104 protein-coding genes, 1 tRNA gene and 3 pseudogenes (2 of these 108 cut by a window edge) are annotated in these 115343 nt (G+C 44.4%); 82 read left to right on the plus strand and 26 right to left on the minus strand.

What is annotated here, in order from left to right:
* The 9 genes from ACQW03_RS11195 to ACQW03_RS11235 all read left to right on the plus strand — a co-directional run.
* On the plus strand, window positions 1-311 hold the 3' portion of the coding sequence (locus ACQW03_RS11195) for a YidC/Oxa1 family membrane protein insertase (protein WP_013312816.1). The gene continues 556 nt to the left of window position 1, outside the view; 311 of the gene's 867 nt are visible here — the last part of the coding sequence; its start codon lies beyond the left edge, outside the window; the stop codon is at window positions 309-311.
* A complete protein-coding gene (gene jag / locus ACQW03_RS11200; RefSeq protein WP_025718873.1) occupies window positions 308-1069 on the plus strand; it encodes an RNA-binding cell elongation regulator Jag/EloR in 762 nt (253 codons plus the stop codon). Before ACQW03_RS11195 ends, jag begins: the two co-directional genes overlap by 4 nt.
* A gap of 128 nt (window positions 1070-1197) precedes the next feature.
* Complete coding sequence (gene mnmE / locus ACQW03_RS11205; RefSeq protein ID WP_220030522.1) at window positions 1198-2574, plus strand: tRNA uridine-5-carboxymethylaminomethyl(34) synthesis GTPase MnmE; 1377 nt, start codon at window positions 1198-1200, stop codon at window positions 2572-2574.
* A gap of 95 nt (window positions 2575-2669) precedes the next feature.
* A complete protein-coding gene (gene mnmG / locus ACQW03_RS11210; RefSeq protein WP_104497447.1) occupies window positions 2670-4559 on the plus strand; it encodes a tRNA uridine-5-carboxymethylaminomethyl(34) synthesis enzyme MnmG in 1890 nt (629 codons plus the stop codon).
* Window positions 4559-5281: a 16S rRNA (guanine(527)-N(7))-methyltransferase RsmG gene (gene rsmG / locus ACQW03_RS11215; protein WP_250273621.1), complete on the plus strand. Its 723-nt coding sequence runs from the start codon at window positions 4559-4561 to the stop codon at window positions 5279-5281. Before mnmG ends, rsmG begins: the two co-directional genes overlap by 1 nt.
* Window positions 5282-5712: 431 nt before the next feature.
* Window positions 5713-6531 (plus strand): nucleoid occlusion protein, encoded by an 819-nt coding sequence (gene noc / locus ACQW03_RS11220; RefSeq protein WP_013312811.1) that lies wholly within the window; start codon window positions 5713-5715, stop codon window positions 6529-6531.
* Window positions 6532-6717: 186 nt separating this feature from the next.
* The gene (locus ACQW03_RS11225) at window positions 6718-7479 is read left to right on the plus strand and encodes a ParA family protein (protein WP_013312810.1); all 762 of its coding nucleotides are present in this window, start codon (window positions 6718-6720) and stop codon (window positions 7477-7479) included.
* Window positions 7472-8314 (plus strand): ParB/RepB/Spo0J family partition protein, encoded by an 843-nt coding sequence (locus tag ACQW03_RS11230; RefSeq protein WP_013312809.1) that lies wholly within the window; start codon window positions 7472-7474, stop codon window positions 8312-8314. The genes ACQW03_RS11225 and ACQW03_RS11230 overlap by 8 nt, the downstream gene beginning before the upstream one ends.
* Window positions 8315-8512: 198 nt before the next feature.
* Window positions 8513-9034, plus strand: a complete 522-nt coding sequence (locus ACQW03_RS11235) for a DUF4446 family protein (protein WP_013312808.1) — start codon at window positions 8513-8515, stop codon at window positions 9032-9034.
* Here ACQW03_RS11235 and yyaC read toward each other — a convergent pair.
* On the minus strand, window positions 8988-9593 hold the full coding sequence (gene yyaC / locus ACQW03_RS11240) for a spore protease YyaC (RefSeq protein ID WP_104497449.1): 606 nt from the start codon (window positions 9591-9593) through the stop codon (window positions 8988-8990). The genes ACQW03_RS11235 and yyaC overlap by 47 nt on opposite strands.
* 251 nt (window positions 9594-9844) lie before the next feature.
* On the opposite strand from yyaC, the gene ACQW03_RS11245 reads away from it, so the two are divergent.
* From ACQW03_RS11245 to ACQW03_RS11255, 3 genes are all read left to right on the plus strand, one after another.
* A complete protein-coding gene (locus ACQW03_RS11245) occupies window positions 9845-10795 on the plus strand; it encodes a mechanosensitive ion channel family protein (protein ID WP_220030520.1) in 951 nt (316 codons plus the stop codon).
* On the plus strand, window positions 10785-11009 hold the full coding sequence (locus ACQW03_RS11250) for a DUF951 domain-containing protein (protein ID WP_025723137.1): 225 nt from the start codon (window positions 10785-10787) through the stop codon (window positions 11007-11009). The genes ACQW03_RS11245 and ACQW03_RS11250 overlap by 11 nt, the downstream gene beginning before the upstream one ends.
* Window positions 11010-11086: 77 nt before the next feature.
* Window positions 11087-11177: transfer RNA gene (locus ACQW03_RS11255), tRNA-Ser, on the plus strand.
* 220 nt (window positions 11178-11397) lie between these two features.
* Here ACQW03_RS11255 and ACQW03_RS11260 read toward each other — a convergent pair.
* Window positions 11398-11715: a hypothetical protein gene (locus tag ACQW03_RS11260; protein ID WP_029518959.1), complete on the minus strand. Its 318-nt coding sequence runs from the start codon at window positions 11713-11715 to the stop codon at window positions 11398-11400.
* 366 nt (window positions 11716-12081) lie between these two features.
* Window positions 12082-12276, minus strand: a complete 195-nt coding sequence (locus tag ACQW03_RS11265; protein ID WP_013312803.1) for a YjzC family protein — start codon at window positions 12274-12276, stop codon at window positions 12082-12084.
* A 318-nt stretch (window positions 12277-12594) separates the two neighbouring features.
* On the opposite strand from ACQW03_RS11265, the gene rpsF reads away from it, so the two are divergent.
* The 32 genes from rpsF to ACQW03_RS11425 all read left to right on the plus strand — a co-directional run bounded on the left by rpsF (window position 12595) and on the right by ACQW03_RS11425 (window position 45945).
* Window positions 12595-12879, plus strand: coding sequence for a 30S ribosomal protein S6 (gene rpsF, locus ACQW03_RS11270; protein ID WP_013312802.1), 285 nt, complete (start codon window positions 12595-12597; stop codon window positions 12877-12879).
* Window positions 12880-12928: 49 nt separating this feature from the next.
* Window positions 12929-13420 carry a single-stranded DNA-binding protein gene (ssb, locus tag ACQW03_RS11275; RefSeq protein WP_013312801.1) on the plus strand — a complete coding sequence of 164 codons (492 nt, stop codon included), beginning with the start codon at window positions 12929-12931 and terminating at the stop codon, window positions 13418-13420.
* Between the two features lie 21 nt (window positions 13421-13441).
* The gene (gene rpsR / locus ACQW03_RS11280; RefSeq protein ID WP_013312800.1) at window positions 13442-13714 is read left to right on the plus strand and encodes a 30S ribosomal protein S18; all 273 of its coding nucleotides are present in this window, start codon (window positions 13442-13444) and stop codon (window positions 13712-13714) included.
* Between the two features lie 523 nt (window positions 13715-14237).
* A complete protein-coding gene (locus tag ACQW03_RS11285) occupies window positions 14238-15977 on the plus strand; it encodes an ABC transporter substrate-binding protein (RefSeq protein ID WP_076292924.1) in 1740 nt (579 codons plus the stop codon).
* Window positions 15978-16045: 68 nt separating this feature from the next.
* Window positions 16046-17008 carry an ABC transporter permease gene (locus tag ACQW03_RS11290; RefSeq protein ID WP_023991143.1) on the plus strand — a complete coding sequence of 321 codons (963 nt, stop codon included), beginning with the start codon at window positions 16046-16048 and terminating at the stop codon, window positions 17006-17008.
* An 11-nt stretch (window positions 17009-17019) separates the two neighbouring features.
* Window positions 17020-17943 carry an oligopeptide ABC transporter permease gene (opp4C, locus tag ACQW03_RS11295; protein WP_071644151.1) on the plus strand — a complete coding sequence of 308 codons (924 nt, stop codon included), beginning with the start codon at window positions 17020-17022 and terminating at the stop codon, window positions 17941-17943.
* A 13-nt stretch (window positions 17944-17956) separates the two neighbouring features.
* A complete protein-coding gene (locus ACQW03_RS11300; protein WP_025723142.1) occupies window positions 17957-18940 on the plus strand; it encodes an ABC transporter ATP-binding protein in 984 nt (327 codons plus the stop codon).
* The gene (locus ACQW03_RS11305) at window positions 18937-19902 is read left to right on the plus strand and encodes an ABC transporter ATP-binding protein (RefSeq protein WP_071644149.1); all 966 of its coding nucleotides are present in this window, start codon (window positions 18937-18939) and stop codon (window positions 19900-19902) included. Before ACQW03_RS11300 ends, ACQW03_RS11305 begins: the two co-directional genes overlap by 4 nt.
* 159 nt (window positions 19903-20061) lie before the next feature.
* On the plus strand, window positions 20062-21003 hold the full coding sequence (locus tag ACQW03_RS11310; protein ID WP_023991141.1) for a D-alanyl-D-alanine carboxypeptidase family protein: 942 nt from the start codon (window positions 20062-20064) through the stop codon (window positions 21001-21003).
* Window positions 21004-21238: 235 nt separating this feature from the next.
* Window positions 21239-22297, plus strand: coding sequence for an LCP family protein (locus ACQW03_RS11315; protein WP_071644147.1), 1059 nt, complete (start codon window positions 21239-21241; stop codon window positions 22295-22297).
* Between the two features lie 45 nt (window positions 22298-22342).
* Entirely contained in the window at window positions 22343-22771 is a 429-nt protein-coding gene (locus ACQW03_RS11320) for a CBS domain-containing protein (RefSeq protein WP_013312792.1), read from the plus strand.
* Between the two features lie 121 nt (window positions 22772-22892).
* Window positions 22893-23195 carry a MazG-like family protein gene (locus tag ACQW03_RS11325; RefSeq protein ID WP_013312791.1) on the plus strand — a complete coding sequence of 101 codons (303 nt, stop codon included), beginning with the start codon at window positions 22893-22895 and terminating at the stop codon, window positions 23193-23195.
* A 5-nt stretch (window positions 23196-23200) separates the two neighbouring features.
* Window positions 23201-24118 (plus strand): DUF2232 domain-containing protein, encoded by a 918-nt coding sequence (locus ACQW03_RS11330; protein WP_441949711.1) that lies wholly within the window; start codon window positions 23201-23203, stop codon window positions 24116-24118.
* An 11-nt stretch (window positions 24119-24129) separates the two neighbouring features.
* A complete protein-coding gene (locus tag ACQW03_RS11335; RefSeq protein ID WP_076292920.1) occupies window positions 24130-26118 on the plus strand; it encodes a DHH family phosphoesterase in 1989 nt (662 codons plus the stop codon).
* On the plus strand, window positions 26115-26558 hold the full coding sequence (rplI, locus tag ACQW03_RS11340) for a 50S ribosomal protein L9 (RefSeq protein WP_013312788.1): 444 nt from the start codon (window positions 26115-26117) through the stop codon (window positions 26556-26558). The genes ACQW03_RS11335 and rplI overlap by 4 nt, the downstream gene beginning before the upstream one ends.
* 2 nt (window positions 26559-26560) lie before the next feature.
* The gene (gene dnaB, locus ACQW03_RS11345; RefSeq protein WP_023991136.1) at window positions 26561-27919 is read left to right on the plus strand and encodes a replicative DNA helicase; all 1359 of its coding nucleotides are present in this window, start codon (window positions 26561-26563) and stop codon (window positions 27917-27919) included.
* Window positions 27920-28295: 376 nt separating this feature from the next.
* Complete coding sequence (locus ACQW03_RS11350; RefSeq protein ID WP_029518946.1) at window positions 28296-29582, plus strand: adenylosuccinate synthase; 1287 nt, start codon at window positions 28296-28298, stop codon at window positions 29580-29582.
* Between the two features lie 204 nt (window positions 29583-29786).
* A complete protein-coding gene (locus ACQW03_RS11355; protein WP_025723149.1) occupies window positions 29787-30611 on the plus strand; it encodes an ABC transporter permease in 825 nt (274 codons plus the stop codon).
* Window positions 30612-30664: 53 nt separating this feature from the next.
* Complete coding sequence (locus ACQW03_RS11360; protein ID WP_029518944.1) at window positions 30665-31696, plus strand: ABC transporter ATP-binding protein; 1032 nt, start codon at window positions 30665-30667, stop codon at window positions 31694-31696.
* 98 nt (window positions 31697-31794) lie between these two features.
* Complete coding sequence (locus tag ACQW03_RS11365; RefSeq protein WP_071644143.1) at window positions 31795-32964, plus strand: extracellular solute-binding protein; 1170 nt, start codon at window positions 31795-31797, stop codon at window positions 32962-32964.
* A gap of 2 nt (window positions 32965-32966) precedes the next feature.
* Window positions 32967-33809, plus strand: a complete 843-nt coding sequence (locus ACQW03_RS11370) for an ABC transporter permease (protein WP_441949715.1) — start codon at window positions 32967-32969, stop codon at window positions 33807-33809.
* 31 nt (window positions 33810-33840) lie between these two features.
* Complete coding sequence (locus ACQW03_RS11375) at window positions 33841-35355, plus strand: hypothetical protein (protein ID WP_441949717.1); 1515 nt, start codon at window positions 33841-33843, stop codon at window positions 35353-35355.
* The gene (locus tag ACQW03_RS11380; RefSeq protein WP_076292917.1) at window positions 35352-35819 is read left to right on the plus strand and encodes a hypothetical protein; all 468 of its coding nucleotides are present in this window, start codon (window positions 35352-35354) and stop codon (window positions 35817-35819) included. The genes ACQW03_RS11375 and ACQW03_RS11380 overlap by 4 nt, the downstream gene beginning before the upstream one ends.
* A complete protein-coding gene (locus tag ACQW03_RS11385; RefSeq protein ID WP_076292916.1) occupies window positions 35812-36819 on the plus strand; it encodes a CehA/McbA family metallohydrolase in 1008 nt (335 codons plus the stop codon). The genes ACQW03_RS11380 and ACQW03_RS11385 overlap by 8 nt, the downstream gene beginning before the upstream one ends.
* Before the next feature lie 27 nt (window positions 36820-36846).
* Entirely contained in the window at window positions 36847-37563 is a 717-nt protein-coding gene (locus ACQW03_RS11390; protein WP_071644138.1) for a GntR family transcriptional regulator, read from the plus strand.
* Between the two features lie 152 nt (window positions 37564-37715).
* The gene (locus tag ACQW03_RS11395; RefSeq protein ID WP_076292914.1) at window positions 37716-38375 is read left to right on the plus strand and encodes a hypothetical protein; all 660 of its coding nucleotides are present in this window, start codon (window positions 37716-37718) and stop codon (window positions 38373-38375) included.
* Between the two features lie 323 nt (window positions 38376-38698).
* Window positions 38699-40222, plus strand: coding sequence for a M23 family metallopeptidase (locus ACQW03_RS11400; RefSeq protein WP_076292913.1), 1524 nt, complete (start codon window positions 38699-38701; stop codon window positions 40220-40222).
* A gap of 232 nt (window positions 40223-40454) precedes the next feature.
* Window positions 40455-41186 carry a response regulator YycF gene (gene yycF, locus ACQW03_RS11405; RefSeq protein WP_071644132.1) on the plus strand — a complete coding sequence of 244 codons (732 nt, stop codon included), beginning with the start codon at window positions 40455-40457 and terminating at the stop codon, window positions 41184-41186.
* Window positions 41187-41257: 71 nt separating this feature from the next.
* On the plus strand, window positions 41258-43009 hold the full coding sequence (gene walK / locus ACQW03_RS11410) for a cell wall metabolism sensor histidine kinase WalK (RefSeq protein ID WP_441952371.1): 1752 nt from the start codon (window positions 41258-41260) through the stop codon (window positions 43007-43009).
* A complete protein-coding gene (locus ACQW03_RS11415) occupies window positions 43009-44349 on the plus strand; it encodes a YycH family regulatory protein (protein ID WP_441949722.1) in 1341 nt (446 codons plus the stop codon). The genes walK and ACQW03_RS11415 overlap by 1 nt, the downstream gene beginning before the upstream one ends.
* Window positions 44350-44367: 18 nt before the next feature.
* Window positions 44368-45132, plus strand: a complete 765-nt coding sequence (yycI, locus tag ACQW03_RS11420; protein ID WP_071644126.1) for a two-component system regulatory protein YycI — start codon at window positions 44368-44370, stop codon at window positions 45130-45132.
* A 6-nt stretch (window positions 45133-45138) separates the two neighbouring features.
* Window positions 45139-45945, plus strand: coding sequence for an MBL fold metallo-hydrolase (locus ACQW03_RS11425; RefSeq protein WP_023991120.1), 807 nt, complete (start codon window positions 45139-45141; stop codon window positions 45943-45945).
* On the opposite strand, the gene ACQW03_RS11430 is transcribed toward ACQW03_RS11425, so the two are convergent.
* A complete protein-coding gene (locus ACQW03_RS11430) occupies window positions 45914-46120 on the minus strand; it encodes a hypothetical protein (RefSeq protein WP_025723164.1) in 207 nt (68 codons plus the stop codon). The genes ACQW03_RS11425 and ACQW03_RS11430 overlap by 32 nt on opposite strands.
* 503 nt (window positions 46121-46623) lie before the next feature.
* On the opposite strand from ACQW03_RS11430, the gene ACQW03_RS11435 reads away from it, so the two are divergent.
* Window positions 46624-47859: a S1C family serine protease gene (locus ACQW03_RS11435; RefSeq protein ID WP_071644124.1), complete on the plus strand. Its 1236-nt coding sequence runs from the start codon at window positions 46624-46626 to the stop codon at window positions 47857-47859.
* 88 nt (window positions 47860-47947) lie between these two features.
* Here the strand turns inward: ACQW03_RS11435 and ACQW03_RS11440 are convergent, their stop codons facing one another.
* Window positions 47948-49669: a cellulase family glycosylhydrolase gene (locus tag ACQW03_RS11440; protein ID WP_441949725.1), complete on the minus strand. Its 1722-nt coding sequence runs from the start codon at window positions 49667-49669 to the stop codon at window positions 47948-47950.
* 233 nt (window positions 49670-49902) lie between these two features.
* On the opposite strand from ACQW03_RS11440, the gene ACQW03_RS11445 reads away from it, so the two are divergent.
* From ACQW03_RS11445 to ACQW03_RS11460, 4 genes are all read left to right on the plus strand, one after another.
* Window positions 49903-50667, plus strand: a complete 765-nt coding sequence (locus tag ACQW03_RS11445) for a class I SAM-dependent methyltransferase (protein WP_220030517.1) — start codon at window positions 49903-49905, stop codon at window positions 50665-50667.
* A 105-nt stretch (window positions 50668-50772) separates the two neighbouring features.
* Complete coding sequence (locus ACQW03_RS11450) at window positions 50773-50940, plus strand: CxxH/CxxC protein (protein ID WP_013373879.1); 168 nt, start codon at window positions 50773-50775, stop codon at window positions 50938-50940.
* Window positions 50941-51062: 122 nt separating this feature from the next.
* Window positions 51063-51998, plus strand: a complete 936-nt coding sequence (locus tag ACQW03_RS11455; RefSeq protein ID WP_220030516.1) for an AraC family transcriptional regulator — start codon at window positions 51063-51065, stop codon at window positions 51996-51998.
* 28 nt (window positions 51999-52026) lie between these two features.
* Window positions 52027-52515 carry a DinB family protein gene (locus tag ACQW03_RS11460; RefSeq protein ID WP_071644116.1) on the plus strand — a complete coding sequence of 163 codons (489 nt, stop codon included), beginning with the start codon at window positions 52027-52029 and terminating at the stop codon, window positions 52513-52515.
* An 82-nt stretch (window positions 52516-52597) separates the two neighbouring features.
* Here the strand turns inward: ACQW03_RS11460 and ACQW03_RS11465 are convergent, their stop codons facing one another.
* Window positions 52598-52942, minus strand: coding sequence for a helix-turn-helix domain-containing protein (locus tag ACQW03_RS11465; RefSeq protein ID WP_076292907.1), 345 nt, complete (start codon window positions 52940-52942; stop codon window positions 52598-52600).
* Between the two features lie 62 nt (window positions 52943-53004).
* On the minus strand, window positions 53005-53349 hold the full coding sequence (locus ACQW03_RS11470) for a helix-turn-helix domain-containing protein (protein WP_076292906.1): 345 nt from the start codon (window positions 53347-53349) through the stop codon (window positions 53005-53007).
* Between the two features lie 165 nt (window positions 53350-53514).
* Between ACQW03_RS11470 and ACQW03_RS11475 the strand changes: the two genes are divergently transcribed.
* Both ACQW03_RS11475 and rlmH read left to right on the plus strand, forming a co-directional pair.
* Window positions 53515-54366: a DNA-binding protein gene (locus ACQW03_RS11475; protein WP_441949730.1), complete on the plus strand. Its 852-nt coding sequence runs from the start codon at window positions 53515-53517 to the stop codon at window positions 54364-54366.
* A 161-nt stretch (window positions 54367-54527) separates the two neighbouring features.
* Window positions 54528-55007 carry a 23S rRNA (pseudouridine(1915)-N(3))-methyltransferase RlmH gene (gene rlmH / locus ACQW03_RS11480; protein WP_013312768.1) on the plus strand — a complete coding sequence of 160 codons (480 nt, stop codon included), beginning with the start codon at window positions 54528-54530 and terminating at the stop codon, window positions 55005-55007.
* Window positions 55008-55179: 172 nt separating this feature from the next.
* Here rlmH and ACQW03_RS11485 read toward each other — a convergent pair whose 3' ends face one another.
* Window positions 55180-57225 (minus strand): right-handed parallel beta-helix repeat-containing protein, encoded by a 2046-nt coding sequence (locus ACQW03_RS11485; RefSeq protein ID WP_441949732.1) that lies wholly within the window; start codon window positions 57223-57225, stop codon window positions 55180-55182.
* Window positions 57226-57389: 164 nt separating this feature from the next.
* Window positions 57390-58364 carry a YndJ family transporter gene (locus ACQW03_RS11490; RefSeq protein WP_441949734.1) on the minus strand — a complete coding sequence of 325 codons (975 nt, stop codon included), beginning with the start codon at window positions 58362-58364 and terminating at the stop codon, window positions 57390-57392.
* A 361-nt stretch (window positions 58365-58725) separates the two neighbouring features.
* On the opposite strand from ACQW03_RS11490, the pseudogene ACQW03_RS11495 reads away from it, so the two are divergent.
* From ACQW03_RS11495 to ACQW03_RS11505, 3 genes and pseudogenes are all read left to right on the plus strand, one after another.
* Window positions 58726-59573: pseudogene (locus tag ACQW03_RS11495) on the plus strand (AraC family transcriptional regulator).
* 206 nt (window positions 59574-59779) lie between these two features.
* A complete protein-coding gene (locus ACQW03_RS11500) occupies window positions 59780-60655 on the plus strand; it encodes an AraC family transcriptional regulator (RefSeq protein WP_441952374.1) in 876 nt (291 codons plus the stop codon).
* A 509-nt stretch (window positions 60656-61164) separates the two neighbouring features.
* Window positions 61165-61710 carry a 50S ribosomal protein L25 gene (locus ACQW03_RS11505; RefSeq protein WP_220030513.1) on the plus strand — a complete coding sequence of 182 codons (546 nt, stop codon included), beginning with the start codon at window positions 61165-61167 and terminating at the stop codon, window positions 61708-61710.
* A 242-nt stretch (window positions 61711-61952) separates the two neighbouring features.
* Here ACQW03_RS11505 and ACQW03_RS11510 read toward each other — a convergent pair whose 3' ends face one another.
* Entirely contained in the window at window positions 61953-62864 is a 912-nt protein-coding gene (locus tag ACQW03_RS11510) for a helix-turn-helix transcriptional regulator (RefSeq protein WP_076292901.1), read from the minus strand.
* 100 nt (window positions 62865-62964) lie between these two features.
* Here ACQW03_RS11510 and ACQW03_RS11515 point away from each other — a divergent pair, with 100 nt between their 5' ends.
* Window positions 62965-63909, plus strand: a complete 945-nt coding sequence (locus ACQW03_RS11515; RefSeq protein ID WP_076292900.1) for an alpha/beta fold hydrolase — start codon at window positions 62965-62967, stop codon at window positions 63907-63909.
* Between the two features lie 862 nt (window positions 63910-64771).
* Window positions 64772-65770 carry a helix-turn-helix transcriptional regulator gene (locus tag ACQW03_RS11520; RefSeq protein WP_076292899.1) on the plus strand — a complete coding sequence of 333 codons (999 nt, stop codon included), beginning with the start codon at window positions 64772-64774 and terminating at the stop codon, window positions 65768-65770.
* Window positions 65771-66102: 332 nt separating this feature from the next.
* On the opposite strand, the gene ACQW03_RS11525 is transcribed toward ACQW03_RS11520, so the two are convergent.
* On the minus strand, window positions 66103-66255 hold the full coding sequence (locus ACQW03_RS11525) for a hypothetical protein (RefSeq protein ID WP_179085898.1): 153 nt from the start codon (window positions 66253-66255) through the stop codon (window positions 66103-66105).
* A gap of 587 nt (window positions 66256-66842) precedes the next feature.
* Here ACQW03_RS11525 and ACQW03_RS11530 point away from each other — a divergent pair.
* The 7 genes from ACQW03_RS11530 (at window position 66843) to ACQW03_RS11560 (ending at window position 75461) form a co-directional block, all read left to right on the plus strand.
* Entirely contained in the window at window positions 66843-68582 is a 1740-nt protein-coding gene (locus ACQW03_RS11530; RefSeq protein ID WP_076292898.1) for an ABC-F family ATP-binding cassette domain-containing protein, read from the plus strand.
* An 856-nt stretch (window positions 68583-69438) separates the two neighbouring features.
* Window positions 69439-70371: an ABC transporter permease gene (locus ACQW03_RS11535; RefSeq protein ID WP_076292897.1), complete on the plus strand. Its 933-nt coding sequence runs from the start codon at window positions 69439-69441 to the stop codon at window positions 70369-70371.
* A 13-nt stretch (window positions 70372-70384) separates the two neighbouring features.
* Window positions 70385-71269: a carbohydrate ABC transporter permease gene (locus ACQW03_RS11540; RefSeq protein ID WP_372238697.1), complete on the plus strand. Its 885-nt coding sequence runs from the start codon at window positions 70385-70387 to the stop codon at window positions 71267-71269.
* 55 nt (window positions 71270-71324) lie between these two features.
* Window positions 71325-72848 (plus strand): ABC transporter substrate-binding protein, encoded by a 1524-nt coding sequence (locus tag ACQW03_RS11545; RefSeq protein ID WP_076292896.1) that lies wholly within the window; start codon window positions 71325-71327, stop codon window positions 72846-72848.
* Window positions 72849-72866: 18 nt separating this feature from the next.
* Window positions 72867-73685, plus strand: coding sequence for a metallophosphoesterase family protein (locus ACQW03_RS11550; protein ID WP_076292895.1), 819 nt, complete (start codon window positions 72867-72869; stop codon window positions 73683-73685).
* Between the two features lie 102 nt (window positions 73686-73787).
* Window positions 73788-74570 carry a tyrosine-protein phosphatase gene (locus tag ACQW03_RS11555; RefSeq protein WP_076292894.1) on the plus strand — a complete coding sequence of 261 codons (783 nt, stop codon included), beginning with the start codon at window positions 73788-73790 and terminating at the stop codon, window positions 74568-74570.
* Between the two features lie 252 nt (window positions 74571-74822).
* Window positions 74823-75461, plus strand: coding sequence for a TetR/AcrR family transcriptional regulator (locus ACQW03_RS11560; RefSeq protein ID WP_076292893.1), 639 nt, complete (start codon window positions 74823-74825; stop codon window positions 75459-75461).
* A gap of 144 nt (window positions 75462-75605) precedes the next feature.
* Here the strand turns inward: ACQW03_RS11560 and ACQW03_RS11565 are convergent.
* Window positions 75606-75770, minus strand: a pseudogene (locus ACQW03_RS11565) (recombinase zinc beta ribbon domain-containing protein); the annotation flags it as partial.
* 666 nt (window positions 75771-76436) lie between these two features.
* Between ACQW03_RS11565 and ACQW03_RS11570 the strand changes: the two are divergent.
* The 6 genes from ACQW03_RS11570 to ACQW03_RS11595 all read left to right on the plus strand — a co-directional run bounded on the left by ACQW03_RS11570 (window position 76437) and on the right by ACQW03_RS11595 (window position 86224).
* Window positions 76437-77249 carry a helix-turn-helix transcriptional regulator gene (locus ACQW03_RS11570; protein ID WP_441949740.1) on the plus strand — a complete coding sequence of 271 codons (813 nt, stop codon included), beginning with the start codon at window positions 76437-76439 and terminating at the stop codon, window positions 77247-77249.
* A 48-nt stretch (window positions 77250-77297) separates the two neighbouring features.
* A complete protein-coding gene (gene csaA / locus ACQW03_RS11575) occupies window positions 77298-77630 on the plus strand; it encodes a chaperone CsaA (protein ID WP_076292891.1) in 333 nt (110 codons plus the stop codon).
* A 437-nt stretch (window positions 77631-78067) separates the two neighbouring features.
* On the plus strand, window positions 78068-79852 hold the full coding sequence (locus ACQW03_RS11580; RefSeq protein ID WP_441949743.1) for a M3 family oligoendopeptidase: 1785 nt from the start codon (window positions 78068-78070) through the stop codon (window positions 79850-79852).
* A 239-nt stretch (window positions 79853-80091) separates the two neighbouring features.
* Window positions 80092-83205, plus strand: coding sequence for a DEAD/DEAH box helicase (locus ACQW03_RS11585; RefSeq protein ID WP_441949745.1), 3114 nt, complete (start codon window positions 80092-80094; stop codon window positions 83203-83205).
* Window positions 83206-83431: 226 nt separating this feature from the next.
* On the plus strand, window positions 83432-85396 hold the full coding sequence (locus ACQW03_RS11590; RefSeq protein ID WP_441949747.1) for a GTP-binding protein: 1965 nt from the start codon (window positions 83432-83434) through the stop codon (window positions 85394-85396).
* Window positions 85397-85672: 276 nt separating this feature from the next.
* Window positions 85673-86224, plus strand: coding sequence for a DUF4303 domain-containing protein (locus tag ACQW03_RS11595; RefSeq protein WP_441952376.1), 552 nt, complete (start codon window positions 85673-85675; stop codon window positions 86222-86224).
* A gap of 366 nt (window positions 86225-86590) precedes the next feature.
* Here the strand turns inward: ACQW03_RS11595 and ACQW03_RS11600 are convergent, their stop codons facing one another.
* Window positions 86591-87490, minus strand: coding sequence for an alpha/beta hydrolase (locus ACQW03_RS11600; RefSeq protein ID WP_441949749.1), 900 nt, complete (start codon window positions 87488-87490; stop codon window positions 86591-86593).
* A gap of 596 nt (window positions 87491-88086) precedes the next feature.
* On the opposite strand from ACQW03_RS11600, the gene ACQW03_RS11605 reads away from it, so the two are divergent.
* On the plus strand, window positions 88087-88614 hold the full coding sequence (locus ACQW03_RS11605) for a hypothetical protein (RefSeq protein ID WP_441949751.1): 528 nt from the start codon (window positions 88087-88089) through the stop codon (window positions 88612-88614).
* 70 nt (window positions 88615-88684) lie between these two features.
* On the opposite strand, the gene ACQW03_RS11610 is transcribed toward ACQW03_RS11605, so the two are convergent.
* The gene (locus ACQW03_RS11610) at window positions 88685-89065 is read right to left on the minus strand and encodes a hypothetical protein (RefSeq protein WP_076292884.1); all 381 of its coding nucleotides are present in this window, start codon (window positions 89063-89065) and stop codon (window positions 88685-88687) included.
* 326 nt (window positions 89066-89391) lie between these two features.
* Between ACQW03_RS11610 and ACQW03_RS11615 the strand changes: the two genes are divergently transcribed.
* Window positions 89392-90726, plus strand: coding sequence for an SMI1/KNR4 family protein (locus ACQW03_RS11615; protein WP_441949753.1), 1335 nt, complete (start codon window positions 89392-89394; stop codon window positions 90724-90726).
* Window positions 90727-90890: 164 nt separating this feature from the next.
* Window positions 90891-91493, plus strand: coding sequence for a class I SAM-dependent methyltransferase (locus ACQW03_RS11620; RefSeq protein WP_441949755.1), 603 nt, complete (start codon window positions 90891-90893; stop codon window positions 91491-91493).
* 137 nt (window positions 91494-91630) lie between these two features.
* Here the strand turns inward: ACQW03_RS11620 and ACQW03_RS11625 are convergent, their stop codons facing one another.
* Both ACQW03_RS11625 and ACQW03_RS11630 read right to left on the minus strand, forming a co-directional pair.
* Window positions 91631-93052 carry an MDR family MFS transporter gene (locus ACQW03_RS11625; protein ID WP_441949757.1) on the minus strand — a complete coding sequence of 474 codons (1422 nt, stop codon included), beginning with the start codon at window positions 93050-93052 and terminating at the stop codon, window positions 91631-91633.
* 316 nt (window positions 93053-93368) lie between these two features.
* Complete coding sequence (locus tag ACQW03_RS11630; RefSeq protein ID WP_025722834.1) at window positions 93369-93608, minus strand: hypothetical protein; 240 nt, start codon at window positions 93606-93608, stop codon at window positions 93369-93371.
* A gap of 313 nt (window positions 93609-93921) precedes the next feature.
* On the opposite strand from ACQW03_RS11630, the gene ACQW03_RS11635 reads away from it, so the two are divergent.
* A complete protein-coding gene (locus ACQW03_RS11635; RefSeq protein WP_441949759.1) occupies window positions 93922-94458 on the plus strand; it encodes a YceI family protein in 537 nt (178 codons plus the stop codon).
* Between the two features lie 77 nt (window positions 94459-94535).
* Here ACQW03_RS11635 and ACQW03_RS11640 read toward each other — a convergent pair whose 3' ends face one another.
* A complete protein-coding gene (locus tag ACQW03_RS11640; RefSeq protein ID WP_441949761.1) occupies window positions 94536-95213 on the minus strand; it encodes a TetR/AcrR family transcriptional regulator in 678 nt (225 codons plus the stop codon).
* A 457-nt stretch (window positions 95214-95670) separates the two neighbouring features.
* Here ACQW03_RS11640 and ACQW03_RS11645 point away from each other — a divergent pair, with 457 nt between their 5' ends.
* Both ACQW03_RS11645 and ACQW03_RS11650 read left to right on the plus strand, forming a co-directional pair.
* Window positions 95671-97377 carry a CocE/NonD family hydrolase gene (locus ACQW03_RS11645; RefSeq protein WP_441949763.1) on the plus strand — a complete coding sequence of 569 codons (1707 nt, stop codon included), beginning with the start codon at window positions 95671-95673 and terminating at the stop codon, window positions 97375-97377.
* Between the two features lie 179 nt (window positions 97378-97556).
* Entirely contained in the window at window positions 97557-98018 is a 462-nt protein-coding gene (locus tag ACQW03_RS11650; protein WP_071644079.1) for a phage tail protein, read from the plus strand.
* Between the two features lie 76 nt (window positions 98019-98094).
* Here the strand turns inward: ACQW03_RS11650 and ACQW03_RS11655 are convergent, their stop codons facing one another.
* From ACQW03_RS11655 to ACQW03_RS11665, 3 genes are all read right to left on the minus strand, one after another.
* On the minus strand, window positions 98095-99036 hold the full coding sequence (locus ACQW03_RS11655) for an NAD(P)H-binding protein (RefSeq protein WP_441949765.1): 942 nt from the start codon (window positions 99034-99036) through the stop codon (window positions 98095-98097).
* A gap of 91 nt (window positions 99037-99127) precedes the next feature.
* Window positions 99128-100015: a LysR family transcriptional regulator gene (locus ACQW03_RS11660; RefSeq protein ID WP_076292878.1), complete on the minus strand. Its 888-nt coding sequence runs from the start codon at window positions 100013-100015 to the stop codon at window positions 99128-99130.
* Window positions 100016-100136: 121 nt separating this feature from the next.
* Window positions 100137-101225 (minus strand): GntR family transcriptional regulator, encoded by a 1089-nt coding sequence (locus ACQW03_RS11665; RefSeq protein WP_076292877.1) that lies wholly within the window; start codon window positions 101223-101225, stop codon window positions 100137-100139.
* A gap of 290 nt (window positions 101226-101515) precedes the next feature.
* Between ACQW03_RS11665 and ACQW03_RS11670 the strand changes: the two genes are divergently transcribed.
* From ACQW03_RS11670 to ACQW03_RS11690, 5 genes are all read left to right on the plus strand, one after another.
* Window positions 101516-103129 (plus strand): xylulokinase, encoded by a 1614-nt coding sequence (locus tag ACQW03_RS11670; RefSeq protein WP_441949768.1) that lies wholly within the window; start codon window positions 101516-101518, stop codon window positions 103127-103129.
* A gap of 1 nt (window position 103130) precedes the next feature.
* Entirely contained in the window at window positions 103131-103826 is a 696-nt protein-coding gene (locus ACQW03_RS11675; protein ID WP_068939259.1) for an L-ribulose-5-phosphate 4-epimerase, read from the plus strand.
* A 34-nt stretch (window positions 103827-103860) separates the two neighbouring features.
* Entirely contained in the window at window positions 103861-105285 is a 1425-nt protein-coding gene (araA, locus tag ACQW03_RS11680; RefSeq protein WP_071558008.1) for an L-arabinose isomerase, read from the plus strand.
* 177 nt (window positions 105286-105462) lie between these two features.
* The gene (locus tag ACQW03_RS11685) at window positions 105463-106308 is read left to right on the plus strand and encodes a hypothetical protein (RefSeq protein ID WP_441949770.1); all 846 of its coding nucleotides are present in this window, start codon (window positions 105463-105465) and stop codon (window positions 106306-106308) included.
* A 387-nt stretch (window positions 106309-106695) separates the two neighbouring features.
* Window positions 106696-108195, plus strand: a complete 1500-nt coding sequence (locus ACQW03_RS11690; protein WP_071644066.1) for a malate:quinone oxidoreductase — start codon at window positions 106696-106698, stop codon at window positions 108193-108195.
* A 205-nt stretch (window positions 108196-108400) separates the two neighbouring features.
* On the opposite strand, the pseudogene ACQW03_RS11695 reads toward ACQW03_RS11690, so the two are convergent.
* The 3 genes and pseudogenes from ACQW03_RS11695 to ACQW03_RS11705 form a co-directional block, all read right to left on the minus strand.
* A pseudogene (locus tag ACQW03_RS11695) lies at window positions 108401-108595 on the minus strand (SDR family oxidoreductase); the annotation flags it as partial.
* 60 nt (window positions 108596-108655) lie between these two features.
* On the minus strand, window positions 108656-109618 hold the full coding sequence (nudK, locus tag ACQW03_RS11700) for a GDP-mannose pyrophosphatase NudK (protein ID WP_071644064.1): 963 nt from the start codon (window positions 109616-109618) through the stop codon (window positions 108656-108658).
* A 1-nt stretch (window position 109619) separates the two neighbouring features.
* On the minus strand, window positions 109620-110804 hold the full coding sequence (locus ACQW03_RS11705) for a MerR family transcriptional regulator (protein ID WP_441949773.1): 1185 nt from the start codon (window positions 110802-110804) through the stop codon (window positions 109620-109622).
* A gap of 189 nt (window positions 110805-110993) precedes the next feature.
* Here ACQW03_RS11705 and ACQW03_RS11710 point away from each other — a divergent pair, with 189 nt between their 5' ends.
* The gene (locus ACQW03_RS11710) at window positions 110994-111569 is read left to right on the plus strand and encodes a histidine phosphatase family protein (RefSeq protein WP_441949775.1); all 576 of its coding nucleotides are present in this window, start codon (window positions 110994-110996) and stop codon (window positions 111567-111569) included.
* A 92-nt stretch (window positions 111570-111661) separates the two neighbouring features.
* Here the strand turns inward: ACQW03_RS11710 and ACQW03_RS11715 are convergent, their stop codons facing one another.
* Together ACQW03_RS11715 and ACQW03_RS11720 are read right to left on the minus strand one after the other, a co-directional pair.
* Window positions 111662-112729 carry a DUF4367 domain-containing protein gene (locus tag ACQW03_RS11715; protein WP_076292870.1) on the minus strand — a complete coding sequence of 356 codons (1068 nt, stop codon included), beginning with the start codon at window positions 112727-112729 and terminating at the stop codon, window positions 111662-111664.
* Complete coding sequence (locus ACQW03_RS11720; RefSeq protein WP_441949777.1) at window positions 112690-113280, minus strand: RNA polymerase sigma factor; 591 nt, start codon at window positions 113278-113280, stop codon at window positions 112690-112692. The genes ACQW03_RS11715 and ACQW03_RS11720 overlap by 40 nt, the downstream gene beginning before the upstream one ends.
* A gap of 253 nt (window positions 113281-113533) precedes the next feature.
* Between ACQW03_RS11720 and ACQW03_RS11725 the strand changes: the two genes are divergently transcribed.
* Window positions 113534-114046 carry a HEAT repeat domain-containing protein gene (locus tag ACQW03_RS11725; protein WP_076292868.1) on the plus strand — a complete coding sequence of 171 codons (513 nt, stop codon included), beginning with the start codon at window positions 113534-113536 and terminating at the stop codon, window positions 114044-114046.
* Between the two features lie 63 nt (window positions 114047-114109).
* On the opposite strand, the gene ACQW03_RS11730 is transcribed toward ACQW03_RS11725, so the two are convergent.
* Window positions 114110-115343 carry the 3' portion of a DEAD/DEAH box helicase gene (locus tag ACQW03_RS11730; protein ID WP_441949780.1) on the minus strand. Its footprint extends 212 nt past the window's final position, so 1234 of the gene's 1446 nt are visible here — the last part of the coding sequence; its start codon lies off the right edge, out of view; it ends in the stop codon at window positions 114110-114112.

The raw sequence follows: 115343 nt of genomic DNA on the forward strand, positions 1-115343 counted from the left end.
TTACGACATTTGTCCAAACCTGGATGATGATGAAAATGAATCCGACGCCGCAGCAGGGACCGATGCAATTTTTGCTGTACGTCTATCCGGTGCTGATTCTGTTTATGTCGTACAACTTCCCATCCGCTTTGCCGTTGTACTGGTTCTACAGTAATATTTACACGATCATTCAAAACTATTTCCTTTATCGGAATAAGGATAAAGAAGCAGCACTGGCGAATGTGAAAACAGCCAGTCTTGCGAAAACAGGTTCCTCCAATAGTAAGAAAAAAGGTGGCAAAAACACGAAGGGGGCTAAAAAGTCGAGATGACCAAAGTCGTGACATCAGGAAAAACCGTTGAAGATGCTGTAAGACAAGGACTCTCCCAGCTGGGAGTAAGCCGTGAACGGGTAACCGTAAGCGTGTTGGAACAGCCGTCAAAAGGATTCCTGGGGTGGCTCGGGGTCAAGAAGGCGAAGGTGGAGCTTACGCTGCTCTCTGAGCCGTCTCCTGAAACCACACACGCGGCTGAACCTCATGTATCGGCTCAAGCACCTTCTAGCGTGGGACAGGCTTTATCTGAAGAAACTGGGCCTGTTGCACAGGAAGCACAGATGAACATGGAAGCACCCTCGGGACATATAGATCCTTATGAAGAGGCGGTGCGTTTCATTCGTGAAACAGCAGCAGGAATGGGATTGGACGTTAAAGTTGATGTCCGCCACCGCAAGGATGAAAGTACACTGGATATCTCCGGTCCGTCACTCGGTATGTTGATCGGCCGCAGAGGACAGACATTGGATGCATTACAGTACCTGACGAATATCGTTGCCAACCGTCATTCTGACAAATTCATCCGAATTGTGCTGGATGCCGAGCAATTTCGTGCACGTCGGCAAAAAACGCTGGAGGATTTGGCAGATCGGTTGGCAAACCAGGCTATTCGTTATGGCAAGGAAGTGGTACTGGAGCCAATGCCGTCACAGGAGCGGAAGCTGATTCACGCCAAGCTCCAACAGCATGCGCTGGTTAGAACATACAGCAAGGGGGACGAGCCCAATCGGCGCGTCGTCATTGCTAAAAAATAATCCGACGCAATGGCTCTCTGCAAGATGCAGAAGCCATTGCTTTTTTTCTTATATTTCTCGCTGAAACGGCTGCCGTCCTTGATGAAGGACGGCAATGTCGTTTCTACTTGATAGGAGGTAGAAACTTTATGCTGAGCGATACTATAGCTGCCATTGCAACGGCTGTCGGCGAGGGCGGCATTGCAGTTGTACGGATCAGCGGTCCAGAAGCGGTCACGGAAGTGGAGGCTTTGTTCCGTAGTAAAACGCCTCTAAGCAAGGCTCCAACTCACACGGTACATTATGGACATATAATAGATCCTCAAAGCCAGGAAAAGGTGGAGGAAGTTTTAGTTACAGTGATGCGGGCGCCACGCTCTTTTACGACAGAAGATGTCGTAGAAATCAGCACTCATGGCGGGGTCGTAGCCGTTAAACGGGTGATGGATTTACTATTGCTGCAAAATATACGTCTGGCTGAGCCCGGTGAATTTACGAAACGTGCTTTTTTGAATGGTCGTATTGACCTGAGTCAGGCGGAGGGTGTCATTGACTTGATTCGCTCGAAATCAGATAAAGCTTTTTCGGTGGCTTTGAAGCAGGTGGATGGACAACTGTCCCAGAATATTCGTCGCTTGCGTCATGTTTTGGTGGAGACACTTGCTCATATTGAAGTGAACATTGATTATCCTGAGCATGATGTTGAATCTTTTACATCTGATTTAATCAAGGATAAAAGCAGTCAGGTTATGACGGAAATTGATCGGCTGCTGCATACGGCGGAGCAGGGAAAGATTTTACGTGAAGGGCTGACCACAGCGATTGTTGGAAGGCCAAATGTGGGCAAATCGTCACTGCTGAACACATTGGCTCAGGGCGAGCGGGCAATTGTGACCGATATTCCGGGTACAACCCGTGACGTTATTGAGGAATATGTGACGATTAATAGTATTCCGCTCAAGTTGCTGGATACAGCTGGGATTCGTGAAACGATAGACGTAGTGGAGCGGATCGGAGTAGAACGTTCGAGAACGGCGGTTACTGAAGCGGACCTACTGCTCATCGTCATTAACGCCAACGAACCACTGCATGAGGATGAAATGGCATTAATGGAACAAATCCGCGGTAGACAAGCGATTGTCATTATGAATAAAATGGACTTACCGGCCCAAGTAGACCGGGATTTGTTGCTGCGTTATGTTCCCGAAGAGCTTATCGTACCGATGTCTGTGAAGGAAAATGAGGGAGCGGACCGACTGGAGCAGGCTATATCGAATTTATTCTTTAGCGGCAAGCTGGAATCAGCGGATATGACATATGTCAGCAACGTACGGCATATTGCTTTGTTGAAGAAGGCGCGCCAATCGCTGGTAGATGCCTATGAAGCCGCTGATCAATTTGTTCCTATCGACATGATCCAGATTGATGTAAGGCTGGCATGGGAGCATTTGGGTGAGATTGTAGGCGATACTGCGCATGATGCGCTAATAGATCAAATATTTTCACAATTTTGTCTGGGCAAATAGAACTTTCAAGCATGGCTGATATAAGCCTGCTATCGTTATATATACAAGAGCATATTCGGCGTGAAGACCGGAATGTATAAGGAGGTAAGAAAGGTATGGGTTACCAAGGAGGCGACTATGACGTAATTGTCGTAGGCGCGGGCCATGCGGGCGTAGAATCAGCCTTGGCAGCAGCGCGGATGGGCTGCCGCACGTTGATGATCACAATTAACCTGGATATGGTCGCGTTCATGCCCTGCAACCCGTCTATTGGCGGTCCTGCAAAAGGGCATGTGGTGCGAGAAATTGATGCACTGGGCGGCGAAATGGGTCGGAATATCGATAAGACGTTTATCCAAATGAGAATGTTGAATACTGGTAAAGGTCCCGCGGTTCATGCATTGCGTGCACAAGCAGACAAGTTCTCTTATCAGCATGCGATGAAGGAAACGATGGAAAAGGAACCGAATCTGACATTACGCCAAGGTATGGTTGAAGAGCTGATTATGGAAGACGGTCATTGCGTAGGTGTAATTACGAAGACGGGCACAGAGTATCGAAGTAAAGCAGTTGTCCTGACCACAGGCACTTATCTGCGCGGAAAAATCATTATGGGCGAGCTGATGTATGAGAGTGGTCCGAACAATCAACAGCCTTCGTTGAGATTGTCTGAGCATTTGAGAGAGCTGGGTTTTGATCTGGTTCGATTTAAGACAGGAACGCCGCCACGTGTGCATAAGGACACGATTGATTTTAGCAAAACGGAAATACAACCGGGTGATGATCAACCGAAGTTCTTTTCCTATGAAACGAAGTCTTCAGATAATGAACAGCTTCCTTGCTGGCTGACATATACTTCAGTAGAAACACATCAGATTATTAATGATAATTTGCACCGTGCGCCCATGTTCTCTGGTCTGATTGAAGGAACGGGACCACGTTATTGCCCATCCATTGAAGATAAGGTGGTACGTTTCAGTGATAAGCCTAAGCACCAAATCTTTTTGGAGCCTGAAGGTAAAAACACATCTGAATACTATGTTCAGGGCTTGTCGACCAGCTTGCCAGAGGATGTGCAATTAGCTGTGCTGCGTTCGATTCCGGGGATGGAAAAGGTGGAGATGATGCGCAATGGTTATGCTATCGAATATGACGCAATGGTACCTACGCAGTTATGGCCTACTTTGGAAACGAAGAAAGTCCCAGGCTTGTTCACAGCAGGTCAGATTAACGGTACCTCCGGTTACGAAGAAGCTGCGGGTCAAGGGATTATGGCAGGGATTAATGCAGCTCGCAAGGTGCAGGGCAAAGAGCCTGTAGTATTGGACCGTTCGCAAGGCTACATTGGGGTTCTGATCGACGATCTGGTGACGAAGGGTACGAATGAGCCTTATCGCTTGCTGACGTCGCGTGCAGAATACCGTCTGTTGTTGCGTCATGATAACGCGGACCTGCGATTGACTCCGATCGGGCATGATATTGGTCTAATTACGGATGAACGATACGAGCGCTTTTTGGATAAAAAGCAAAAGGTAGAGCAAGAGATTGAACGTTTACGCTTGGCGAAGGTTCGTCCGGTTGATATAAATGAGATGCTGGAGCAAGGCGGATCTGCACCAATACAGGATGGAAGTAATTTGTTAACGGTGCTGCGTCGACCAGAGATCAGTTATGCGCAAGTAGCACAAATCTCGCCTTCACCTATAGCTCTTACTGAGGAAGAACAGGAGCAGGTGGAAATCCAAATTAAGTATGCGGGCTACATTGAAAAGCAATTGATGCATGTTGAGCGTCTGCAAAAGATGGAGAAGAAGAAGCTCCCAGAGGATATTGTATACAGTGAAGTTCAAGGACTGGCCATTGAAGCCAAGCAGAAACTTGAAAAGATCCGTCCGATGTCGATTGGCCAAGCATCCCGTATTTCGGGTGTAACTCCTGCAGATATTTCCATTTTGCTGGTTTATCTGGAGCATTATAACCGCGTAACGGCAGCAAGGGGATCATAATGGACGCGATACAACAGCAATTTAAGCAGCGGCTGGCAGAGCATAGTATTGTGATTAATGACAGTCAGTTAGAACAGTTTGAAACATATTACCGTGTGCTAGTTGAGTGGAATGAAAAAATGAACCTGACGGGTATTACTGAGCGCGATGCAGTGTACACCAAGCATTTTTATGATTCTCTTTCCCTGGCCTTTTATGTTCCGTTAAATGATGTGGGAAGCCTGGCTGATATTGGGTCAGGTGCGGGTTTTCCGGGCATTCCTTTGAAAATCTGCTTTCCGCAGATTCAGTTGACTATTGTAGACTCGTTGAACAAACGTATACAATTCTTGGCACATGTGGTAGAACAGTTGGGTTTGGAAAATGTTGAACTGGTTCATAGCAGGGCAGAGGAATTGGGGCGTAAACCAGGATACCGCGATAGCTATGATCTAGTGACAGCCAGAGCGGTTGCCCGCCTCGCGGTACTGAATGAATTTTGTTTGCCGTTTGTCCGTGAAGGAGGACACTTTGCCGCGATGAAGGGCAGTGATCCTACAGAGGAAATTAAGGAAGCTTCCTACAGCTTGAAAGAGCTAAAGGGAAAAATCAAACATGTTCAGGCCTTCCAGCTACCTGTTGAAGATGCAGCCAGACATATGATTATTATTGAGAAAAGAGCGGCTACACCACGAAAATATCCACGTAAGCCGGGTACTCCTTTGAAGGCGCCGTTAGTGTAAATGTTTGAAAGAAAGTGAATGTTTCACGTGAAACATTCACTTTTTTTATGGCTGATAGACTCTTTACATAAAAGACTCTTAGCTATCATGCGTTCTTGTTTACATTTGGGGAGGAAGATGGATGATAGTTACCAAAGAAGATGCATAATTTATTCTCTGATCCTTCCGAAAAGCTGGTAGAGACGATAGGATTATGGCTGGAAAAGTGATAGAATAGAGATAATCGTTTTAATGTAAGTTGACTGCTCCTGTACCCATGAATTCAGATATACATATAGGGGAGTGGGACAACAAATGTCAGGGGAGTACGTGGAGTGTACCCGCTTACGGCGCTGTTTCATATAAAAGGGTCTACGATCCGCGTAAGGAACTGTTTTTCACGAAGCGCTGTTAGTATGGTGCTATTATGAAATTAGGTGGTATTATACGGAATGAAAGAACAATTTTCCAAGCTATTTGGTTTGACGGAGCGATCTACTGGGGACGAAATAAAACAAATTCCAGTTCGGGATATTGTCAGCAGTCCTTATCAGCCCCGTACCATATTTGACGACGAGAAGATTGATGAGCTATGCCAGACCATTAAGACGCATGGTGTAATTCAACCGATTGTCGTTCGTTTCCGTAATGGACAATATGAGATTATAGCAGGGGAACGTCGTTGGAGAGCTGTCACCAAGCTGGGTATGGAAACTATTCCAGCCATTGTTCGTGAGTTTAATGATTCACAAGCTGCATCCATCGCGTTGATTGAGAATCTTCAACGGGAAGGGTTAACTGCGATTGAAGAGGCTGTTGCTTACCAAAAGCTGATTGACCTACATCAGCTCACCCAGGAAAGCCTCGCTCAACGACTTGGTAAAAGCCAATCCACTATTGCTAACAAGATACGGCTGCTTCATCTGCCGGAGAGAGTGAAAGAGGCTCTAATGGAACGGAAGGTGTCCGAGCGTCATGCTCGTGCATTATTGTCATTAGAGACCGAAGAACTACAGTACAAGGTTTTAGATGAAGTCATTGCCAAGGAACTCAATGTGAAACAGACAGAGGCACGAGTTGCCTTTTATAAACAAGTATCCACGAATAAGAAATCGAAGCGGATTTCCTTTACCAAGGATGTCCGACTTGCGCTGAATACGATACGTCAATCCATTGATATGGTGTCTGGCTCAGGCTTGGATATCAAAACCAAGGAATCTGATCATGAGGATCACTATGAGATTGTCATTCAAATTCCCAAACGTAAGTAAGGGATGAAGCGTACAGGCGGCAGCAATTGCCGCTTTTTCTGTCTAACGCCGAATAAAACCGCAGCATACTCAATTCTATTCTGAAATTGCCGTTATCCGTAAGTTAAGGACTAAGTAACGTCTCCATAGAGCGTTTTGTAGTTATGGAGTGTAGCAGGATTCCGATTAAATTATGAGGTGAATGAAGTGTCAAAAATAATAGCCGTAGCCAATCAAAAGGGCGGAGTAGGCAAAACAACTACTTCCGTTAATTTGGGCGCCGGACTTGCTTCCCTCGGCAAAAGGGTATTGCTCGTGGATATCGACCCGCAAGGTAATACAACCAGCGGTGTGGGTATCAATAAGGCGGATGTGGCAAATTGCATTTATGATGTACTTATTAACGAGGTTGATCCTAGCGAAGCTATTATGAGTACACAGGTTGAGGGATTAGATATTATTCCGGCAACCATTCAGTTAGCAGGCGCGGAAATTGAACTGGTGCCGACCATTTCTCGCGAATTGAGATTAAAAAGATCGCTTCAACTCGTTAAGCATAATTATGATTATATATTAATTGATTGCCCGCCATCTCTAGGTATTTTGACGCTTAATTCATTGACGGCTTCCGATTCAGTCATTATTCCAATCCAGTGTGAATATTACGCATTGGAAGGATTAAGTCAATTGTTGAATACCGTGCGATTAGTGCAAAAACATCTGAACACCTCATTGCAAATTGAAGGTGTGTTGTTAACCATGTTTGATGCCCGCACGAACTTGGGTATTCAGGTGATTGAAGAAGTGAAAAAGTATTTTCAAAGCAAGGTTTATCAGACGATTATTCCACGCAATGTGAGACTCAGCGAAGCACCATCACATGGCCAGTCCATTATTACGTATGATCCCCGTTCCCGTGGGGCAGAGGTATATATTGAGTTGGCAAAGGAAGTGGTATCTTATGAGTAAACGGTTGGGAAAAGGACTTGATGCACTCATTCCCTCCCTTACAGTCAATGAAGAGGATAAGGTTGTTGACATTCCGCTCAGCCAGTTGCGTGCGAATCCGTACCAACCTCGAAAAACGTTTGATGAAGAGTCCATTAAGGAATTAGCCGAATCCATTCGTCAGCACGGTGTTATCCAACCTATTATTGCACGTAGTGTATTGCGAGGATATGAAATCATAGCCGGGGAAAGACGTTTTCGGGCTTCTCAATTTTGTGGGAATCCGACTATACCTGTAGTTGTTCGCAATTTTACGGATCAGCAGGTGATGGAGATTGCCCTGATTGAGAATTTACAGCGTGAGAATTTGAATGCAATGGAAGTGGCAGTAGCTTATCAGGGATTAATGGATCAGTTTTCTTTAACTCAGGAAGAGTTGTCCATGAAAGTGGGAAAATCACGTTCTCATATTGCCAATTTCCTTCGCTTGCTCGCATTGCCTGAAGAAGTTAAAGATCATGTTTCACGTGGAACATTGTCTATGGGACATGCCAGAGCTATTGTTGGGCTCAAAGATCCAGACATGGTGAAACAGTTAGCACAGCAATGTATTGAACAGCAGTGGAGTGTTCGCGAACTGGAGGAAGCTGTACAGCAGTTGGATCATAAGCCTGGTGAGGCGAAAGCCAAAACAAAGGTACGAAAAAAGGACCCCTATATTGACCATATGGAAGAGTCCCTGCGTGAACGCTTTAAAACAACTGTGAAGATCAAGCACAATAAGGATAAAGGCAAAATTGAATTGAATTATTACAGCCAGCAGGATTTGGAAAGATTACTGGAGCTATTACAGTAGTTTGTTGAAATATGGACATGTCTCCTTGAGCAAAATGGAAAGTGAGATATGTCTTTGCTTTGTCTGGAATTGCAGGAATTAGAATGGTTTTGATGGATAAACTAATAGCCTTGTGTTATTTGTTTCGCTGTTCTCAAACGTATAAAATATAAGTATGCAGTAACATGATTTTTGAGGTAGAGGAGTAGAAGCAAGCATATGGCTGAATTGAATGGACTAATCATGGAACAGCTTGCCGGAATCGTTGCAGGGATCGTGCTTATTTTGCTCATCTTGTTGATTGTTATTATCGTGCAGGGTGCAAAGCTGAAGAAGATGCGGCGAAAGTATGAAACCATGATGGCAGGCAGCGGTGTCGAGAATTTGGAAACGCTGCTGATTGATTTGAAGGTACAGATGGATACGATTGAGGATGAGCAGGAAACCCATCGTGCAAGTATGAAATCACTACGTAGTAAACTGACTGGCTTGAAGGGACATATAGGTATCAAACGCTATAATGCCTTTGGTGAGAGAGGAAGCGATTTAAGCTTTTCTCTGGCTATTGTAGACGACAATCAGGATGGTATGGTTTTAACCGGCATTTATAACCGAGATGGCTCATATGTGTATGCCAAGCCTCTAGAAGCGGGACAATCCACCTATTCCTTATCACCTGAAGAAAAAGAAGCCGTTACTCTTGCGCAGCAAGCAGGACAGAACGGTAATGCCACTCCTTAATCGCGGAGTATAGGCTGCCAGCAATGATATCTGATAATTTCATTACCAAATTTAGTCTCGTATTTTGCAGTACGAAGTATTCCATGAAGCCGCCGACGTTAACGATACCAGTCAAATGGATATCGCCGACCGGCGGTAATTCTTTATTTACACCTGCCCCAGGCTTGAGAGGACCATCTGAAACCTGAATGCATCCAACGCTGGAGGTTTGTCCAAGACATGCATCTATACCAATGATATAAGGCTGTTCATATCGGGCTTGTATGCTATTCAGCGTCGTTTGCAGGTTCATAGCATGTACAGGCTCCTCTAATGTACCGTATAGGTTAAACAGAGGGCTTTTGTAGCGTGATAAATGCGTACCTACGAGCGGACCCAGGCAATCTCCAGTAGAACGGTCGGTGCCGATGCAAATAATGACGATATTTTGCAGACTCGGCGCCTGATGCAGATGGAACAGCAGACGATGGATGATGGCTGATTGGATCCCGGGGTCTGTGTGTGATATTTTTAAGCTTAGGGGTTCTTGCCCCGGAATGAAGTCAGATGGATGAGTCATGGAATCTTCCTTTCGCTCTGTAATGGAGTGTGAAGGTTGCGCTCGCTGTACCTTGGAGAATAACAATTAGCCTGCGGGTAACATTTATTCTCAAGATAGTAGCTAGTATATGGATAAACTTGTGCTTTTATACTCGAAGGAAGTAGATTATTCATAGCCATATGTTTAAAGTCAGTAGATAAGCTTATATAGTAGGAAATAGAATTTGGGAAGCAGGAAGAGTAGTTCCCTTGTTTAAGGAGGAATACAGCATGACCTTTATACATTGGTTGGCCGGTAATTTAGAAACCGATGACGTAGTGAAAGGTGCGATTCACTGGAAGGATGTTGTATGGAAATGGCTTACCGATAGTGCGATGTGGTCGGCCTTTTTGTTTGTAATTTTGAAAATCGCGATTATTTTTATCATCACACGTATCTTTATTCGAGTTATTAATAAAATTATAGATAAGTCGATGCAACAAAAAGGAGATAACGGCAGGTTCCGATTGAATACAAGGCGGTTAACGACTGTTGGGGAACTGCTGAAAAATGTAACCAATATTGTATTTAATTTCATCTTAATTATGCTGGTGCTATCTCAAATGGGTATTAATCTCGGCCCTCTGATTGCTGGAGCTGGAGTGCTTGGATTAGCCGTTGGTTTTGGGGCACAGAGCTTGGTTAAGGATGTAATTACCGGATTCTTTATTATTTTTGAGGATCAATTTGCCGTAGGAGACGTCATTCAGACAGGTACTTTCAAGGGTACAGTGGAAATGATCGGGCTGCGTACAACCAGACTGGTGAGCTGGAAAGGTGAGGTGTACATTTTACCAAACGGCTCAATTACAACGGTAACGAACTTCTCCATGTCCAACGCGTTGGCGGTAGTGGATGTGCCAATGAAGGCCGAGCGGAGCCTGGAGGAAGCAGTTGGTTTGGTAAAACAGGCAATCGAAGGCATTGAAGAGTCCAATGTACAGATACTTAATATACCAGATGTGTTAGGGGTTCAGTCCATGACTACCTCAGAGTATATTGTGCGTGTTGTGGCAGAATGTATGCCAAATACAGGGGCCGTGGTAGAGCGTGATATTCAGAATAACATCAAGAAGGCCCTAGAGGATGAGGAACATCGTCAGGCCGCCTTGGAGACGGCGATAACCCTAGAAAAAGAAGATGAGCAAGGAAGAAAAGGGGGAGAGAAGGGTGGAGCGTAAGTCATTTGAACTAGGGGACATTGTACAGATGAAGAAGCCTCATCCGTGTGGAACGAATGAAATGGAAATTATCCGCATGGGGATGGATATTCGAATCAAATGTGTCGGTTGCCAGCATAGTGTGCTGATTCCGCGTGCCAAGTTCGAAAAGAATATGAAGAAAGTGCTGCGATCAAAGGCCAACGCCGACGAGCAAAACACGGAAGCAAATTGAGCCAAGAAGGATGAATGGCGATGAACCAGAATCAACTTGCGTCACAGTTGCAATGATGATATAATTATCCTTGCTGCGGAAAGGTACCCAAGAGGTCTAAGGGGGCTGACTCGAAATCAGTTAGGCGTCGCAAGGCGTGCGTGGGTTCGACTCCCACTCTTTCCGCCACTAACTTCATTTAATAAACCAATCTCTTACGTCTGTGACGTAGGGGATTTTTTGTTTGTGAATAAAAGGTCAACAGACTGTGATAAGTGAAAAGACTAAGATAAACCAAGAAGGTAAGATGGAAGAAATGATTAAGAGTCTATTGGGGGATGAATAAGGCATGATAACAAAAAAATGCTCCTGACAGCAGAGAAACATTGCCGTTAGGAGCACTCTTTTGTTATAGCTGGTTAGGCGGGTAATGATAGCGTTTTGTTTTTTTTGAGCCAGAGATCATCAGAAGGATCGCTGCAATCAAATGGAGAGCCCAGCCTACAAAGGGTATCCAGGCCAGCAAAGAAGTGAGTACTCCCCATACAGAGCCGTAGATCGCCTCCTGATTGCGTAACGAAAGGATAAGTGTTACTGCATGCAGGATAAGCATAAATCCCAGAGCCGAGTATCCGGTCCCCATGACAATAGCTCCTCCCACAATCGGTACGGCAAGCACCAATTCGAATATACCTGATATCCACTTTAATATTCGAGAATAGCTCATCTTTAAACCTCCGTAGATAGTAGGTCTTTGTACTTGGATATATTCTAGCAGAAGGAGCTGAATTAATCTGCATTTTACCAGTATATGCAAAAAGTCCGATAATGCAACAAAGGAGGACCACAAAGGTCCTCCATCGTAGGCGATACATTTTTAACAGGATACGATCTGTCCAATCACATCATGAAACTCGGTGTACTGACCAGCAATACCGTGTTGAAAAGACAGTGTCCTTTTACACAAACCTAACGCTTCTAATGCCCGGAATGGATCTCCTAACAGTTTGTCCGGCTACGTCGTCCAACGGAACCACACCTCTCTGTTGTATCGCCTAATCATAATATGGCCAGGAATCCGAAGAAATATACATTAGTGGACACGAGCTTTCGTTTTTTTCTTCCATTTGCGATTATGGTTGGCGGTCTCCGGAAAAGAATCGCCTCTTTCCAGCGTTACTTGCTGTGGGTTTTGGATTTCAGTATGGAAGCTCTTTTCTCCGACCTCCATGTATACGCCGTCGTTTGGGACCTTATCCCCTGGTTCGAACTCAGTCTTTTCACCCATACGGTTATGCCTCCTTAGATAAATGAATTTGGACTGCAACGGTTATTGTGCGCTGTTTTGAACATAAACATGCGAAACCGGGTATACAGATACTGAGTGAATCAAATGATTTCCTTTATATATGCGAAATTTTTGATGTTCCATAAAATTGTATAAAGCATGATGATATGCAGTGTTTTTAGCCGTTTTAGGCTTGTGTATTGAATTGTAGGTTGCATTCAGTTGTTGGATTTGGTAAACTGTTTTAGTGCGAGCTTAGGCTCGTTCCTTGCTCTCAACTGAGATTGAGGGCCTTATGTCCATAAGGAGGTGTAAAGAATGCGCAAATATGAAGCGATGTATATTATTCGTCCTGACATTGAACAAGAAGCTGTTCAAGCGACAGTCGATAAATTCCAAGGTATCATCTCTAACGGCGGTGGCGAAATTACGAGTCACGATGTAACTAAACGCCGTCTTGCGTATGAGATCAAGAAATTCCGTGATGGTTCTTTCGTTCTGGTAAACTTCACAGCAGAACCTGCTGTTGTTACTGAGCTTGAGCGTATCATGAAAATTTCTGACGAAGTAATTCGTTATCTCATTACGAACGACGTAGCTTAATTATTGTACGTGATTATGTAATGAACAACGCTCAAAGGAGGGGATTGGATTGTTGAACCGTGTCATTCTGATCGGTCGTTTGACCAAAGATCCAGAGCTGCGCTATACACCGTCTGGTGTAGCAGTAACCCAGTTCACCCTGGCTGTAGACCGTCCGTTTACGAGTCAAGGCGGCGAACGGGAAGCGGATTTCTTGCCGATCGTAACCTGGCGTCAGCTTGCTGAAACATGCGCTAACTATCTTCGCAAAGGTCGTTTAACGGCTGTTGAAGGCCGTGTTCAGGTGCGTAATTATGAGAACAATGAAGGAAAACGTGTATACGTGACTGAAATTGTAGCTGATAATGTGCGTTTCTTGGAATCTAACCGCGATGGCGGTAACGGTGGCGGCAATAGCGGTGGAGCTGCGCGTGAGGAGTCTCCTTTCGGAGGCGGTAACAGCAATAGTGGACGCGGGAATAATAACTCGCGAAACAATCAGGATCCTTTTTCCGATGACGGAAAACCGATCGATATTTCGGATGATGATTTACCATTTTAATTGGGAAAGGACTGACAAAGAATGGGCTTCAGACAAAGAGAAGGCGGAGACGATAACAAAAGACCAGCTCGTCGTGGTGGTCGTAACAAACGTCGTAAAGTATGTTTCTTCACTGTGAACAAAATTACTCACATTGACTATAAAGATACAGACCTGCTTAAAAAATTCATCAGCGAACGTGGAAAAATTCTTCCTCGTCGTGTGACTGGAACAAGTGCGAAATATCAACGTATGTTGACAATCGCTGTTAAACGTTCCCGTCAAATCGCATTGCTTCCTTACACTACTGAATAGTAGTGGGTGGAAAAAAGAGACGTTCCCGATCCCGGGAGCGTCTTTTTTCGTGATTTTTTATATTGACAACAAGTCCCATCTATTGTAACTTACTAATAATACAATCCATGTTTACCCATAAACCATAGTATACCTTTTAATGGCTTGTGAAATTGCAAGCTCCCCAACTCGCCAGAGTAAACATTTCGGCCTTCTGAAATGTTATTTTATATTACATGAAATCCTGTTTTTTGTCATTTTCCACAAGTAAAATTCATAAACTTTACATAAATAGATATTTTGCATTTTTATATTACATAAAAAAAGATATTGACGTGATATTATTTTACACTTAAGATAAACCTTAATAAAAATGTAATGGTTGTTAGCGCACGAAATTGACCAGAGGTCTAAAACACGTGTTTACGCTATTAAGACAGTAAGGAGGATGTGCAACTTCATTTTCAAACCTCAAGCTTTAACGAATCACCGCAGGAATGAGACAGGCTGTTAAATAAAGAACCGACTAAGGGGGATTAACAGGATGATGCAGACGAAGAAATGGGTTTCTTTGCTTATGATGCTTACGATCGTTGGTGTTCTGTTTGCAGGATGTAGCGGAGGTGCTAATGAGGCACAGCCACAGCAAGGCAATGCGGACAATAAAACAGAGGGAAATGAAGGAAGTGCACCTGTTACGGAGGGCGTTATTAAAGCGACTGATCTGACGCAAAATCCTCCGGGGGCAACTAATCGGAAAGATAACATTGTAGTAGGTATGACATCACCTAAAGGGGTATTTAACCCGCTATTCTGGCAAACGACCTACGATTTATATGTAGTCAGAACAGTATTTGATTCCTTCTTACAGGTGAAGGCGGATGGTACATATGAAAATAGCTTGGCTGACAAGGTTGATGTATCGCCGGATGGTCTAAAATATACATTCCATCTGAAACCAGGCGTGAAGTATAGTGACGGTACCCCAGTAACAGTGAAGGATTATGCTTTTGTCCTCAAGGTACTGCATGATCCAAATTATGACGGAGAAACAGATGTATTATCTTTTAAGATTAAAGGCGGTAAAGAGTATCACGATGGCAAGGCGAATGATATCTCTGGTATCAAAGTCATTGATGATAACACAGTAGAGGTAACCGTTACAGAAGCAACAGCGTATACAAAGGATTTTCTGGGTGAGCAATACTTCATGCCAGAAGCTTATTATGGGAAAGGATTCAAAAAGGGTAACCTGGACAGCATCAAGGCACTTAATAATAAGCCGATCGGCTCTGGTCAGTATGTACTGAAGAGCTTCTCGCCGGGTCAACAAGTCGTATTTGATGCGAATCCAAACTACTTCAAAGGCGCACCAAAAGTGAAGTCAGTTATTTTCAAAACAACAACAGAAGAAACGAATCTGTCTATGCTGCAAACAGGTGAAACGGACATGGACAACATCACAGTTACTGAAGACAATGTAGAGGAATTAAAGGCGTTGGGCTTCTTGGATGTGAATATTATGCCGACAAACGGCTATGGATATATTGCGTTTAATCATAAGGAAAAGAAATTTAAGGACCCTAAAGTACGTCAGGCTCTAACGATTGGCTTAAACCGTAAGGAGATTGTGCAGGGCGTGTATGGTCCATATGCGAATGTTATTAACATTCCACAATCTACAGAATCTTGGTCTTATACGGATGAGGGTATCAACAAATATGAATTTGATACAGCTAAGGCGAAGGCTTTGCTAGATGAGGCAGGCTGGAAGGTTGGTGCTGACGGAATTCGCGAAAAGGACGGAGAAAAGCTGACCATTAACTTCTCTGCGACTGCTGATAATCCAGTAGTAGAGGCCTTGCTACCGATCATGTCCAATAACTATAAGGAGCTAGGCATCAAGCTGACTTCCGAAACTTTAGATTTTAACGCCATTATGGATAAAAAGGACACAGGCAAGTTTGATATGTTCTTCGCGGCTTGGGGCTTAACACCAGACCCGGATACAACGACTTTTATTTCGAATGGTGCACAAAATGATATTGGCTATTCCAATAAGAAGGTCGATGAACTAACGGTTGCTGGTAAGCATGAGCTGGATCAAGAGAAACGCAAATTGATTTACAAACAGCTCTATCAAGAGCTGAACAAAGATCTACCAACTATTTTTATGTACCAACGCAGAGATATGTGGCCAGTTAATGGACGTGTATCTGGCTTAGAAATTACGCCATACAAAGATTTTGAGTTCACTCTGCATAACGCTCAGATCGCTCAATAAGGGTTGCCAATCGTATGCTCAGCTCTCACGAGCTGGGCATATCACTTTATTCGTCTGGAGGAATGAATATGAAGCAGTACATTATTCGAAGACTGCTGCAACTCATCCCCACACTTATTGGCATATCCATTATCGTATTTGCGATTTCAGCCATGGTGCCGGGTGATTATATTACAGCCAAGCAGAACCCGAATATGACGGCCGAAAAGGCGCAGCAGCTACGACATATCTACGGGCTGGATAAACCGGAGTACCAACGCTATTTTATATGGGCCGGTAATATGTTAAAGGGGAATATGGGGGATTCATTACAGCATAAGCAGCCGGTAACGAAGGTCATTGGCAATTATGTATGGAACTCATTTATTATCGCTTTTTTTAGTCTTATATTTAGCTGGTTGATTGCGGTTATTGCAGGGGTATTTTCAGCCAAGTTCCAATATTCGTTATTCGATAAGTTTGTCACATTATTCATTTTCTTATGTATGTCGCTACCTTCATTTTTTATTGGTCTATTGGTCATCAAAATATTTGCCCTGGAGTGGGGAATTCTCCCGGTTGGGGGCATGACCACAGCAGGAATGGAGCCAGGCTCGTGGGCTTATATGGTGGATGTTCTCAAGCATATGTTCCTGCCGACGCTCGTACTTACGATGCTGAGCACAGGAAGTCTGACCCGGTATTTCCGTACAGGCATGTTGGAGGTCATTCGTCAGGATTATATTCGTACCGCACGCGCCAAAGGGTTGAAGGAACGTACGGTTATTTTCAAGCACGCACTGCGCAATGCACTGATTCCAGCCATCACACTACTTGGCTTCGAGCTTCCGGCCTTATTTGGTGGGGCGATGATTCTGGAGAAGGTATTTGTGTGGCCGGGTGTGGGTCAGGTCTATCTGGAGTCGATTAGTATGCGGGATTATCCGTTTATGTTGGGCTTCACGATTTTCTTAGCGTTGCTTACGCTTATCGGTAATTTGCTCTCTGATGTATTGTATGGCATGGCAGATCCAAGAATTCGCTTGAAGTAGGAGGGATACTATTGTCCGCAGAAACAGTCACGATTGAAACGAATCAAAAGGCGGCGATCCGTCCTGAAGCGTCTCCATGGAGAATCGCCGTTCGCCGTTTTAACCAAAACCGTCTGGCTTTGGCTGGTCTCGTTATATTAATTCTGATGGTTATCATTTGTATATTTGGACCGATGATTTCACCTTATCATTTAGATGATTACAAGCTAGCTGACAAAAATTTATCGCCTAATGCTAAGTACTGGCTTGGTACAGATAAGTTTGGTAGAGATATTTTGCTGCGTACGATGCTGGCCGGCCGTATTTCCTTGACGGTGGGACTAGTCGCCACGTTTATTTCGGTCATGATCGGAGCAACGTTGGGTGCGCTGGCAGGGTTTTATCGTAAAGGCGTGGATACGGTTATTATGCGGATTGCCGATATTTTCATGGCACTCCCTACATTACCGCTGCTTATTATTTTAGGTGCTGTTCTGTCGGATTTGAAGGTCGATCCGTCGAATCGCATTTATTTTCTGATGCTCATTATCGGGGTCTTGAGCTGGACTAGCTTGTCTCGTCTGGTCAGGGGGCAGATTCTTACGCTGCGTGAACAGGAGTTTATGCAGGCGACGGAAGCGCTAGGCTTGAGAGACCGTCGCAAAATATTCCGACATTTGCTGCCGAACACGATTCCTACCATTATTGTTACGGCTACGCTTGGAGTAGCGGGTGCGATTATTACAGAATCTGCGCTCAGTTACTTGGGAATCGGCGTTGTGCCGCCCACACCTTCGTGGGGGAACATGATATCGGCTGCAAATAACCTAATTGACTTCCGCAAACGGCCTTGGATATGGGTCCCACCGGGAATGTGTATTCTAATTACAGTTGTAGCAATTAACCTAATTGGCGACGGTTTGCGTGATGCGCTGGACCCTAAAATGAAGAAGTAGGAGACGAACGTTTATGGAAAATGCTTTGATTGAATTTCGTAACCTGAAAACCCACTTTCATACCTCTAACGGAACTGTCAAAGCGGTCAATGACGTCAGTTTTAAAATTCGTGAGGGTGAAACGCTCTGTGTGGTAGGAGAATCTGGCTGCGGTAAGAGTGTAACAGCGATGACGATGATGCGGTTGATTGATTCTCCCCACACCTCAGACGGACAAATCTGGTTTGAGGGCAAGGACCTTCTAAAACTCAATAAGGGTCAAATGCAGCAAATTCGCGGCAATGACATCTCGATTATTTTTCAGGAGCCGATGTCTTCTCTGAATCCCGTGCTTACGATTGGGGAACAGATCACGGAGCCGTTGCTGATGCATACATTAATGAGTAAAAGAGAAGCACATGCTCGGGCAATTGAGCTGATTAATTTGGTGGGGATTTCACGATCGGAAGAAATATTTCATTCCTATCCTCATGAATTGAGTGGCGGTATGCGCCAGCGGATCATGATTGCCATCGCATTAAGCTGTAATCCGAAGTTATTGATTGCGGATGAACCAACAACGGCACTGGATGTTACGATTCAGGCACAGATTCTGGATTTAATGCGGGATTTGAAGGATAAGCTTAAAACGTCCATTATGCTCATTACGCACGACTTGGGTGTCGTGGCAGAAATGGCTGATTATGTGGTCGTTATGTATGCTGGAAACGTCATTGAAGAGGCGCCTGTCATTGAGCTGTTTAAAAATCCGCAGCATCCATATACTCAAGGCTTATTAAAGGCGAAGCCCGTCATTAATCAGAAAATGGATCGACTGTATTCCATCCCAGGACAGGTTCCAAACCCAATTGAGTTGGGGGAAAATTGTCATTTCCATGATCGGTGCTCCCACTGTATGCAAATCTGCAAGGATCAGGCTCCTCCTTTGAATGAAAAGGAGAATGGTCATAAGGTTGCCTGCTGGCTATATGAGAAAGAAGGAGGGCAACGGATATGAGCGAGCCTTTGATTCAAGTGGAAGGGTTGAAAAAGTATTTCCCGATCACAGGCGGGATTTTTCAGCGTACTGTCGGACATGTGAAAGCAGTCGATGATGTATCCTTTAACATTCATAAGGGTGAATCCTTCGGTCTGGTAGGAGAATCGGGTTGTGGCAAAAGCACGATTGGACGTACGATTCTCAGATTGATGGATAAGACCGAGGGATCGGTACGATACAAAGGCGAAGACTTGCACGCGTTAAACAAAGAGCAGATTCGTGCGCTTCGTCCGAAGTTGCAAATCGTCTTTCAGGACCCTTTTAGCTCACTGAATCCGAGAATTAAGGTCGGCGAAGCCATTGGTGAGGCGTTGCTGGATCACGGGTTGATTGATCGTAGTGAGCTGCGGAAGAGGGTCAATGAAACGCTGAATATTTGTGGGCTGTCCTCGTATCATTATGATCGGTATCCGCATGAGTTCTCTGGCGGCCAGCGTCAGCGGATCGGGATTGCAAGGGCTTTGATTTTGAATCCTGATTTTATTGTGGCTGATGAGCCGGTATCTGCTCTAGATGTGTCTATTCAGGCCCAGATTATTAACTTGTTAAGTGATTTGCAGCAGGAACGCCAATTGACCTATCTGTTCATCTCGCATGATCTAAGTGTAGTCGAGCATCTGTGTAGCCGGATTGGTGTGATGTATTTAGGTTCAATGGTAGAGCTTTCCTCCAAGGAGGAACTGTTCAGTAATCCGCTTCATCCGTACACGAAGGCGCTGCTATCGGCAGTACCGATTCCTGATCCCACGATCAAGAGACAACGGATTGTGTTGAAAGGAGACATCCCATCTCCGGCCAATCCGCCTTCAGGATGCAAGTTTCATACACGTTGTCCTATGGCAGAAGCACGTTGTAAAACAGAGATTCCGGTATACCGCGATGCGGGCGATCAGCATTTTGTAGCCTGTCATTTTGCCTAAAATATAATAATTAGGAAGCAAAATATCCGTCATTCTGAAAGCAGCATTGACGGATATTTTGTCGTGAAATAAAAAAGGTAAAAAAATTGTATCTTTTTTTCGAAAAATTGCAGACAAAATGGATTTTTCATCGTCTAATAAAGTATGGAGGTTATTACGATGATGAAAAAACATTGGTTACGTTGGGCTATTGTCGTCCCGGTACTTATTATATTGATTTTTATTACGCTTGGACCCCGACTGTTGATCGGAAAGCCGAATGTGGATGCAGAGGCTGCGGTGCTGATGGACATGCATACTGGGGAATTACTGATGGATGTGAACGGCGATACGCCTATGCCTTCCGCAAATATGTCTAAGCTCATGACTGAGCTATTGGTGCTGGAGGATATTCGGGCCGGACGGTTAGGCTGGAATGATGAAGTGCGAATTAGCCGTTACGCGAGTACGGTGGGCGGTGTAAATCTGTCCCTCCGGTATGGTGAAAGGATGACCGTATCCGAATTGTTCCAGAGTATGGTTGTGTATTCAGCGAATGATGCCGCTGTCGCGTTAGCGGAGCGTTCAGCAGGGAATGAATCAGCTTTTGTGAAGCGTATGAATGGAAAAGCTGCCCAAATCGGGTTGTCATCCGATAGTCGCTTCAGCAATGCCTCTGGGGCAGGTCAGAGTGAATTGGGGCCAAATCACCCTGAGGATATTCGGGGAGAAACGAAAATGACAGCAAGCGACACGGCGAAGTTGGCCTCCTATTTGATTACGTCACACCCGGAGATTTTGAGAACGTCCAGCCGTACACAGATGGAGTTGAAGGATAAAGGCATCTACATTAGTAATACGAACTGGATGCTGCCTTCCTTGGCTGGACCGTACTCTTACGCGGGAACGGACGGACTGAAAGCAGGGTACACAAGCGATGCTGGATACTGCTTCACGGGTACAGCTGAGCAGCATGGAAGACGGCTAGTTGCTGTGGTGCTGGGTGCACCGAGCAAGGAGGAGCGTTTTGAGCAGACCCGGAGGTTGTTCGATTATGGTTTTGCCCTGTCGACTTCTTTCCCGGTGCGACTGCAAAATTTGGTGAAACTGGCTCCACATTAAGGTGAAAAATGATTTTGAAAGCTACATAGGATACGAATATAAACATGAATTTGGGCTTGACCGTGAGGTCGAAGCCTTTTTTGGCATGAATTTGAGAAGCTGACCACGCCATGATACTTTTGACAACAAGGTAGCAGACCTTTTATGCTTTGAGGGGAAGTTTTCGCTTCATGAGGGACCAATTCGGTTTAATGAAGAGATGGGATTTGTGACGGAAAGAAGGAAGGTACCTGTTATGGAGAGAAGACATAAGAGAAGGACCAGTGGAAAGCCCAAAAAGAAAAAGAGGTTTACCGCTCTATATATTTCATGTATTGTTTTATTTTTGATTGCAGTGGGAGGCTACCTATTCCGCAAACAGCTGACACTGGTGGCTTTTGAGTGGTTTGTATCACCGACGTTGGAAAGCAAGCTGGAGAAATCCTATCAACCGCGACAATCCGGGGAACAGCAACAGCAAGAGACAGTAGCTTACCGTAAGGAACCTTTTTCGGTGCTGTTACTGGGTACAGATGAAAGGCCAAATGAAAAGGCCCGTGGTCGTTCAGATACGGTTATGTATGCAGTAGTACGGCCCGCAGAATCGCGTGTGCTTTTGATTTCCATTCCAAGGGATACGTACGTACAGATTGTTGGACATGATCCGAATCGCGATGGCGAGGATGATTTTGATAAGTTGGGGCATGCTTATGCGTTCGGAGGCGCAGATATGTCCATGGCTACAGTAGAGAAGTTGATGGAGCATAAGGCCGATTATTATGCTACGATTAATTTCCAGGGTATTCAGGAGGCGGTGAACGCAGTGGGTGGAGTTGTGCTTCCCATCGACAAGCCCATTGAGAATAAGAACCCGCTGCATATCAAGTTCCGTATTGAGGCGGGCAAGCCGCTTTATAATGGTGAGGAAGCCATGTATTATGTTAGATATCGGGAAGATAGCGACTTCAACCGCACAAAACGGCAGCAAATTTTCTTGAACGCTATGGCGGATAAGTTACTGAATATCAACGGAATTACCAAAATCCCGGAGTTGCTCGATATTATGGGAGCCAATTTCAAAACCGATATGGAACCTACTTTTATTACTGGGCTTGGCAAGCAGGCTATTTCGCAGGGGAATCCACAAATTTCAAGTTTTACGATTACGGGGGAAGGGTTCAAGAAGAAGGGCCTGTATTATGACCGGGCTAATGAACAGGAACTTGAATATGCCAGACTTATGATTGCGAACTGGCTAGATTCCGATACAACCCCGCAGACGCTGAGGCTTCCCGACAAGCAGGACATTCAGTGAATAATCAATTGATTTATATTTGATTTTGAGGGGGATTCGTTTCTCATGAACATCGCTTTTTTCTTGCTTCCCAAACAGGAAGTTGCTTGTGTAACGGCGGATGCTACTTTACGGCAAACGTTGGAACGGATGGAATATCACCGTTTTACAGCAGTTCCTATTTTGGATAAGGAAGGTAGATATACAGGTACAGTTACAGAAGGTGATCTGTTGTGGCATATGAAAGAGTCCGAGGGGAAAATCACCTTTGAAAACGCTTCTAAGTTTATGCTTAAGGACGTTCCGTTGCGGGTTACGATGAAGCCCGTATCCATTGACGCGAACATGGAGGATTTAATTAATTTGGCTAAGGTACAGAACTTTGTGCCCGTTGTGGATGATATGGAACGGTTTATTGGCATTGTACGTCGCAGCCAGATTATTGAGTATTGTGAAAAATTTGTATCCAGGGAATCGCTTAATACTTCAAGCTAAAATAAGCAGCAGAGCTGCTCCGAAAATAACGATTTACCCTATGGGGTAACAGTTATTTTCAGAATAGGATATGCTATAATGGAGAATAAAGCTTTTTCAGAGGGGTGTGACTCTTCATCATATGCCTAAAGAAATGGATGTAGTTAAACGAGCCAAGGTTATTGAATGGCTTAAAACAGAGGTGCTTGACCAAGTCTCCCGTCTGTTTAAGGCGATGTGGGAAGGCAGTACAGCCCGCATTGGTGATTGTTTGGCGAGTTTGGTGATGAGCAGTTATATTTTGGGAAGGCGCCTTGGAGTGTCTTACCGTGAATTGGATGATCTACTCATCGACAAGCTAAGAAAGCACAGAAAAGAAGGACACCAGCTAGAGGATTGGTATCAGGACATTTCCGCACTGGAAGAACATATGCGTAAGAGGTGAAAACGTTGAAATTCCGCTTGGCAACTGTAGCATGGAGCGTCATTTATTTGCTTCTGCTGCTGACTCTATTGACACCATTAAGAATCATTACCGTATTTTTGCTGATTGTGCCTGGCGCTGTATTGTTTTCATCGCTGCCTTTCAAAGGATTTCTGGTTCACGTCATACCGGTGCTGTTAATTATAGCGCTACTCGATGTGTATTCGCTGCTCCCTGCGATTTACTTTCTGATTCCTTCAATAATGATGGGACGGATATATAAAAGGGGAGGACCTGCTTTTCAGGCGTTGATGACCGGAATGGGCATTATTTTAGCCGAGTTGTTGGTTGTTCTGTTTATCGCTACGTATTCCTTTGGGTTTGATCTTTCGCAGTACCTTCGTGATCAGGCTGCGATATCGGCAAGTATAGTACAGCAGGTTTTGAGTGCTAATCCGATGTTTTCAAACATGAATTGGACGGCAGAGGATACACAGAAACTCGGCACAATGCTGATTGGAAAAATTCCGTATGTGCTGATCATGACCTCGTTCATATTGGCGGTGATTACGCATGCTTTGGCACGTCCGGCATTGAGCAGTCTCGATGTACCGGTACGCAAAATGAAGCCTGCCCGCGAGTGGAGGCTACCGCGCGCGCTGATCTGGTATTATCTGCTGGCAATTGTAATTGAATGGATAGCAGGGTCTTCCGATAGCAGCTGGATTCAAATGGTTTCCATTAGTATGCTACCGCTGATTCATGCATGTTTTATTATCCAGACGATTGGTTTTGTATACTTCTGGACGCATAGCCGTAAAATGAGCCCGGTGATTGCGTTGCTGCTGTCGCTCGTCGTTCTGGTGTTCCAGCCGCTCCGCATTATAGGTATTATTGATTTGGCCTTTCCGCTGCGTGAAGCTATTACTAGATCAAAGAAATAGGGTGAACAGTCATGCCTAAATTTCTACAAAAACGCTGGCACGGCTATCAGACGGTCTGGGCGTTTTTACTGCTGCTGGTGCTTGTCATATGTATTTCCATGTACAACTGGGAACTGGGTGTGATAGGACTGCTGCTGTCATTCTTGCTCGGCGGGCTGATGCTGAAGACGGAATTGGATTTTCGTCGGGAACTGAATCAATATATCAGCGGTCTTTCCTTCCGGATCAAGCGGGTGGAAGGGGAAGCGATTAGTACATTGCCGTTCGGCATCATTTTATACAGTGAAAATCGAACGGTAGAATGGCACAATCGGTTTGCCGGGGAGATGTTCGAGGAGCAATCGCTGATTGGTGAGTCTCTTCAAGATTTGTTTCCTCAACTCGCAGGTGCTCTAGGCACCAAGAAGGAAACAAAGGAGCCTGCTCGTGAGCTGAAGGTGGAGCTACAGCATGATGAGCGTCATTATCAGTTTCTGATCGTGCCCGATGAGCGTCTGATATATTTGTATGAAGTAACGGAGTTGGCGGTGCTACGCAAGCAGTATGAAAACGAGCGGTTGGCGCTCGGTATCGTCATGCTCGATAATATGGACGAGGCTGCTCAGGGAATGGACGATCAGCAGCGCACCGCACTTATTGCGAAGGTGTCAAGCGAGATTACATCCTGGGCTAATCAGTACAATATTTATTTGCGTCGATTATCTTCTGAGCGTTATCTCATTATGCTAAATCATAAAGCCCTCCAGGAGCTGGAGCAAAGTCGATTCGTCATTCTGGATACCGTAAGGGAAATGACGGCGGATTTAAAAGTACCAATGACACTAAGTATTGGCTTGTCCTTCGGTGCAGAGAGCATCAAGGAGCTAGGCGAGCTGGCCCAATCCAGTCTAGATATGGCGCTTGGACGTGGGGGCGATCAGGCAGCAGTGAAGGCGGGACAACGCCTGTCCTTTTATGGAGGCAAGTCCAATGCTGTCGAGAAGCGTACCAGGGTACGAGCCCGAGTCATTGCACATGCGTTGCGTGATCTGATGCAGGAGAGCGACCGCGTGCTGATTATGGGACACAAAATACCGGACATGGATGCATTGGGAGCGGCCATCGGTGTATGGAAGGCTGCGGCACTCTACAATGTAGAGGCACATATTGTGCTGGATAAATCAAATCCGTCTATCGACCGAATGATGGAGCAGGTAAACAAGGATGAGAAGTTGTCGCAAGCGCTCATGACGCCGGAGCAGTCGCTCCAGCTGATGACTGAACACAGTCTGCTGGTCGTGGTGGATACGCACAAGGCCTCGATGACGATTGAGCCTCGACTGGTGCAGACGGCCAGCCGGGTGGTTGTTGTGGACCACCATCGTCGGGGCGAGGAATTTATTAACGATTCGGTTCTGATCTACTTGGAGCCATATGCGTCATCGGCCTGTGAGCTGGTGACCGAGCTGCTGCAATATATCCATGAGAAGGTCCAACTGACACCGCTGGAGGCAACATCACTGCTGGCGGGGATTACGGTGGATACCAAGCATTTTTCCCTGCATACAGGCTCGCGTACATTCGAGGCAGCCGGCTTTTTACGGCGTAGCGGGGCAGATACAGTTATGATCCAGCGCATGTTAAAAGAGGACCTGGATGAATATATTGCTAAGGCGGAAATTATTAAGCATGCTAAAATGATATATGGGCATATCGCATTTGCGGTAACTGAGCCCGGACAGAAAATACCGCAGCTCCTGATTGCTCAGGTGGCGGATTCATTACTCAATATGACGGATGTACTGGCCTCCTTTGTGGTCAGTGAACGTCCTGACGGCCTGGTGGGGATCAGCGCCCGTTCACTCGGACGCATGAACGTACAGGTCGTCATGGAACGGCTAGGCGGCGGAGGACATCTGACGAATGCGGCGGTTCAGCTGGATTGCCCGCTGGAGGAAGCTAAGCGCAGAGTGGTCGACGTGCTGGCCGAAATTGATGGGGAAGAGGGGTTATTTGAATGAAAGTGATATTCATTAAAGATATGAAGGGCCAAGGCAAGAAGGGGCAAATTAAGGAAGTGTCGGACGGTTATGCAGCGAATTTCCTGTTGCCGCGTGGTGTTGCCCGTCCAGCGACAGAAGGAAATATGAAGACGCTGGAAAATCAGAATGCTGCTGAGGAAAAGCGCAAGCAAGAGGAAAAGGAAGAGGCTCAAGCGCTCGGCAAAAAGCTGGAAGAGACAACGGTTCAGCTCAAGGCGAAGGCTGGTGAAGGTGGACGGCTGTTCGGCGCGATTACAAGCAAGCAAATCGCGGAGGCAGTAGCTAAAACTGGCATCAAGCTGGACAAACGTAAAATTGAGCTGGAAGAACCGATTCGTACGTTGGGCGTGACTCAAATGACCGTTAAGCTTCATCCTGAGGTCAAAGCTACGCTGAAAGTACAGGTGACTGAAGAATAATTATGGGCGGCGAATTTTTTGATCGGATTCCTCCGCAAAATCTGGAGGCTGAACAGGCGGTTATCGGGTCTATTTTGCTTCAGTCTGAAGCACTGATTACCGCAATGGAGCGGGTGCAGACCGAGGACTTTTATGATAAGGCTCATCAGATGATTTACGAAGCAATGATTGAGCTGGGTGAATCCGGACAGCCGATTGACTTGGTTACGCTGACCTCGAAAATTCAGGACAAGGGACAGCTAGAGGATATCGGCGGTGTCAGTTATCTGGCGAAGCTGGCTCACGGGGTGCCAACAGCGGCTAACGTGGATTACTATGCCCAGATCATTGAAGAAAAAGCGATGCTTCGTCGCTTGATTCGTGCAGCTACACAGATCGTGAGCGAAGGCTATAGCAGTGGCGAGGATGTCGCTGGTATGCTGAGCGATGCTGAGCGCAAGATTATGGAGATATCCAACGGGCGCTCAGGTAGTGGTTTTATTGCCATTCGCGATGTCGTGATGGAAGTGTTTGACCGCGTTGAATTGCTGCATCAGAACAAGGGCAATACGACCGGGATTCCGTCCGGGTTTGTTGATTTGGACAAGATGACGGCGGGTTTCCAGCGCAATGACTTGATCATTGTGGCCGCCCGTCCATCCGTAGGTAAAACAGCGTTCGCTCTGAATATTGCGCAAAACGTTGCAGTTCGGGCAAAAGAGACAGTAGCCATCTTCAGTCTGGAGATGTCGGCTGCTCAGCTCGTGCAGCGGATGATTTGCGCCGAGGCCAATCTGGACGCGAACGTCATGCGGACAGGTGAATTTAAAGGCGACGACGATTGGGCGAAGCTGACGATGGGCATTGCAGCCTTGTCAGAGGCGGAAATCTATATCGATGATACGCCCGGCATCACTGTGGCTGATATCCGTGCCAAGTGCCGCCGTCTCAAGACGGAAAAGGGACTGGGCATGATCGTAATCGACTACTTGCAGCTTATTCACGGACGAGGCAAAGCAGGCGAGAACCGGCAACAGGAGGTATCCGAAATTTCACGGACATTGAAGCAAATCGCCCGTGAGCTTGAAGTGCCTGTAATTGCCCTTTCCCAGCTGAGCCGGGGTGTGGAGCAGCGTCAAGACAAGCGACCGATGATGAGTGACTTGCGGGAATCGGGTTCCATTGAGCAGGATGCTGACATCGTGGCGTTTCTGTACCGGGATGATTACTATAATCAGGAAACAGAAAAGAAGAATATTATTGAGATTATCATTGCCAAGCAGCGTAACGGCCCGGTCGGTACGGTAGAGTTGGTCTTTCTCAAAAATTATAATAAATTCGCTAATTACGAGCGTGCCCATTCGGATGCGTTCGCCGGATAACATATTAGTATCATTAGAAAAGGCTCTTTCGACGCGGATTTCGCGATCTCGAAAGGGTCCTTTTTTATAGGATTTACGTATTTTCATATAAGGAATGAAACTCTCAATTACGAACAATACTATTTTCATGTAATATAATGTTCGCTTTTTATTTGACTTTAAAAAATGGTGCTGTTACACTTATAGTGCTGCTTCAACGCAGCGGGGAGATCATTACGCCCGGGGCTTTCCGAACCTACGGAATGTCTACGACGGACGTTTTTTCCTGCTGTCCGAGAACGCTCCATATCTGCCGCCCAGGCGGTTGAAGTCGGATATGCGTAGTGTGTCAGCTCAAAATCAGAGTGTCTGTGGGCACTCCACGGAGGAATGAAACATGTCAACTGTAGTCGTTGTGGGAACACAATGGGGAGACGAAGGCAAAGGTAAAATCACGGACTATCTAGCGGAAAGCGCTGAAGTGGTGGCCCGTTACCAAGGCGGAAACAATGCTGGTCATACGATTCTCATTGACGGTAAAAAGTACAAGCTGAGCCTGATTCCATCCGGCGTTTTTTATGAAGATAAAAAGTGTGTTATTGGCAACGGCATGGTAGTCAATCCGGCCGCTCTTATTGAAGAAATTACTTACATTCATGATAATGGCTTTTCCACAAAAAATCTGGTCATTAGTGACCGTGCACATGTGATTATGCCGTACCATATGACGCTGGATGTGCTGGAAGAAGACCGCAAAGGTCCTAACAAAATTGGTACTACCCGTAAAGGGATCGGCCCTGCTTATATGGATAAAGCTGCGCGTAACGGTATTCGTATTGCTGATTTGCTGGATGCAGAGGAATTCGAAAAGAAGCTGCGCCATCAAACGAAAGAAAAAAATCAAGTGATTGAACAAGTATATGGCGGCGAGCCATTGGATGTAGAAGCAATATTGAAACAGTATCTGGAATATGCCGAATTTATCCGTCCTTATGTAGGAGATACGTCTGTCGTGTTGAATGATGCGATTGACGCAAATCAAAAGGTACTGTTTGAAGGTGCGCAAGGCGTTATGCTCGATATCGACCAAGGTACGTATCCGTACGTTACGTCCTCCAACCCGTCGGCTGGCGGCGTATGTATTGGTTCCGGTGTAGGCCCGTCCAAGATTCAACAAGTCATCGGTGTAGCTAAATCGTACACCACTCGTGTAGGTGATGGACCCTTCCCAACTGAGCTGAACGATGAAGTCGGCGATTACATTCGTGAAACAGGTCATGAGTACGGTACGGTTACAGGTCGTGCTCGTCGTGTTGGCTGGTTTGACAGCGTTGTTGTGCGTCATGCCCGTCGTGTCAGTGGGTTAACGGGTCTTTCCCTGAACTCGCTGGATGTATTGACTGGCTTGAAAACAGTGAAAATTTGCACAGGTTACAAGTACCGCGGTGAGGTGATTACGCATTATCCGGCTAGCCTGAAAATGCTGGCGGAGTGCGAAGCGGTATATGAAGAAATGCCAGGTTGGAGCGAAGACATCACTGGTGTGAAAACGCTGGAGGAACTGCCTGAGACTACACGCAATTACGTACAACGCGTGTCTGATCTGACAGGTATCCCAATTGCTATTTTCTCGGTTGGGCGTAATCGCGATCAAACAAATCAGGTGCTTCCGATTTATTTGTAGGACAAGAATGATATAGCTATTGATACATGTTCAAGGAGAGAGGCTGTTAGCAGCCTCTCTCCTTTTTTTATTCTATGAAGTGTTAAATGGTTCCTCCCCCTTTACATAATCTTATCTTCCTTGTCGATTTGTGATAACAAACCCTCTCTATAATCCAAATAGAAAAGAGATTCGGACGTCTAGACGTCTTGAGAGGGATGAATTATGAACTGGTATCTTCGCTCACTCGGCACACGCAAAATTGTGGAATTCATCGTGCTTGTCATTTTCGTCATTTTTTTCCTGGGACCTCTGACCAATCTTCTCCTTTTGGCGGTTTCGGGAAAATGGCAGTATCCTGCACCGCTCCCGCAGAGCTTGTCACTGGAATGGTGGAAGTTTGTACTTACCCAGGATGATGTACTCAGCTCGATTTCCCTATCCTTCTTGATTGCGATTACCGTTACGGTCTGCTCCATTATCGTATGTATTCCTGCTGCTTATGCCTTCGCACGAATTTCTTTCCCGTTCAGTAAGTGGTTTCTTTTCTCATTCCTGCTTACGCATGCTTTTCCGAAAATGGGTTTGTATGTGTCCATTGCCGTACTATTCTACCAATTCGGGTTGATGAACACCTTTGCAGGTATTGTGCTTATCCATATGGTAAACACGCTCATGTATATGACCTGGATTCCTTCCTCTGCCTTCCGCAGCGTACATCGTGCACAAGAGGAGTCAGCGCGGGATGCTGGAGCCGGACCATTTCGGGTGTTTTGGAAAATCACCTTTCCTATGGCGCTGCCCGGCATTGTGGTCGCCTCCATCTTTACCTTTCTTGCTTCACTAGATGAAGCACAGGGGACACTCCTTGTCGGGACACCGGACTATAAAACAATGCCAGTCATCATGTATTCCATCATTGCTGATTATCCGAGCACAACGGGCGCTGTTTTCTCTGTCATTCTTACTCTGCCAACGATCATTCTGCTATTGGCAGCCAAGCGTTTTGTAAGTGCGGATGTACTGGCAGGCGGATTTCAGGTGAAATAACGTAATTGGTCAAAAGAGGAGTTTGCAAAATCCTGAAAAGGGAGCCTAAGCTAATGCCCATTCAATTATCCATTCAAGAGTTAACCAAACGCTTCAAGACAGGAGACGGAGTCAAAGGCATTTCGCTTGACGTGATGAAGGGAGAGCTAGTGACACTGCTGGGACCTTCCGGCTGCGGTAAAACAACCGTACTTCGCTCCATTGGCGGCTTTTTGGACCCGGACAGTGGCGACATTCAGATTCAGGGTAAAAGCGTACTCAAGCTGCCGCCCGAAAAGCGTCCAACGGCTATGGTGTTCCAAAGTTATAATTTGTGGCCGCATATGACCGTATATGACAATCTGGCTTTCGGGTTGAAGATTCGAAAGGTGAAGAAGACAGAAATTGACCGTCAGGTGAAGGAAGCGCTAGCGCTGGTTCGGCTAGAGAGCGCAGAGCGTAAAACGCCGGGACAGCTCTCGGGCGGTCAGCAGCAGCGAGTAGCACTCGCTCGGGCTCTGCTGCTAAAGCCTGATGTATTGCTGCTGGACGAGCCTTTTTCCGCGCTTGACGCCAAATTGCGCATGGAGATGAGGGAGGAGCTGCGGGATATCCAGACCCAGACGGGGATGACGATGGTGTTCGTCACCCATGATCAGGAGGAGGCGCTGTCCATTTCCGACCGAATCGTCGTTATGAATGCGGGCCGAATTGAGCAGCTTTCTTCACCGCAGGAGATTTATGACAAGCCACAGTCACTTTTTGTAGCGGGTTTTATTGGCCGTATCAATTTATTAAAGGGGGTGAGCACAGGTCGCAGTGTCTCTGTGAGCGGAATACCGTTTGCACAAGAGCATGAATACACAGGTGAATCCATGGTTGGTGTAAGACCAGAGGATATTGTTCTGACGACGGAAGAAAATGGTTCTCTCGCCGGAACGATCAGACAAGTGATGATTCTCGGGCATTATGCGGAAGTTTCGCTGGATAGCGGTACCCATCATCTGAAAATGTTTGTGCCGCGTGAACGAGCGGCCGAGCTGCGCAGTGGAGAGCACATCAGATTCAGCTTCAGTAAAATTGTTACTTTTCCAGCAGCACAGTGAAGATTCACGATCAACCTCTATATCGCATCAATGTCCATCACGAACGCATCATCTGGTGATGCTGCGAACTTGTGTAACTATCTAAAGGAGGCAACAACGTGTTTGGGAAAAAGAATATGGGTCTGGTTTTGGCAGGGGTACTTAGTTTATCGTTGTTGGCTGGCTGTGGAAACGGCGGTAATACCGCCACGGCTACAGGGGAAGCCAAGTCTACAAAAGCGGGAGCCGCTACGGGAACGACGGAAATTTCCTTGTACACTGGAGGGTCCCTGAATGTCAAAGAGCTGTGGGAAACGTTAATCAAGGATTTTGAAGCTAAAAATGATCACGTTAAGGTCAAACTGGTGTATTTGCCAGCAGGGACCGGAGGCGCATCTACACTGGATCGTCTGATCGCAGCCAAGAAAAGCGGACAAACCGATACAGATATCGACCTGTACGAAGGCAGTCTGGATGACATCACCAAAGGGGTAGGCGAGAAACTGTGGGAAACGGTGGATGCTGCCAAGGTTCCAAATTTGAAGAATGTTGATGAAACGTATCTCAAGCAAGTCAACAATCAGGCCATTCCATACCGTGCCTCTTCGGTTGTACTTGCCTATAACAGTGCAAAAGTAGCGACACCTCCGAAAACAGCCGACGAACTGTACACGTGGATTCGTCAGCATCCGGGCAAGTTTGCCTATAATGACCCGTCCACAGGTGGATCAGGCAGCTCATTTGTGAACACGGTTATCTATAATTTCCTTCCGCCAGAGGCGATGAACAGTGATGATCCGGCAAATATGAAGAAATGGGATCAAGGCTTCTCACTGCTCAAGGAACTGGGCCCTTCAATGTACCAAAAAGGAGTCTATCCTAAGAAGAACCAAGGTACGCTTGATATTTTGGCAAGTGGAGAGGTAGACATGGTTCCAGCCTGGTCTGATATGGCACTCGAACAACTGGCTAAAGGGCTGCTTCCAGACACGGTGAAGCTGACACAGATCGACCCTGCTTTTACAGGTGGACCCTCTTATCTGATGGTTCCTTCGCTTTCCTCCAAAAAAGAAGCAACTCAGGAATTCTTGAATTATATACTGACGCCTGAAGCGCAAACGGTGGTTATTAATAAAATGTACGGCTATCCGGGGATTAAGTGGAATCTGATGCCAACGGAGCTGCAAGAGAAATTTAACAGTGTATCTTCTGGATACCGCAGCTTTAACAGCGGAGAACTCCAGCAGGAAATCTACAAACGCTGGCAAAGTGAAGTAGCGGGCGGTTGATCATGAGTCCATTGTCCAAAAGGGGGATGCTGGGGCTTGCCCTGGTCATCCCGTCTTTTCTCATTTTGCTGGTCGTCGTTATTATTCCGATTCTCTATGCCGTGAAGGAAAGCTTGATTGATCAATATGGAACAGGCTACGGACTGGCCAACTATATTCGGCTGTTCACGGAACCTGCCATGCGTAGAAATATCATGTATACCATTAATGTCACGTTAGTCTCGACGGCCCTTACTCTGGTCATCAGCTATGCTTTGGCGGTTTATCTGAGATTTGGTAAAGGGGTTGTCGTGAAGTGGATAGGCCGGCTGTATTTTATTCCGATGTTTGTTCCCGGTGTAATTGCAACGTATGCGATCATTACTATGTATGGTAATCACGGTTGGGCTGCACGTCTTTTGCTGCCGCTTGGCATTGAAACGATTCCGAGGATTATTTATGACTACAAAGGGCTGGTGCTGGCTAATTTGTGGTTCAACATTCCGTTCGCAACCATGCTGCTCAGCTCGGCACTTGCCAGCATTCCAAACGCTGTCGTCGAAAGTGCCAGAGATGCTGGAGCCAGCACAATACAGCTGTTTGGTCGCTTTATTTTACCCCTTTCCTACAAAACGATGTGGGTTGCGGTGACCTTCATTTTCATGGGAATCATGGGCAGCTTTACGGCTCCCTTCCTGATCGGTGCCAACTCACCACAAGTGCTGGGTGTTGCGATGCAGCAGGTGTTTTCCAGCTATCAGGAGACGCATACGGCCAGTGCAATGGCAGTGTTTATGTTTTTACTGTGTTCTTTTATGGGCTACTTTTATATTCGGACAATGGTGAAGGATGCGGATGCCAGCTAGACCGCCGTTATACACTAAGGAGGTTACAGGGATGAACAGCCAAGCAGAGGTGAAAATTACCGGGTTTAGTGGGCGAGCGTGGGAAAAGGATCTGCTGGATTGCGGTTATCGGATTGCCTTACACAAGGCCGAGGTTGAGCTCAGTCCGGGAAACGGATTCCGGTTTACATTTTCCATGCCAGAAGACGGATATGCGGAGCTTGATCTGTTCGCCAGATCAGACAGTGACTGGGCTGCGACAGATCGAGAATCTGCTTTCGTACGTCTCTACCTGAATGAAGCCTATAATCAAGATGTCATTTTGTACTATGGCAGCAGTCAGGGAGTGTACACCCGTTTGTTGGGGTATCTAAAAGAAGGCGATTATGAGGTCTATGCCGAATTCCGCGAACTGGAATCGGCTCCGCTTGTATCTCGAGCATGGATCGATGGGGTTGAACTGCGCTGCGTGGCTGATTCCTCTCCAAGGTCGCTGATTTATCGCCATACCCCGCTTTTATATGGCCGCAATCTGTCACATCCCTATGAGAATCGCTTTACGGATACACCGCTTGTTTTGTTCTATTCCATAGAAGTGAACGAGGGGAAGACGGTCATCGAATTCCAAATGATGTTCAGCCATGAAGATGAGGGAACGCCCGCGCCGCTACTTATGAGCAAATGGGGAAGAACCACCGATATCGAATGGATGTACCGCGTCGAGCTGGATGCAGGGGGCAATGTTCTGGAAGCTGTTTTTCAAGGGGCACATCATATTACGACTGCGTTTAATGGCAATTATGATCTGGGCGGGCATCCTGTTCTCCAATCCGCAACAACCAACGGAAACTTTAGGGATGACATTACATCGGACTATCGTTTTATGCTACCGCCTGCTTTCCAGTGGAAACCAGAGGAAGAGCCGCGTGAGGCCGTCATGAGCCGTTTTCCTTTTGCCTATCAGGTCACCGGGTGGGAGATGGAACGTCAGCAGGAGCTGGAAATGCCATCACAGGCGTCTTCCATTACACTTGCACACCAGCGTAGCTATGTGTTTATCCAGACTTCAAAACGTCCCTTACAGGATTCAGGCAGAGAATTGTCTCCAGGGTTCAAGCCTGGCTTCAATCGGCGCGAGGAAGATGCCTGTGTCGATGTCCAGCTTCGCCTTCACGGCTCGGAGCAGTGGTATTCGTCCTGCCATCATGATCTGAGACTCGGGGAATTTAGAGCCGCTTATGAGGGTGCAGAGTCACATTTTTCTACCACGGTCAAGCTGTCTGGAGAAGCTGTGCTTGAGGATATAGCTGAAATCAGGGCCGTATTGCTGGAAGGCGGTGCGGATAGCATGGAAGTAGCCGGACTGTGTGCCTTTACGTTAAACGAGGATAACCTCCCGCAGTTTCCAGGTATTCGTACAGACCGGGTGATTGAGCTGACGCGGCTTCAACCCGTAGGTGTTTTATGGGCGGCAGACAAAGACAGGTCAGGTGATGAAGACCATACTGTGAATGATATGGTGAAACATGTTGTGGATGAACCGTCTAGCCAGGATGGGGAGTCATGAGCAGACTACTGTATGTGGAAGGAACGGTCGACAGAACCTGCACCCAGAGCCATATTACGTACTCTTTTCATATTCCACAGCCGACTGAAACGATACGTATTCACTTCTCTTACACGCCCAAGTTATTGGAGGATCAAGAGCAAGCACGAGAAATCATAGAGGAAAGCATGAGCAAATACGGATACGACGAGCCGGGGCATTCATCCGATCTATGGAAGAAGTATATACCGCTGCAAAATTTATTAACGCTGTCTGTCGATGATCCTCTCCGTCACCGCGGAAATGCGCACCGTCCCGAGATGCAGCAGGAGCATTGGCTCGGTTCGTCTGCGGCTTCGCCGGGATTTCTTGCAGGAGATCATCCGGTGGGCATGTGGCGGATTACGGTCAGTCTGCATGCCGTTGTGACCGAGACGCTTGCCTACCAAATTCATGTATTGGGGGAGGAAGCAGCATATGCTTAAATGGATTCCAGCTGAGCTTCACACCCATACGCTTCACAGCGACGGAAAGCAGACGCTGGAGGAGCTTGTTCAAAGCGCAGTGAATCTGGGGCTTGAATGCATCGCTATGACGGATCACAACACGCAATCAGCACTTGCGGATCAGGAACGGGTTCAGCAGCAGTTCGGTCTCCCGATCATTTCAGGGATGGAGTGGACGACCTTTTACGGGCATATGCTGACACTTGGGGTTGACCGCTTTATTGACTGGCGTGTGCTGGGACCAGATGACATTCATGAGGGGATTCGGCAGGTGCATGAGCAGGGAGGCATTGCAGGGATCGCCCATCCGTTCAGGATCGGAAGTCCGATCTGTACGGGGTGCTTTTGGGAGTACACTATTCAGGATTGGCATGAGGTGGATTATATAGAGGTCTGGTCAACGCTTATGCCATCTATTAAGCGGGATAGCCAGCGGGCGTTTGCCATGTGGACCGATTTGTTGAATCAGGGGTATCGCATCACTGCGGTAAGCGGTCGGGACTGGCATGTATCTAAACCGGATGATGCGCTTCCGGCTGTTACGTATCTGGGGGTTCATGATGAAGCAGAAGAGCGAGAAGATTTAGCAGGCCCGGCAGTTGAGGCGATTCGCCACGGTTCAGTGTCAGTTACGATGGGACCGTTACTGACGATGTGGGCACAGATTAAGGGCAGAGAACATCGTTATCACATCGGCGAATGTATAGAGCTGACTGTAGAGGATTCACTATCGGTGACGGTTCAATTGGATGTGGAAGCAAGAGCAGTCCATTATAACCTCAAGCCTCAGAATCTTCGTCTTCTGCTGACAAGTAGTCATGGAATATGCTCCGAGATTCAGATCCCTGCTCAAACAGGAGAATATACGCTGTCATTGCAAGATCCGCTAGGAAAGGGCTGGATAAGAGCCGAGCTTTACGGCTGCATGGAAGACTGCGTGATGATGATTGCTTTTACGAATCCGATTTATATGGCTTAATACAATAGAAAGGCTGGGCTTCGGACGGTGTCAACAAAACAAGAGAACATAAAGCAGCGTATAGAAGAATATATGAAGGTTCATCAAATGGGTCCGGGGGATCGGCTGCCGTCGGAAACTGCACTTTCCCAATCGTTTCGTGTCTCGCGTACGACGCTACGGGGAGCTATTCGCCAACTGGAATCGGAAGGTAAGCTACTAGTAAAACACGGGAGTGGCACGTTTGCTACTTGCCCGCTGCCGAGTATTCCAAGCTCGCTGGACCGCCTGTATAGCATCGGGGACATGATTCGTTCGGCAGGGCTACGGGAAGACGAGCAGCTGGAATCCATTCAGAGAATTTCGGTTTGTCCTCCTGATATTGCCGAACAGATGAGATTTTCCGAGAATGAGCCCATGATTGCTTTAGAGCGTACACGCACTGCCAACGGAGAGGCTGTAGCCCACTCTATAAACTGGATGCCAGAGAAATTAGCCGGACCCATTCTGGAAGGTGACTCTTTTTCAGGCTCGCTTTTTCAGAGTCTTGAGTTCAAGGCCGGGGTGCGAATCGTCGGAGCGTATTCCGAGCTTACTGTTCCAAACTATGACGACGCACATATGACACGTCTGCTGAAACATCCGCACGCCACGGTATTACTATTGAAGCAGCTTCACTATGATGAAATGAACAGGCAGGTGCTGTATTCTCTGGATTATGTCCGCAGTGACATTTTCCGTTTCTGGGTGCGTCGTACGCGCTGATTCAATCAGAATGTGGTATCTCCTATTGAATCGTGCTAGTTTTACATATTCCATGGGTTAAAAATCGTCATATCTCGTCAATACTGATCTATATGCACTTCACTTCATGATGATACACACATGGCAGGATGCGTATAAGGAGGTAACGGGATATGAGGTGGCTTGGATGGCTGCTCAAAAAAGGAATGACGGTGGTGTTGGTTAGCGCACTAACGCTTGCAGTGACAGGTGTAGTCGTTAATGCTTATGTTCAATCGCTGCTGCGGCAGTTTAACATTCAGCTCGATCATCAGCCCATATGGGGATTGGGTTGGCTAAAAGGCAGCGCTGGTACTGACCAAAGCACAAACACGGGGAAGAACAAGACGACGGGAAGTGGCTCGGGAAGTGTAACACCGCCTGATGATGCGTTGCCTGTCATGGGACAGGGCGTAGAAGAAAGCGGAAGTGAGGCTGGTGGCGCAGCCAACAATGGCAAGGTATCTCAGGAGGGGGCCACGTCGGCCGGAACAACTGGCAACGAGTCACGGAAGCAGGCAGAAGGTACAGCTACACCCGAAACGAGTATTGAAGGCCATGATTTAGTGATTACGCCCGACCATTTGACGGAGAAGAAGAACAACTTACCAGCTGCACAGAAGCAGGAAATTTTTGCGATTCTGATGAATAAGCTACCGCCGGAGGAGATGCAGAAAATATCAGCTGCGATGGAAGGCGGTCTCACCGAGCAGGAGCTTCAGGATATTCAGCAGGTGCTTGCGAAGTATTTGACCAAAGAGGAATATAACAAGCTGATGGATTTGCTTAAATGATTTTTTTGCAAAATCTTGAATAATAAACGATGAATTCATGGGAAATGTTTATGCTCAAAATAGGACTATAGAATCCGCGCCATGCGCGGATTTTTTTGCGTGTCAGGAAGGAATTGGAGTGTAGTTGAATTCTTTGTAAAGGCTATGTTAAAGTAAACAGTGTTGTGAAAAGGTTAAATTTTTGAAACCTTTTACGCAACTATGCAATGGTAGATAGCGACTAATATCATAGATGCTTGTGAATACAGGCTAGATTCATAGTGTGAAAGACCAATAACGAACGCATTTATATAGAGATAAGATATGCTGAAAAGGAGAGAGTCATGAAGGTTTTGAAGGAGCAGGATTCACCAGACAGTAGGAATGCAGACTCAAACGTTGCAGACAAGCCTGCTGTGGAAGCGGGGAAAATAGCAAAGTGGTGGAGCGGTCGGAGAAAATGGTTGAGCTGGACGGCAGGCGGTGTGGTGATTGCAGGCAGTCTTATTTTTGCGAGTAATCAGTATGTCGGGGCTAACACAGTTCCTTATTATAAAGTGTATGTAAAAGGCGTCGAGGTCGGGAATATCTTGAATGAGCAACAACTTAAACAGCTGTACGCAACGAAGAGCAAACAGTATAAGGACAAGTATCCCGGCGTCGATATGGTGCTCAATACGAGCGCGGTAACGACAGACATTGAGAAGGCATATAAAGCGGATATCGACAGTGTAGCCACGCTGAAGAAGCTGGATGGTATGCTGACAGCGTATGCCAAAGGGGTAGAAGTGAAGGTCAACGGTCAGACGGTTGGCATTGTAAAGGACAAAGCGACTGCGCAGGCGGCTTTAAAGCAAGTACAGAAGAAGTACACACCTGTGGGTGAGGGTACATCTACAGGCATCAAAGGGCTGGTTCGCAAAACATCCGTGGGCAGCAGCCATGCGAGTGCTAGTACTAAAACCCCTAAAGCATGGCTGGAGTCTGCCAGTATCCGTGAGAAAATCGCGTACGAGCCTGTGAAAGCAGACCCGAACAAGGTGCTGACAGAAGCTGAAGCAGTCAAAGTGTTGACTGAGGGACGTGAGGCTCCTATCACGTATACAGTGCAAGAAGGCGATTCTTTGTCTTCGATTGCAACTAAATTTAATATGACCGCTTGGGAGATTAAGCAGAACAATCCCGGCTCGCGTGAACTGTATTTGCAAATTGGGGACGAATTGAAGCTTACTGCTCCGAAGGCTCCGGTTACGGTGAGAACAGTAGAGAAGGTCGTCGAACAGATTGCCATCGAGCCTGAGGTTGAGATTCGCCAGAGTGATGAGCTGAAGGCAGGAGTTACCAAAGTGGTCAGACCGGGACAAGCAGGTCTTAAAGAGATGGACTATCGTTTGACCAAGGAGAACGGTGAGGTCGTGCAAGAGGAATGGCTCGGTCAAAAGGTGTTGCAGCCGTCTATTACTGAGGTGGTTCTTAGAGGAACGAAGGTCGTGGGAGAAGGATCAGGACAGTTCGCTTGGCCGGTGTCCGGCGCATCGATGTCGAGTAGCTTTGGCGCACGCTGGGGACGTATGCATGAGGGTGTCGACTTGGTCGGTAGTGCTGACATTCACGCATCAGATGAAGGCGTGGTATCATTTGCAGGTCAGCAGAATGGATACGGCAATGTCATTATGATTGATCATCGCAACGGCTACCAAACCGTGTACGGACATTTGAGCAGCATTGGCGTTCATGTAGGACAGGTGGTTCAGCAAGGCGAGTCGATCGGGGTCATGGGGAACACAGGACGCTCGACCGGAACGCATCTGCATTTTGAAATTCGTAAAGATAATACGCCACGCAATCCGATGACGTATTTAAGATAGATTGGATGTTTATATCGAGAGTTACATGATTTATGAGAATCAAGGGGAAAGGCCATGTTTTTCTGCATGCTTAACATTAGGTGCAGGCATGGTTTTTTTCTGCGTAAAGAAAAGGGTCTGGAGAAGTAATGGAATGGCGCACGGGTATGATAGAATAGAATAAACATCTTATAGGTACTGACAAACGAAAGTTAATTATAGATGATGATCCGTGAAAAGAGGTGAATGCTGTATGCAAGGAACGATTCTGGTAGTGGATGATGAACAGCCAATTGCTGATATTTTGAAATTTAATTTGGAAAAAGAGGGCTACCAGGTGATTTGCGCCTTCGATGGAATCACCGCGGTGGATATCGCAGTCAAGCAACAGCCTGACCTGATTCTACTGGACCTGATGCTGCCGGGCATGGACGGCATGGATGTATGCCGTGAGGTGCGCGGGCATCAGCTCCAGACGCCGATTATTATGCTGACCGCCAAGGACGGGGAAATCGACAAAGTGCTGGGGCTGGAGCTGGGCGCGGACGATTATGTGACAAAACCGTTCAGCACACGGGAATTGCTGGCACGGGTGAAGGCACAGATGCGCAGACAGCAACGCGGCGGGGCAGGCACGTCGGAAAGCCGACCGCAGGAGGATAAGCAGGGGCTGCGCGTGGGCGACCTCTTTTTTGATACGGATATGTATACAGCTTACAAAAACGGAACACCGCTTGACCTGACGCACCGCGAATATGAGCTATTGCACTACATGGCGAAGAATGCCGGAAAAGTCATGACGCGGGAGCATTTGCTCCAGGCGGTATGGGGCTTCGAATACTACGGGGATGTGCGGACAGTAGATGTGACCATTCGGAGATTGCGCGAGAAGATTGAGGAGAACCCGAGCAAGCCGGAGACCATCCTGACGCGACGTGGCCTTGGATATATTGTAAGCGGGGGCAAAGGTGGCCTGCGGGCATGAGATGGCTGTCTTTCTTTCGTACCATTCATGCAAAGCTGATTATTATCTATGTGTTGCTAATCTTGGTGGCTATGCAGCTGATTGGGGTCTATTTTGTCAGCTCGATGAAGAACTCTCTCACGAGTAATTTTACGCAGGATTTGCAAGCACGGGCGGAGATGCTGTCCGTGCTGGCAGAGCAGGATCTGAGTGGCAGTGATGGCAAAATGGAAGAAGACAGCGTGGAAAGCCTGCGTGCACGCGTGAATAATTTGTTTGATTTCAGCGGCGCGGAAATTCAGGTGCTGGATGCTAGCGGCAAAGTATTAATTACTTCCCAAGGTTCACACGCCGATTATGTCGGACGTAAAAATACGCAGACAGTGGTCAGTCGCGCACTCCAAGGTATCCGTGATAACGAGGAATACATGGTGGACGAGGATAACGTCCGCAAGAAGGTCGTCGCCAAGCCTGTTATCAGCCAAGGCAAGATTGTCGGCGCGGTGTACATCGCCGCTTCGATGACCGAGCTGTACGATACGATGAAACGCATTAACAATGTGTTTCTTTCAGGTATGCTCATTGCGCTCGCGTTGACGGCTGTGCTGGGCGTGGTATTGGCCCACACGATTACGCACCCGATTAAGGTGATGACACGTCATGCAACGGAGGTTGCCGAGGGCAAATTCGACCAGCAGATGCCTGTATTTGGTGATGACGAGATCGGCAGGCTCAGCGTGGCCTTTAACTATATGACAGGCCGTCTGCGTGAGGCACTGTCCCAAAATGAAGAGGAGAAAGAGAAGCTCTCCTCCATCTTGACCAATATGAGCGACGGTGTGGTCGCTACTGATGACAATGGCCGGGTTATTCTGGTCAACCGTCGGGCCAGCGCCATGCTGGGCGTAAACGAGAACGAAATGACCGGCAGGCATATCGCGGTACTGCTGGGGATCGACCCGGAGGAAACCGAGGCCCTGTATAGCGGCTCTTCGGCCTCCACACTCTTGCAGCTGGAGCCAGCCGGTCAGGATGAACCGATCGTTATCCGTGTGACATTCACGCCGATTCATCGGCGGGAATTTGGCATTACGGGAACGATTGCCGTGCTCCAAGATGTGACGGAGCAGGAGGAGATGGAGACGACACGCCGGGAATTCGTAGCGAATGTATCACATGAGCTGCGCACTCCGTTGACGACCATCCGCAGCTATGCTGAGGCGCTGGATGACGGCGCGATGGCTGAACCGCAGCTCGCGGAGCGTTTTGTAGGCGTGATCCGCAACGAGACAGAGCGTATGATCCGGTTGGTTACGGATTTGCTGCATCTGTCACGGCTTGATTCCAATGAAGCGCCTTTGCGGATGCAGCCTGCGGATGTGATGGAGATGCTGGACGAGGTCGCAGATCGGTTTTCTTTTCAAATGAAGCAAAAGCACATTCGCTCAGGGATGTTCGTAGAGCAGGGAATCGGTAAAGTCGTGATCGACCGGGACCAAATTGAGCAGGTGTTGGACAACCTGATGTCCAATGCGCTGAAATATACGCCGGAGGGCGGAAGTATTCGGATTGAAGCTCGCCGCAACAGTGAGGGGATGCTGTCCATTTCGGTACAAGACACCGGAATTGGTATTCCCAAAAAAGACCTGGACCGGATTTTTGAACGGTTTTATCGTGTAGACAAGGCGAGATCGCGCAATATGGGCGGCACGGGACTGGGACTGTCGATTGCCCGGGAAATTGTAAAGGCGCATGGGGGCCAGATTTTCCTGGAGTCGGAATACGGTCAGGGTACCTGCACGACCTTTACGCTACCCATGTCGAGTGAAGGGAGGGAAGCATAGTGAAGGAACGTTTGAAGTCCTGGACGCTTATTTTGCTGGTTGCTTCCAGCCTGGTACAGACTTATTTTTTGATTTACCGCCTTCCGGGCAGTGATTCTGTACTCACTTCAGAAACGAACTATGTCAAAACCGAAAGCATGGGACAGGAGAAAAAGATTGAGAACCTCGTGTTTCCTGATAAAATGCTCATTCACCAAGGTGAGAAGAAGCATACCGTTTTTTATCCGGGTGTTACTTTTTACGATTTAATTTATACACGGCTGGAAAGCCGAAGCTTTAACAACTTTCAACGTCGAAGTATTCAATCGGCAGACTGGGCGCAGATTCGCAGCGAAAATGAAGGCATCGAATTATCTTTTTCAGGCGGGGTCCCGGTTTCATTACTGGAACGGGTCATGCGTCTGACGCCGGATTCAGTGTTTCAGGGAGAGACGATTAACCGCATTTGGATCTATATAGACGAAAAAAGTGCCAAGCCACACGCACTCTTTTTCAGTGCCAGAGGCGATGTGGTGTATGAGGCGAACCAGTTCGATATGACGGTAGAGGACATCCGACAGCATGTGAATTTCGGTGAAAATGCCCCGTTGTACGAGCTAGTGGATAATCAGTACTACATTCCCGTGAATGGCCTAGAAACTGTGCAGCCTGTGGTGTATGCCGGGTTGTTTACGACGGAGCAAATGCAGCGGAATTTGTTCTTCGATCCGGGGATTACGCGCAATATTCAGGAGAAGGACGGCTCCCAAATTTATACAGACAGCAAGCGTAGTCTGCAAATCAAGCAGGAGCAACGTTGGATGAGCTATACCGATCCCAGTGCGCCGGGGGCGGGTGGAAGCAGTCCGATTAGGGATGTGCTGGCCGCGGTTGATTTTGTGAATCAGCATGGCGGTTGGGATGCTTCGTATCAGCTGAAATTGAGAAGCAGCGATGAAAATCGTACGACTGTGATGTTTCAGCAGTATTATGGTGCTTATCCAGTGCTGGACACACCATCATTCCGCTTTGGTACGATTTCGCTGCAAATTCAGCAGGAAACGGCATCGGTCTACGATCGTTCGTTGCTGTTTCTCAAGGGCGGGGAGCAATCCTCAAAGAAGGTTATGCTGCCGGGCGGCGAGCCCTTGAAGAAGCAACTGGAGACTGTAGGCAAAGGGAAGACAATTCGAGAACTGACTCCCGTGTATCAACCGGAGCTGACCAATGATGGATTGAAGCTTGCTCCTGAATGGCGCGTTACGCTCAGTGACGGTTCTGTTGCAGAAATTCATGCTGTTCCTGTAACGATAGCATCCAACGCAACACAAACAAAGCCAGACCGTGAGACAAAGAGGTGACAGGAAGGGGGAACGGGAATGGATTGGAGCCGCGCTAAGAACGTATTGATTTGTACATTTTTGCTGCTCAATGTGGTATTGGGTTACCAATTGTGGCATGATGCGCAGGAAACGGCAGGGCCGAATCTGGATTTTACTTCATTGGATGAAAATACGCAGCGTTTAATGGAAGAGAAAAGCATTCAGGTGCTGGCTCCGATTCCCGGTGATACCCCGCAGCTGCCTAAACTTTCTTACACATACGTTCATAGTGGAGAAAAGGATGATCGTGTGCAGCTGGTGAAGCCGGTGGACAGCAAACTGGTATTCACCCATGACGCGCTAGTTGAGGCATTGGAGCCACAAATCAAGGATATCGATAACTTTCAGTACGATCCGCTGGATGTTCAGGAGGATTTGGCATCCGGACAAGCAGATGCTTTTGTGCTTCATCCGCTGGTTCAGGGCAAATGGCCGCTATTTAATGTGAAGCTGGCTCTGTTTTACAGCAATCAGAAGATTACAGGGTATCGCAAAATTAAGGTCGATCTCCAGCCTTCGGATGAGGCAAAGAAAATGCTGCCTGCGTCCAAAGCACTGGCAAGGCTGATCGATGGCTATTTGCCGCGTGACTCGATTGTGAAGGATATCCGGCTCGGTTATTACGGACAGACCTTTAACTCCGATAGCCAGGTGGCTGCCCCCGTGTGGCGGTTTATGCTGGACAACGGGAAAGGTGTGTATTATGTGCAGATGAACGGAGATGTCATTAGTCCAAAGACAGAACATACAGAAGGGTCTTGAACAGATATGGGGATTTCATTTACCGTGCTGTCGAGCGGTTCGACCGGCAACGCTACCGTTGTGCGGAACGAAGACACGACATTGCTCATCGACGCAGGTCTCAGCGCGAAGCGTATTGACGAATTGCTGAAAGAACGCGATCTGAGCGGAGAAGAGTTGGATGGTATTTTGGTCACGCATGAGCATTCCGATCATGTTAAAGGACTAGGCGCCATGGCGCGTAAATATAATTTACCTATATATGCTAACGAGAAGACATGGTTTGCCATCAGTAATGCTGTTGGGCAAATTGCAGACGATAACCGCAGAATATTGGAGACAGGCGCAACGCGGGAATTTGAGTCATTACGCGTGGAGTCTTTTGGCATATCCCATGATGCGGCTGAGCCTGTAGGATATAGCTTTTATGATGGGGCAGAGAAGCTCAGTGTAGCCACCGATCTCGGCTATGTCAGTGACAAAGTGAAACAGGCGATATCAGACGCGGATGTATTGGTGCTGGAGTCTAATCATGATGTGGAAATGCTGCGCATGGGGCGGTATCCGTGGAACATCAAGCGCCGTATTCTCAGCGATATCGGTCATTTATCCAATGAGATGGCGGGCGCGATTCTTAGCGAGCTGTTGACAGGCCGTACGAAGCGAACGTATTTGGCACATTTGAGCCGCGACCACAATATGATGGAACTTGCGAAGTTGACTGTACGTGGAGCGATGGAAGACCGCGGCTGTTTTTACAAGGACAGTGAGTTTCGATTGTGCGATACGTACTATGATCGTCCTACACCTTGGGATAAGGTAAGTGAGCCATAAAGCTGTCCAGCTCGGCGGCTTTGCGTTCTACCTCTTCACGGGTCACGACGCCTTTGTCCACCAGTAGTTCAATCAATGTACTTAGCGCCAGTGTATTGCGGTAGTGCTCGTCTTTCAAATCCGCAAGCTTGGCAGCCATGCGAACTTCATCCATAGCTGAACGATGTGAATTCATCATATATTCCTCCTGTAAAAATATTTTAGAAATGGCGTGCAATGAGCTTGGTTCTGCCTGTGGTTTTGCTGGGTGCTGTGATACAATAAAGCTAACAACGGAAAGCTTTCTGAAGGAAGGCTCTCATCGAAAGTATAGGCAGCTTTAAGCGGACGGGAACAGGCCAGAACGTCTCTATGAGACGATCATTTTGTAATAGAATAGAAGACTTGTTACTATTGTAGTCCATTGGTTTGGAAATCATTCCTCTTTTTTCCTCTATTCGGGGTCAGATTCGGCGTGTATGCTAATTTATGAGATTCGGTTGCTTAGGAAGGCATCATTTGTGGTGATTAATAAGTAGGCCGGAACGATTGGTTGCTGGATTCCGATGATAAGGGATATTCAATCCATTTGAGATGTTCAACGGAGCAGGTTCTCTGTAGCATAGGTTGGCGCAAGCCCGAATAGCCCTAATTTTTTAGTGAGTGTCGGTGCATGACAACGAAGGGGAGAGGATTAGCATGGGCTTGTTTGAGGACGATTTTTATTCAACAAAGGTATCCACACGTGCGGCTAAAAAAATGGCATTTAAGGCGCGCCGTGGAGGACGGGGACGTTGGCCACACAGGAAGCGTGGAGTAAGTCCGGTGCAAGCTGCTGTCATTAGCGGTGCAGTCAGTGCAGTGGTTGCTGTGCTTCTGTTCAGCTTTATTACAGGTCTGCCCTCCACTACAGCGGTAACCGGAGCCAGTCACTATCCCTTGCGGCAAGCAGCAGGTGATCCGTATGATCGGATTGTGCAGGCGGCAGCCAAGGTGCGTCCAGCCGTCGTCAGCATCGTGAATCTGAAAGAGGAAGATGGTAAAAGCACGGAACAATCCGCGCTTGGATCGGGTGTCATTTTCCGAGTGAGTTCGGGCAAAGCCTTCATTATGACGAATAACCATGTGGTCGAAGGATCAGATGATCTGGATATTGTAACGGTAGACGGTGTCAGAAAAGAGGCAAAGCTGATCGGAAAGGATCGCATTAGTGATATCGCTGTACTCGCAGTGGACGATAAAGGCATTAGCACGGTAGCGGATATCGGCGATTCCAGCAAACTTCGTCTGGGTGAGACGGTCATTGCTATTGGCAATCCGCTCGGCTTGGGAGACACGCTTACCTCCGGTATTGTGAGTTATACGAATCGCATCATTCCGATTTCCATTAACCAGGATGGCGTATATGACTGGGAGCAGCATGTCATCCAGACCGATGCGGCGATTAATGAGGGAAACAGTGGCGGCGCGCTGGTCGATCTGGACGGACGTGTGATTGGCATCAATACGATGAAAATCGCTGATACAGGTGTTGAGGGACTTGGTTTCGCCATTCCCGCCAATGAGGTAATGAAGACGGTGAATGAACTGGTTGAGGACGGCAAGATCATCCGCCCTTATCTGGGGGTATACACGGTGGACCTCAACAATGAATATGCACCGCTGGATGAAACTCAGCGCAAGGAGCTCAAGTTGCCTGACAGCGTGAAAAATGGGGCAGTCGTTCTGGAGGCCCATGGTCCTGCCAAGGAGGGTGGCTTGAAGCTGAACGATGTCATTACAGCGTTTGATAGCGAACCGATTAACTCTACGCTTGATTTACGTCGCTACTTGTACGATAACAAGAAGATTGGCGATGAGCTGAAAGTTACTTTTTACCGGGCAGGCAAGGAAGAATCCGTGACGTTAAAATTAACAGATAAGCCGGAAGGCTAAGGTTTAACTTATAGGCTTAACCATAAAAAAGGCGTTCTCCGGCTCATTCCCGGGAACGCCTTTTTTCGATCTTCTGCTGCGCCTTAGTTTAAGATGTCGTTCCCGTTACACGGGTTCCGCTCTTGGTGATCTTGTATGTCACCACATCGCCGCTCCAAAAATGGAACTTCAGCGTGACTTCACCATCTTTTACACTATTAAAAAGTTCAGGCAGCAGCTTGATGCCATTGGCATCATAGGCAGGGGCAAAAGTATTGCCAAACTCTTTATAAGGTGTCCAATCCTGTGGACCGGCATTGCCACCACTCGTATAAACGGCTTCCATTGTGGCAAGCTGGCTACCGCGGAATTCCGTTGGAATGGTAAAGGCTTGTGTAGTCCCTTCGACAGCACTTAACTTTGGAGTATCATACACAACTACTTTGAAATTCCAGTCTGCCCCCTTGTTAAACTTAGCGGTAATGACGGCATTCTCCCCATATTTACCGGAAGTGGTCAGGCTGGTGAGCAAGCTGGCTTTTAAGGTTAATGTGTCTCCGCTCAGCGTATAGTCAGTGCCCTGTGTCAGTTGCTTGCTGCCCACACTGAGTGTTTTCAGCTGATTGCCATTCAGGTTTAAAATGACCTTGGTGTCCTGAGCAGAAGTGCCCTTCTTCAAGTGAATGAGGTCACTGGCTGCATTGGAGGAACGTCCTTTTAGGCTGGACTTAATGACATTGAAGAGTTCAGGGTCAGACCATTTGTACGTTGTCCGGTTCAAGTGCTGGCCGTTATCCCAGAGCATACCTGTTATTTTCTTCTCTTTCATGTAATAGGTTAAATACTCGAAGAATTTCAGCTTTTCGCCTTGTTCAATAACGCCTGTATTTTTATCGAAGCCGAGTAGACCGAATTCACCTACAATAACCGGAATACCTTTGGCTACAAAGGTGTTATAGACGTTATCAAAGGTTTGGATGATATCGTTTTTAGTATCTTTATCAAAAGTAGTATGGCCTGCAATATTTACACTGAAAGGCCAATAACCATAATAGTGGACGGTTGCAATCAGATTGGGATCATTCAGCTTGGTTATCGTGTTGTACAGCTCGTTGATTTTGGCCTGAGCAGGTGATGTATCCAAGCCAGGCAGAACAAGGGGGCGAGTGGCATTTTTACCGCCGGAGGCGCGGACGATTTTGTGGAAGGATACATTCAGTTCTTGGAGCATCTGATTCATTTTTGCTTCATCCGTTGTTCCCCCTTCAGAGAAACGGGGTTCGTTAATACTTTCAAACATCAGCTTGTTAGGTTGATCTTTAAAGCGTTGGGCAATTTGTGTCCATAATGCGTTATAGCGAGCTAACACTTCATCATGCTTGGGCTCCATGCTGCTTACCCATGTCCATGAATCATGATGGACATTGATCATGACATACAGATTGGCATCCAGTGCCCAGCGGACAACCTCTTCCACACGATTCATGTAGGCAGACTCAACGGTATAGTTCGGTGCTGCTCCAATGTGTTTATCCCAGGTGACCGGGATGCGTATGCTTTTGTACCCTTGGGCAGCAATTTGCTGGATCAACGCCTGGGTAATGCGCGGATTGCCCCAGGCTGTCTCATCCGCCCCGACAGCATCCAGAGAATTTCCTAAATTCCATCCAGGCTGCATGGCTTCCACATACGATTGCAGGCTGCTCGCAGCCGCAGCTTGTGGTGCTTGTCCGTCAGATTCGGCAGCAGCGGCAACGGATGCGAACGTAGATAACAACAGGGTAATGGCAAGCGTCAACGACAGCAATGAAACGGGTCTTCGTTTTAACATAACAGGCCCCTTTACAAAGTTATTTTTGAAAGCGCTTTCTAATAAAACACTACCACACTATTTTAATATGGAATACCTGTATAATTAATGTAAAAATCATGTGTTAATTAGATATTTTAATTTTGTAAGCGTTATTATTGAAAAAATATAGAAATGAGTGTAGAATCTATGGCCCTACGTGGATTGTAGTATAGGATCGGATTTGTAAATACAAAAGAAAGAAGGAGATGAATATGAATAAGTGGGACACGGAAGAGGCCATTCGACGCTGGAATATGCATGCAGAAAACTTTACTGCCAAGTACACTGAGGAAGGAGATCGATCTCGCGAAGTACTGCTGAACCCGGCATTGCAAGCCTGTATGGGACCTCTCGGGGGCAAAAAAGTGCTGGATGCCGGCTGTGGCGAAGGCTATCTAAGCCGTAAAATGGCCAGGGTGGGTGCGTTGGTAGAGGCTGTCGATTACTCGACAGAGATGCTGAGGCTAGCCAAAGAGCGAACACCATCATCAATGGGAATTACATATCATCATGGCAATCTGGAAAAGCTGCAGATGTTCGGGGACCAGAGCTTTGATCTGATCGTGTCCAATATGGTCATACAGGACTTGGCCCATTATGAGCAGGCGATTGCCGAAATGCAGCGATTATTAGTTCCAGGGGGCCGCTTTATTTTTTCTATTCTGCATCCGTGCTTTCAGACACCGCAGAGTGGTTGGGTGAAGGATGAGACAGGAAAAAAGCTGTATTGGAAAGTGGATCAATATTTCAACGAAGGCCCATTGGAGCAAGCGATCCCTTATGATCAGGAAGAAAAAATTTTGTACTTTCACCGTACGCTGAGCAGCTATGTACAGACCATTATTGAGGCGGGTTTGCTGTTGGAAGGGATGATCGAACCCAAGCCTTCTGCCGAAATGTTGGAGAAATATCCCCATTTTCACGAGGACCTGAATGTCAGTAATTTTCTTATTTTTACAACCAGACGCCTGGGGTAAAAAGCAAGCCCTTTCCTTTCCGCGTTAAGTGTGGTAGAACAAAAGAAGGCAGTTTTAGCACATCTACAACAGGAAGAGCTTCAAACGGAAAGGGATGCAATTGGAATGTACGTGGTATGTAAAGAGCATGTGGAACTAGCAATTGATATGTTCGTCGATGAATACGAGGATGCACCGGATGTCGTCGATCTCAAGGAAACGAAATTTTCGGATTGGGACCCTCCAGTGAAGTGCAAGGAATGTGAGAAGAAAGCCGAGTTTTTGGTCGTCTAAAAAACAAGCACGGGCGTTTCGGGCAGAAACGTCCTTTTTGTATACCAGGATTTTTTGCAAAATACTCCATACATAGAGCTATATTTATTCCCACCACGTGCTGAGACAGGAGTGAACGATGGATGGACCCTTTGCTGCATTCACTATTTCGTCCGCTTCAAGTCAATGGAAGTGATCTCTCCACGTATTATATCGAACAAAAGCCGTCTGCTGCGCTGAAAGCTTATGTGGCCTGTTATTGGGAGTCCGGTCCGGCTAATAGGGTGGTAGAAGAGAATCTAGCAGCTTCGTGCGAAGACACTGCTTCGTTAAGCCTGCCGCAGGAAGAAACCATGGAGCGGGTATTACCTGACGGCTGTACGGATGTTCTATTTGAATACGACCCGGTGAGTAAGCGTCAGGAACTCTCGTACTGTGGGACATTTACGCAACCGTTTGTGTCTGCCAGACAAGCAGGGTCCGAGACACGCATTTTTGCGGTGCGATTTTTTCCCGGTGGGGCACATTATTTTCACGGTATGCCGACTCACTTGTTTACAGGTGGTAATTATCGCTTGGAAGATCTCTGGCCCGAAAGCATCGCCGTCATAGGTGAGCGCATTATGGAAGCGCAGAATTTCAATGAACGGGTGCGCATAATGGATGAGTATCTTAACCAGCTTCTGCTGCGCAAACGCACGAACGATTGTGACCTGATGAAAAACTTGCTGCATCGCATCTTTGTGAGCGCTGGGAGTGTGGGGGTTAAGGAGCTTGCGGAGTGTGAGGCGATTAGTGAAAGACAGCTTAACCGCAAGTTTGGACAATGGATCGGAATCAGCCCCAAGAAGTTCAGTGAAGTCGTCCGCTTCCAGAGTGTTCTGCACAGCATCCAAAGCGGCGGGGATCTGGATTGGACGGAGCTGGCATTGAAGCACAGCTTTTTCGATCAGGCGCATTTAATTCGCGATTTCCGCAGGTTTTATGGAGATTCTCCGCTTACTGCGGCTAAGGATTTACGGAAGTTGTCCGATTTTTACAATACACGCCCAGAGGCTTCGGCTATACTCAAAATATGAATAAGAATGGCAAAGGAGAGATGTGAATATGAGTGGAACACTGCAAGTTCGCGATCATTTGCTGAATGAGCTGGAGACCGGAGTACGGACGGGGGAAGCCTTGATCCGTAAAATTCGTCCAGAGGATTGGAGCTTTCGTCCACAGGATAATTTCCGTTCGCTGCTGGAGTTAGTGCATCACTTTGTGCTTATTCCAGCTTCGGATCTTGCGATAATGCAGGAGAAGTCTGAGGGTGAAGTGGGAAGCATTGAAAACAGTCTGTCCGGGGTGGAAGATCCTGAGCGCTTGGCTGCGACTTTCAGGCAGAATTTTGAGGCTTATAAGGCTTACATTCTTTCGCTTAGCGAAGACGATTATCTGAACCGTTCGACGAAGGCTTTCTATATGGAGCACGGACATTTACAGGTTCAATGGCAGATTGAGACCTTGACCCACGTATTCCATCATCGCTCGCAGATTTATAATTATCTAAAGCAACTGGGACATGAAGTGAGCTTTTTTATGTTGTACGCTTGAGTATGTTTGTGAAGATTTATGGAGGGCACCTGTGAGGTGCTCTTTTTTGGTTTCATTTAAGGCTTTTTTAGGGTGGTGTGGCTTACTCGAACGCGCGTGAAACTTCTTTACTAACTCGTCTGAGAATGCCGATTTGCTCCTCATTCAATCTGCTGGTCAACGCAACAAATTCATCTACCGCCTCTTGCCGAATCGTTTCGTCTGTAGTCATATGTTCTTTGGAAAACATCAATTCACTGATAGACACGTTTAAGGCGGTTAACACTTTCTCCAAGGTATCAATCGAAAAGTTTCTTTCGCCACGCTCTACCGATCCAATATATGCATCATCTAATCCTGAAAGTTCCGCAAGTTGTTGCTGAGTTAATCCCTTAGCCTTCCGAATCGTTCTAATTCTTTCTCCAACCGAATTCCGTAATTTTGTCATATAACCACCTCATAACAAGCTTATGGAAGAAGAAGTGCAAAAGTCAGGTAGAAGAGATTTGTTCAATCCTTTTTATGTTGTAACTCAACTAAACTAACAATATTTTTTGTTATAGTAGTAAGAATTTCGAGCTCTGTTGTTTCTCTTGAATTTATGAGTAACATAAGTTCATTTATGATTTGTTTTCGATCTGTATTTTCATCGAATTGAAAAAGTTCAAAGGGTGGAACTTTTAATGCTAGAATTATTTTTTCCAACGTCTCCAAGGAAATATTTCGATCTCCACGTTCTACTCCGCCAATATAGCTGTAATGAAGTCCTGCTGCTTCTGCCAGTTGTTCCTGTGTCCAGCCTTTAGCTTTTCTTAGTTCTCGTATTCGGTTTCCGACACTTTCTGGTAAACTCATGTAATCACCTCCACTTAAGGTTAGAAGAGGAGAGAATATCGTTACAGACCATTTTATGCAAAATAAATACATATAAAACTGTACTTTTAAGTACTATTTACATTGACCTCCTTTTTCACTTTCTATACAATTGGTTATGAATGGAAATACAAGGAGGGGCTACTCTTGAGAACTTCTATCCTGAAATCACTCAAACCGGACATCATTGTTGAAATGTTAGAGATGGCTGTGGCTTTTGAAAATTGGAAAAAGGTGATGGAGACGGCAGATATTTTATACCAATGTGTACAGCGCATCTATGAAGAACGGCAGTATCATAAAGCAATGAATTTACCCATCCCGCATGTCAATTTAGAACGTCCGTTGGTATATTATTTTGGGCTCAGTCACCTGATGTGTGGAATGGCTCACCAGAACCAGGGTGCATATGAGCAGGCAAGGGAGTGCATCTATAAGTATGCTGAGCTGGGGTGGATGGAGGATCTAAAGGAAGAAGACAATCAGGTTGTGGAGGAATTCAGGTTTTTAGCTAAAACTAATTTATATGCAGTGGATATTTTGTCTGGAAATATAGGTCTTGTTGAGGAATACGCAGCCTTTTTGCAAGATAATCTAGAGGAAATATTACCGGGGCTGAATACCATATTACAGGCAGCGCTTATGTATCATTTGGATGTGGCAGATATTTTACATACGTTTGCAGAGCAGATTGATGAATTTGAGAGTTATGAAGACGCAGAGAACGTATCTTACTATTATAGCTACTGCTATCATTTGGCTTTGTACTATCAGGAGTACGATAGATTACAGGATGCAGTGGGGCTTACTTTGCAGGCGATGCAACTAGCTGATCAGTCGGGTAATGATCGTAATTTCAAGAAATGTACAGCATTGTTCGAATCATTGCGGGAGTCAGCGACAGCGGAACAAATCAGCGGATATCAGCAGATGCTAATGCAGTGTCTTGATGAATACGAAACGGATAGGCATTTCATTGTGAAGAGCGTAAATGAATGATCCGCTATGGTCTGAACAGGGGATAGGCTCTTAACGGAGAGGAAATAGATAGGTAAGAGACGTTTCAGGTGCTAAAATAACTATGTTACAGGTATGTTTTTAAGTTAGGGATCGTAAATGCGATTTTACGTTATCATTCGACATAGATAGGGGTATGGAATTTGTTTATTCAGCTTATAGGTGTTGGCAAGTTAAAAGAGAAGTATTTGGTCATGGGAATTCAGGAATACGCTAAACGGCTGGGCCCGTACATTAAGTTTCAAATGATCGAAGTAGCCGATGAAAAGGCTCCTGACACACTGAGCGAAGCGGAAGTCCGACAGGTCAAGGAGCGGGAAGGAGAGCGTATCCTTGCTCATGTGAAAAGCGAAGCACACGTCATTGTACTCGCCATCGACGGCAAACTGTGGAGCTCGGAAGAACTCGCAGAGGAATTGGACAAGCTCGGCACCTACGGTACAAGCCATGTTGTCTTCGTCATTGGCGGTAGCCACGGTCTCTCTGACGAAGTCCTCCGCCGTGCCCAACAGAAGCTGAGCTTCGGAAGAATGACCTTGCCACATCAGCTGATGCGGTTGGTGCTGGTAGAACAGATTTATCGGGCGGTGAAGATTAATCGGGGGGAACCATACCACAAGTAGGACGAAAATTTTTTTGATGAAAACAGAGCTCACCCCAAAGAAAACAGAGCAGTTAGGGATCCTGTTATTTCTCGCGTTCACCAATTAAAGCCTCTATCCCGATTAGCGGAGTAGAGGCTTTACACACGAAAAAGATCCAATCACCTAAAATGACTGGATCCTCAATAATAAACTAAATTTCAAAATCAATGGTACCATTTTCGGTTAATTCAAACGGACCAGGTGTGACATCTGCATCGGGCCTCTTTATTCCGAAAAAGTCGGAGTCAAAATGATATGGAGTGCTGTCTGGTTCCTCATACTTCATATCGGCGTGATACGTCTTTCCAAGCAGGTCAGTGGTAACCAACATTGCAGAGGTTCCCCGAAGCAATTCGGGCTCATTGATCTGAATGTGCACCCTACCTTGCGCAGGATTAACCTCAACTTTTATGCCCTTCTGTGTGTATATCTTCGCGTCGGATTCGTGACGACTTGGAACCGCATGGTTAAGAAATAAATTACCACCCATAGCTACCGGAAGAACTGCATTTCCTATAAAGAAATCCTTCGCGGCATCGCCAAGCTCCATAAGCTCCTCTTTGGTGTATTCCCACCATTTCTTATCTTTTACATCAGGATGTTTATCGTAGCTGCCAAGTCCCACAGCATGCAGATAGCAAATGGAATTGTCCGGAACACCATCCATGACAGTTTTCCCGTCCTCTCCAGCCTCATCCCTTGGTTTAAGTGGAAGATGCTCAAAGAAGGTTATTGGAACAGGTTCCTTATGAGCGTCATTATCACCCAAAAAGATATTGTTGTAGTATCTGTCATCGCCACCAGTGATATTGGAGTATCCCGCCATTGCCGTCTCGTGAGGGAAGTGATATGGCGTAATACGGGTAATCTCGGAACGAACTACAAATCTACCTACAAACAAATTATGAGCAAATGCCCCGCCCTGTGCCATATTTCTGAAATTCATGGGAGAGAGAAATAGATTATGATCGACCATATACGGACCATGGCAAACCTCAACGAAGAGGTCCTCAGAAAGGTTGTCCAAAAATACATTGCTGCTGATGCGGGTGCCCTGTGCTTGCCAGTCAAGCCAAAGCGCACGGTAACAGCTATAGATTATATTTTCACTAATTTGAGTATCCAGTGAAGCATGCAGTTTAATTCCCGCTACTTCGGCACCGTGTCTGAGCCGCTTGTGGTGAATATTGTAAATACGGTTCTGATATATGCGGCTGAAGGCTACTCCCATATGACCCACAATACCTGCCTGTTCGCAATCATGAATCACATTACCTCGAACGATGTGACTGCCGACGCTATCCTTATGCCAGCCGGAGCGTAATGCTCGTAAAATAACCTCCTGCTCACGTTGAGTACCGCCTTTACTATGCTTCTCCAAAGACTTGCTGTGACCTGTACCGATTTCGGTACCCAGGCTAATCCCAACGCATTTGGATTCACTGATCATATTGTTTTCAATAATCCAGCCCTTGCTCCAGTGAGGTCCAATCAAACCTTCCTGATAGTCAGTAGGCGGCGCCCATTGAGGAGAGGCTTGACGAAGTGTGAAGCCACTTACGGTGATATAGTTAAGTCCTGGTTTCTCAGGCCAGAAGCAATAAGGACGTACATTAATTTCTACATTTTCCTTACGAGGATCTTTTTCGCCAAAATTGGCCCAGATTTTTGTTGTCGTAGAACCAACCTCGGCATACCATTTTAACAGTGAATCCTTGGGATATTTAGCTTCGGGCCAAAGTTCAGGATTGTGAACGCTTTCAAAACTATCGCATTCATACAATGATTTTCCATCCAAATATACATCACCGAGATGAACCGGGAAGGGCCCGTCAAACAACCAGTCTCCACTGAGCTCCACCTCAAAGGGATTACGAACGGAAAAGATAGAGTTGAGCACTTCTGTGCTCCAAACATGGTCTCCTTCAGACTTCCAGTTGGTAATCCGTTCGGCTCCTGTAATTACTACTTCCCCGTCTCCTGCGGATCGATATATGATTCTATGCTCCGCTGTTCCTCCATTAGCCGGGTTAACCCATTCCCTGTATACTCCCGCATGAACAATGACTGAATCACCAGCCATGGCATGAGCCGCAGCGCGTGATATTGTACGAAGGGGTTGATCTGCTGTTCCTTTATGCTGATCATTCCCATGTATGGATACATGATATTCCGTAACAACTCTCCTCCTTCCCACCTTACAAAGTCGTAAGAGTTCCTTACAAGCTGAAGGCAGGCTAATTTTAAAATTATTGTTGTATTCAGTTATTATACTAGAAAATAAATATAATGGGAGAGATCGGAAGATGGATGTTTTATGAACAAGCACTCGGTGACGTTATTTCTGCAACGCCTATAAAGTTACTGATAGTTGTAAAGCTTTTTTTCCTTAAGAGAGTCTACCATGTACACCCACCCGATTAGTCCACATAAAACAAATCCAAACGCATGCAGCGATCCGTAAACGGGAATGAAATCAAGTATGGTTAAGGAAAACATGTTTTTCAGCAACGGATAGAAAATGGAGAGGACGACAACCGTGTAAAAGGCCAAGCAAGAAAGAACTAAAAAGAAGGTTGCCTTTTTGTATAAAGAGTTTCTCTTCAAGTAAGTAAGGAGATAAGTGGTGTAAATCACAATATTACAAGCAAACAAAGTGACACCAATGTACTCCATTGGCTTGGAGAAAATCATACCGATAGCGATCAATATGGGTCCGATAATATCGATGGCGACGACCCAGGGATACCAGCTTTTCTTCGTCATGATCCGTCCGAGCATGCCAATAAAAATCGGAACGATAGCAGATGAAAAATGAAAGTGGACCGAGCTTAATGCGTGTGTTGCAGGATTAGCTTGGAAGAGGTTAAATTGATACTGATATAAGGTGAACCAAATGCCTCCGATAAAAAAATAAACGAGCCCTGCGCCAATCGCAATTTCCGCTATTTTTCTCTTATGTATCCCTATAGTGGCTATCCCATAAATGCAAAGCAGCAAGGTGAACAGTAGCCAACCAAGGGAGAGAGTCCCCGGTATAGCCGTACCTTCTAACCCCCACGCCTTACTGCTCATTACAGAGGCCTGAGTAAGAAGCGCTGCGGGAAATTGAAACAGCTTCATAGCAGCATAAATCATCCGTTGATGGTTATTCTTTTCGTCATGTTTCAAAAGTAAAATAACCAGAGGTACAATGACGAAAGCCGCAAACAGTAGAAATTTTTCAACAAGTTCGAATTGGAAATAATCAAGAGAAAATATTAGAATGATCATGATTCCACCTGGAATCGTTGGTACTAGTAATGATTTCATCATTTGTTTCAGGAAATTACGCATGGCAGCTCCTTTCTAACTATGCTTGGCGTTATACCTACCTATATCCGGTTGTGAAGCATTCTTTATGATAGATAGGCGATTCTCTTTTTAGTAGTTTAACACAGTTATTTGCCGATAGGCCTGTTACACCGAACCGTACCACAAGTAGCGGCAAGTCTTTTCGGAAAATCCCGCAGCAGTCTTGGAAAGGCGCTTTACCAGACATGGGTTCAGGATGAGCCATACTTGGTGGAAAGTAGGTACAAACGGGATTTCGCGAGCTTTTTGTGGGTCACAGAACGATGCTGACAATTTCGTGCAGGAAATGCACGGCAAGTCATTTTTAGTTGCGATAGTATGTAACTCGAAGGGAGGGAGAACGATGGATTGGTTGGAGAGGATGACAAGCGCCATGGATTATATCGAAACGAATTTGGCGGACAATATCTCATATGATGACATAGCGCAGATCGCCTGTTGCTCTACGTATCATTATCAACGAATGTTTCCGTTCATTACCGGAATCACGTTATCCGAGTATATCCGACGTCGACGATTGACATTGGCGGCTTTTGAACTGCAGACAACCGATGCAAGGGTGATCGATGTAGCCATGAAATATGGATACCAATCGCCGGAAGCGTTCGCACGGGCGTTCAAGAATCTCCATGGGATTATGCCGATATCTGCGCGCGATCAAGGCGTTTCCTTGAAAGCCTATCCTCGAATGTCCTTTCATATCTCAATAAAAGGAGATGTCGAGATGAATTACAGGATTGAACAAAGAGGGGCTTTTGACATGTTCGGCGTTTATGGTCATGTTAGTCAGGATTTGCAAACGGCATTTACTGATGTTCCTCAGTTCCGTAAACAATGTGATGACGACGGCAGTGTGGATCTAATGAACGAGCTGCTAGGGCGGTTTGGTAATACCGTGTTGCACGCTGCCTTATATGACCATACGGGAGAATCATTCAAGTACATGGTATGCTATCATTTACCGAAGGGACTTGAAATTCCGGAGAGACTTACAAAGCTTTCTGTCCCAGCTTTAACATGGGCTATTTTCCCGGAGCCGCAATGTGATCTGCAAAACTATGGGAACGAATATATACCGAGTGGTTCCCGACATCTGGATACGAGCAGGTTCAGGGTCCTCAATTCGAAATGTACTATGGAATGCCAGGGCATACACAGGGTGAGATCTGGATACCAGTAAAGAAAAAGTAACGGTTGTCCTAATGGATTACGATAGTTGAACAAAGCGAAAGGGTCATCCCACAAAGGGTGGCCCTAAACTTGCTGTTACAGACAGCGCGGTGAACCGTATCATCAGTAGAGGCAAGTTTTTCAGACAAAACGAAGCACTTTCGAACAGGAATTCCTTCAGCCGTTCTTCTAGACTGAATAATGAAAGGAGATGAGAGCGAGTGGAAATGCTTCAGTTGCTTCGGCAGGCGATAGATTACGTAGAAGAGAATTTGCAATCGAATATTGAGATCGATGATATCGCAAGGTCCGCGATGTCTTCGAAGTACCATTTTCAGCGGATATTCCATGCATTGACGGGCTTTACGGTGACAGTGTATATGCGTAACCGAAGGCTCACGCTTGCGGCGGAAGATCTGGTCGGATCAGATAGTAAGGTCATTGATATTGCGCTGAAATATGGTTACGAAAGTCCTGAAGCATTTACCAAAGCATTTCAACGGATGCATGGCGTAACGCCACTTGCGGCAAAGAAAAAGAATGTGAAGCTCAAAGCGTTTCCTCGAATCTCCTTTCAAATTCAGATTAAAGGAGAAACAGAAATGAACTATCGCGTTGTTGAGGAAAAGGCTTCAACAGCAATCGGCAAGGTCGTCATCGTCAAGAGAGACCCTTTCATGGAGATACCAGCTTTCACGGAGTTGATTTGGAAGAATGGCACGCATGATCAGATTAACGAGACTGTTGGCAGGCCTGTGGGTTCTCTGTTAAATGGATATTACTTTGATTTCAGCGAGGATGGCACTAAGAGGTATATGATGGGTTTCGAGTTGCCAGAAGGAAGAGGAGTACCGGATGGGCTAAACATCCTTCAGATTCCTAATCAAAGCTACGCGGTGTTCGATAGTCGAGAATCGATTCCAGAAGACATGGAGATCGGTTTAGAAATCTTGAACGTCTGGAAACGAATTTATTCGGAGTGGTTCCCATCCTCGAATTTTGAACAAGTTGAAGGACCATGTATGGAGAAGTACTATTGGGTAAATGATGATCACACCGAATCGATTTGCGAAGTATGGATTCCGGTTAGAAGAAAGTCGTAATTTAATTTTAGGCCGCCATTATGGCGGTCTTTATTATATTAAAGATACTTTCCGCTTCAACCATCCCGGTGAGCCTTATCACAAGTAGTGGTAAAGCAGAAAGTTGTGTTAAAGGTTGAGGCATGGATGTTAAATATCCATTTAGGAGCTTAAATATACACATTCGATGCATGTGGAGTGTCTAATATTGATGGTTTAGCAACGAGAGACATCATTGAACAAAGCGAGAGAAAAGAAGGGCCATCCCAAAAGGATGGTCTTAAAACTTATCGTTACAGCCATTTCAATATCCGCCGATCCATGGTATATTAGATGGATGGAACCCAAAGGCATTCCACTCCTCGGAGTGGGGTGCCTTCGTCTATATTTGCGGGTTTTTACATTTAATGTATTACTATCTGAAATGATGGAGGTCCGGATGCTATGTTTCTCTATTGATCCCCGTTCAGGGGAGATTCGACGGCTGCTGTTACAGCGCGAAGATCACTCATGTAAAGGAGAGGTAGAGAATGGATGCATGTATTCATACAGAAAGACGTCCGCGATTAAATTCTTCAGGACTACGTAATTTACGTCAAAAGGGGCGTTTGCCAGGGGTTGTGTTCGGCAAAAACGCAGATAACGAAATCATTCATATTTCCACTAAACAATTTGAAAAATGGTTGAAGAAAGAGGCATCTGGCTTTATTGAGTTGCAGATGGAAGGTGACCGATCAATAACGGTACTGCTGGAGGATCTTCAGCGAGACCCGGTAACTCGTGATCTTATACATGTCGACTTTCAGTTCGTTCAGACGGGTGAGATCATTCGTACGAAGCTCGGTGTGAAGTTCGTAGGTACTCCGATCGGAACGAAGTTGGCCGGAGTTGTGCAAATCCAGGATCCTTATGTTGAAGTAGAGGCTCTCCCGAAGGACCTACCGTCTACCGTTGAGCTGGACATCAGTGCGATGGAAATCGGAGATACACGCCTCGTGAAGGACCTAATCCTACCGCCTGGAGTGACGGTCATCTCTGGGGATAACGAGCTTCTCGTGTCCGTATCGAAACCTTAATGACATAGAGGCTGTAATTCGGCGGTCTTCTGTGCATGAATAAAGCCATGTAAACAACCATTGATGACTTGAAGTCGTCAATGGTTGTTTTTTTCGCCGATAGGCCCGTTAAGCTGAACCGTATCATAAGTGATGGCGAAAAGTTGAGTTGAGGGTTGAAGCTTCAATGCTAAATCTATTAAGAAGCGCGTTAAGACCTAACTCATGTGGAATTGGTCATATATGTCGAGACGAGACCTTTATCAGGAATAGTTCTCCACCATTTGATATAAATAATTTCGAAAGTCTTCAACATAGGTTTTGGGCTCTACAACTTTTAGATGAGTGCCAAAGCTTGCTAAAAGTTGAAATCCCATATAATTTTGAGGGACATATATGGTTGCTAATAAAAGTCCAGAACCATGGTCTTCAATACTTCGTCGACCATACCTTTCGATGATTTGATCTTTTATGCTAGGCGATATCCATGCCTTAATCGTGACGAATTGCGGTAGATAACTTGCTTCGTGTCCTTGCTCAGACCAATCGTTTCTAGGATGAAACGCGCGTTCATCCATAGTAATATGATCGATCCGGGATAACTTGAATGTTCGAGATCCCTGTCGATGTAAACAGAATCCTTTCAAGTACCAACTCGATTCGCTAAAATGCAGCTCATAGGGCTCAACCATTCTATCCGTTACAGCCCCGTCTTTATCTGTATAATCAAACGAAACCAGCCTTTTCTTTGATATGGATTCTTGACATGTCTTTAAGGTTTCAAGAATCTCGGACCGACCTTCCCAATCATAAAACGACAGTTGAATGGAACGATTCAGAGACAATGGACTAACCATTGCCTCTATTTTTTTTATCGTTCTTTCCACTTCTTCAGTAAGGAGGAGTTGTTCCAATCCGCCGAGCGCAGCCAATATATTCTGTAAATCGGAGCTGCTTAGAAGGCGTTTATCGACCTTGTATTCGTCCATTATGCCGTAGCCGCCTTTGACGCCATTGACAGAGTAGATCGGGATGTTACATAAGCTCAATGTTTCCATATCGCGAAGGATCGTTCTTTTGGAAACATGGAATAGTTGTGAGAATTCCGTTGTAGAAACAATCTCTTTACTCAGCAATATCATGATAATCGAAATGAGTCTCTCCACTTTGTCCATAATTGCCCTCTTTTTTCTACATGAATTCAGAACGGTGACAATAAGATGTCACCGTTTATCCATTATACTACATGTATCACAAGAAGGAGGTTTTGATTTAATGTTTAATCCAACCGATTTTCCCAAGCCCACCCTTATTTCAGTCAATGGTGTGGAACTCGAAGTGTTTGAAGCAGGCCAAGAAAACGTAGGAAAACCTATTGTACTCTGCCACGGCTGGCCAGAGCATGCCTTTTCTTGGCGCCATCAGATGGCCGCCCTTGCCGCAGCGGGCTACCATGTCATCGTCCCCAACCAGCGGGGTTACAGCAACTCATCCCGTCCGACCGAAGTAACAGACTATGACATTGAACACTTGTCAGGTGATCTCATCGCGCTTCTCGATCACTATGGATACGAGGACGCTACCTTTGTCGGTCATGACTGGGGTGCATTTGTCGTTTGGGGACTGACCTTGTTGCATCCAAACCGCGTCAATAAAGTGATAAATCTGAGCTTGCCTTACCAAGAGCGCGGAGACAAACCCTGGATCGAGTTCATGGAAGAAATACTTGGCGGCGATTTCTATTTCGTCCACTTCAATCGACAGCCAGGCGTCGCGGACGCCGTATTCGAAGACAATACATACAGGTTCCTTCGCAACCTGTACCGGAAGAACGAGCCTCTCAGAGCACCTGAGCCAGGTATGGCGTTGATCAATCTCGCCAGAGCAGAAACACCGCTCGGTGAGCCCGTAATGAGCGAAAGCGAGCTGGCCGTTTACGTCTCCGCTTTTGAAACATCAGGATTCACGGGCAGCATAAATTGGTACAGGAACCTTGACCGCAACTGGCGATTATTGGCGAAAGTGAACCCAATCATCCAGCAGCCGACCCTCATGATCTACGGCGACCGGGATGTGGTTGCGAAGTCTGAAAACCTGACAAAGTTCGTACCCAATGTGGAAGTGGTCAATCTGGATTGCGGTCATTGGATCCAGGAAGAAAAGCCGGAAGAAACAAACCAAGCGATTTTGAGATGGCTGGAACAGCAGAATGCCATCTAGTCCCAAGAGCGTTTCAAGGCTGAGCCTGCCCTACGGCTTGACCGGAGGGTGGAATGAGACGCGGCCACCGTCTTTGAGGTGACTGATTGGGCACCGCAACCCCGGTTGGGCTAGTACGTGTCTTCTAATGGTGTGGCGGTCGTGAGCCATGCGGGCGGCGTTCGGTGTGGTCAGCGTGTTGAAGGAGGGCAAGGGGCATGATCAGGCTCATGGGTCTGATCTCCGAGTACTTCGTCGCTTGGATAGAAGTGGGCTCGATCCCGCCGCACGCGGTGCACGGCGGTACAATACTTGTATAACAACATTCTTAGCAATCTACCGGCTGACACAGTGCAAGCCGCGATGATGCTGAATAGAGTCGCTTAGCAAGCAAAACATAGAAGGACAATAAGGGCACCCTAAGAGGGTGCTTCTTGATTTCGCGCTATTAAAAATACATAGAAAAAACAACAAATGATTTCGCGTTAGAGATGATACGGTGAACCGTATCATAAGTAGTGGCAAGTTTTCAATGAAAAGCTTGCAGAGATTTCAAAAGCTTATTCGGATGATAAAATATGCGTTGCCTAGAGGAATAAGGAGACTGTAACATGAGGATTCAGGTGTCTGAGATTCAACATGTGTTCCTTAACGATTCGGCTAATTTAATTGATATGGTACAGACGAAATAGTGGTACCTTCATGATGAGAATCCGAAAAAGTAGACCAAAACGTTTGAATTGTCATTGAAGATAACGTTGATATTATCCAAAGGCGAGTTAAGGGAAAAAATATCCTCTCTTTTCCGCAAGTAGAATCAAGAAATGCGATTTCCATTACTCTACAATGACTATAGAGTGGTTGAAACGAGGTGAACAGTCGAATGTACGAGTGGCACAAGCAAATCCAAATAATCGTTAATGAAATTGACGAGTGTATTAAGAATCGTAACAGTGAAGTAATAACGCTACGATTTCTTTCTCGCAAGTTAGGTTATTCGGAATTTCATACTACGAGAAAATTCAAGGAAATATCGGGTATGCAATTTAGGGATTATCTGCGGCATAGAAAATTAGCCTTTGCACTAAAAGAGGTTCGGGATAGTGAAAGAAGCATTTTGGATATTGCTTTTGATTATGGTTTTTCATCACATGAAGCTTTTACCAGGGCTTTCAAGGGAACATATGGTGTAACTCCAAGTGAATACCGAAAAAAGCCTATGCCTGTCGCCCTTCGTACAAAAATAAACTCTTTCGACCGCTACTTTTTCGGATTTGGAGAGATTGGTATGATCAAATCTGCAGATGATGTTAACATTTATTTTGTAACCATTCCCGCACACAAATTTTTGCACATTAAAAACTATGAGAGTAATGGGTATTGGGATTTTTGGCAAAAGCAAAGTCTTATTCCGGGACAGGACTGCGAAACAATTTGCGGCTTACTCGATAGTATCAAGGGCAAATTGGATGACGATGGCGGGAGTGAATCTAACGGCGGCAGCGGTCAGATTATGGCTTACATTAATGACCCGGATGGCAGACTCTGCGATTGGGGTATTGCACGTACAGAGTGTTTTGGTGTACGTCTTCCTTTTGATTATAAAGGTGAAGTACCACCACAAATACTTATGATTGATGTTCCCGAAGTCGAGTATATTGTTTTTGAACATGGGCCATTCAATTATGAGCAGGAAAATCGTAGAGTAGAGGAAAAGATGGAAAGGGCAATGGCAACTTTTGATTTTGCAGGCACTGGTTACTGCTTTGATACTTCCCCTGGGAGAATCATTTACGTTTATCACGATCCGGAGCGGTTTTTGAAGTATATCAGGCCAGTACGGAAGTTATACTCAATAAAAACCACCTGCCCAATGCGATAGGTGCTTTACTACATCTGATAGCATCCTGACACCGCTCCTTCACAGATAATGACCTCCAAGCCAGTCAAAGCAGATTAAGCAGGTAAGCAAAAGGTTGGTGCTATGTGCTGATGAAGAAAATAAGCAAACTGTAGTGTTATCTCCGCAACCATATAGCCGCATGATTAGTTGGATTATCTGCTTTAGAAAGCAATATAAGTTTAAAGGGCACCTATTGGAGGTGCCCTTTAAACTTGCCGTTATAGTCAGCGCGGTGAACCGTATCACAAGTAGGGCAAAACTAGTCATACAATAAATATTATATTTCCTTCGGATATTTCAATTGGGATAATTTACTGAGAGATGTTGTATACAGTTGCAGTCGATTTCATCAACGCAATGTTCATTGTCGCTGCGTCGCGCACATCAACCCCATATAGTTGCGAATCTGCTATAGCTCTATCGCCGCGAAGCATGGCATAAATCATATCATTGTGCCAAGTCACAAAGCTGGGTCCCATAACATGCGTTGGGTGGATCGTTGTCATGATTATGTTTGATGTATTTTCATGGATTGGTTAAACGACCAGGTTGCTTTTTCTTCCATCGTTTTTGAAACCATATTGTGGTCGAACAAGCCTTTCCTGATTAAAAATCCATTTCGCTTCAATTAAAACTTCATGCCAATTTTCTGTTTCACCTAGGTTTGCTTTGTAAAAGTTCACATTTGGCAATCCATGCGCTGATGTAACCTGTTACCCCTATAAGCCAATGTGGCTGTATTTCTTCAATATAATGATAAGACTTAAAGTGGACTTTAAGTCAAATTGTATTTTTATTATATAAAGTGAGCTTAGGATATAAACATAAGACTCGGCGCCATTCCAGTGAAGTTTGAACTTTCGCAGCATGAAATCGGCAAACAAGCCACCATTCTACAGAAAGTATTAAAATTTGGAAGTGAGGGTAAGGGCTACAAATGGATTGAACTTGGTGGTAAACAGTGTTACTCTAACAACGGTAAACTCAAAATCTATGTTCTGCAATACATCTAATAATAGTAACCATTTTAGCTATCAAGAAAGGTAACAGTATGATAAAAGTTAATAACGTGTCCTTCTCATTTCCGCAAAAAGAACTCTATAAAAATATTTCATTTACACTTGAAGAGGCCCAACATTGTGCTTTTATAGGAACAAGTGGCAGTGGGAAAAGTACGTTGATCGATATACTGATAGATCCAGAAAGATATTTGTTCGATGGCAAGTTAGAGATAGACCCAACTTGCAGAATCGGGTATGTCAGTCAGTTCTCGCAAGTAGACAATACTAAAGAAATAACCGTTTTTGAATATATGGTAGAAGAATTTACTAAGATACAAAATGAAATAACATCGATTTGTATGGAAATGGAAACCTCATCGGATATAGATTCGTTACTGGAAAAGTATCAATCAGCTTTAGACGCACTGTATTCAATGGGTGGGGATGATTTTGAAAGCAACATTAATAAGAAACTAAATCTAGCCAACCTCATGAAGCTAAAAAATGTTAGGGTATCCGACCTAAGTGGCGGGGAATTCAAGCTTATTCAAGTGATGAAGGAAATGCTGAGTAGTCCAGACTTAATGATTATGGACGAACCTGATGTATTTTTAGACTTTGAAAACCTAAATGCGCTTAAAAAACTTATTAATTCCCATAAAGGAATGCTGCTAGTTGTTACACACAACCGATATCTATTGAATCATTGTTTCAACAAAATTATACACCTTGAAAACACGGAGATCCAAGAGTTTGATGGGCGATATATTGATTATAACTTCTCATTACTTCAGACTAAAATTGAGTTACAGGAACTCACAATCGCTGAAGATGAAGAAATTGAGAGAAACGAGAACATAATCAATAATCTTAGAGCTATCGCAACTTATAATGCAGAAGAATCTAGAGGTAGAGCGTTAAAAGCTAGAGTTAAGTTTCAAGAAAGATTGGAAGCGCGTAGAATTAAAGCGCCATTTGTTGATATTAAGCAACCGAATATTAGTTTTGGTATTGATAATGAAATTGAAGACACCATTGTTGTGAATGTCAATAATTATAGTGTTGCCTTTGATGATTTGCTTTTAGACAATGTTAACTTTGAGATAAAATCTACAGATAAAGTAGCCATTATCGGTTCAAACGGTACCGGGAAAACGACTTTACTCCGAGAAATCTTTAAAAATAATCATGATTCAATTGAAATAAATGCTGATGTTAAAGTGGCTTATTTATCTCAGATTCAAGGTGAAATGCTAAAGGATTCTAATACAATACTAAACGAATTCATCGATGCCGGGTTTACAACTTATGATGAAGTTAGATCGTATCTTTCAAACTATGGCTTTGAAGGAGAAATCCTCGATCAAAAGATTCAATCTTTATCCGGTGGAGAAAAAAACATGCTTCAACTGGCTAAAGTATCTGCCAGTAAAGCAAACGTATTGCTTCTGGATGAACCGACAAGCCATTTAGACGTATATACACAGATAGCACTGGAGAAAGCCATAGAAGACTATAAGGGTGCGATTCTCATGATTTCTCACGATTTCTATTCTGTTGTAAATGGTATGGATTATGTTTTAATCATTGACGATAAGACGATTAGAAAAATGAGTATGCGAAAATTTAGACAGATGATTTATGCTAGTCATTTTGATAGAGACTATTTAGAAACTGAACAAAAGAAAAAATCAGTTGAAATGAAAATAGAATTGGCTTTAAAAGATACTGATTTTGAACTTGCAAAAGTATTGGTTGATGAGCTAGAAGAGCTGATTAAGTTGCTTTAAATTACAACTCTCTGATTGAAATGATTACAAGAAAGTGAAGTCAGTTACAGCGAATAGGGCTAAAGTGAATTAGTTCGAGTTCAACGATGAAACATGATGTTGGTGGAAAAGTATCAATAAAAAAGACACTGATGAATAGAATCTCAGTGTCTTTTTACTGCATTGATTTCTTGGTAGCTCTTGCCGTGGTCAGTGGTTCACTTGGGGCGCTTTTATTTTATTTCACTGAAGCCTGATAGCAGCAAGTCTAGTATAAAATATTCTTTCGGGGAAAGGTACGGCAGCATGAACAAAACAGATGTTGGTGCACATAGGTTATATTGACTGAGTAAGGTCTATAGGGCTAATTGAAAGCGAGGCTCATTAACCGATCTGAACCATGGAGATATTATCGTTTTTTACCCTCCAATCCAACCTGACCTGGCATTTTATAAAGATTTTTTATCTGAGTTGGCACTGGTCGAGGATCTTGTACAAAAATTGGTTGAAATCAGCCAATAATAGTAGCTTAGTTAGCGATTATGTAGTCATGTCAAACGATGGGCAGTTCGCCCGTTTATCAGGGGATACTTAAGGACTTGCAAAGTGAACGGGGACTGCCCCCCAAAACGTGAAACTCATCAAAACACCTTCAAGATCATGTCGTAAGATATGATCTTGAAGGTGTTTTTTTTATGAGAACAAGAGCAAGTTAGGAAACTACTATATTTACACGTACTTAACACGTAGTTAATTTAGTATTAATAAAGCTGTTTTATAATCAAGATGTTTACTTGCGGTAAGCACCTAGTTACTTCTGGTAAACCTTTCTGTGATACTACTGACTTACTACAACAAAGAGGGAAGGATTTGTTTCATGACTCAGCTTGCATTTCAAAAGCGAATGAACAAAACGAAAAAATACTTTGTGCTTTTTCTGATGATGGTGCCTGGACTTGCATATTTGATTATTAACAATTATTTACCTCTATTTGGCATTATCATTGCCTTTAAAGATTACAACTACTCACAAGGCATTTTTAGAAGTGAATGGATCGGACTTGAAAACTTTGAATATCTTTTTAAAACAACGGATGCTTACATCATTACACGAAATACTATTCTGTACAATGGCGGCTTTATTATATTAAACCTTATTGTTGGCGTAAGTATTGCTATTTTTTTAAACGAAATTAAAAACCGCTTTATGTCACGTTTTTATCAAACCGCCATACTTATGCCTTATTTAATTTCGATGATTATCGTGGGTTATCTCGTATTTGCACTACTTAGTCTTGAAACTGGGTTTATTAACAAAACTATTTTACCTTGGCTTGGCATATCAGATATTTCATGGTATAGCGAGGCAAAATATTGGCCTTACATTTTAACTATCGTGCACATATGGAAAAGTGCCGGCTATCTATGTGTTATCTTTTTAGCCACTATTGTTGGTATCGACAATGAATACTATGAGGCGGCAAAATTAGATGGTGCAACAACCTGGCAACAAATTCGCACGATTACAATTCCACTTTTAATGCCTGTTGTCACGATTATGACTTTACTTCAAATTGGTAGAATTTTTTATTCTGACTTTGGACTATTTTATCAAGTACCGTTAAATGCAGGGGCATTGCAATCAACTACGAACGTTATTGATACTTATGTGTACCGTTCTTTAATGACACTAGGAGACATTGGAATGTCCTCTGCTGCAGGTTTGTATCAGTCGATTGTAGGCTGTGTGCTTGTATTTATATCCAACTATATTGTTAGAAAAATCAACAAAGATAACGCTATGTTCTAAGGAGGTAACTAGCTTGAAACAGCGACAACAAATTTGGCAAATAAGTATGCACGTGATCCTCTTTCTCATCTCAGCTATGTGTATTCTACCTTTTATTTTACTTGTTATTTCTTCTGTTACAGATGAAAAGACTATTTATTTGAATGGTTATTCTTTTATACCTGAAAAATTTAGTTTTGATGCTTATCAATATATTTGGCAAGATGCAGATCGGATTTTTCACGCGTATGGCATTACGATCATGGTTACTTTAATAGGTACGGTATGCGGATTAATTATTACTGCTTCACTTGCATACCCGTTATCACGAAAAGATATGCCCCTAAATAAATTTTTCTCATTATTTGTTTTCTTCACGATGCTGTTTAATGGTGGTTTAGTGCCAACCTATCTCGTTTATACCCAGCTATTTGACTTAAAAAACACGATGCTGGCATTAATTCTACCTTCCTTGCTGACGAATGCTTTTTACATCATGTTAATGCGAACCTTTTTTATGACATCTATTCCTAGTGCTCTTATTGAGTCAGCAAAAATAGATGGAGCGGGTGAGTTTTTCACCTTTTTAAGAATCGTGTTACCTCTGTCCTTGCCGATACTTGCTACCGTTGGTTTATTTCTAACGATTCAATACTGGAATGATTGGTTTAATGGCATGGTTTATATAACAGACAGTAAGCTATACAGCTTACAAAACCTATTGAACCGTATTTTACTTGATATTCAGTTTTTATCTAGCAGTGACTTTGGGACTCAAACAGAGCTGGCAGCAGACATTCCACAGGAATCTACACGTATGGCGCTTGCGGTAATTGGTGTCTTGCCGATCTTAATTGTGTATCCATTTTTCCAAAAATATTTTGTAAAGGGACTTACCGTTGGTGCAGTAAAAGGCTAAGGCTTACACCAGCTTCATACCGGTTAGCATAAAAAAACAGAAGGAAGGTTCAAACATGGGAAGGAAGAGCTTTACTACCACGTTATTAATTGTAATTGCAACAGTTATGCTGCTTGGAGGGTGTAGTAGCAAAAATGGTAATGGCAACATGGACCATGCCAATTCGAATGATTCATCCCATGCAGCGGGTGAAAATCTTAAGCCGTATGAGGTAGTTATTGCGTTTTATGGAAATGACCAAACCGATTTACAAGCAGTACAGGATGAAATGAGCAAAATCACGAAAGAGAAATTTAATGCAACAGTAAAGCTAATGCCTATTAGTCTAAGTGCTTGGGCGCAACAAACTAATTTAATGCTTGTCGGTAATGAGAAAGTGGACCTTATGTTTACTTCAACTTTGTTTAACTATGCATCACAGGTAGCGAAGGGGCAGCTTAGACCACTTAATGAGTTATTAGATAAATACGGTACTGGTATTAAAAGCGCACTTGCTCCTTATCAGCTCGAAGCCTCTCAAATCAACGGAGAAAAATACGCAGTTGCCAATGTCCGTGATATGGCTGCTTATTATGGGATTAATATGCGTAAAGACCTCGTGGACAAATATAAAATTGATCTAACCAAAATAAAAACGATTAATGATCTAGACGGTGTTTTTGAAATCATCAAGAAGAATGAGCCTGATGTCGTGCCATTAGTCGCAAAAAATCCAGGTACTGCTCCATTTACTGCTGGATATACGACCTATGATTCTCTAGGTGATGGAATTGGTGTCTTGCCTCATTATGATAATGACTTAAAAATTGTGAATTGGTTTGAAACAGAAGAGTATGCAAATCAGCTTAAGCTACTTAGAAGCTGGTATCAAAATGGATATGTATTAAAGGATGCTGCTACTAGTAAGCAGGATGGAAGAGAAATAATTAAAGCAGGAAAGGCATTTTCTTTCCTTTCTAATATGAAGCCTGGCTCTGACCAAGAAAATTCAAGAAGATTAGGTGTGGAATTTGTATCTGTTCCTCTAACGGAAGCTCATACAACTACGGATCTTATTGATTCTTTAATGTGGTCTATACCTGAAAACTCCAGTGATCCTGAAAGAGCAATGATGGTATTAAATTTGCTTTATTCAGATAAGGACTTTTACAACTTATTGGCATGGGGGATTCAGGACAAGCACTATGTAAAAACATCTGACAACGTTATTGACTATCCACCAGCTGTTGACTTGAAAAACATTGGATACAATTTTAATACGCCTTATATGTTCGGGAATCAATTCCTTTCCTATACATGGTCAACTGAGAAGCCAGATATCTACAAAAAAATTGATGACTTTAACAAATCTGCTACACAATCAAAAGCGCTTGGATTCTTATTCCATGTAGATAATGTGAAGACAGAGGTAGCTGCAGTAAATAATGTTATGTCTGAATTTCGTCTTGGATTAGAAACTGGAACGCTAGACCCTGTGGAAAATCTTCCTACGTTTATCGAAAAATTGAAGGCATCTGGTATTGATAAAATTATTGCTGAAAAACAAAAGCAATTAGATGAATGGGCACAGACTAAATAAAGAGAGGATCAAAAGATTATGAAATTTATACACATTACAGATACACATATTAACGCTCCGGGAAATGCAAAACAGTTTCCAATTGCTCACCATGTTGAAAAAGTAGAGCAAGCATTTCGTCATATTCAAGAAACGAATGTAAAGCCTTCATTTGTACTTATTACAGGGGATATTTCGCATGGAGGAGATGTTGAGGATTACCGTTTTATCCGCTCACTTTTTAATAAGGCATCTGAGGAGCTAGGCGTCCCTATTTATGTCGTGTTAGGCAACCATGATCATTTACCTGCATTTAGAGAAGGGTACCTGGGTGAAACTCCATCATCTGATAAATATTACTATTCTCAGCATGTAGAGGGGCTACGTATTATCGGTTTAAATTCCCAAATCCCAGGGCAACCAGGGGGGATCATTGATGAGACGCAATTAGTGTGGTTACAACAACAGCTAGAAGAGCCTGCAGTTAAAGGTACTGTTATTGCTCTGCATCACCCGCTTATTTATTTGGGCGATTATACTGCACCTGGCATGCTAGTAGAAAATCGTAATGATGTCATGCAAGCGATTAGTGGAACTGACGTCGTTGGTGTTTTCTCTGGACATATTCACTCCAATTATTTTGCGAATTATAACGATGTTTTGCATATTGCGGCAGCTGGTACTTCGTTCACAGCAGAGTTTACTGGAAATAAAGAGTATATTAGCTTTGTTGACTTGTGTGGCTATAGTGTTGTTACTGTTCATGAGGATGGTGTAACAGCTAAATATATTGATTTGCCACGTCCTCGTGGTGAATATATGAAACTACCTATTTCTGCTCTATCAGATAAACACTAGTTATCACCCGCTATTTGTAAACTATATTTCAACTAAATGCTTATATCTAGCTTATAGCATTTAAACGCTCTGACCACAACTTATGAAATAGTAGGTGATAAGATGACGCAGATCCATCAGCAATGGAACGATTTAGAATACAGAGCCAATCTTCGACAGCTTGGCGGATACTACACAACAGACAGTAAAGTTATTAAAAATGGGCTTTTGTTTCGCTCAGGTGAACTGTATGCACTTAATGAAAATGATCTACAACTGCTAGAAGAAATAGAGATTCACTATATCGTAGACTTTCGAACAGAAAGTGAGCAGCAGCAAAAGCCAAATCCAACCATTGGTAAGGCTGTAGGTATTAGTTTGCCTGCACTAGGCGGATCTGTAAATCCGCAAGAAATGTTTTCGTACATTAAAAGTATGGGGGAGGCTGCAAAACAAGGCTCGTTACTACTTGGAGCGTATAAGCAATTTATTTCTACTCCTAAAGCTAAAGATGCTTATAAACGCTTTTTTCATTTACTGTTAGAAGCTAACGGCAAGCCTGTACTCTGGCATTGTACTGCTGGTAAGGATCGTACCGGTTTTGCAGCAGCGATATTATTACACGTATTAGGTGTACCTCTTAGTATGATTAGAGAGGATTACTTGCGAAGCAATCAAAATCGACTTGAAGCAAATAAGCAATGGATTGCTGCTATTAAAGAAGCTATTGGAGATGTAGAGGAGCTTAGTATTATTTCAGAAATGATGCTAGTAGAACCCAATTATCTGGATACAGCCTTTGAAGAAGCCGTAAAACAATACGGCTCATTAAATCAATATATAGAGGTAGCATTAGAGCTAACACCAGATAAACAAGCACTTTTAAAATCTATATATTTGGAGTAATCAACACAATAATATGTAGGGTGCTCGCTAAACTTTGTATCTAGAAATAGGTTGTAATATACTCTAGATAAAGGTTAGGCGAGCATTCTATTCATAGTATTTTGCATAATTCGATTGAATACGCTGGCGGGTGCAACATAGATGAACTGCGCGAATCTTTTTCAGTTCTAAAGCATATAATATGACATACAGATAATTGTAAATGAAAGGTCTTTATGTATATTTAACCAGGAAAGGGGGGTATTCTACATAATGTGGAAAGATAATCTGGAGCAACACAGAAACCAAAGAAGGGAAGATATTATCCAGACCTCGAAGAAGCTGTTCATTGAGCGAAGCTTAACCGAAGTAACCCTAAAAGATATTGTAGCGGCATGTGGCATCAGTAAAGTGACGCTATATAAATATTTCACTTCATTAGATGAAATTATTTTTCAAGTGCAAATAGATATATTATCGGGTTGGGTGGATAATAATAAAGAGACCAAATTAAAAGGTAACAATAGCTATGAAAAGCTTGAGTACATGCTTAAAAAGCAGTTATTAGATGCTGATAAAAACATGGAGACGATTCGATTTACTGCTATGTTTGATACATTATATCTAAATAACTATCCTACTCCGGAGCTAGAGCAGCAGTTTCGATCGTTTTTGCAAAGTGGAGCACATCCTTTTGTCTCGCTAATCCAAGCTGGTATACAAGATGGATCTATGCGGCAGGATATTGACGCTAGAGAAATTGGATATACGATCAGTAACATAGTTATGGCATCTCTACAGCGTAATCTATTACGTAGCAAGCTGCTGCAGCTTGACCAAAAAGTAAAGACTTCCGTTGTTTTGCAAAATACAATGAATATGATTTTAAATTTTGTAAAGCCACAAAAATAAATAATACGAGCATAAAGAGCGACCGTATAGATTGAAATCATTAGTTAGTTTAATGATCTTGCATCTATGCTTGTCGCTCTTTTTTGGTCATGGGAAATCCCAAAATTAATTATTGAAAATAAAGATTATCTTTGGGATGAGTATTCAAATCGTATTATTCAATTTATTTGCGGGAGCATATGGTTTCTGGACGACCTCAGCAAGTCGCTCGAAGACAAAGCTCTCGACCATGTCGGCTCGGACGGAGTTCGAACTGCAAACTCGGCTTCTACGGCTGCGGAAGTTATTGCATACGTAGTACCTTCGGTTGACAACAGTGCCATCCTTGAGCGTGTCGCGGACGCGGTGTGCTCCAAGCGTCGTCCCGCACGTTGTACCTGATTTTCCCGACGTACACCGGGGTCTTGATGATCCGCATTCATACCTCCCTCCTGAAAATGAAAATGACCCCTCGAAAAGGGGTCATGGTACTGGGTCACGAATATGATATATGTCCCAAAATTTTCTTGAACCGGTTCCAAACGAACGAAAAGAGTATAACGATCATTTGTTTAGATTACCCGTTTGTCTTCCCTTTCCATTCGCACACAAATATTGCACCCAAAGTCGTATCTTTTTCGTGTAGCTACTAACCATTGGATCGATGTTTGCAGAAGACAACAAAAAATAAAGTTTGAAGATTATTCCGATGAACAAAACTCTATGAAATGGAAGCAGCATCGGAAATACTCGGTGTTCCCAGAGAGTCAACTGATTAAGCATTTCGTTAACGAGACACGTTCAATGGCCATCCAGCAAGGGACGGCCTAAAAACTGCCGTTACAGACAGCGCGGAGAGCCGTACCATAAATAACTAATAAATTTTGATTGAAAAAGGAACGTGAAGGCGTTATTTGTGAAAAATATTATTTCTAATGCTTGAGCAGAAAGGAGTTCGCTATAACGGTCGATTACTATTGGAATGAGGTATACAATGTGAAAATCAACGTTAATCAGTTAGCAGAGCATCTGGCGCACACTCCTTTTCAAGTACAAGGAGTATATCGATACGCTAGAAATCCAGGTGTGCCTCACGCTGACTATACAGATTCTTTTCCTGGATTTGTATTTCCTCTTACAGGGAAAATACAATTTCAATTTAATGGTACGCCCTATATCTTTTCGCCAGGGAAAGTTTTACATGGGGGTGCAAAAATGAAACTGGCCCAAAAAGTGTTTGGTAAAACTGATTGGGAATATATCCTGGTTTTATACCGGATATGTAACTCAGAACTAGAAAAGTCAAGCTTTTCGGATCAGCATTTTGAATTATTAACAGGGCAATCTCCTCGTCTTAATGAATTAATTATGCGTCTTTGGCATGTTTATAATCAGCGTGGAGGCATTTCGATGTTTCAGACCGAGATGCTGTTTCGCGATGTACTGAATGAAGCCTTATTATGTGTTGATAATAGGCAAAATAGTTGTGGATCGTATACATTATTCGAACGGGTATCCAATTATATTCAAGAATACTATTATCAAAGCCTTACAATAGCAACACTTGCAGAACAAAATAACGTTAATCGGAATCGCCTTTCTTACGTGTTTAGAAGGCATGCAGGTATGGGACCAGCAGAATATTTATTAAAATATCGTATAAACATGGCGCAAGAAATTTTACTTACAAGTGATGCGCCTATACAACAAATTGCGCAAACTGTTGGCATTGCTGACCCCTTTTATTCCGCCCAGCGCAGTAAAACGCAACACCGAGCGGAACTCATTAAGTTCTGCCGGAAAGCGTGAGAGATATTTTCGTGAGCGGTTAAAGACTTTAGTGGAGGAGGCAAAACGTTGGCAACGATCGATGATTTTGCAGCACTAGATATTCGTGTCGGAACGATTAAGGAAGCGGAGTTTTTTGAAGAAGCAAAGATCCCTGCGATAAAGCTTAAGATTGATTTTGGACCGGAGATCGGGATGAAATCCTCAAGCGCACAAATAACTAAGCGGTATAAGGCTGAAGAATTGGTAGGGAAGCAAATTATAGCGATCGTTAATTTTCCTCCTCGGCGTATTGCAGGATTCAAATCGGAGGTATTAGTTTTGGGAGGCGTTCCGGAAAAAGGAGATGTCATTCTATTGAAGCCGGATATTGAAATACCCAATGGTACTCTTATTGCGTAAGCTGTTGCAGAAAGCTTGAACAGAAAAGAGGATGTACGCTTACGAATTCTCGGATTGGGGCCGCCGACCAAGTGCGCTGAATGAGACGAGAATGCGAAAAGAATGCGGAGTACCTGATGGTCTGACCATCACCGCATAGGGGTATGAATAAGATAAAATGAGACGAGTCCTGCGGATGCGGGGCTTTTTGGTGTGAGTGAAGAAGAAGATTGGTCAGCGACTTATCACATATTAGGGAATAAGTGGGCGTGTTATACTTGACATTAACTTTGCTTAACATAGTACCGGAAGAGGTGGAAACATGTAAGTCTTAGCCGCAGAATACAATATTCGAATTATCCCAATAAAATATAACGCAGCCTGCTATACGTTCGATATGGCCGGTTGCCGGGATACGTATAGCATCGCTTGTGTTTACGATAAGGAGATTAACGGCGATGAACTTAACATGGGACTTGGAGAGTCTGTATTCCTCATTCCAGTCGGAGAAATATCAAAAGGATTATAAACATGCAGCAGAGCTTGCAGATGAACTTGGTGCGAGGGCAAAGCTTCATTTACACACTCAAGAGAAGGCTGCGATTCTAACGGAAGATTTTCTTAGGCAATATAATGCATTCAGGAGCGTGTATCTGTGCTTATTCAGCTATGCAGAACTGGTATTCAGCATTGACAACGGGAATACAGAAGCTGCAAATCAGATGGATGTATTGGAAGAAATGGCCGCGGGTTCCGAAGAAGCTCTAGCAAGTTTCAGCAAATGGCTGGCAAGCATGAGTGGGGAAGAGCTTGATACTATTATTGGCTCGGGTGAGTATGTGGGTCGGCATGCTTTTTATTTGCGTCAGCTGCAGCAGCAGTCAAGGTATTTGCTCAGTGAAGAAGCTGAGGCAGTCATTGCCCGGATGCAGCTTACCGGCGCCAAAGCGTGGGAGAGGCTGTACATGAAGATACAGTCTACCTTGCGTGTAGAGGTGGAGATGAAAGGGGTAGCGCATCAGCTGTCTTTGACGGAGCTGTGCAATCTGGTGTACGACCATGATTCTCAGGTTAGGCAGGCGGCATATGAAGCGGAAGCCAAGGCTTGCCGCAGTGTTGCCGAACAGAGTGCAGCTTGTCTTAATGCGGTGTGTGGAGAGGCGATAGGAATCTATGAGCTAAGAGGGTACAAATCGCCGCTGCATAAAGTACTGGAGACCTCACGTATGGATCAGGAGACGCTGGAAGCAATGCTGCAAGCGATTAAGGAGAGTCTGCCTGCCTTTCATCAGTATTATCTTCACAAAGCAAAGCTTCTGGGCCACGCAGGACCGCTCCCTTTCCATGATATCTTTGCTCCGGTTGGCGAGGATTCTTCCGTCAAATTTAGCTACCCGGAGGCACAAGAGCTTATTGTTGCCGGGTTTAACTCGTTCAGTACAGAACTGGGTGCGTTCGCCCGCAAGGTGTTCATCTCCAGATGGATCGATGCGGAGTCACGGGCAGGAAAAGGGAACTTTGGCATGTGCATTGATATCGCACCAATCCAAGAGAGCCGGATTATAACCAGCTTCACCGGGAGCTATATGGATGTTGGTGTACTGGCGCATGAGATTGGTCATGCCTACCATAGCAGCTGTCTTGCCGGAAAGACTATGGTCAATATAGATTGTCCGATTCCGATTGCCGAGACGGCGTCGATCTTTTGTGAGGGTCTGATTAATCAAGAGTTACTGCTGAGTGCATCGGAAGGAGGAGTCTTGCCGATCCTGGAGCGGAGTCTCTCGGATGCCGGTTATTATATCGTTGATTTCTATGCCCGTTATCTGTTTGAAAGCCAGCTTTATGAGCATAGGAAATCAGGCTCGCTAACGGTGGAAGAACTGAACAGCCTGATGCAGGATGCCATTTCTACGGCCTATGGAAGCAGTATTGACCGGGATTCTATTCATTCCTACCAGTGGGTTAGCAAGGCTGGTTATTATATGACAGGCAATGAGTTTCTGAATTTCCCGTATTCGTTTGGGCTGTTGTTCTCTAAAGGGCTATTCGCGCAGTATAAGAAACGTGAAGGCGGATTCGCCGAGCAATTTCAAGCCTTCCTGGCCGCCAGCAGCACCACCATGGTTGCAGATGCCGGGCAGTTAATGGGTATCGATGTGTGTTCACCAGAGTTCTGGAGAGATGCGCTGGCCTTGATTGGGGAAGATATTCAGCGCTTCGTTGGGCGTTCTGAAAAATAATAACAACAGGAAATGACAAGCATTTAGTAAACCTGCACATGCACAATGTCATTAAGATTAACTCAAAGACAGAGCTGGAATAAGAATGGAATACAATACACTGTTAAAAGCAGTGAAATCTTATATAATTGAATGGTACATTGGTAAGCTCTCTAAGTTGGGGAGCTTTTCTTTTTGTCTTTAGATGACAGGGTGAGAGCTTTATTATAGTAATTACAGATGATAATGGGGGGAGACTCATGAATAAACGGCAAGATATTTTAAATGCTTGGATTACGATCGAGCAGTTATCCGAAGGTTCTATTAATAAAAAAGACAAATCGCTAAAGCTCATACATACAATGGAAGAGGATTGGAATCAGTTTTTTTCAGACTTTTTAATGAAGCAAAAAGAACAACAAAAAGTATCAGATAAGTTCTTTAAGAAATCGGGCTTAGTATTATATTTCAATATTTTTGATTTTCAAGAAATTGTTGAACTATTGAGGGGGAAATACAAGATTGCTAAAACCTACGAGGAAGTTAGTAAATCTTACAAATTCACCTTCTCTATCTATTTTGATAACGAATTGAATTTTCTAGCAGACAAATTGTTTTATACAATGAGCGGTTACATCCGCCAACATGGTGAATTACCGAAAGATTTTTTGAAAGTTGAAAACGTATTTAGAGAAGGTTTGAACAGCAAATTTGAAGAAGGTTTTCATACCACCATCTCTGAGCTTTTTCATAAATATCATGTTTCCGTAGAAAATTTCCGCTATGCATTTGTGAAAAACCTGGATAACGGAGATGTAAATCTACATTCGTTCTTTATTGAAGATCTGAACAAAGCAAAGACAATCACTAATAAAAATTTGGATCGATATTTTAATGGCTTTTCGGGACATAGGCACAATCTGGATGGCAATAAAGAGTCCGTTCATTATAACCCCCGAATTTTCGAGAAAACTATTTTACAACCTAAGTTCTATCCACTCGGGCGGTTCCCAAGTAATCCTGGTTTCGCGCTTTCATTTATGCAGCAGGTTGCGGTGAATCTAGCTTTAAATGATAAAAATGATATTCGTAGTGTCAATGGCCCGCCAGGAACAGGGAAAACAACACTGTTAAAAGATATTTTTGCTGATTTAGTCGTACGACAGGCAGCGGAAATTGTGCAGCTTTCTGATAAAAGAATTAAAGGGAGTCTGACTTATCGGGAAGATAAGCTTGGTGTTTTACCACATTCCATGTCAGATAAAAACATTGTTGTTGCAAGTTCAAACAATGGGGCGGTCCAAAATATTGTTAAGGAGTTACCAAAGAAAGAAACGATTGCGGGCGATTTTCAAAAGCTATTAGATGAAGCAGATTATTTTAAAGAGGTTTCCAATTCTAAATTAACCGATGAAGGTTTTGGACAGAATCGCGAGATTAAAAGAGAGCTTTTACATGAGGAAAATTGGGGTGTGTTCTCGTTAGAGGGCGGTGCGTCAACAAACATGAGCAAGTTGCTTTTAACCATTAAAGCAATCGAAAAAGATTTAGAGGATCATGATCAAGCGGAAACAGGTGAAAGTGTATATCAAGAATTCTCCCGTCTGTATGCTGAATTAAAAATCGAAAGAGATAAAATGCAAGACTATAGCGAGAAAATGTATGCTCTTCGAAAATTAAAAACCAAGCATAAAGAGCAAATGTTTGCATTTGAACAAGAAGAAAAAAAGAAACGAACAAATTTAATCTCACAGGAAGAAGAAGCGAGACGTGAACTAGAAAGTCTGGGACAAGAAATTGAAAATCTCCAAGAGGATTGGTCAAATGCTTCTGTTGAGATAGAAAACCTAATTGATCTACAAGCTCAAGCTAAAAGGAATTATGACGTAGTTACTTCTCAAAAGCCAAGTTTTTTGTGGCTTCAGAAAATATTTAATAAGGCAAAAGTTGAGCAGTACTTCAAAGATCTGAATAATGCGAATGATCATTTAAATGATCTATCTAAACAAAAAACGAAATGGTTAAATGACCGTAGGCGACTCGAAAATAGGTTAAGGGAAAATGTTGCGAAAAGTGAGTATGTTCAAAAACAAACTCAGGACACAAGAGCTAACTTCGATCGATGGATGATCAAACAACAAAATGGTTTTAAAAAAGTGGAACGTGAAATTGTATTGTTAGAAAAACTCAAGTATCAAAGTGGCATTAAGGAACCAGATTTTTCACAATCGTATGATGAGCTGCAAAAGTCTAATCCATGGTTTACAGTGGAATTCCGTAAATTACAATCAGAGCTATTTATTTCAGCTTTAAAAGTTAGAAAGCAATTCCTGTATGAAAACAGAAGGAATTTAAAAGCCGCGAGAAATATTTGGAATAGGCAGTCTGAATACTTGGGAAAAGAGAATGGACAGCAGCTAATTTCAGAATCATGGAATTGGTTGAATTTCACGATCCCCGTTGTCAGCACTACTTTTGCTAGTTTTGGTCGAATGTTTAAAAATCTTAATGAAGATTCAATAGGTAATCTGTTTGTAGACGAGGCGGGGCAAGCACTGCCACAAGCTAGTGTTGGTGCCATTTTTAGAAGTAAAAAGGTTATGGTCGTTGGGGATCCATCACAAATAAAACCCGTAATGACGCTAGGTTCAAATGTTTTAACCTTAATTGGAAGACACTATGAAGTCGATGAAAAATTTGTTTCTGCTGATGCGTCTACTCAAACCATTGTGGATGCCACAAGTCAGTATGGTTTCCAAAAAAATGAGGATGAATGGATTGGCATACCCCTTTGGGTACACAGACGCTCGAACTATCCGATGTTTACGATTTCAAATGAAATTTCGTATGAGGGGTTGATGGTACAAGGTAAATCAGCAGATGAGGCACAAGGGAAATCACAATGGTATGATTCAACCGGTAAAGCAAATGACAAATTTGTTAAGGAACAAGCTGACTTATTGAAAAGAATGATTGATAAACGTTTGCAGGAAGATCCGGATTTAGCGGATGAAATCTATGTGATCACCCCATTTAGAAATGTGGCTTATAAGCTTGCCCAGGTTTTAGATGAAATTAAATTCACAAAACGAGAAAACGGGAAGACAACGAATATTGGTACAGTTCATACTTTTCAAGGGAAAGAAGCCAAAGTCGTCTACTTTGTTCTTGGAGCGGACTCTGATAGCAGTGGGGCAGCAAGATGGGCTGTCTCTGATCCCAATATGATGAATGTTGCAGCGACGCGAGCTAAAGAAGAATTTTATGTGATTGGCGATAAGAAATTGTATGCCTCACTCGGTAGTGAAGTGGCAAATAAAACGATGTCAATTATTGACGATTATAACAATAATAAGGTCGGGAATGATGGTTAGGCGAAGTTCTCCAAGTTGGAGTAGATTCGAAGGGAGTTTCCTTTAATAGTATATTAATTATACTTTATAATCTGGATAAATCACTCAACATAAATGTAACTCGTTGCCTTTATCCTCTGTCTATGAAAAAAGAACCTCTCTCAAAACCAACTCCTACCCACTCTCCCGATTTCTATGCTTTAATAAAATGAGCAGTATTAACAAGAAGCGTTGAAAGTGGGATTCTATGAAGCGACTAACGATTGGCCTGTTCGCCCATGTGGATGCAGGTAAGACAACTTTTGCGGAACAGCTGCTGTACCATACGAACAGTATCCGGTCGCGGGGGCGGGTGGATCATCAGGATGCGTTTCTGGACAGCCACGACATCGAGCGGGCAAGGGGTATTACGGTGTTCGCAGATCAGGCGTTAATAGAATATAAAGGAGACAGCTATTATTTAATAGACACGCCCGGACACGTCGATTTCTCCCCGGAGATGGAGCGGGCGATTCAGGTCATTGATTATGCCATCCTGATTGTAAGCGCAGTTGAAGGTGTCCAGGGTCATACGGAGACGGTCTGGCAGCTGCTGCGCAAGCATCGGATTCCGACGTTCTTCTTTATCAACAAGACGGATCGGATCGGCGCGGATGTAGGCAGAACCGAGGCGGATATCCGTCAGCAGTTGACGGGGGAAGTATGCTGCATTACACAGAGCTTCGCTGACGGCATAGTCGGCGAGCCGCTGCGGGAGGCCATGGCGGAGCGGGACGAAGCTTTGCTGGAAGCATTCCTAGAGGGGAGAGAGGATTGCGGCTTCTGGCTGGAGGCTTTGCAGAGGATGATAGCGGCGGGTCTCCTCTTCCCCTGTGCTTACGGCTCTGCGCTTCAGGATACAGGCGTCATTGAATTTCTGGATCAGCTGCATCTGCTGACAACAACCACTTATGACGAGAATGCTTCGTTCCAGGGGCGGGTTTATAAAATTCGGCACGATGCAGGCGGAGCGAGACTCACGTTCATTAAGGCGCTGGGTGGTCGGCTGAAGGTGAGGGAACAGCTTAGTTACGATAGTGGCGGGGTTCAATATGACGAAAAAATTACGCGGATCTTCTTGTTTAACGGCCTTAAATCGCAGCCGGTGGAACAAGTGGAAGCTGGAGATTTGTTTGCGGTTGCCGGCTTGTCCGCCGTCGGGGTCGGACAAGGCCTGGGGTCGATATCAGACAAGTTAGCTTACGATTCGGAGCCGACGTTACAATCGAAGGTAGTATTCGACAATTCGATACATGTACAGAAGGTGCTCGGTGCTTTTCGCATGCTGGAGGCGGAGGAGCCGTCACTGAACGTCGTTTGGGATGAGAAATTGCAGGAGATTTCTATCCGCGTCATGGGATTGATTCAACTGGAAGTGCTGGAGCAGCTTGTTAGAGAGCGGTTTGGCTTTACTATCTCTTTTGGACAACCGGAAATCTTGTATAAGGAAACGATTCAATCGGCTGTGAAAGGGTACGGCCACTTCGAACCGCTCAGGCATTATGCGGAAGTGCATTTGCTGATTGAACCGGGAGCAAGGGGCAACGGCATCCTGTTCGATAGCAGATGTCATGCCGATGATCTGAATGTCAGCTATCAGAATCTGATTCGGAATCATCTCTACGAACGGGAGCATCACGGACTGTTGACCGGCATGCCAGTCACCGACGTGAATATTACGCTACTGAGGGGCCGCGCGCATAAAGAACATACCCATGGCGGCGATTTTCGTGAAGCTGCCTTTCGAGCACTACGGCAGGGTCTGGAGAAGGCGGACAACGTGCTGCTGGAGCCCTATTACGATTTCAAAATCAAGGTCGCTATCGATGAAATGGGCAGGGTACTGTCCGATATTCAGCGTGCTTCGGGTATTTTTAATCCGCCCCAGACAACCGGAACGCAAGCGGTGGTCACGGGCAGGGTACCCGTGTCGACTTTCATGAACTACAGTGCCGAATTTGCATCCTTTACGCATGGGCGAGGCAGTATCCGCTGCGTGTTCAGCGGCTACGACCGCTGCCATAATACGGAGGAAGTCATAGAGCGGATGGGCTACCGCAAAGGGGCAGACCCACTGTATACATCCTCCTCCATCTTTTGCGCCAAGGGGGCGGGTTACTCGGTGCCATGGGATGAGGCGGAAGCCAAGATGCACCTTGAATTAGAACCTTGAATGAGCATGCTCTAATGAGGATGAAACTCCAGGTAGGAGAGCGAAAACTCATACCTCAAGTGGCGGTAGAAATGTTGTAGTGAATGCAAAATAGTTCAAAAGAGGGTGTCTCAAAGCCGAAAAATAACGGAGAGACACCCTCTTTTATCATCAGTGAGTGAATCGCGCATATGTCTAGGATTCAGGTGAAAAGTAGGTGGATTTAGGATGAAGAATCTTTATATTGGAAATAAGATGTATATTTTATAGGGCTAAGGGGCGATTATCGTGAAACCGATGCAAGGAGTAGAGGCGCTGGCGGCAGAAATTGCCGATGTGGCTAGGACGTCCTTTCGTACTCTTTTTGAAAATGGCGAACGTTACTATTACTGCACGCTATTTACTACTGGAGAGGGACATGCACCAAGCATCTCCGCCTGGTCATGGGAGGCCTTGGAGAGGGAAGCGGCCAGGCAAGGAGACGAAAGCGACGCGCCGGGATCAACGATTGCAGAACTCATCAAATGGTCCTATGCCGATTCACCCTATTGTTGTTACGAGGATGAGAGCTTCGATGATGTTAAACAATTGTTTATGGAGCGTCCTTCCATTGCGGAGCTTGAAGCTGACGAATGGAATCGTGAATTTGATTTGAGGCTGAAGGCCATGGAGCTGGCGATGAAAATGCTCGATGATGAAGGCGTGTTTGCCTTGAATCAACCGCGAGAGGCTGTATGCGTTCTTGTCGAGGTCATGCCACCCGATGAGATCAATACCGAAATCGCCCTGCGTTTGAATCGGGCGGAGTCTCCGGCTATGCAAGCATGGCTGGCGGAAGCGGCAGAGTAAGGGCATTCGCGTTTAAGTAATCCGAAGAAAAAGGCCTGATAGGCGGTTATGACGTGGAGCACCAAATCTATGCGGATTCATGCAACTTTACAGAGTTCCTAGCGTAGCCTTGAAATGCACCTCATTAAGCTTCTCGAGGGGGAGTTGTAAGATGCTGTTTGGATTCCTGTTAAGAGAAAGGCATAAGTTATCTCTTTCAAGAAAAATGCTGAGCTATATTAGTTCGCTGTATTCCTGCAAAGTAGATACGCAAAAAAAGCTGGACGGAAAACTCACGTTTTTTGTCCAGCTTTCATTTTAGGGACTTATTGTACAGTCCCATGGGCTTTATGCTACGTAAGAAACGCGCAATCGCTATAGTTTTATTTACTTAAAGATACGTTGCGAAAATTGATACAGCCCGCTGCTCCAAACTTTCCCTTCATGTCCGCCCACATCCAGATACCACATGTGCGGGATATTCATGGTGTTCAAGCTATTATGGAAATTTTGGCTGACCCCCAGTAAGTTGTCCGAAGAGCCGCATGACAGCCACAGCAGTTTCAGTTGGCTGGCAACCTGAGATGGATTGGTGATGAGCTGCGATGCCGACTTCGTATTAGGAGCGGATGAGAACGCGCCAATCCAAGAGAATTTATCCAGATGGGTTAATCCGAAGTTCAGCGTTTGTCCGCCTCCCATCGACAAGCCGGCCAGCGCGCGATGCTGCCGATCTTTATACACCGGATAATGGGAATCGATGTAAGGAATAAGGTCATTGATCAGATCGAACTCAAACCTTTCGAAGGCGGCTACCTTGTCCGGAGCATAAATATCGCCTACCGGACGATCATCTTTCATTGCGCGGCCGTTCGGGAATACCACAATCATCGGCTCCAGTTTGTTCTCGGAGTAGAGGTTGTCGAGGATATTTCTCGGATTCATACCATTGAGCCATTCGTTCTGATCCCCACCAATACCATGCAGCAAGTAGAGGACGTTATAGGTTTTCGAAGGTGTATAGCCCGGAGGCGTATACACCATCGCGTTCCTAGACTTGCCTACTGTTGTGGAATAATAGGAAATCTGCTGCACGTTCCCGTGCGGGATATTTTGGCGGTAAGCATCATATCCCCGCGGAGCCGGAATTACGGATCCGCTGGCAGCTGCGACAGCAGAATTGCTCTGATCTTGATCTTGTGTTTCGGATGCAGCATAGGACACTGTCGGCACCAGCAACGTAGTCACCAAAGCCAGACTTAAAATGCGAGTTAAGGCTTTCTTCATTGTACTTTTCCTCCTTGATTTGTGAATTCTATTGGCCTTGCTAGTTTGGAGTGAACGCTGATTCACTCTGTTCTGTTACTCTCTCAGAAGCTATTCTCCTTGCTACTATCAATTTGTAATCCCTTTCAAAACTGAGTGACCTTCCCCTCCCCCTACCCGCAGCACCCATGCTCAAGAATCAAAGCAGTGCTCAGCTATTAATGTAAGCGTATACAAATATAGGTTACCGTAATTTTCATATTATGTAAATCGTAATTTGTGGATTGAATAGTCAGATATCTACATCTGAGAGTAGAAAGCAGTTAGCTTGGCAACTAGTGATTATGTCAACGGTTCGAACATCAGCGTATCCATGGTACACTGGGATACCTCGTGCCGGTGTAGGCCAGAAAGATTCCCTCATAATAGTTGTCCAGTTTTCTGTTGACAATTCAATATTGCATTGTATGTCTGGATAAGGTGCAGTTATCAGGTTAAAGCCTCGATGACGACGAGCCCATCAAGCGATTTTTGGCGTGCGTATGCCCTATTCGCACAAGCGGGCAGTCTGCCCCTGGCGTAAACTGAAGTATAATCAGTGAGCGAGGTGAACTTCCATGGCACAATCGAAAAAGATGCGTGCACGGGCTAAGAAGTTTCAGGGCCGTCCGGTCTGTGTCACCCTGCACAGCGGAGAGACTTACGTCGGATACATCACCGACGTTAATCACGGAGAGATGGTGCTTGCCAGCGCCGGAGCCCCCCCACGCGCTTCTTCTGGGAAGCAAGACTCCCGATCTTCCAAACGTAGAGCTGGTGCGCATGTCCCGGGCGTACATCTTGGCAACCGAAAAAGCGGAGCGCGTAAGCCGTCTGGCCGTTCGCGCTCCCGTGGGCCGGACGCCAAGGTGTCGGCATTCCTGCCGATGATGGGCTCGCTATTAGGCGGCCTGGGCGGCTCCACTGCGGGCGCAGGAGGTCTTGGCGGTATGCTCGGCGGCGGCTTGCGGCTGTTCGGCATGATCCAGAAATTTGTCCCGGTCGTGAAGATGGGCTATGGCATGATCAAGTCCATTCGTCCGTTTCTCGGCGCCGTTAAAGGCTTGATGCCCCCGGCCAGTCCGATCACGCCGGATAATGAATAATCATATACCTGTGGACTTTAAGCCCCCTTTGAGTGGTCAAAGGGGGCTTAAAGTCCACAAACCATTACGACTACCACTGTCTAATCCAAATCGGATCTAACTCGGAATAGCCCATTTCTTTCAGTAAATCCCAGGCATTATCCAGAATTTGAGGCTTACCCTGGATCCAAAGCTCTTGTCGTTTTGCCATCAAGTAAGAGATGATTTCAGCAATATGCTTGGGTTTACCTAGATGGATGACAGTTTCCATTTCATTATTTTGGGCTGAAATGTCATAAAAGGACCAAAAAGTATGAGGCTCTTCTTCAGGAGGATTTGCCTGAAAGATGAGCGTGATTTTGATATTTTTATTCTCTTTGGGAGATAGATTTAAGATGAAGCGAGACCCGCCTGAGTACCAATAAACGAAGGCATGACCGTCGACCGTAATATTTCTTAATTGGCTTTTCATTATTTTCCCCCTCACTATATGTTGGTTAAAAGTGATCTGCGTTTGTTGAGTTTAGTTAAGTAATTATGTCATTAATTTCCGTGAAAATGAGTAGTGGCTTACATGAATTACAAGGTGATTATAGTCTAATCCACATATGGATTCCTTTCATATGCATTTTTTGTGTGGTACTCTAGGGTGGTCCAGTGGTGACCTTAAGAGAAGTACAATGAAAGACTACTTAAATATACATATTATTTTAAAGAGGTACGACCCATAGAAAAAAATAAAATTACTGGATAAGCAAACAAAGGAAACCTGGCTATGGTTAACAGGAGGGTTCAAATATGTGGTTTGGGAAGAAAGAAACGCAACTGGATCGAATAAAAAACAAACTGAGTCAAGCCATGCGCAAAGACGCGGATTTCTCGGTGTTTGGAGCATCCTCACATCAATATAGGGTTAAAGAGAAGCTTACAGCAAAAGAGCTGGCGGACTGGCAAGTCCACAATCATGTCACACTTCCTGAGCCTTACGCGCAATTTTTAACGAAAATCGGCAACGGTGGCGCTGGCCCCTACTATGGAATTTATTCAATTGAAAAGGCAACTTCCTACACCGAGCGCCAGGCACTCCTTGCAAAATCCGTTCTGCATCCCGGGATGACCAAAGAGGAATGGAACCATCTAATTGAGCCCCTGACCAAGGACGAGGGCATTCCCGATGAGGAATACGACGACACCTGTAATAAGGTGTTGGGCGGTATGTTGTGCATAGGCACCCAAGGCTGCGAATACGACATGTATCTCATACTTGAAGGGAAATACAGGGGGAAAATTGTGTACACCTCCGATTTTCATCCCGATCATCCCTTTTTCTTTGTCTATGAAAACAGCTTCCTGGACTGGTACGAGCGTTGGCTGGATGAAATTATTCTGGATTATGATATCGGGTGGTTTGGCAGTCGAATGCCGGGTGATGAGAATGCGCTGATCCAGATTTATCAGAGCGCTCCAAACGAAGAAATCCAAGCCAAAGCGCTTGATGGAATGTTCAAGTTTAAGAAAGTCTCTCAGCCAACCCTTGCTTTTTTGAAAAATATTGCGGAGCAAAGCCCAAAAAATCGGACCACAGCCATTTGGCTCATCTGCAAAACTTCTTTTGACACGGGTAGGAAATATCTTTTGGAGCTGTTGCAATCGGATGAACATGAGGATTTTCTGCAAGCTTTAATGATTTTGCATTCTTCCAGTAAAACGGTGAATTTAACAGAGTTTATCCCAGTGATCTTGCAAAGGCTTGACAGGATTCACGACCCGGAAACGTTGCGTTATGCAGGGTATATCTTGGAAGATTACGGTGCGATTACTCTCCATAACTTTGCGCCTTTCTTGTGTCACGCTGACCCGAAAATGCAAACCACTGCCATCTATGCCGCGCGCAGTTGCGAAAACAAGCAGGGAAGCTGGCAGATCATTGAACAGATGTTGATGGGGGCCGACCCGCAGGTTTTGAATAACTCGATTTTATACTGGGGCATTATTCCACACGAGAAGTTGCTGTCTTACTATAAGGCGGTATGGCCAGAATATAAAAGCAATCCGAATTTCAGAGAAAAATTTATCGGTTGTTTGCGAGAACTGCATTTGCTAAATGATTATTTCGACAAAGACGAATCGTGAAGAAGGTGTACATGAATCAACCCAAGGTTGTCTCCTCCATTCATACAGAGGTTTTGTTTTTCCATAAGCACTAATAAGAATGGGGATTAAATGCTAATGCTTGATAGAATATCATTCTATACTGTTGTATTCAGGATTTTATTAAGGCAGATTGGAGAGGTAAAATGGGAAATACGGATAAGTTTGAAATGATAGCTAATGTATATGACACTTCTGAAAGAATTCAGATTGCAAAGGCATCATCTGATGCCATTCGTGAATATGTAGTTGACGCTAATAGTAAGAATGCTATTGATTTTGGGTGTGGAACGGGCCTTGTCGGAATGAACTTGTTAAACGATTTTAATTCTATGCTTTTTCTGGATACTTCACAAAACATGATTAATCAAATAAAACAAAAAATTACTGATCTTCATATTCAGAATGCAGATACATTATGCTTTGATTTTGAAAAGGAAGGTCTAACGGATTTGCATGCGGATTATATTTTTATGGCTCAGGTTCTACTTCATATTCATGATGTTGAATTCGTTTTATCAAGGCTATTTGATGTTCTAAATGAAGGAGGACATTTACTAATTGTAGATTTTAATAAAAATGAGAAAGTAGTTTCAGATATTGTTCATAACGGATTTCATCAAGAAGAGCTGGCTGACATTATGACTAAAATAGGGTATAGAGATATTCAATCCAAAACTTTTTATAATGGAAGTAAAATATTCATGGGACAAGATGCATCTATGTTTATCCTTGATTCTCGAAAATAAACTTTTAGGCAGAAATCAGCTCTCCTTATAGTTAGCAGTTCTAAGGTACAACGAAATAAAGGGCCGTCCCTTAGGAGACAACCCCATGCTTCTTGTACGGTTTTAAACTTATGATTCAATCTGTGCCTAGTAATGAATTAATTATGTTCAGGTGGCTTTTTTATAAACCAACCCAGCGCCAGAATAAGTATTGCCAGAATAAATTCAATCCAAAAAACTGTTTGTAGACCGGATACCATGCTTTGTGTCTTCTCATGCATCGCAGTGGGATTGAGCGAATGGTGAAGATAACGATTGGCTCCAGACGACATGATGCCGACGAACAATGCGATGCCAATTCCCCCTGCAATCTGTTGGAGCGTATTGTATATGGCTGTGCCATGAGAAACCAGGTGACGTGGAAGTTGATTTAATCCTGTCGTCTGAGCCGGCATGACGACGAACGACATGCCTAAGAATAAGAGGATATGATTGAAGAGAACGGAACCTTGTGTTGTATCACTGTCGATGCCGGTAAACAGCCACAACGATATGGCGATCAGGAACAGTCCGGGCACAATTACGAGTCTCGGCCCGAATTTATCGAGTAATCTCCCCGATACCGGCATCAGCATTCCGTTCAAAATGCTACTTGGCATTAGAAGTAAGCCTGTCGCGAATGCGGTCAACTTCATCACATCCTGCATATAGAACGGCAGCAATGTTGTTGTGGCGAATAGAACCATCATCAGAATTACAATCAATACCGCAACCAGAGAAAAAGTGGAATGCCGGAATACGGAGAGATCGATCAACGGCTCTTTGATCTTAAGCTGGCGCCATACAAGCAAGAGCAAGAAAAGGCTACCTATTGCAATCGATCCGTAACCTTCTGGCTCAAGAGAGACACTTGTTTGGCTGAAGCCATAGGTGACGCAGCCGAAACCGACGGTTGACATCACAATGGATACAAGATCGACCCTTGGCTTGGTCAGTTCTGTCACATTCTTTAAGTAAATGAATGCATAAATCATCGAAAACAGTGCGACAGGAATCACCATGTAGAACAGCCATCGCCATTGAAAGGTATCGATAATTAAGCCAGACAAAGCCGGCCCGATGACAGGGGCGACCATGATGACCAGCCCCATGAGACCCATGGCGGCACCCCGGCGTTCTGGTGGATAGAGGGCGAGAATCGTATTCATCATCAACGGGATCAATAATCCTGTCCCGCAAGCCTGAACAACCCTGCCCATCAGCAAGATTCCGAATCCCGGGGATACTGCACACAAGCAGGTACCGGCCAAAAATAACGCCATCGCAGACATAAACATCTGGCGAGTCGTGAACCATTGCTGTAGTAATGCGGTCACCGGCACCAGTACGCCGATCACGAGCATATAACCCGTCGATAACCATTGTATGGTCGAAGCAGCAACGTTAAATTCTCTCATCAACGCAGGAAACGCATTGGTAAGTAAATTTTCGTTAAGAAACGCGACAAATGTACCGATGAGTAGAGCGGTTAATATTGCCCCTCTCTTCATTCCTCTTGCACCTTGAGCCTGATTGTCCATCTTCTACCTCCCGATTGTTCATTAAGTTCCGTCCATTGTTTGTATATCGCTTATCCCGCAACGCCTGAAGATCATTCTACGTGAAGTGGGGTGAATTGGAAAAAGCGAAATTGCTCAGCATACTCGGAAATTCATTCATATTTCGAAAGCATAAGGGGGGCTCCTCCACGGTGTCGCTCATTCGCGCATTATTTCTTGACAAGATGAGGTTAGGGGATTATGATAACGTGCCGGTCAACTCTACAAGGCAAATAAAATCAAAAAGGCTGACTTTTCGTAGTGCCTTGGCACCGGAATCGTCAGCCTATCGTGCAGATTATCCTACACCATCACTTTCTAACAAAGAATAAAAATTATCACGGTCTTGGTCATCAAATTTGCCAAGTGTCCGTACCCTAACAAATTCATGTCCGCCATACATGTCTATTTCCTCACCGTACCTATTGTAGAGCGCGATCATATTGCCATCCTGATTCAACTCCAAGTACCCGTAACATTTTGCTTCAGGTGCTTCACCGTAAAAGAGCATAAATTTGATTTTGATCACTCTGTGCATGCAGATCCTCCCTTCCTGTCTTTCGTATTGGCTTTGAATATATACAGTATTCTCCATAAAATGTCAACGGATAAGTTTAGAGTATCAGTCTTCAGATGATCGATACCTGCGAGCTTCACCTTCGATTTAATTATGACGTGGCGGAGCTTGAACATTTCGAAATCGGATATACGAGGAAGCCGAAAAAATGCTAAAACGCTACTGACATCCCGTTGTCAGTAGCGTTTTTGTATATTAGGAGCATGCGAATAGCGCAGTGTTTTGGAGATAGGGTGACCTTTCTCAAATCTTATCATAGAGGTGGAATTTATTTATGAGCAATATCAATTGGGAAGTGGATGCGGACCACAGCTCCGTTGAGTTTTCGGTGACACATTTAATGATTAATAGAATCAAAGGAGTATTCGAGCATTTCCAAGCGATCTTGAGTTTTGATCCCAACAATTTAACAACCATGGGTATTCAGGCTTCCATAGACGCAAATAGTATCACAACTCGCCAATCGCAACGAGATGAGCACCTGAAGAGCGACGACTTCCTTCATACAGCCAAGTATCCAACCATTACGTTTCAAAGCACCAGCTGCGTCCTTGCTGGCGAAAGGCAATATGGACTTACGGGCAATCTAACTTTGCATGGAGTAACAAAACCCATCACTTTTCATACCGTTTTTGAAGGACTAAATAAAGACCCTCGCGGCCGGGAACGTGTAGGATTTCATTCAACAGCCAGTATCGAACGCAATGAATTTGGCTTGACATTCAACTCGCATCTGGAAAAAGGCGGGATTGTTGTCGGGAATGAAGTGAGAATCGAACTTTATATTGAGGCAATTAAAATAGTAGATTAGCGGTCCTAAAGGCCATCCTTTTATCGGGATGGTCCTTATTCAAAAACTTGCCGCTACAAGTAGATGCCTTGGCGGCCTCATGTTGAGCCTTCCAAGCCTCCATCCGATTGATCTGGCTTGTAGCATAGCTTGGGGGTGATAGTTTTATCAACCTGCGTTATCCGACAATACATGGCCACTCCTTCTTTGGTTAGATGAGGAAGTATAAGGCTCCATAGGATGGACAAGATGTTTTTGGGACTTGTAAGAAATTTTTGGAGAAGAATTATTTCCTGTGTGCCATACATATTTATCGATAGTAAAGAAATAGACAAATCTTCATATTGCCCGGCATATAATTCTTCTTTCATAATTCCTTTATTAACAAACCCCTTAAATATGTTGGTAAAAAGCGTATAGAAATCATTAACAACCTTAATTTGCATTTTAGCTATCTCTGGATACAATTTAGGCAATTCTGTAAAACTGGAGAAATAAAAGAAATATTTTTTACGGAATGCATTAAGAATTAAAAACTGCTGATTCAGCCCTTCGATAGAAATCTCCGCTGAGAAATTTAAGTTTTGGTATTCTTCATACTGCATTGCCATAACACCAATCATAAGATCATGTTTTTTTTTGAAATAGTATGTCAAATTACCAGGACTTATATTTAACGCATCGGAAATATCCCTCAATGTTACATATGCATATCCTTTTTTATTAAATAATTCAATTGAAGTCTCAAGGATCTTATCCCTTAAATTAATATCCATTTCTATCTCCTTTAGAGCGTTTGTGCTATGCACTTGAAATCAAAAGCATTATATCATAAATTGTTCCTTCAAGCCGAAATAAGTAGCTTGATTAAGAATACGGAAGAATTCGAGAGATAATTTGCGAAAATCCTCAGCCAAGAGTGCCATTCCCAATAAAGACCAGAGTTGAGTTGCTGTATTTGCAGGAATATACTGATTTTAGTACACGTGTACTAAAACTTTTCTGAATAATTATTGAAGGGAGTGAACCCACTTGCAAGAAATCAGAAAGAGACCTAGGAGATATCCTGTTTGATGTTAATGGAATTAAACAGTTCTATGATGAGGCTTCCAGCAAGGATAAGAGCCTAGTAATATATCCAGGGAAAGTTCACAATGCGATTGAACAGGATACAGAAGCACGCTGCTTATTGATTGACTGGTTCGAAGAAAAACTATCAAATGGAGGCAAGCTATGAATCCATTACCTATCGACATTAACGAAAGAAGTAATCACTTTTATGAACTTACTTGGAAAGAAGTACGGATTCCTATGAGAGACGGGAATTATCTCGCCGCAAATCTTTATCAGCCTAATGTGGATGGGAGTTTTCCAGTAATCATGACGATGTGTCCGTACGGAAAGGATCTGCATTTCTCGCAATTTGCTCCTGCTAATCCAACGATCGCAATAGAATATGCACACTCGCAGGATAAAGGGCCCTTAATTAGTTGGGAAACACCAAATCCTGAATTTTGGGTGCCGCAAGGCTATACTGTCTTGCGAGTAGATGAACGTGGTATCGGTAATTCTCCAGGAAAGCTGGATATATTATCAAATTCTTTGAAGAAGGATTATTATGATGCAATCGAATGGGCTGGAACGCAACCATGGAGCAATGGAAAGATAGGACTGCTGGGCATCTCCTATTTGGCTATGAGTCAATGGGCCGTGGCATCCGAACAACCTCCTCATTTAGCTTGTATCATACCGTGGGAAGGTACAGTAGATTATTATGCTGAATTCTGTTATCCGGGCGGAATCCAGGCGAACGGTTTTCTTTCATTCTGGTGGAAGAACGGAGTTTTGGCGCATCAATACAATCCCGATGGAAAATTCTCGGAAGAACAATTGCAAGCCAATCGCACTGATTTCCCGGAGATGGTAAAAAACAATCCATTACGTGATCAATCGTGGACGAATCGATTTTCTGATTTGAGTAAAGTAGAGGTGCCTTTATTATCCGGAAGCAACTGGTTTAGCGCCGGAATGCATACCCGTGGAAATTTTCTGGGTTTTCAGAATGCGGTATCAGAGCACAAGTGGCTTGAAGTACATATTGGGAGCCATGTTGGTGCATTTTACACCGCTCAGGGTCGGGAACTGCAGAAAAAATTTCTGGATTATTGGCTTAAAGGAATCGATACTGGCATAATGAGAGAACCGAAAGTAAAGCTTGCCATTCCTCGAGGAGGCAATAACTACACATGGCGCTACGAGAACGAGTATCCGCTTAAGCGCACCCAATGGACCCGCTTTTACCTTGATGCAAGCTCGAATCTGCTTTCGCAAGACCCCCCGCAAGCCAAGGCGCAGCTTTGCTATGAAGGCGATAAGGAGTGCGAGTCAAAGCACTGGGCGAAGCCATTTATGGTGAGAGAATTCTCGAGAGAGGAAAACAATTCAAAGCGTGTTCTGTTTGAAACCGATCTGTTTGATAACGAAACAGAAATTCTCGGGCCTATCAAGCTCCGTTTGTGGGCATCGTCAACTACAGATGATATGGACATTTTCGTATCTTTGCGAAATATTGACTCACTAGGCAATGAGGTCGTTAACTCAGGAGCACTAACAGAGAAATTTCCAATTAGCCAGGGCTGGCTGCGCGCTTCTTTACGTAAAACTGATGATGAATTATCTACGGAGTATAAGCCTTATTACACCTTCGATGAGTTTCAAAAGCTGGTTCCAGGCAAAGTCTATTGCTTGGATATTGAGATATGGGATAGCGCAATTGTTGTAGCTAAAGGAAACCGATTGCTCCTGGAAATTGGAAGCCAGAATCAAAGCGGCTGCGCACTGCTGACTCAGACGGGGGATGACAGGGTTTGGGATGCAGACATTACTCTGTATACAGGGGATGAATTTGATTCTTATTTGTTGCTGCCGATCATACCCTAACTGAGTTCAAATTGACATGCTTCCCAACGCCCATGTTCCCTCAGACAGAAGGAAGTTGGAGAGAATATTCCTTTGGATCGGTGACGATTTATGTGTACCAGTAAGTTGTGAACGCCAGAACCGTACCATAAGTAGCGGCAAGTTTTTTTGGGCATAATGAGATAAAAGGAGAGGTGGAAATGTCCTATATCGTTGATTTTAATAATGTGTCTACGGTTGGTTTAGAGTCTTCACCTGTAGTAGAAGCGCTTGCTGGTTTGCGCGCTAATGAAGCCCGTTACTTTATGAACAAATACAAGCATGAATTTACGGTTGTGTCAGCTAGTGAAAGTCAGGAGACCCTTGATTATGTGAACCGAATTCTGAAAGAGCGTGATATAGAGTTTGCGGCCAAACCTTTAGAAACGTCACGTTTTCAAGTGGAAAATATTAAATTTGCTTATGTCTTTTATGAGGATGGTCTTGAGGTCAACGTCATGTATACGGTTGATGACACTAAGAAGCGGGCCGTTGGGTTTAAGCTTTCTGAGGGGATGGAGGTACCAAAGGAGCTAGAAGGGAAGTTTAAGTTTGCTAGGCAGAAGTCAAAACTAGCTGGAACAATTCGGGGTTCGTTTTTTGTAATTAAAGGAGAATACTAAAGTAGGAAAAAGCGCAATTGGAGAAATCGGATGTAAATCAGCTTCCGATCTCTCCGCAACATGATCATGACTTGGATTAATTATCTTTGGAGTGTCGTTCACCCACTTGGTACTCATTCGCATGTTCAAACATATATTTCACCGTTACGGGATCTTGGCCCGTCAACTTCTTAAAGTCGTCCGTAAATATATCCATTTTTCCTAAGCCAATAGCTTGTCCAAAGGTAACCATACCTTCAGAAGAGAAGGGGGCTTCGGAGTCCTCTGCAAATTTGCCATCCGTTGTTCTGGGAACACCCATGGCATCAAATATGGCGTAGTTTTCTTCATCCGTGATCTGCTTGTAAGTAATATGATGACCCGTTACTTCATTTCCAATCTCGATAAAGTTGGACATTGTTATTAATTCAGGACCATTTATATTTAATATCGCCTCATGATAATTGTTTGCTGCTAATGCATAAGCGACAGCTTTGGCACAATCTTTCCGTGAGATATAGGCCATCTTGCCGTCACCCTGATTATTTTTCAACACGCCGTCAGACTTCACATAGGTGAAGTAATTGGTAACCATGGCTTCCGCATATTGCGAATTACGCAGAAAAATATAATCTAACCCGACACTTTTGATATAATCTTCCGTATAGACGTGGTCCAGTTTTTCAATACTTGGATTGGATTCATCCGCCGCGTTAACCAATGAAGTATAGATGATTTGTTTTACTCCAGCTTCTTTCGCCGCATCGATCACGTTTTTGTGTGCATTTTGGCGTTTTACCCCCACAAAAGGCATAGAGATTAAAGCAAGCTTATCTGCATTAGCAAAAGCTTCTGCAAGACCATCTATTGCATTGAAATTGGTCACATGTGTTTCAATACCTTGTTCTGCATACTCCTGTAAAGATGCCGGATCATATGCACAAAAAATAATTTGGTCTTTTTCTACTAATTTCAATAAAAATTCAGCTGCTTGTCTGCCCAGATTGCCATCCACACCCGTTAATAATAACTTACCCATGTTTGTCGTCACTCCTTGCTGAAATGAACTATACTTATATATTATGTGAAAAAAATAACAAAGTATAATACAAAAAACTTATGGGCTATTGCTAAAACGAATTTTGTATTTGTTGCAGGAATGAGTATAATGCTGGATTAGAATTATTTTTCAAGTAGCCTATTTCGATTTTAAAAGTATGGTGTGAACCTTGTATGGGAATGAGTCGGACCTCTTCTTTCAGGTCAGCAAGATCATAGTTATCTGGGAAAAAGCCAATTAAATTCTCTGTGATGATATAAAACAACTTTGTTTCGACATCGTCTGCGGTTCTAAGGATGTTGGGCTGGTAACCATCTTCCATGGCATGTTGAATCATTAAATAATAGGAGTCTCCAATAACCATTGGATTCAGCATGACAAGCGGATACTTATATAACTCTTCCTTTAAGATGGACTCAAAACTGAAGAGAGGATGTTGTTTACTTACAGCCGCGCAGTAGCGTCCGCTATATAATGTATGGGTTAGGATTTCTTCTTTCCCTTTAAACTCTGAGTCAAAGGCAATGGCTACGTCATGTATTCCTTTTTGCAGATACTCAGCGATATCCTTTAGCAATACTTTATTTAATTCAAGTTTAATCTTTGGATGATTTTCTTTAAATGAAGGGATGAATTTTAACAAGCTTTGGATATCTGTGATTGCAGCATATTCGATACTCAATAGTTGGGTATTATATTTTTGAAAATTTTCCATGCTTGTTTTCATATGATTATATTGCTTCCAGAGCACGACGGCCTCTGCATAAAACAGCCATCCCGCTTTGGTGGGCTCAATCGGAATTTGTTTTCTATCAATTAACTGAATGTTGAACTCATTCTCAAGAGAGGCAATTTGTTGGCTAACTGTAGTTTGCGATACAAAATTCTTTTTTGCTGTTTCTGTGAAGTTACTACATTCAACGAGATCTATAAAATATTTTATCCTTTTTAGATTCATGTTTACCTCCAATTGTATGAAATTTATTATAACTTACGTTCCCGTCATAAATTCAAGCCAGCATACCCTAATGTTAATGGCAAACTGGCGGTTCATAATTTGGAGGTAAAATGAGCACCATCTACTTCAGTCTCTTCTTTACCGTCTCTCCTTCAATTAATACAGGTTGATAATAGGTGTGGTTGCGTAGCTCCTTCTTTCCTTGCAGTTTCTTAATAACCCAATCGGCGGCATCACGTCCCATTTGTTCCTGTGGGTGTGTTAATGTCGTTAGTTTGATGTTTGCATTCTTGGAAATATAGGAATTATCTTGACCAATAATGGATATGTCTTCGGGAACAGATATACCAAGTTGTCTGCATACATGTACAACTTCTAATCCTACCTCGTCGTTATAGCAGACAATTGCGGTTAACTCGTCTCTTTGTTCGGTTAGGAATTTTTTTAAGTTGGCGGACAGGTCCTGCTTCATCTCTGTATAGAATGAGAGCACTTGCTCTGGGTGAAACCGTAATTTGGCTTCTCCAAGCGCTTTGATATAGCCCTTCATTCGATGCTTTCCTTGTAAATCATCCATTTTGGCAATGATACCAATGTGTGTGTGTCCGTTAGCAATCAATTCTTTTGTTGCCAGATAGCTGGATTGTACATCATCGAGACAAAAGAAAGGAACTTCCAACTCCTCATAATAAGCATTTATCATGATGAACGGAACATCCTGCTCCTTGAACGTCAAATAGTAAGAGATATTGGGATTATATAGATTGCTCTTCGTAGGCTCAATGATCAAGCCATCCACACCAAAGGACAACATCATCTCCAAAGCTTTCTTTTCCTGTGCGACATCATTATTTGTACTAGCTAATAGCAATGAATAATTATCTTCATTCAATCTAGCTTCAATCCCGCGAATAATAGAAGGGAAGATGTAATCGGAAATATAGGTCGTGATGACTCCGATGGTTTTATTACTGGAATTCCCGCCGGTTTTTGATCGGAATTGGTTGCTGACGTAAGTGCCCGATCCTTTTTCACTTCTTAAAAAACCCTCGTTGGATAGTTCTAAAATAGCCTTTCGTACCGTCTGGCGACTAACTTTATACATATCCTGCAAGGCCGATTCCGTTGGAATTTGCTCTCCTACGCTGTATGCTCCTGATAGAATGTTGCTCTTTATATCCTCAAGGATGACCTGATACTTTGGTTTCACTTTATTCCTTCTTTCCTGGTTGTCCTAATACTAATTTACCTACCCATAATATTTGTATGTACATATTTTAGCATAATTATGAGCTTATTATAATCCATAGCCTAACATGCATTAATAATAAAGGAAAAGTAGATAAATACTCGGTTTATCAGAATATTTGTATGTATAACTATGTATGTGTGTTGACAAATGTACGAACAAAAAATATACTAAGGTTGTAAATTAAAGAAAGCGCCTTCTTTCAATTATTGCGATTATAACAGTTGTTCAGAGAGAGGAGTAACGTGAGCATGGATCAAGACATTAAACAAGCGATTACTAAGGGAGAAACTTCACTTGGTATCGAATTTGGATCCACACGTATTAAGGCAGTGCTGATTGATCATCATTTTGAAACAATCGCATCTGGAAGCTATGAGTGGGAAAATCTCTTGGTAGACGGTTATTGGACGTACAACTTAGAGAGTATTATTACGGGTCTGCAAGAGGCCTATAGTGAAATGAAGCAAGAGGTTGAGCGGAAATATGGAATCACCCTTCGTACCGTTGGTTCTATAGGATTCTCTGCAATGATGCACGGATATATGGCTTTTGACAGCAAGGGCGAGTTGCTTGTTCCGTTCCGTACTTGGCGGAATGCGACAACCGGTGTTGCAGCAAAAGTGTTAACTGATAAATTCCAATTCAACATCCCTGAGCGATGGAGTATTGCTCATCTGTATCAAGCTATATTGAACGAAGAGCAACATGTCCCTCAAATTGATTTTATGACGACGTTAGCTGGATATATCCACTGGCTGCTGACTGGCAATAAGGCCATTGGCGTCGGAGATGCTTCGGGCATATTCCCAATTGATGAGACTACACATGGTTATAACGAATCGATGGTTAAGCAGTTTGATGAACTTATTGCAGCCAAAGGTTACGATTGGAAGTTAGAAGGAATTCTCCCTAAAGTTTATATTTCAGGCGAGCAGGCAGGTGTACTAACCGCCGCGGGAGCCAAAATCTTAGATAAATCCGAAGATTTACAACCAGGTATTCCGCTTTGTCCTCCAGAAGGCGATGCGGGAACAGGGATGGTCGCTACGAATAGTGTGAGAAAACGGACTGGCAACGTCTCTGTGGGAACCTCGGTTTTTGCCATGCTTGTATTAGAAAAGGATCTTTCAGCGGTATATCCGGAAATTGATCTGGTGACTACACCGAATGGTAATCCGGTCGGAATGGTTCATGCCAACAACTGTTCAAGCGATCTCAATGCTTGGCTGGGATTGTTCCGTGAGTTCTATGAGGCAATGGGGCAAAAGGTGGACCCGAATCAATTATTCAGTGTGTTGCTGAATAAGGCTTTGGAAGCAGATCCAGATGGCGGCGGCTTACTTAGCTACGGATATTTGTCAGGAGAGAATATCACCGGAATAGAGAAAGGCCGGCCATTGTTTGTCCGCTCCCCTGAGAGCCGTTTCAATTTGGCCAATTTCATGCGGACTCATCTGTTTACTGCGTTTGCTGCTTTGAAAATCGGAATGGATATTTTGACAAAGAAAGAAAATGTCGCAATTGACAGCATTCTGGCTCACGGTGGTTTATTTAAAACCCCTATTGTCGGACAAAAAATTGTTGCTGCTGCCATGAATGTCCCGGTATCAGTGATGTCAACAGCTGGAGAAGGCGGGGCGTGGGGTATTGCTATTCTGGCTTCTTACATGATGAACAAGGCTCAGCAAGAAAGCCTGGAAGACTTCCTCGACCAAAAAGTATTTAGAGATGCTGAGGGGCAAGAAATTTCTCCTGACAGTTCCGACGTTAAGGGATTCGAAGCATTCATGGAACGCTACACACAAGGTCTAGCGATTGAACAGGCTGCTGTAGATAATCTAGTGGAAAACTGGAGGGATTGACGTGTTAGAGCAACTGAAAGAAGAAGTATATCAAGCCAATCTGGATTTGCCTAAACATGGACTCGTGAAATACACCTGGGGTAACGTAAGCGCTGTTGATCGTGAGAGCCGCTTATTCGTTATCAAACCTAGTGGTGTTAGTTATGACACGATGAAACCTAGCGATATGGTGGTTGTTGATTTTGATGGCAATGTTGTTGAAGGAGAAATGAGACCTTCATCAGATACACCGACTCACGCTGTACTTTATAAGCATTATGCAGAGATCGGCGGTATTGTACACACGCATTCGACTTGGGCGACCATTTGGGCTCAAGCAGGCCTGGATGTACCTGTAATGGGGACTACTCATGCAGACACCTTCTATGGTTCTGTTCCTTGCGCCCGTTTCTTGACACAAGAGGAGATTGATCGTGGTTACGAAGCGGAAACCGGCCGTGTCATCATCGAGACTTTTGAGCAGCGCGGGCTGGATATTTTAGCAGTGCCTGGTGTTCTACTTAAGGGTCATGCTCCCTTCACTTGGGGCAAAGATGCAAAATCGGCGGTAATGAATAGCGTCGTGTTGGAAGAAGTTTCGAAAATGAATTTATTCGCACGAGAATTGAATCATTTTGCTGAAGAATTGCCGCAGCGCATTCTAGATAAACACTATTTACGCAAACATGGGAAAGACGCGTACTACGGGCAAAAGTAATATAAACTAAAAAATTAAGAAAAGAGGATGAATGATGTCAACAGTAGGTACAAAACAGTTCTGGTTTGTCGTAGGTTCACAACATCTGTATGGAGAAGAAGCATTAGCAGAAGTCAAAGCACACGCACAAGAAATGACCGATGCCTTAAATAAGAGTGGCGTTCTGCCTTATCCGCTTGTATTGCAGGATCTGGCGGTTAGTGCAGACAAAATCACCAACCTCATGAAAGAAGTCAACTATCGTGACGAGGTTGCCGGTGTCATCACTTGGATGCATACCTTCTCACCTGCAAAAATGTGGATTCGCGGTACTAAATTGCTGCAGAAGCCTCTGCTTCATCTTGCTACACAGTTCAATGAAAGCATTCCTTGGGCTACGATTGACATGGACTTCATGAACCTCAATCAGGCAGCTCATGGTGACCGTGAATATGGATTCATCAATGCCCGTCTGAAGAAACAGAATAAAGTGGTCGTAGGGTACTGGGAACGTGCGGAAGTGCAGAAGCAAATCGCAGAGTGGATGGATGTAGCGGTTGCTTATAACGAAAGCTTCAATATCAAAGTTGCCCGCTTTGGCGACAACATGCGTAACGTTGGCGTTACGGAAGGTGATAAGGTCGAAGCTCAAATTCAATTTGGATGGACCGTTGACTACTTCGGAATTGGCGACCTTGTTCAGTACGTCAATGCTGTGAAAGAAGAAGAGATTGATGCTTTGTTTGCGGAATACTCCGAACTTTATGAATTTGATTATGGTACTTACAGCAAGGAAGCTTGGGAAGCCAGCGTAAGAGTGCAAGCAAGCTATGAAATTGCCCTTAAACGGTTCCTGGATAATGGCGGCTATACTGCCTTCACTACGAACTTCGAAGACCTCTATGGTATGAAACAGCTTCCTGGTCTTGCGGTTCAACGTTTGATGGCACAAGGATATGGCTTCGCCGGGGAAGGGGACTGGAAGACGGCAGCGCTCGATCGTCTGCTTAAAGTAATGAGCCATAACCAATCCACTGGCTTTATGGAAGACTACACCTATGAATTAGCGGCTGGTCAGGAATCGATTCTTCAATCCCATATGCTTGAAGTTGACCCAACGTTGGCAAGCAACAAGCCTAAAATCATCGTTTCTCCGTTAGGTATCGGCGATCGTGAAGATCCAGCCCGTCTAGTGTTTGACGGCAAGGCAGGAGACGGTGTGGTTGTTTCCATGGCTGACTTTGGCACGCACTATAAACTGCTGATCAATGAGGTTACTGCATTTGAACCGACAGTTCCTGCTCCAAATCTTCCTGTGGCCCGTGTACTGTGGAACGTGAAGCCAAACTTCCAAGATGGGGTTAAAGCATGGATTGAGAACGGCGGCGGTCACCATACCGTGGTTTCCTTGAATCTAACCACAGACCAAATTGTTACTTATGCAAAACTGGTTAACCTGGAATACGTGATTATTAAGTAACTAGAAGATAGTCATCTATAAAAGCATTGGGTCAGTCCTCAGGACCCAATGCTTTTTATTGGTTTTCTAAGGATGTCGAGATAAGGGGAGGTTTTTAAGCTATCTGGCGATATAACGAAACAATAGGATTCTCCTTAAGGTAATCATTTAAGTGATACTATGGCGAGTTTACCAGCTATGAAAACGAAATTGGTTATCGTTGAAGGTATATCTGGCTCTGGCAAATCCACATTATCTAGGTACATACATGACATGTTAAACACACATCAAATAGAATCGGAACTATTTTTAGAAGGGAACTTACGACATCCCGCTGATTATGAATCGGTTGCATGTATGCCAAACGAAGAACTTGATCGGCTTCGATCAATCTATTCCGAGGTGTTTCATTACATTGATCCTTTTGTATCTTTGAATGGCAACGACTCTTTAATCGCCTATGCGCTTGCGCAGCAATCAGCTCAAAATGAAATTCCTTCTAGTTTGTATGAGGAAATCCGGCGTTATGAAATCTACGATGGAGTACCGGTAGAAAAGCACTGCGAGTTGATGGTTCAACGTTGGAAGTCTTTTGTTAAAGATCAACGAGAAAAAGAAAAGCTGACCATACTCAAATGCTGTTTTTTACAGAACCCAGGGTGTGCATTACTCGCCCGGCATGATGCTGGAGAAGATCGCTTTATTCAGCATGTATTACAGATTGCGGGGCAAATTCAGGAGTTAAATCCAATTTTGTTCTATTTGAAGCAACCGAATGTGCGTGAGACGATTGAGCGAGTTAAAACAATGAGATCTCAAGAATGGTTAGATTTCGCGATTTGGTACCATACGGAGCAAGATTATGGAAAGAGGAAGGGTTTGCACGGGTACGAAGGATACATTCAGTTCCTTGAACATCGACGTGATTTAGAATTGCAAATCATTGAGCAACTCCCGTTTCAATCATTTATTATGGGTAACTCCGATTATGATTGGGAGAATCAACAACAGACCGTTTTGAATATCATGATGAAGTATTTATAAACCGTGAAGCTCATTCCAGAAAACGTTAGTGCAATTAGAAAGGGCCTATCCCGTAAAGGCATATTTTACCGAGTTATTCATATATATGGACTCTACGGGTGTGTTTACCGAAGAATTGTCGGTGTCTGTTATTACTGCTAGTAAGTGAAGCTCAAATAATACAGCGTGTTGAGATCAATTCTTATTATTTCTGCAAAGAAAATTCTCACTTTTTAGCAGAAATGATTTATAATTATCAGATAATAGACAATATAATTTTTAAAAGATTATATTTTAGTTATAATAGAGACAGAAAAGATATGTTCCTGAGTGGAGCCTTGCTTCTTGGATCACCTAAGCAGGAGGGCCTGCTCTTTTTTGCAAATATAAGAGATAAGGAAGGTTTTTATGAATAGCATTCAGAAAAAAACAGACATTATCTTAATTGGTGCCGGAGTCATGAGCGCGACTCTGGGATCATTGCTGAAAGAGTTAGCACCGGAATGGGAAATTAAAGTGTTTGAGAAACTCGCAAACGCAGGAGAAGAAAGCTCTAACGAATGGAATAATGCAGGTACAGGCCATGCTGCACTGTGCGAGCTGAACTATACTTCCGAAAAAGCTGACGGATCTATAGATATTCGTAAAGCTGTAGACATTAATGAGCAGTTTCAGCTTTCAAGACAGTTTTGGTCTTTTCTTGTAAACAGCAATTTGATTCGTAATCCACAGGATTTTATCAAACCAATACCGCATATGAGTTTGGTAACAGGAGAGAAAAATGTATCTTTTTTAAAAAAAAGGTTTAAAGCGCTTTCAACTATTTCTCTGTTTCAAGGCATGGAATTCTCCGATGACCCTGAAAAGCTGAAGGAATGGATTCCGCTGATTATGGAAGGCCGTACATTGAATGAACCAATCGCGGCAACCAAAATCGACTCTGGAACAGATGTCAACTTTGGTGCTTTAACACGCATGTTGTTCGAGCATTTAAAAAGTAAAAACGTCGACATCAAATACAAGCATAGTGTAAAGGATATTAAACGTGCGAGCGACGGCTCGTGGAAAGTTAAAGTCCATAATCTGGACAACGGCAAAATCGAATACCATAATGCCAAATTTGTCTTTATCGGTGGTGGGGGTGGAAGTCTACCTTTGCTACAAAGAACTGGTATTCCTGAGTCCAAATATATCGGGGGATTCCCGGTAAGTGGACTATTTATGGTATGTAACAATCCTAAGATTGTCGCCCAGCATCATGCAAAAGTATACGGTAAAGCTAAGGTTGGTGCTCCTCCCATGTCTGTTCCGCATCTGGATACAAGATACATCAGTAACCAAAAAGCACTGTTATTTGGACCGTTTGCCGGCTTCTCACCGAAGTTCTTGAAAACGGGTTCAAATTTGGATTTGATCGGTTCTGTAAAACCCAATAACCTCATCACGATGTTGGCGGCAGGCGCAAAAGAGATGGCATTGACCAAATACCTGATCCAGCAAGTGATGTTATCGAATGAAAAGCGTCTGGAAGAATTACGCGAGTTTATTCCGAACGCCAAAATCGAGGACTGGGGGATTGTGGTAGCGGGTCAACGTGTGCAGGTGATCAAAGATACGGAGGGCGGTAAAGGAACACTTCAATTTGGTACGGAAGTGGTTAGTGCCGCTGATGGTTCGGTAGCTGCACTGCTCGGCGCTTCTCCGGGTGCTTCTACTGCTGTTCACGTTATGCTGGAAGTATTGGAAAAATGCTTCCCACAACATATGGAAGAGTGGCAACCCAAAATAAAAGAGATGATTCCTTCTTATGGGGTGTCACTAGCGGAAAATCCAGAGCTTTACCAAGAAATTTATGATTCCACAACGGAGGTGCTAGGTCTGGGCGAAAAAGAGCCGCTTCATCGTTAATTTTGCATGGCTGGTAACTGGATCATCCCACTACTTTTTAATAAAATGTACAGTAATCTTACGATATATTTTAAAGTCGAATAAGCAACAACACCAAGCGGTGGGGAGCCCCCACCGCTAAAATGTTTGTTTAACAATACAAAGTTTTGCAATCCTTCTGCATTTCGTTGTCTGCTACAGTGATCACAGTAATGATGTAGCGCGCTAACCCCTCTGAGATGGCGCGCACGGCGAACTTCGTACCGGAGTAGACCGACTGGTTTGGCACAGTCTTATGTCCTGCTACAGAAGCGATGGTCACGAAATGTTCGGAACCCTGCTTGTGCAAGATAGGCAGTGCTGCTTCTATACCGTACAAAACGCCTTTAATATTGACATCAATCATGTCCTCCCAGTCCTCGAAACAACCGTGGGGGATGCCCAGAGGCAAGTTGTCTTTGGTCTGCTTAGAGAGGATATATCACACCAACGGAAGTTCGTCGAGCCGTTCGTAAATCAACAATCCTTTCTCTTTTGCCACCCTTACCATTTCATCGGCGCCCTGAGAGGGTCCTCCAACTCGAAGCACGGCGTTACAGTAATCAAGCAGGCGAATGGAAGACGGATGAAAGATTCTGTTAAAGGTCTCGTCTCCCAGAGTAGTGGAACCAGCTGTTGCGATAAGGGGCAAAGCATACCACTCCCCCAGCACCGGCATATGACCAGCCTCGTAAACTTGAAGAGCAATTTCATTCATGTAGTTGACGTTCTTCTCAATTAATACATGATCATCATTCGTTCCAGATCGATACGGGCCTGCGATAAGGATATGAAGCGGTTTCGATTTCACTTTCAAGAGTCCTTGGATCTGAGCGTATTGGAGCAGCATTATCGTCTTGGCGTCGCGAATCTCGCCGCTTTCGACCATGTTTAGCACTTGAGCAAACGGGAGTTCCATCACTTCAATGTTTTCCTGCTCCTCGTCAAGGCCACCACCGCCACCCGTTGTCATATCTTCACTATACTCGGCTACATAGAAGTGCAGGATTTCGGTAACAGAGCCCGGTGACATATAGGCCTCGCCAACTTTCTGCACACGGTCGATACGGTATCCCGTCTCCTCCTCCGTCTCCCGAAGAATACCTTCTTCCGGTGTTTCTTTATCGAGTAGTCCTGCACAGGTTTCGATAAGCATCCCAGTTTCATTGCCGTTCCGATAAGTAGGCATCCGGAACTGTCTGGTCAGCACAACGGTTTGTTTGTGCCGATTATAGAGCAGGATCGTTGCACCATTGCCGCGATCGTACACTTCACGGGATTGTGTCTCCCATTGTCCATTATTTTTTTCAAACTCGAATGTGACCTTATTTAGGATGTACCAGTTATCCGATAGAAGCTCCTCTTTTACAATCCGTACTCTTGGGTGATACTGTTGTGCCTTCATCTCATTTCCTCCCTAGAAAGATTCCGTTCTCTTTAGTCATTTCGAGAGTTCCGGTCTGCTGCAGAAGCCGATTGACGTGGTCTCGAAACTTGTCAATAGCTGCTCCGACAAGTCGCTCTCTTGCGTTCATCGGAGTCGAAATTATATATTCGATCAGGGGTTCCGCTTCGTCGACCAACAGACAGTCCTCGTATCGAAGCAACCGAAGATCGGAAAAGCAAGAAGACAGCAAGTCCCCTCCGTTATCCAGGTGGAACCGTTTAATAGCATGATCCAACACATGAAGCTCAGGATCGAACGAAACCGCCAAGTGTTCGACCTCTTGTAGGTGTTGAGTGCTCATTGTAGAGGTGCATACTATACCTCCTTGCTTTAAGATACGGTGCATCTCGCGGATTGCTCTAGGGATGTCCGGCACGTGGTACAGCATGTTGTTAGCGATAACCATATCGAATTGCTCTTCATGGAATGGGATCTGTTGCGCGTCAACAGATAAAAACTTAAACTGCGGATGGTTGCTTCCCAAGCGGCAACGTGCTTCTTCCACCATCCCGCTTGACATATCGGTAAGCGTGATACGCCAGCTGCTTGGAATTCGTTCGGCATTTCTTATCCAAAAGGTCCCGTCGCCGCAGCCCAACTCGAGAATGTGGGCTCCCGGCTGCACCTCCAGTTGTTCAAAGATCCAACGATGCCAGCCTTGGGGATTCGTACTGTACTTGTCGTAAAGATGTATCCGTGTTTGCAGACGGTTCGCCGTCCGATATTGCTCCCCCCAATTTTGCTCACTCTGCACAGTTTGAATAACATCCGCCAAATGGTTCCAATCGGAGCCATAAGCCGACATTTCCATAGCATCTCGTATTGCATGTACTACGTGCTCTGTATGAGCAATTTTCTTTTGTAAAACATCGAGTTGTGCTTGCAACGAGTGTCTGATCTCTCCGTTGGATGGTGATTCTGCATCTAAAATGTCCATTATTGTTTGAAGCGATAACCCTAGATACTTCAACATCTGAATTCGCTGTAATCTTTCCATATCTTTCATGTTGTACAGTCTTATGGATCCAGTGCGATGACCTCCTGGACTCAGAAGTCCAATTTGATCGTAATATCGCAATGTCCTGACCGTTATCCCTGTACGTTTGGCAAGCTGTCCTGTCGTCAGACAGTTCTCTTTGTCCATCCATTGCTCACATCCAATTGATTGCTCTAGCGTGTCGTTCTCAGTCAGTATAGCAAATGACGTAACGTCACCCTCAAGAAAAATTTATGCAATAAGAAACAAGAGAAAACCACCTTAGCAAAAGGTGACTTGGTAGTTAGTCACGAATATCATGTAATAAAAATTCATCAGCTCTTCATGGAGGATACTATGAAAACTTGCATTTACATGGTGAGACATGGCGAATCACCGAAGACGGAAGGAAATGAAAGAACAAGAGGTTTGACTGATAAAGGCAAGTCAGGTGCTTTTCAAATAACTGAATTATTAAGAGAAGAGGGGATCGAGGTTTTCGTTTCAAGTCCATATCAACGGGCAATCCTGACCATTCAAGAATTAGCTCAAGTCTCAGGACAAGAAGTTTTAATATTCGAGGATCTTAAAGAAAGAATTTTTTCTAGTGAAGACAACCGAATGCCCGATGATGAATTATTCCCTTTGTTAGATAAGTCATTTTCTGATCCCAACTTTGCTTTAACGGGAGGAGAGTCTAATGCAGTTTGTCAGAACCGAAGTATAACAGTCTTAAAGGAATTGCTAAAAATCTACCGAGGAAGGAAAGTCGCATTAGGCACTCATGGAGCTGTAATGACTTTAATGATGGAGTATTATGACAAGCAGTTCGATTTGAATTTTTTACTACACACATCCAAACCAGACGTATACAGAATGGAATTCAATGATCAGGAATTAGTTGAGGTAAAAAGATTGTGGAACATGCCGTAATAGTTTGTGAGGAAAAGGTATAAGGACTATTCTTCAAAGAGAGACCACCCTTAAAAAAGGGATGATCTCTTTTCAAAGCTTTTCTTTTATAACTATTGCGGTGAACCGTTAAGCAAATCTTCAGCTACTTTTACCAAGTCTTCTTTGCTCAGCGGGCTGTCCTGGTTATCAGATATGTTGTAGTGTAAACGTCTTTTTTCATCGAGCCATCCCAGTCGATTTTTTCCTACCTCCAAGGGCTTGCTTGTTTCGCTTGCTCTGATGTAATAGGCCTTGGTTCCTTTAATCATCAGTTCCTCAGCCGAATCCTGTTCATTTTGCATCACGGTCGTCTTTGTGACTTCGGGAGCGTATTTGGTGACGGTGATGTTTATATAGTCATTTCCTCTCGCATACCGGGCGAGGGTGAAGTCTGACTTGTCCCAGCTCAGCTTTTGAATAAACAGGTTTTCACCTTCCGGTGCAGCTTTAGCCTGTTGCGTCAGTTTATCCGTTAAAGCGCGGTATTCCTCTTTGTTCATCATCCCAGGATATGCAGCGACTGGATAGACGTATCCGAAATCAAACCGGTAGCCATTCGGCAGATGAGTGGGACTATGCAACAGCGGAGCTTCCGTCCGCTTGATTTCATCCTGCAGACTGCTGAAGCTAGAAAGTTCAGTCGGCTTGTAGGCAAACAGGACGGGATTAGACGAATTTTGTTGATTCATAGAATCGTCCTTAACGTAATAGGCGGCATACTCTCCAGGCTGTAGACGGTCTGTCACCTCTTCGTTCCACTGTGTGTAGGTGGTTGTATACGTTTTGGAAGCGTCCGTTTCAGCAGGTGTTTTGGCGGTATTTAATACGAGATCGCCGTTACTGTTACGGAATTCCAGATATTGCGAAGCGGCGTATCCAGTCACAGAGGCACCCAATACAAAAAGCAAGATCATGATAGGAGCAGTAATGCGCGGCTGAAGACGCATTTTTACAATGAATCCCTTTTTGGGTTTCGCCTTTTGGTAGACCTGTTCCATCACTTTGTCAGAGACGTCAAAAGCCTGGATTTTTAGGACACTCTCTGGTTCTGTCAGCATGTCCATGTTTTTTAAGTCTCTGTCTTTTAGATCGGTGTATTTCAGGCCTTGTTCCTGAGTTCTGTCTTGTAATTCACGCATTTTGGGTCCTCCTCTATGGGCTCCATCATTTTTTTGAGCTTTGTTTTTGTTCTGCCGTATTTTTTCTTGATAGCTTCCTCGCTTTTGTTCATAATTTCCCCGATTTCTCCAAACGATTTTTCTTCAAAAATGCGCAGCACCAACAGGTTTCGCTCCTCTGCATTCAGTTGGTCCAATGCCCGGCTCAGCGGTTCACTGAAAAGCTGACGTTCCATAACCTGCGCAGCACTGTCTGAAGCCATGTTAGTTGAGGTGAACAGGGTCATTTTAAATTTGCGCTGTAGTTTCTTCCGGCGAATCAGGTTCAGGCAGTGATGATAAGCCATTTTATACAGCCAGGAGGAGAAACTCACTGTGGGCTTGTACATACTGATTTTCTCGAAAGCACTAACGAAAATATCCTGTACAGCCTCTTCCGCTTCCTGCTCACTGCCTAATAGTCGCCAGCAGTACACAAAAATCTGACGCTGATACTCCTTTACAATGTAGGCGTAATCCTGGATCTCGCCAGCTTGGACCCGCTTAATTCTATATTCGATTTCCTCATTCAAAGATTTAGGCACCCCCTCTGATTAAAAAGAAAACTATATCCGTATAACAAATGAAGAGGACCGAAAGGGACACCTTTTCTAAAATTTTTTAAGTATAAATTAACTCTCTAAGAGAATACGATAAAGCAGAACAATTATCACCAACGTTGTTGATTTCATAGAGCTTGAATTTTTATTGTGGAAATAAATAGAATGATAAAATATACCTATCAAAAAAGTGAAAATAGATTGTAAAGAAAAAAGGAGATGGGAAATGGGGTTTTATGATAATAGAGAAAATGCCTTATTCCGCACTCTTCAAGAGCAAGTCATAATATTCAAACAATGGGGTGCTAGCATAGCTGAAAAACATGGAGAATGGGAAACGAATTATCTTTATTGGGATAAGCTTTATAATGCTGTTGAGGAAGTGTTAGAACATACTTCATTAGCTGAATGGCAGACAGAAGTTTATGAACTGATCTTATACACATTGGCAAGGGATAATGAGGTTGAGAATGTATTGCAGTTGCTAATTGTACGACCCAAAATATTTTTGTCTTTAGCCTACAGTGCAATTACATACTCTGATTACGAAGCCAGGTGGCAAATAGCCTATGGATTAGGTGAAGTAAAAGGAATGAGGGATGAAGTAAATAGTCTTTTGTCTAAGCTCTCCAATGATGAACACGAATATGTCAGAAGAAGGGCATTAATTGCATTGCAGAAAAAATGGAAAGATGAATTAAACGATCAAGAGGTAAACTCGGCAGTCCCGCCCGTATAGCTAACGATAACCATCGGCTATGCTGGGCGGGATTGCCTCACCCTCTTTAATGCAGCGTATCTGCTACTTATTCCCTTTGCGTACCTTTAACAGCTTACCCTTTACGGTTGTATTCTTCATAATCTCAAGCACCAGTGGACCTTTACCATTCAGAATCTCAACATCTGTCGCATAATCCAGAATCGTAATGATCCCGATATCATCTGCGGTGACTCCATCAAGCTTAGCGATGGTCCCCACGAAGTCGACAGCTCTGAGTTTTTTCTTCTTACCGCCGTTGAAATTCAGCTTCATAATCTGTTGGTTTAATTGCTCGCGCTTATCTTTTTTGAGTGCGGTTTTTACATGCAGTTTCTGCTCAAAATTTTCTCTACGGAGATCAACAGCCTCTTCTGAGGGGGCCTTTACCTGCGGAATCGCGAATCCAATATATGCTTCAATATCAGCTAATCTTCTGCCATCCTTAGGAGTGATGAGGGAAATGGCTTTCCCTGTTTTGCCAGCACGTCCCGTACGTCCTGTGCGGTGAACATAGCTTTCCTTCTCAAGGGGAATGTCGTAGTTAATGACATGGGTGATATTCGTGATATCAATCCCTCTGGCGGCGACATCTGTCGCAATCAAGTAACGGAATTGACCCCTTCTGAATGCATTCATTACCTCAAATCGCTCGTCTTGCTCCATGCCACCATGAATGCGATCACATGGATATTCGAGATCAGCCAATGCTCTGAATAATGTATCTACATTCTCCTGCGTACGACAGAAAATAATGCAGCTGTCAGGATTCTCAACAATGAGCAGATCTTGCAGTAGTGCCAGCTTGTCTGACTCCTTCACCTGAATAAGAGAGTGATCAATTGTAGCGGTCGTTATACCAGTCGCTTTAATCTCAATTCTAACAGGATCTTTCATATATTTACGTGACAGTGTGGCTACATCTTCAGGGAAGGTAGCGGAGAATAACATGGTAACCCGGTCACTAGGCAGCGCTTGAATAATCGACTGGACTTGCTCGATAAAGCCCATATTCAGCATCTCGTCAGCTTCATCAATCACGAGGTAGGCGATCCGATCTAACGATAGCGTGCCTCGTTCGATATGGTCCAGTACACGTCCTGGCGTACCTACAGCCACATGCGTCCTTTGTTTTAACTCAGCCTTTTGGATATGAAAAGGATGTTTCCCATAAAGGGGTGTTGCTTTTATCCGCTTAAAGCGTCCGATATTCGTGATGTCTTCGGTGACCTGTAATGCGAGTTCACGGGTTGGCGTCAGAATTAAAGCTTGGGGCTTA

The organism is Paenibacillus sp. DRB1-1 (assembly GCF_052119485.1).
Taxonomy (GTDB): Bacteria; Bacillota; Bacilli; order Paenibacillales; family Paenibacillaceae; genus Paenibacillus; species Paenibacillus polymyxa_B.

Excerpts from the sequence above, each read along its gene's own strand:
- ACQW03_RS11600 (WP_441949749.1), bottom strand. The coding sequence starts at position 87,490 with ATGAAGAAAGCCTTAACTCGCATTTTAAGTCTGGCTTTGGTGACTACG.
- dnaB (WP_023991136.1), top strand. The coding sequence starts at position 26,561 with ATGGGCGGCGAATTTTTTGATCGGATTCCTCCGCAAAATCTGGAGGCT.
- ACQW03_RS11585 (WP_441949745.1), top strand. The coding sequence starts at position 80,092 with ATGAATAAACGGCAAGATATTTTAAATGCTTGGATTACGATCGAGCAG.
- yyaC (WP_104497449.1), bottom strand. The coding sequence starts at position 9,593 with ATGACTCATCCATCTGACTTCATTCCGGGGCAAGAACCCCTAAGCTTA.
- ACQW03_RS11520 (WP_076292899.1), top strand. The coding sequence starts at position 64,772 with ATGTACGAGTGGCACAAGCAAATCCAAATAATCGTTAATGAAATTGAC.
- ACQW03_RS11325 (WP_013312791.1), top strand. The coding sequence starts at position 22,893 with ATGCCTAAAGAAATGGATGTAGTTAAACGAGCCAAGGTTATTGAATGG.
- ACQW03_RS11490 (WP_441949734.1), bottom strand. The coding sequence starts at position 58,364 with ATGCGTAATTTCCTGAAACAAATGATGAAATCATTACTAGTACCAACG.
- ACQW03_RS11615 (WP_441949753.1), top strand. The coding sequence starts at position 89,392 with ATGTGGTTTGGGAAGAAAGAAACGCAACTGGATCGAATAAAAAACAAA.
- ACQW03_RS11640 (WP_441949761.1), bottom strand. The coding sequence starts at position 95,213 with ATGGATATTAATTTAAGGGATAAGATCCTTGAGACTTCAATTGAATTA.
- ACQW03_RS11620 (WP_441949755.1), top strand. The coding sequence starts at position 90,891 with ATGGGAAATACGGATAAGTTTGAAATGATAGCTAATGTATATGACACT.
- rsmG (WP_250273621.1), top strand. The coding sequence starts at position 4,559 with ATGGACGCGATACAACAGCAATTTAAGCAGCGGCTGGCAGAGCATAGT.
- ACQW03_RS11685 (WP_441949770.1), top strand. The coding sequence starts at position 105,463 with ATGAAAACGAAATTGGTTATCGTTGAAGGTATATCTGGCTCTGGCAAA.
- rpsR (WP_013312800.1), top strand. The coding sequence starts at position 13,442 with ATGGGCTTCAGACAAAGAGAAGGCGGAGACGATAACAAAAGACCAGCT.
- ACQW03_RS11560 (WP_076292893.1), top strand. The coding sequence starts at position 74,823 with ATGTGGAAAGATAATCTGGAGCAACACAGAAACCAAAGAAGGGAAGAT.
- ACQW03_RS11425 (WP_023991120.1), top strand. The coding sequence starts at position 45,139 with ATGGGGATTTCATTTACCGTGCTGTCGAGCGGTTCGACCGGCAACGCT.
- ACQW03_RS11310 (WP_023991141.1), top strand. The coding sequence starts at position 20,062 with ATGATGAAAAAACATTGGTTACGTTGGGCTATTGTCGTCCCGGTACTT.
- ACQW03_RS11510 (WP_076292901.1), bottom strand. The coding sequence starts at position 62,864 with ATGGACAAAGTGGAGAGACTCATTTCGATTATCATGATATTGCTGAGT.
- ACQW03_RS11535 (WP_076292897.1), top strand. The coding sequence starts at position 69,439 with ATGACTCAGCTTGCATTTCAAAAGCGAATGAACAAAACGAAAAAATAC.
- ACQW03_RS11660 (WP_076292878.1), bottom strand. The coding sequence starts at position 100,015 with ATGAATCTAAAAAGGATAAAATATTTTATAGATCTCGTTGAATGTAGT.
- ACQW03_RS11625 (WP_441949757.1), bottom strand. The coding sequence starts at position 93,052 with ATGGACAATCAGGCTCAAGGTGCAAGAGGAATGAAGAGAGGGGCAATA.
- mnmG (WP_104497447.1), top strand. The coding sequence starts at position 2,670 with ATGGGTTACCAAGGAGGCGACTATGACGTAATTGTCGTAGGCGCGGGC.
- ACQW03_RS11455 (WP_220030516.1), top strand. The coding sequence starts at position 51,063 with ATGGACCCTTTGCTGCATTCACTATTTCGTCCGCTTCAAGTCAATGGA.
- ACQW03_RS11290 (WP_023991143.1), top strand. The coding sequence starts at position 16,046 with ATGAAGCAGTACATTATTCGAAGACTGCTGCAACTCATCCCCACACTT.
- ACQW03_RS11350 (WP_029518946.1), top strand. The coding sequence starts at position 28,296 with ATGTCAACTGTAGTCGTTGTGGGAACACAATGGGGAGACGAAGGCAAA.
- ACQW03_RS11315 (WP_071644147.1), top strand. The coding sequence starts at position 21,239 with ATGGAGAGAAGACATAAGAGAAGGACCAGTGGAAAGCCCAAAAAGAAA.
- ACQW03_RS11385 (WP_076292916.1), top strand. The coding sequence starts at position 35,812 with ATGCTTAAATGGATTCCAGCTGAGCTTCACACCCATACGCTTCACAGC.
- ACQW03_RS11545 (WP_076292896.1), top strand. The coding sequence starts at position 71,325 with ATGGGAAGGAAGAGCTTTACTACCACGTTATTAATTGTAATTGCAACA.
- ACQW03_RS11635 (WP_441949759.1), top strand. The coding sequence starts at position 93,922 with ATGAGCAATATCAATTGGGAAGTGGATGCGGACCACAGCTCCGTTGAG.
- ACQW03_RS11360 (WP_029518944.1), top strand. The coding sequence starts at position 30,665 with ATGCCCATTCAATTATCCATTCAAGAGTTAACCAAACGCTTCAAGACA.
- araA (WP_071558008.1), top strand. The coding sequence starts at position 103,861 with ATGTCAACAGTAGGTACAAAACAGTTCTGGTTTGTCGTAGGTTCACAA.
- ACQW03_RS11450 (WP_013373879.1), top strand. The coding sequence starts at position 50,773 with ATGTACGTGGTATGTAAAGAGCATGTGGAACTAGCAATTGATATGTTC.
- mnmE (WP_220030522.1), top strand. The coding sequence starts at position 1,198 with ATGCTGAGCGATACTATAGCTGCCATTGCAACGGCTGTCGGCGAGGGC.
- ACQW03_RS11650 (WP_071644079.1), top strand. The coding sequence starts at position 97,557 with ATGTCCTATATCGTTGATTTTAATAATGTGTCTACGGTTGGTTTAGAG.
- ACQW03_RS11715 (WP_076292870.1), bottom strand. The coding sequence starts at position 112,729 with ATGCGTGAATTACAAGACAGAACTCAGGAACAAGGCCTGAAATACACC.
- ACQW03_RS11590 (WP_441949747.1), top strand. The coding sequence starts at position 83,432 with ATGAAGCGACTAACGATTGGCCTGTTCGCCCATGTGGATGCAGGTAAG.
- ACQW03_RS11230 (WP_013312809.1), top strand. The coding sequence starts at position 7,472 with ATGAGTAAACGGTTGGGAAAAGGACTTGATGCACTCATTCCCTCCCTT.
- ACQW03_RS11260 (WP_029518959.1), bottom strand. The coding sequence starts at position 11,715 with ATGAGCTATTCTCGAATATTAAAGTGGATATCAGGTATATTCGAATTG.
- ACQW03_RS11380 (WP_076292917.1), top strand. The coding sequence starts at position 35,352 with ATGAGCAGACTACTGTATGTGGAAGGAACGGTCGACAGAACCTGCACC.
- ACQW03_RS11300 (WP_025723142.1), top strand. The coding sequence starts at position 17,957 with ATGGAAAATGCTTTGATTGAATTTCGTAACCTGAAAACCCACTTTCAT.
- ACQW03_RS11500 (WP_441952374.1), top strand. The coding sequence starts at position 59,780 with ATGCTTCAGTTGCTTCGGCAGGCGATAGATTACGTAGAAGAGAATTTG.
- ACQW03_RS11690 (WP_071644066.1), top strand. The coding sequence starts at position 106,696 with ATGAATAGCATTCAGAAAAAAACAGACATTATCTTAATTGGTGCCGGA.
- ACQW03_RS11470 (WP_076292906.1), bottom strand. The coding sequence starts at position 53,349 with ATGAGTTTACCAGAAAGTGTCGGAAACCGAATACGAGAACTAAGAAAA.
- nudK (WP_071644064.1), bottom strand. The coding sequence starts at position 109,618 with ATGAAGGCACAACAGTATCACCCAAGAGTACGGATTGTAAAAGAGGAG.
- ACQW03_RS11630 (WP_025722834.1), bottom strand. The coding sequence starts at position 93,608 with ATGCACAGAGTGATCAAAATCAAATTTATGCTCTTTTACGGTGAAGCA.
- ACQW03_RS11645 (WP_441949763.1), top strand. The coding sequence starts at position 95,671 with ATGAATCCATTACCTATCGACATTAACGAAAGAAGTAATCACTTTTAT.
- ACQW03_RS11445 (WP_220030517.1), top strand. The coding sequence starts at position 49,903 with ATGAATAAGTGGGACACGGAAGAGGCCATTCGACGCTGGAATATGCAT.
- noc (WP_013312811.1), top strand. The coding sequence starts at position 5,713 with ATGAAAGAACAATTTTCCAAGCTATTTGGTTTGACGGAGCGATCTACT.
- ACQW03_RS11705 (WP_441949773.1), bottom strand. The coding sequence starts at position 110,804 with ATGGACAAAGAGAACTGTCTGACGACAGGACAGCTTGCCAAACGTACA.
- ACQW03_RS11320 (WP_013312792.1), top strand. The coding sequence starts at position 22,343 with ATGAACATCGCTTTTTTCTTGCTTCCCAAACAGGAAGTTGCTTGTGTA.
- ACQW03_RS11550 (WP_076292895.1), top strand. The coding sequence starts at position 72,867 with ATGAAATTTATACACATTACAGATACACATATTAACGCTCCGGGAAAT.
- rplI (WP_013312788.1), top strand. The coding sequence starts at position 26,115 with ATGAAAGTGATATTCATTAAAGATATGAAGGGCCAAGGCAAGAAGGGG.
- ACQW03_RS11655 (WP_441949765.1), bottom strand. The coding sequence starts at position 99,036 with ATGGGTAAGTTATTATTAACGGGTGTGGATGGCAATCTGGGCAGACAA.
- ACQW03_RS11335 (WP_076292920.1), top strand. The coding sequence starts at position 24,130 with ATGCCTAAATTTCTACAAAAACGCTGGCACGGCTATCAGACGGTCTGG.
- ACQW03_RS11435 (WP_071644124.1), top strand. The coding sequence starts at position 46,624 with ATGGGCTTGTTTGAGGACGATTTTTATTCAACAAAGGTATCCACACGT.
- ACQW03_RS11395 (WP_076292914.1), top strand. The coding sequence starts at position 37,716 with ATGAGGTGGCTTGGATGGCTGCTCAAAAAAGGAATGACGGTGGTGTTG.
- yycF (WP_071644132.1), top strand. The coding sequence starts at position 40,455 with ATGCAAGGAACGATTCTGGTAGTGGATGATGAACAGCCAATTGCTGAT.
- jag (WP_025718873.1), top strand. The coding sequence starts at position 308 with ATGACCAAAGTCGTGACATCAGGAAAAACCGTTGAAGATGCTGTAAGA.
- ACQW03_RS11460 (WP_071644116.1), top strand. The coding sequence starts at position 52,027 with ATGAGTGGAACACTGCAAGTTCGCGATCATTTGCTGAATGAGCTGGAG.
- ACQW03_RS11670 (WP_441949768.1), top strand. The coding sequence starts at position 101,516 with ATGGATCAAGACATTAAACAAGCGATTACTAAGGGAGAAACTTCACTT.
- ACQW03_RS11265 (WP_013312803.1), bottom strand. The coding sequence starts at position 12,276 with ATGGGTGAAAAGACTGAGTTCGAACCAGGGGATAAGGTCCCAAACGAC.
- ACQW03_RS11515 (WP_076292900.1), top strand. The coding sequence starts at position 62,965 with ATGTTTAATCCAACCGATTTTCCCAAGCCCACCCTTATTTCAGTCAAT.
- ACQW03_RS11725 (WP_076292868.1), top strand. The coding sequence starts at position 113,534 with ATGGGGTTTTATGATAATAGAGAAAATGCCTTATTCCGCACTCTTCAA.
- ACQW03_RS11430 (WP_025723164.1), bottom strand. The coding sequence starts at position 46,120 with ATGAATTCACATCGTTCAGCTATGGATGAAGTTCGCATGGCTGCCAAG.
- ACQW03_RS11245 (WP_220030520.1), top strand. The coding sequence starts at position 9,845 with ATGACCTTTATACATTGGTTGGCCGGTAATTTAGAAACCGATGACGTA.
- ACQW03_RS11595 (WP_441952376.1), top strand. The coding sequence starts at position 85,673 with ATGCAAGGAGTAGAGGCGCTGGCGGCAGAAATTGCCGATGTGGCTAGG.
- ACQW03_RS11610 (WP_076292884.1), bottom strand. The coding sequence starts at position 89,065 with ATGAAAAGCCAATTAAGAAATATTACGGTCGACGGTCATGCCTTCGTT.
- yycI (WP_071644126.1), top strand. The coding sequence starts at position 44,368 with ATGGATTGGAGCCGCGCTAAGAACGTATTGATTTGTACATTTTTGCTG.
- ACQW03_RS11505 (WP_220030513.1), top strand. The coding sequence starts at position 61,165 with ATGGATGCATGTATTCATACAGAAAGACGTCCGCGATTAAATTCTTCA.
- ACQW03_RS11710 (WP_441949775.1), top strand. The coding sequence starts at position 110,994 with ATGAAAACTTGCATTTACATGGTGAGACATGGCGAATCACCGAAGACG.
- ACQW03_RS11355 (WP_025723149.1), top strand. The coding sequence starts at position 29,787 with ATGAACTGGTATCTTCGCTCACTCGGCACACGCAAAATTGTGGAATTC.
- walK (WP_441952371.1), top strand. The coding sequence starts at position 41,258 with ATGCAGCTGATTGGGGTCTATTTTGTCAGCTCGATGAAGAACTCTCTC.
- ACQW03_RS11235 (WP_013312808.1), top strand. The coding sequence starts at position 8,513 with ATGGCTGAATTGAATGGACTAATCATGGAACAGCTTGCCGGAATCGTT.
- ACQW03_RS11370 (WP_441949715.1), top strand. The coding sequence starts at position 32,967 with ATGAGTCCATTGTCCAAAAGGGGGATGCTGGGGCTTGCCCTGGTCATC.
- ACQW03_RS11580 (WP_441949743.1), top strand. The coding sequence starts at position 78,068 with ATGAACTTAACATGGGACTTGGAGAGTCTGTATTCCTCATTCCAGTCG.
- ACQW03_RS11285 (WP_076292924.1), top strand. The coding sequence starts at position 14,238 with ATGATGCAGACGAAGAAATGGGTTTCTTTGCTTATGATGCTTACGATC.
- ACQW03_RS11400 (WP_076292913.1), top strand. The coding sequence starts at position 38,699 with ATGAAGGTTTTGAAGGAGCAGGATTCACCAGACAGTAGGAATGCAGAC.
- ACQW03_RS11530 (WP_076292898.1), top strand. The coding sequence starts at position 66,843 with ATGATAAAAGTTAATAACGTGTCCTTCTCATTTCCGCAAAAAGAACTC.
- ACQW03_RS11465 (WP_076292907.1), bottom strand. The coding sequence starts at position 52,942 with ATGACAAAATTACGGAATTCGGTTGGAGAAAGAATTAGAACGATTCGG.
- ACQW03_RS11375 (WP_441949717.1), top strand. The coding sequence starts at position 33,841 with ATGAACAGCCAAGCAGAGGTGAAAATTACCGGGTTTAGTGGGCGAGCG.
- ACQW03_RS11605 (WP_441949751.1), top strand. The coding sequence starts at position 88,087 with ATGGCACAATCGAAAAAGATGCGTGCACGGGCTAAGAAGTTTCAGGGC.
- ACQW03_RS11555 (WP_076292894.1), top strand. The coding sequence starts at position 73,788 with ATGACGCAGATCCATCAGCAATGGAACGATTTAGAATACAGAGCCAAT.
- ACQW03_RS11305 (WP_071644149.1), top strand. The coding sequence starts at position 18,937 with ATGAGCGAGCCTTTGATTCAAGTGGAAGGGTTGAAAAAGTATTTCCCG.
- rpsF (WP_013312802.1), top strand. The coding sequence starts at position 12,595 with ATGCGCAAATATGAAGCGATGTATATTATTCGTCCTGACATTGAACAA.
- ACQW03_RS11440 (WP_441949725.1), bottom strand. The coding sequence starts at position 49,669 with ATGTTAAAACGAAGACCCGTTTCATTGCTGTCGTTGACGCTTGCCATT.